The 110,599-nt window shown below is 66.0% G+C and carries 113 protein-coding genes, 1 pseudogene and 1 riboswitch (1 of these 115 cut by a window edge); of the genes and pseudogenes, 66 read left to right on the top strand and 48 right to left on the bottom strand.

What is annotated here, in order from left to right:
* Positions 1-100, top strand: a pseudogene (locus tag DWA33_RS14375) (IS481 family transposase); the annotation flags it as partial.
* Positions 101-243: 143 nt separating this feature from the next.
* Here DWA33_RS14375 and fliP read toward each other — a convergent pair.
* Positions 244-1,011, bottom strand: a complete 768-nt coding sequence (gene fliP / locus DWA33_RS14380; RefSeq protein ID WP_114358769.1) for a flagellar type III secretion system pore protein FliP — start codon at positions 1,009-1,011, stop codon at positions 244-246.
* Complete coding sequence (locus DWA33_RS14385) at positions 1,008-2,138, bottom strand: flagellar biosynthetic protein FliO (RefSeq protein WP_114358770.1); 1,131 nt, start codon at positions 2,136-2,138, stop codon at positions 1,008-1,010. The genes fliP and DWA33_RS14385 overlap by 4 nt, the downstream gene beginning before the upstream one ends.
* Positions 2,139-2,458: 320 nt before the next feature.
* Here DWA33_RS14385 and flgB point away from each other — a divergent pair, with 320 nt between their 5' ends.
* The 10 genes from flgB (at position 2,459) to DWA33_RS14435 (ending at position 12,283) form a co-directional block, all read left to right on the top strand.
* Positions 2,459-2,869 carry a flagellar basal body rod protein FlgB gene (flgB, locus tag DWA33_RS14390; RefSeq protein WP_114358771.1) on the top strand — a complete coding sequence of 137 codons (411 nt, stop codon included), beginning with the start codon at positions 2,459-2,461 and terminating at the stop codon, positions 2,867-2,869.
* A gap of 23 nt (positions 2,870-2,892) precedes the next feature.
* Entirely contained in the window at positions 2,893-3,318 is a 426-nt protein-coding gene (gene flgC / locus DWA33_RS14395) for a flagellar basal body rod protein FlgC (protein ID WP_114358772.1), read from the top strand.
* Between the two features lie 35 nt (positions 3,319-3,353).
* On the top strand, positions 3,354-3,659 hold the full coding sequence (gene fliE / locus DWA33_RS14400) for a flagellar hook-basal body complex protein FliE (RefSeq protein ID WP_114358773.1): 306 nt from the start codon (positions 3,354-3,356) through the stop codon (positions 3,657-3,659).
* Positions 3,660-3,804: 145 nt separating this feature from the next.
* On the top strand, positions 3,805-4,068 hold the full coding sequence (gene fliQ, locus DWA33_RS14405) for a flagellar biosynthesis protein FliQ (protein WP_114358774.1): 264 nt from the start codon (positions 3,805-3,807) through the stop codon (positions 4,066-4,068).
* A 109-nt stretch (positions 4,069-4,177) separates the two neighbouring features.
* Positions 4,178-4,945: a flagellar biosynthetic protein FliR gene (gene fliR, locus DWA33_RS14410; protein WP_114358775.1), complete on the top strand. Its 768-nt coding sequence runs from the start codon at positions 4,178-4,180 to the stop codon at positions 4,943-4,945.
* Positions 4,946-4,971: 26 nt separating this feature from the next.
* Positions 4,972-6,045, top strand: a complete 1,074-nt coding sequence (flhB, locus tag DWA33_RS14415) for a flagellar biosynthesis protein FlhB (protein ID WP_114358776.1) — start codon at positions 4,972-4,974, stop codon at positions 6,043-6,045.
* A gap of 190 nt (positions 6,046-6,235) precedes the next feature.
* Complete coding sequence (gene cckA / locus DWA33_RS14420; protein WP_244601308.1) at positions 6,236-8,800, top strand: cell cycle histidine kinase CckA; 2,565 nt, start codon at positions 6,236-6,238, stop codon at positions 8,798-8,800.
* Between the two features lie 182 nt (positions 8,801-8,982).
* Positions 8,983-10,200, top strand: coding sequence for an alpha/beta hydrolase (locus tag DWA33_RS14425; protein ID WP_167443214.1), 1,218 nt, complete (start codon positions 8,983-8,985; stop codon positions 10,198-10,200).
* Positions 10,201-10,426: 226 nt separating this feature from the next.
* Positions 10,427-11,449 carry a Tim44 domain-containing protein gene (locus tag DWA33_RS14430; protein WP_114358779.1) on the top strand — a complete coding sequence of 341 codons (1,023 nt, stop codon included), beginning with the start codon at positions 10,427-10,429 and terminating at the stop codon, positions 11,447-11,449.
* 123 nt (positions 11,450-11,572) lie between these two features.
* Positions 11,573-12,283, top strand: coding sequence for a glutathione S-transferase (locus DWA33_RS14435; protein ID WP_114358780.1), 711 nt, complete (start codon positions 11,573-11,575; stop codon positions 12,281-12,283).
* A 156-nt stretch (positions 12,284-12,439) separates the two neighbouring features.
* Here the strand turns inward: DWA33_RS14435 and DWA33_RS14440 are convergent, their stop codons facing one another.
* From DWA33_RS14440 to DWA33_RS14445, 3 genes are all read right to left on the bottom strand, one after another.
* The gene (locus DWA33_RS14440) at positions 12,440-12,799 is read right to left on the bottom strand and encodes a GFA family protein (RefSeq protein ID WP_114358781.1); all 360 of its coding nucleotides are present in this window, start codon (positions 12,797-12,799) and stop codon (positions 12,440-12,442) included.
* 142 nt (positions 12,800-12,941) lie between these two features.
* Entirely contained in the window at positions 12,942-13,112 is a 171-nt protein-coding gene (locus DWA33_RS25240) for a hypothetical protein (RefSeq protein WP_167443215.1), read from the bottom strand.
* A 297-nt stretch (positions 13,113-13,409) separates the two neighbouring features.
* Positions 13,410-13,904: a hypothetical protein gene (locus DWA33_RS14445; protein WP_181902415.1), complete on the bottom strand. Its 495-nt coding sequence runs from the start codon at positions 13,902-13,904 to the stop codon at positions 13,410-13,412.
* Positions 13,905-14,059: 155 nt separating this feature from the next.
* Here DWA33_RS14445 and DWA33_RS14450 point away from each other — a divergent pair, with 155 nt between their 5' ends.
* The 3 genes from DWA33_RS14450 (at position 14,060) to DWA33_RS14460 (ending at position 16,325) form a co-directional block, all read left to right on the top strand.
* A complete protein-coding gene (locus DWA33_RS14450) occupies positions 14,060-14,341 on the top strand; it encodes a BrnT family toxin (RefSeq protein ID WP_114358782.1) in 282 nt (93 codons plus the stop codon).
* Positions 14,316-14,558 carry a hypothetical protein gene (locus DWA33_RS14455; RefSeq protein WP_114358783.1) on the top strand — a complete coding sequence of 81 codons (243 nt, stop codon included), beginning with the start codon at positions 14,316-14,318 and terminating at the stop codon, positions 14,556-14,558. Before DWA33_RS14450 ends, DWA33_RS14455 begins: the two co-directional genes overlap by 26 nt.
* Positions 14,559-14,669: 111 nt before the next feature.
* Entirely contained in the window at positions 14,670-16,325 is a 1,656-nt protein-coding gene (locus tag DWA33_RS14460; RefSeq protein ID WP_114358784.1) for a fumarate hydratase, read from the top strand.
* 761 nt (positions 16,326-17,086) lie between these two features.
* Here DWA33_RS14460 and DWA33_RS14465 read toward each other — a convergent pair.
* The gene (locus DWA33_RS14465) at positions 17,087-17,383 is read right to left on the bottom strand and encodes a hypothetical protein (RefSeq protein WP_013501252.1); all 297 of its coding nucleotides are present in this window, start codon (positions 17,381-17,383) and stop codon (positions 17,087-17,089) included.
* A 249-nt stretch (positions 17,384-17,632) separates the two neighbouring features.
* On the opposite strand from DWA33_RS14465, the gene DWA33_RS14470 reads away from it, so the two are divergent.
* A complete protein-coding gene (locus tag DWA33_RS14470; protein WP_114358785.1) occupies positions 17,633-18,346 on the top strand; it encodes an Ig-like domain-containing protein in 714 nt (237 codons plus the stop codon).
* Between the two features lie 22 nt (positions 18,347-18,368).
* On the opposite strand, the gene DWA33_RS14475 is transcribed toward DWA33_RS14470, so the two are convergent.
* On the bottom strand, positions 18,369-18,953 hold the full coding sequence (locus DWA33_RS14475; protein ID WP_114358786.1) for an inner membrane-spanning protein YciB: 585 nt from the start codon (positions 18,951-18,953) through the stop codon (positions 18,369-18,371).
* 138 nt (positions 18,954-19,091) lie between these two features.
* Positions 19,092-19,721, bottom strand: a complete 630-nt coding sequence (locus DWA33_RS14480; protein WP_114358787.1) for a hypothetical protein — start codon at positions 19,719-19,721, stop codon at positions 19,092-19,094.
* Between the two features lie 137 nt (positions 19,722-19,858).
* On the opposite strand from DWA33_RS14480, the gene DWA33_RS14485 reads away from it, so the two are divergent.
* The gene (locus DWA33_RS14485) at positions 19,859-20,608 is read left to right on the top strand and encodes an SET domain-containing protein (RefSeq protein WP_114358788.1); all 750 of its coding nucleotides are present in this window, start codon (positions 19,859-19,861) and stop codon (positions 20,606-20,608) included.
* Between the two features lie 120 nt (positions 20,609-20,728).
* On the opposite strand, the gene DWA33_RS14490 is transcribed toward DWA33_RS14485, so the two are convergent.
* Positions 20,729-21,127 carry a hypothetical protein gene (locus DWA33_RS14490; protein ID WP_114358896.1) on the bottom strand — a complete coding sequence of 133 codons (399 nt, stop codon included), beginning with the start codon at positions 21,125-21,127 and terminating at the stop codon, positions 20,729-20,731.
* A 151-nt stretch (positions 21,128-21,278) separates the two neighbouring features.
* Between DWA33_RS14490 and DWA33_RS14495 the strand changes: the two genes are divergently transcribed.
* Both DWA33_RS14495 and DWA33_RS14500 read left to right on the top strand, forming a co-directional pair.
* On the top strand, positions 21,279-22,100 hold the full coding sequence (locus DWA33_RS14495) for a helix-turn-helix domain-containing protein (protein WP_114358789.1): 822 nt from the start codon (positions 21,279-21,281) through the stop codon (positions 22,098-22,100).
* Positions 22,101-22,172: 72 nt separating this feature from the next.
* A complete protein-coding gene (locus DWA33_RS14500) occupies positions 22,173-22,838 on the top strand; it encodes a DsbA family oxidoreductase (protein WP_114358897.1) in 666 nt (221 codons plus the stop codon).
* Here DWA33_RS14500 and DWA33_RS14505 read toward each other — a convergent pair whose 3' ends face one another.
* A complete protein-coding gene (locus DWA33_RS14505) occupies positions 22,839-23,996 on the bottom strand; it encodes a GNAT family N-acetyltransferase (protein ID WP_114358790.1) in 1,158 nt (385 codons plus the stop codon).
* Positions 23,997-24,229: 233 nt separating this feature from the next.
* Here DWA33_RS14505 and DWA33_RS14510 point away from each other — a divergent pair, with 233 nt between their 5' ends.
* Positions 24,230-25,696 (top strand): caspase family protein, encoded by a 1,467-nt coding sequence (locus DWA33_RS14510; RefSeq protein ID WP_114358791.1) that lies wholly within the window; start codon positions 24,230-24,232, stop codon positions 25,694-25,696.
* A gap of 64 nt (positions 25,697-25,760) precedes the next feature.
* On the opposite strand, the gene DWA33_RS14515 is transcribed toward DWA33_RS14510, so the two are convergent.
* On the bottom strand, positions 25,761-26,222 hold the full coding sequence (locus tag DWA33_RS14515; RefSeq protein WP_114358792.1) for a PaaI family thioesterase: 462 nt from the start codon (positions 26,220-26,222) through the stop codon (positions 25,761-25,763).
* Between the two features lie 297 nt (positions 26,223-26,519).
* Between DWA33_RS14515 and DWA33_RS14525 the strand changes: the two genes are divergently transcribed.
* Both DWA33_RS14525 and DWA33_RS14530 read left to right on the top strand, forming a co-directional pair.
* Positions 26,520-26,786: a hypothetical protein gene (locus DWA33_RS14525; RefSeq protein WP_114358794.1), complete on the top strand. Its 267-nt coding sequence runs from the start codon at positions 26,520-26,522 to the stop codon at positions 26,784-26,786.
* A gap of 159 nt (positions 26,787-26,945) precedes the next feature.
* Positions 26,946-27,623, top strand: coding sequence for a Crp/Fnr family transcriptional regulator (locus DWA33_RS14530; protein WP_114358795.1), 678 nt, complete (start codon positions 26,946-26,948; stop codon positions 27,621-27,623).
* A gap of 21 nt (positions 27,624-27,644) precedes the next feature.
* Here DWA33_RS14530 and DWA33_RS14535 read toward each other — a convergent pair whose 3' ends face one another.
* The 3 genes from DWA33_RS14535 to DWA33_RS25245 all read right to left on the bottom strand — a co-directional run bounded on the left by DWA33_RS14535 (position 27,645) and on the right by DWA33_RS25245 (position 29,079).
* On the bottom strand, positions 27,645-27,791 hold the full coding sequence (locus DWA33_RS14535) for a hypothetical protein (protein ID WP_244601302.1): 147 nt from the start codon (positions 27,789-27,791) through the stop codon (positions 27,645-27,647).
* A gap of 293 nt (positions 27,792-28,084) precedes the next feature.
* Positions 28,085-28,471: a hypothetical protein gene (locus DWA33_RS14540; protein WP_114358797.1), complete on the bottom strand. Its 387-nt coding sequence runs from the start codon at positions 28,469-28,471 to the stop codon at positions 28,085-28,087.
* 461 nt (positions 28,472-28,932) lie between these two features.
* Entirely contained in the window at positions 28,933-29,079 is a 147-nt protein-coding gene (locus DWA33_RS25245; RefSeq protein ID WP_167443216.1) for a ferritin family protein, read from the bottom strand.
* A 295-nt stretch (positions 29,080-29,374) separates the two neighbouring features.
* On the opposite strand from DWA33_RS25245, the gene DWA33_RS14550 reads away from it, so the two are divergent.
* Positions 29,375-29,563, top strand: coding sequence for a hypothetical protein (locus DWA33_RS14550; RefSeq protein ID WP_114358799.1), 189 nt, complete (start codon positions 29,375-29,377; stop codon positions 29,561-29,563).
* Positions 29,564-29,579: 16 nt separating this feature from the next.
* On the opposite strand, the gene DWA33_RS14555 is transcribed toward DWA33_RS14550, so the two are convergent.
* Positions 29,580-29,891, bottom strand: coding sequence for a hypothetical protein (locus tag DWA33_RS14555; RefSeq protein WP_244601303.1), 312 nt, complete (start codon positions 29,889-29,891; stop codon positions 29,580-29,582).
* Positions 29,892-30,031: 140 nt separating this feature from the next.
* On the opposite strand from DWA33_RS14555, the gene recA reads away from it, so the two are divergent.
* Positions 30,032-31,123, top strand: a complete 1,092-nt coding sequence (gene recA / locus DWA33_RS14560) for a recombinase RecA (protein ID WP_114358801.1) — start codon at positions 30,032-30,034, stop codon at positions 31,121-31,123.
* Positions 31,124-31,453: 330 nt separating this feature from the next.
* Here recA and gcvP read toward each other — a convergent pair whose 3' ends face one another.
* The 3 genes from gcvP to gcvT form a co-directional block, all read right to left on the bottom strand.
* Positions 31,454-34,360, bottom strand: coding sequence for an aminomethyl-transferring glycine dehydrogenase (gcvP, locus tag DWA33_RS14565; protein WP_114358898.1), 2,907 nt, complete (start codon positions 34,358-34,360; stop codon positions 31,454-31,456).
* A 174-nt stretch (positions 34,361-34,534) separates the two neighbouring features.
* The gene (gene gcvH / locus DWA33_RS14570; protein ID WP_013501273.1) at positions 34,535-34,900 is read right to left on the bottom strand and encodes a glycine cleavage system protein GcvH; all 366 of its coding nucleotides are present in this window, start codon (positions 34,898-34,900) and stop codon (positions 34,535-34,537) included.
* A 9-nt stretch (positions 34,901-34,909) separates the two neighbouring features.
* Positions 34,910-36,058, bottom strand: a complete 1,149-nt coding sequence (gcvT, locus tag DWA33_RS14575) for a glycine cleavage system aminomethyltransferase GcvT (protein ID WP_114358802.1) — start codon at positions 36,056-36,058, stop codon at positions 34,910-34,912.
* Positions 36,059-36,192: 134 nt separating this feature from the next.
* Positions 36,193-36,297: riboswitch (glycine riboswitch) on the bottom strand.
* A gap of 228 nt (positions 36,298-36,525) precedes the next feature.
* Between gcvT and alaS the strand changes: the two genes are divergently transcribed.
* Positions 36,526-39,195 carry an alanine--tRNA ligase gene (alaS, locus tag DWA33_RS14580; protein WP_114358803.1) on the top strand — a complete coding sequence of 890 codons (2,670 nt, stop codon included), beginning with the start codon at positions 36,526-36,528 and terminating at the stop codon, positions 39,193-39,195.
* A 190-nt stretch (positions 39,196-39,385) separates the two neighbouring features.
* Here the strand turns inward: alaS and DWA33_RS14585 are convergent, their stop codons facing one another.
* Positions 39,386-40,399, bottom strand: coding sequence for a DUF3800 domain-containing protein (locus DWA33_RS14585; protein WP_114358804.1), 1,014 nt, complete (start codon positions 40,397-40,399; stop codon positions 39,386-39,388).
* A gap of 69 nt (positions 40,400-40,468) precedes the next feature.
* Between DWA33_RS14585 and DWA33_RS14590 the strand changes: the two genes are divergently transcribed.
* Complete coding sequence (locus DWA33_RS14590) at positions 40,469-41,221, top strand: GNAT family N-acetyltransferase (protein ID WP_244601304.1); 753 nt, start codon at positions 40,469-40,471, stop codon at positions 41,219-41,221.
* Positions 41,222-41,412: 191 nt separating this feature from the next.
* Here the strand turns inward: DWA33_RS14590 and DWA33_RS14595 are convergent, their stop codons facing one another.
* On the bottom strand, positions 41,413-43,188 hold the full coding sequence (locus DWA33_RS14595; protein ID WP_114358900.1) for a cation:proton antiporter domain-containing protein: 1,776 nt from the start codon (positions 43,186-43,188) through the stop codon (positions 41,413-41,415).
* A gap of 182 nt (positions 43,189-43,370) precedes the next feature.
* Here DWA33_RS14595 and ybaL point away from each other — a divergent pair, with 182 nt between their 5' ends.
* On the top strand, positions 43,371-45,062 hold the full coding sequence (ybaL, locus tag DWA33_RS14600) for a YbaL family putative K(+) efflux transporter (RefSeq protein ID WP_114358901.1): 1,692 nt from the start codon (positions 43,371-43,373) through the stop codon (positions 45,060-45,062).
* A gap of 32 nt (positions 45,063-45,094) precedes the next feature.
* Here ybaL and DWA33_RS14605 read toward each other — a convergent pair whose 3' ends face one another.
* From DWA33_RS14605 to DWA33_RS14630, 6 genes are all read right to left on the bottom strand, one after another.
* A complete protein-coding gene (locus DWA33_RS14605; RefSeq protein WP_114358805.1) occupies positions 45,095-46,204 on the bottom strand; it encodes a PepSY-associated TM helix domain-containing protein in 1,110 nt (369 codons plus the stop codon).
* Entirely contained in the window at positions 46,201-46,731 is a 531-nt protein-coding gene (locus DWA33_RS14610) for a hypothetical protein (protein WP_114358806.1), read from the bottom strand. Before DWA33_RS14610 ends, DWA33_RS14605 begins: the two co-directional genes overlap by 4 nt.
* A gap of 20 nt (positions 46,732-46,751) precedes the next feature.
* Positions 46,752-48,974, bottom strand: a complete 2,223-nt coding sequence (locus tag DWA33_RS14615) for a TonB-dependent siderophore receptor (RefSeq protein ID WP_244601305.1) — start codon at positions 48,972-48,974, stop codon at positions 46,752-46,754.
* A 227-nt stretch (positions 48,975-49,201) separates the two neighbouring features.
* Positions 49,202-50,041, bottom strand: coding sequence for a helix-turn-helix transcriptional regulator (locus tag DWA33_RS14620; RefSeq protein WP_114358808.1), 840 nt, complete (start codon positions 50,039-50,041; stop codon positions 49,202-49,204).
* Positions 50,042-50,225: 184 nt separating this feature from the next.
* Entirely contained in the window at positions 50,226-50,558 is a 333-nt protein-coding gene (locus tag DWA33_RS14625; protein WP_114358902.1) for a YnfA family protein, read from the bottom strand.
* Between the two features lie 123 nt (positions 50,559-50,681).
* On the bottom strand, positions 50,682-51,905 hold the full coding sequence (locus DWA33_RS14630; RefSeq protein ID WP_114358809.1) for an NADP-dependent isocitrate dehydrogenase: 1,224 nt from the start codon (positions 51,903-51,905) through the stop codon (positions 50,682-50,684).
* A gap of 390 nt (positions 51,906-52,295) precedes the next feature.
* On the opposite strand from DWA33_RS14630, the gene DWA33_RS14635 reads away from it, so the two are divergent.
* The 5 genes from DWA33_RS14635 (at position 52,296) to DWA33_RS24925 (ending at position 55,684) form a co-directional block, all read left to right on the top strand.
* On the top strand, positions 52,296-53,495 hold the full coding sequence (locus tag DWA33_RS14635; RefSeq protein ID WP_114358810.1) for a TrmJ/YjtD family RNA methyltransferase: 1,200 nt from the start codon (positions 52,296-52,298) through the stop codon (positions 53,493-53,495).
* A gap of 76 nt (positions 53,496-53,571) precedes the next feature.
* The gene (locus tag DWA33_RS14640; RefSeq protein ID WP_181902417.1) at positions 53,572-53,973 is read left to right on the top strand and encodes a DUF2147 domain-containing protein; all 402 of its coding nucleotides are present in this window, start codon (positions 53,572-53,574) and stop codon (positions 53,971-53,973) included.
* A complete protein-coding gene (locus DWA33_RS14645) occupies positions 53,974-54,507 on the top strand; it encodes a mismatch-specific DNA-glycosylase (RefSeq protein ID WP_167443217.1) in 534 nt (177 codons plus the stop codon).
* Between the two features lie 60 nt (positions 54,508-54,567).
* The gene (gene greA, locus DWA33_RS14650) at positions 54,568-55,050 is read left to right on the top strand and encodes a transcription elongation factor GreA (RefSeq protein ID WP_114358905.1); all 483 of its coding nucleotides are present in this window, start codon (positions 54,568-54,570) and stop codon (positions 55,048-55,050) included.
* A 109-nt stretch (positions 55,051-55,159) separates the two neighbouring features.
* Entirely contained in the window at positions 55,160-55,684 is a 525-nt protein-coding gene (locus tag DWA33_RS24925; protein ID WP_147270249.1) for a Rap1a/Tai family immunity protein, read from the top strand.
* A 173-nt stretch (positions 55,685-55,857) separates the two neighbouring features.
* Here DWA33_RS24925 and DWA33_RS14655 read toward each other — a convergent pair whose 3' ends face one another.
* The 3 genes from DWA33_RS14655 to DWA33_RS14665 all read right to left on the bottom strand — a co-directional run bounded on the left by DWA33_RS14655 (position 55,858) and on the right by DWA33_RS14665 (position 56,854).
* The gene (locus DWA33_RS14655; RefSeq protein ID WP_430707895.1) at positions 55,858-56,058 is read right to left on the bottom strand and encodes a helix-turn-helix domain-containing protein; all 201 of its coding nucleotides are present in this window, start codon (positions 56,056-56,058) and stop codon (positions 55,858-55,860) included.
* A gap of 123 nt (positions 56,059-56,181) precedes the next feature.
* Positions 56,182-56,505 carry a transcriptional regulator gene (locus DWA33_RS14660; protein ID WP_114358812.1) on the bottom strand — a complete coding sequence of 108 codons (324 nt, stop codon included), beginning with the start codon at positions 56,503-56,505 and terminating at the stop codon, positions 56,182-56,184.
* A complete protein-coding gene (locus DWA33_RS14665; protein ID WP_244601306.1) occupies positions 56,498-56,854 on the bottom strand; it encodes a type II toxin-antitoxin system RelE/ParE family toxin in 357 nt (118 codons plus the stop codon). The genes DWA33_RS14660 and DWA33_RS14665 overlap by 8 nt, the downstream gene beginning before the upstream one ends.
* A 398-nt stretch (positions 56,855-57,252) precedes the next feature.
* On the opposite strand from DWA33_RS14665, the gene DWA33_RS14670 reads away from it, so the two are divergent.
* Positions 57,253-58,071, top strand: coding sequence for an isocitrate lyase/PEP mutase family protein (locus DWA33_RS14670; RefSeq protein WP_114358814.1), 819 nt, complete (start codon positions 57,253-57,255; stop codon positions 58,069-58,071).
* 117 nt (positions 58,072-58,188) lie between these two features.
* The gene (locus DWA33_RS14675) at positions 58,189-58,539 is read left to right on the top strand and encodes a helix-turn-helix domain-containing protein (protein ID WP_114358815.1); all 351 of its coding nucleotides are present in this window, start codon (positions 58,189-58,191) and stop codon (positions 58,537-58,539) included.
* Positions 58,540-58,892: 353 nt separating this feature from the next.
* Here the strand turns inward: DWA33_RS14675 and DWA33_RS14685 are convergent, their stop codons facing one another.
* Both DWA33_RS14685 and DWA33_RS14690 read right to left on the bottom strand, forming a co-directional pair.
* The gene (locus DWA33_RS14685) at positions 58,893-59,567 is read right to left on the bottom strand and encodes a helix-turn-helix domain-containing protein (protein WP_114358817.1); all 675 of its coding nucleotides are present in this window, start codon (positions 59,565-59,567) and stop codon (positions 58,893-58,895) included.
* Positions 59,568-60,120: 553 nt separating this feature from the next.
* Positions 60,121-60,444 carry a DUF1476 domain-containing protein gene (locus tag DWA33_RS14690; protein WP_114358818.1) on the bottom strand — a complete coding sequence of 108 codons (324 nt, stop codon included), beginning with the start codon at positions 60,442-60,444 and terminating at the stop codon, positions 60,121-60,123.
* Positions 60,445-60,742: 298 nt separating this feature from the next.
* On the opposite strand from DWA33_RS14690, the gene purC reads away from it, so the two are divergent.
* From purC to purQ, 4 genes are all read left to right on the top strand, one after another.
* Complete coding sequence (purC, locus tag DWA33_RS14695) at positions 60,743-61,510, top strand: phosphoribosylaminoimidazolesuccinocarboxamide synthase (RefSeq protein WP_181902418.1); 768 nt, start codon at positions 60,743-60,745, stop codon at positions 61,508-61,510.
* Between the two features lie 182 nt (positions 61,511-61,692).
* The gene (gene purS / locus DWA33_RS14700) at positions 61,693-61,938 is read left to right on the top strand and encodes a phosphoribosylformylglycinamidine synthase subunit PurS (RefSeq protein ID WP_011159358.1); all 246 of its coding nucleotides are present in this window, start codon (positions 61,693-61,695) and stop codon (positions 61,936-61,938) included.
* 23 nt (positions 61,939-61,961) lie between these two features.
* Positions 61,962-62,201, top strand: coding sequence for a hypothetical protein (locus DWA33_RS14705; RefSeq protein ID WP_114358819.1), 240 nt, complete (start codon positions 61,962-61,964; stop codon positions 62,199-62,201).
* A 56-nt stretch (positions 62,202-62,257) separates the two neighbouring features.
* Positions 62,258-62,959 (top strand): phosphoribosylformylglycinamidine synthase subunit PurQ, encoded by a 702-nt coding sequence (gene purQ / locus DWA33_RS14710; protein ID WP_114358820.1) that lies wholly within the window; start codon positions 62,258-62,260, stop codon positions 62,957-62,959.
* A gap of 244 nt (positions 62,960-63,203) precedes the next feature.
* On the opposite strand, the gene purB is transcribed toward purQ, so the two are convergent.
* The 3 genes from purB to rpe form a co-directional block, all read right to left on the bottom strand.
* Positions 63,204-64,511, bottom strand: coding sequence for an adenylosuccinate lyase (gene purB, locus DWA33_RS14715; RefSeq protein WP_114358821.1), 1,308 nt, complete (start codon positions 64,509-64,511; stop codon positions 63,204-63,206).
* 489 nt (positions 64,512-65,000) lie between these two features.
* A complete protein-coding gene (locus tag DWA33_RS14720; RefSeq protein ID WP_114358822.1) occupies positions 65,001-65,639 on the bottom strand; it encodes an MltR family transcriptional regulator in 639 nt (212 codons plus the stop codon).
* 109 nt (positions 65,640-65,748) lie between these two features.
* Complete coding sequence (gene rpe / locus DWA33_RS14725; protein ID WP_114358823.1) at positions 65,749-66,447, bottom strand: ribulose-phosphate 3-epimerase; 699 nt, start codon at positions 66,445-66,447, stop codon at positions 65,749-65,751.
* Positions 66,448-66,714: 267 nt separating this feature from the next.
* On the opposite strand from rpe, the gene DWA33_RS14730 reads away from it, so the two are divergent.
* Positions 66,715-67,479, top strand: a complete 765-nt coding sequence (locus tag DWA33_RS14730; RefSeq protein WP_114358824.1) for an EF-hand domain-containing protein — start codon at positions 66,715-66,717, stop codon at positions 67,477-67,479.
* On the opposite strand, the gene DWA33_RS14735 is transcribed toward DWA33_RS14730, so the two are convergent.
* Complete coding sequence (locus DWA33_RS14735) at positions 67,469-68,467, bottom strand: P1 family peptidase (protein ID WP_114358825.1); 999 nt, start codon at positions 68,465-68,467, stop codon at positions 67,469-67,471. The genes DWA33_RS14730 and DWA33_RS14735 overlap by 11 nt on opposite strands.
* A gap of 146 nt (positions 68,468-68,613) precedes the next feature.
* Between DWA33_RS14735 and DWA33_RS14740 the strand changes: the two genes are divergently transcribed.
* Positions 68,614-69,348, top strand: coding sequence for a cytochrome c biogenesis CcdA family protein (locus DWA33_RS14740; protein ID WP_114358826.1), 735 nt, complete (start codon positions 68,614-68,616; stop codon positions 69,346-69,348).
* A 278-nt stretch (positions 69,349-69,626) separates the two neighbouring features.
* Positions 69,627-69,914 carry a GIY-YIG nuclease family protein gene (locus tag DWA33_RS14745; RefSeq protein ID WP_114358827.1) on the top strand — a complete coding sequence of 96 codons (288 nt, stop codon included), beginning with the start codon at positions 69,627-69,629 and terminating at the stop codon, positions 69,912-69,914.
* A gap of 213 nt (positions 69,915-70,127) precedes the next feature.
* On the opposite strand, the gene DWA33_RS14750 is transcribed toward DWA33_RS14745, so the two are convergent.
* The 5 genes from DWA33_RS14750 to DWA33_RS14770 form a co-directional block, all read right to left on the bottom strand.
* A complete protein-coding gene (locus DWA33_RS14750) occupies positions 70,128-71,234 on the bottom strand; it encodes a branched-chain amino acid ABC transporter substrate-binding protein (RefSeq protein ID WP_114358906.1) in 1,107 nt (368 codons plus the stop codon).
* Positions 71,235-71,409: 175 nt separating this feature from the next.
* Positions 71,410-72,156, bottom strand: coding sequence for an ABC transporter ATP-binding protein (locus DWA33_RS14755; protein ID WP_114358828.1), 747 nt, complete (start codon positions 72,154-72,156; stop codon positions 71,410-71,412).
* Between the two features lie 136 nt (positions 72,157-72,292).
* A complete protein-coding gene (locus DWA33_RS14760) occupies positions 72,293-73,132 on the bottom strand; it encodes an ABC transporter ATP-binding protein (protein WP_114358829.1) in 840 nt (279 codons plus the stop codon).
* The gene (livM, locus tag DWA33_RS14765) at positions 73,129-74,460 is read right to left on the bottom strand and encodes a high-affinity branched-chain amino acid ABC transporter permease LivM (RefSeq protein ID WP_114358830.1); all 1,332 of its coding nucleotides are present in this window, start codon (positions 74,458-74,460) and stop codon (positions 73,129-73,131) included. Before livM ends, DWA33_RS14760 begins: the two co-directional genes overlap by 4 nt.
* A gap of 12 nt (positions 74,461-74,472) precedes the next feature.
* Entirely contained in the window at positions 74,473-75,390 is a 918-nt protein-coding gene (locus DWA33_RS14770) for an ABC transporter permease subunit (RefSeq protein WP_114358831.1), read from the bottom strand.
* 579 nt (positions 75,391-75,969) lie between these two features.
* Between DWA33_RS14770 and DWA33_RS14775 the strand changes: the two genes are divergently transcribed.
* From DWA33_RS14775 to DWA33_RS14815, 9 genes are all read left to right on the top strand, one after another.
* Positions 75,970-76,497 carry a hypothetical protein gene (locus tag DWA33_RS14775; RefSeq protein WP_114358832.1) on the top strand — a complete coding sequence of 176 codons (528 nt, stop codon included), beginning with the start codon at positions 75,970-75,972 and terminating at the stop codon, positions 76,495-76,497.
* A 192-nt stretch (positions 76,498-76,689) separates the two neighbouring features.
* Positions 76,690-77,154 (top strand): SRPBCC family protein, encoded by a 465-nt coding sequence (locus DWA33_RS14780; protein ID WP_011159342.1) that lies wholly within the window; start codon positions 76,690-76,692, stop codon positions 77,152-77,154.
* Positions 77,155-77,328: 174 nt separating this feature from the next.
* The gene (locus DWA33_RS14785) at positions 77,329-77,814 is read left to right on the top strand and encodes a (2Fe-2S)-binding protein (protein WP_114358833.1); all 486 of its coding nucleotides are present in this window, start codon (positions 77,329-77,331) and stop codon (positions 77,812-77,814) included.
* Between the two features lie 75 nt (positions 77,815-77,889).
* Positions 77,890-78,696 (top strand): FAD binding domain-containing protein, encoded by an 807-nt coding sequence (locus DWA33_RS14790; RefSeq protein WP_114358834.1) that lies wholly within the window; start codon positions 77,890-77,892, stop codon positions 78,694-78,696.
* Between the two features lie 19 nt (positions 78,697-78,715).
* Positions 78,716-79,624, top strand: a complete 909-nt coding sequence (locus DWA33_RS14795) for an AAA family ATPase (RefSeq protein WP_114358835.1) — start codon at positions 78,716-78,718, stop codon at positions 79,622-79,624.
* A gap of 322 nt (positions 79,625-79,946) precedes the next feature.
* A complete protein-coding gene (locus tag DWA33_RS14800) occupies positions 79,947-81,164 on the top strand; it encodes a vWA domain-containing protein (protein ID WP_114358836.1) in 1,218 nt (405 codons plus the stop codon).
* Positions 81,165-81,199: 35 nt separating this feature from the next.
* On the top strand, positions 81,200-81,526 hold the full coding sequence (locus DWA33_RS14805) for an XdhC family protein (protein WP_013501315.1): 327 nt from the start codon (positions 81,200-81,202) through the stop codon (positions 81,524-81,526).
* An 87-nt stretch (positions 81,527-81,613) separates the two neighbouring features.
* A complete protein-coding gene (locus tag DWA33_RS14810) occupies positions 81,614-82,315 on the top strand; it encodes an XdhC family protein (protein WP_114358837.1) in 702 nt (233 codons plus the stop codon).
* Entirely contained in the window at positions 82,312-83,913 is a 1,602-nt protein-coding gene (locus tag DWA33_RS14815; protein WP_114358838.1) for an NTP transferase domain-containing protein, read from the top strand. The genes DWA33_RS14810 and DWA33_RS14815 overlap by 4 nt, the downstream gene beginning before the upstream one ends.
* Positions 83,914-83,924: 11 nt before the next feature.
* Here the strand turns inward: DWA33_RS14815 and DWA33_RS14820 are convergent, their stop codons facing one another.
* Positions 83,925-84,755: a LysR family transcriptional regulator gene (locus DWA33_RS14820; RefSeq protein ID WP_114358839.1), complete on the bottom strand. Its 831-nt coding sequence runs from the start codon at positions 84,753-84,755 to the stop codon at positions 83,925-83,927.
* A gap of 98 nt (positions 84,756-84,853) precedes the next feature.
* Between DWA33_RS14820 and DWA33_RS14825 the strand changes: the two genes are divergently transcribed.
* From DWA33_RS14825 to DWA33_RS14835, 3 genes are all read left to right on the top strand, one after another.
* Positions 84,854-85,606 (top strand): enoyl-CoA hydratase-related protein, encoded by a 753-nt coding sequence (locus DWA33_RS14825; protein WP_114358840.1) that lies wholly within the window; start codon positions 84,854-84,856, stop codon positions 85,604-85,606.
* Between the two features lie 136 nt (positions 85,607-85,742).
* A complete protein-coding gene (locus DWA33_RS14830; protein WP_244601309.1) occupies positions 85,743-86,090 on the top strand; it encodes a DUF4189 domain-containing protein in 348 nt (115 codons plus the stop codon).
* 62 nt (positions 86,091-86,152) lie between these two features.
* Positions 86,153-86,563 (top strand): DUF2000 family protein, encoded by a 411-nt coding sequence (locus DWA33_RS14835; RefSeq protein ID WP_114358842.1) that lies wholly within the window; start codon positions 86,153-86,155, stop codon positions 86,561-86,563.
* 8 nt (positions 86,564-86,571) lie between these two features.
* Here the strand turns inward: DWA33_RS14835 and DWA33_RS25250 are convergent, their stop codons facing one another.
* A complete protein-coding gene (locus DWA33_RS25250) occupies positions 86,572-86,748 on the bottom strand; it encodes a hypothetical protein (protein ID WP_167443218.1) in 177 nt (58 codons plus the stop codon).
* 202 nt (positions 86,749-86,950) lie between these two features.
* Here DWA33_RS25250 and DWA33_RS14840 point away from each other — a divergent pair, with 202 nt between their 5' ends.
* From DWA33_RS14840 to DWA33_RS14865, 6 genes are all read left to right on the top strand, one after another.
* Positions 86,951-88,090, top strand: a complete 1,140-nt coding sequence (locus DWA33_RS14840; protein ID WP_114358843.1) for a GGDEF domain-containing protein — start codon at positions 86,951-86,953, stop codon at positions 88,088-88,090.
* A gap of 73 nt (positions 88,091-88,163) precedes the next feature.
* Positions 88,164-88,886 carry a TetR/AcrR family transcriptional regulator gene (locus DWA33_RS14845; RefSeq protein ID WP_114358844.1) on the top strand — a complete coding sequence of 241 codons (723 nt, stop codon included), beginning with the start codon at positions 88,164-88,166 and terminating at the stop codon, positions 88,884-88,886.
* Positions 88,883-89,683 carry an HlyD family secretion protein gene (locus DWA33_RS14850; RefSeq protein WP_114358845.1) on the top strand — a complete coding sequence of 267 codons (801 nt, stop codon included), beginning with the start codon at positions 88,883-88,885 and terminating at the stop codon, positions 89,681-89,683. The genes DWA33_RS14845 and DWA33_RS14850 overlap by 4 nt, the downstream gene beginning before the upstream one ends.
* Positions 89,680-90,633 (top strand): ABC transporter ATP-binding protein, encoded by a 954-nt coding sequence (locus tag DWA33_RS14855; RefSeq protein ID WP_114358846.1) that lies wholly within the window; start codon positions 89,680-89,682, stop codon positions 90,631-90,633. The genes DWA33_RS14850 and DWA33_RS14855 overlap by 4 nt, the downstream gene beginning before the upstream one ends.
* Positions 90,630-91,802 carry an ABC transporter permease gene (locus DWA33_RS14860; RefSeq protein WP_114358847.1) on the top strand — a complete coding sequence of 391 codons (1,173 nt, stop codon included), beginning with the start codon at positions 90,630-90,632 and terminating at the stop codon, positions 91,800-91,802. Before DWA33_RS14855 ends, DWA33_RS14860 begins: the two co-directional genes overlap by 4 nt.
* A gap of 325 nt (positions 91,803-92,127) precedes the next feature.
* Positions 92,128-92,742 carry a hypothetical protein gene (locus tag DWA33_RS14865; protein WP_114358848.1) on the top strand — a complete coding sequence of 205 codons (615 nt, stop codon included), beginning with the start codon at positions 92,128-92,130 and terminating at the stop codon, positions 92,740-92,742.
* Positions 92,743-92,756: 14 nt separating this feature from the next.
* On the opposite strand, the gene bcsS is transcribed toward DWA33_RS14865, so the two are convergent.
* From bcsS to DWA33_RS14880, 3 genes are all read right to left on the bottom strand, one after another.
* The gene (bcsS, locus tag DWA33_RS14870; protein ID WP_244601307.1) at positions 92,757-93,644 is read right to left on the bottom strand and encodes a cellulose biosynthesis protein BcsS; all 888 of its coding nucleotides are present in this window, start codon (positions 93,642-93,644) and stop codon (positions 92,757-92,759) included.
* A gap of 116 nt (positions 93,645-93,760) precedes the next feature.
* The gene (locus DWA33_RS14875; protein WP_114358907.1) at positions 93,761-94,018 is read right to left on the bottom strand and encodes a hypothetical protein; all 258 of its coding nucleotides are present in this window, start codon (positions 94,016-94,018) and stop codon (positions 93,761-93,763) included.
* 144 nt (positions 94,019-94,162) lie between these two features.
* Positions 94,163-94,969: a DUF72 domain-containing protein gene (locus DWA33_RS14880; RefSeq protein WP_114358850.1), complete on the bottom strand. Its 807-nt coding sequence runs from the start codon at positions 94,967-94,969 to the stop codon at positions 94,163-94,165.
* Between the two features lie 250 nt (positions 94,970-95,219).
* Between DWA33_RS14880 and DWA33_RS14885 the strand changes: the two genes are divergently transcribed.
* The 3 genes from DWA33_RS14885 (at position 95,220) to DWA33_RS14895 (ending at position 99,190) form a co-directional block, all read left to right on the top strand.
* Positions 95,220-96,356 (top strand): glycosyltransferase, encoded by a 1,137-nt coding sequence (locus tag DWA33_RS14885; RefSeq protein ID WP_114358851.1) that lies wholly within the window; start codon positions 95,220-95,222, stop codon positions 96,354-96,356.
* Complete coding sequence (locus DWA33_RS14890; RefSeq protein WP_114358852.1) at positions 96,353-97,849, top strand: glycosyltransferase family 39 protein; 1,497 nt, start codon at positions 96,353-96,355, stop codon at positions 97,847-97,849. The genes DWA33_RS14885 and DWA33_RS14890 overlap by 4 nt, the downstream gene beginning before the upstream one ends.
* 123 nt (positions 97,850-97,972) lie before the next feature.
* Positions 97,973-99,190 carry an NAD(P)/FAD-dependent oxidoreductase gene (locus DWA33_RS14895; RefSeq protein WP_114358853.1) on the top strand — a complete coding sequence of 406 codons (1,218 nt, stop codon included), beginning with the start codon at positions 97,973-97,975 and terminating at the stop codon, positions 99,188-99,190.
* Between the two features lie 109 nt (positions 99,191-99,299).
* On the opposite strand, the gene DWA33_RS14900 is transcribed toward DWA33_RS14895, so the two are convergent.
* Positions 99,300-100,193 (bottom strand): sugar kinase, encoded by an 894-nt coding sequence (locus DWA33_RS14900; protein ID WP_114358854.1) that lies wholly within the window; start codon positions 100,191-100,193, stop codon positions 99,300-99,302.
* A gap of 344 nt (positions 100,194-100,537) precedes the next feature.
* Here DWA33_RS14900 and DWA33_RS14905 point away from each other — a divergent pair, with 344 nt between their 5' ends.
* Positions 100,538-101,377, top strand: a complete 840-nt coding sequence (locus tag DWA33_RS14905; RefSeq protein WP_114358908.1) for a VOC family protein — start codon at positions 100,538-100,540, stop codon at positions 101,375-101,377.
* A gap of 28 nt (positions 101,378-101,405) precedes the next feature.
* On the opposite strand, the gene DWA33_RS14910 is transcribed toward DWA33_RS14905, so the two are convergent.
* Entirely contained in the window at positions 101,406-102,950 is a 1,545-nt protein-coding gene (locus DWA33_RS14910; protein WP_181902419.1) for a L,D-transpeptidase, read from the bottom strand.
* A 190-nt stretch (positions 102,951-103,140) separates the two neighbouring features.
* Positions 103,141-104,361 carry a cytochrome P450 gene (locus DWA33_RS14915; RefSeq protein WP_114358856.1) on the bottom strand — a complete coding sequence of 407 codons (1,221 nt, stop codon included), beginning with the start codon at positions 104,359-104,361 and terminating at the stop codon, positions 103,141-103,143.
* Between the two features lie 251 nt (positions 104,362-104,612).
* Here DWA33_RS14915 and DWA33_RS14920 point away from each other — a divergent pair, with 251 nt between their 5' ends.
* From DWA33_RS14920 to DWA33_RS14935, 4 genes are all read left to right on the top strand, one after another.
* Positions 104,613-105,314 (top strand): TetR/AcrR family transcriptional regulator, encoded by a 702-nt coding sequence (locus DWA33_RS14920; protein ID WP_114358857.1) that lies wholly within the window; start codon positions 104,613-104,615, stop codon positions 105,312-105,314.
* 1 nt (position 105,315) lies between these two features.
* Positions 105,316-106,509, top strand: coding sequence for an efflux RND transporter periplasmic adaptor subunit (locus DWA33_RS14925; RefSeq protein WP_114358858.1), 1,194 nt, complete (start codon positions 105,316-105,318; stop codon positions 106,507-106,509).
* Positions 106,510-106,629: 120 nt separating this feature from the next.
* Complete coding sequence (locus DWA33_RS14930; RefSeq protein WP_114358859.1) at positions 106,630-109,734, top strand: MexW/MexI family multidrug efflux RND transporter permease subunit; 3,105 nt, start codon at positions 106,630-106,632, stop codon at positions 109,732-109,734.
* A 276-nt stretch (positions 109,735-110,010) separates the two neighbouring features.
* Positions 110,011-110,599 carry the 5' portion of an FAD-dependent oxidoreductase gene (locus DWA33_RS14935; RefSeq protein WP_114358860.1) on the top strand. The gene runs 665 nt beyond the window's last position, so only the first 589 of its 1,254 coding nucleotides appear in the window; its start codon is at positions 110,011-110,013; its stop codon lies off the right edge, out of view.

A 110,599-nucleotide genomic window follows, 5' to 3' on the forward strand; every position in this document is an offset into this window, starting at 1 on the left:
TCGATACAATTGGCACCGGCCCCACGGCGGCATAAAGTCACAAATACCCATCAGCCGCCTCGGCCTGTCCGAGGACAACCTGTTGAGGCTCCACATCTAGGGATCGCCGGCCTGATGGCCAAAGGCTTTCACTGGCTTTAAGGCTTTCACTGGCTTTGACAGCGCCGCCCGTCATTCAGAGGCGCTCGTGCCAGCGCGCGAATGCCGATGCCAGTGGTTCTCCGTCGTCGGCCCGTCGCCGAACTACCCGCCGCCGGTGTAGCTCTGCACCAAGCTGCCTGCGACCAGCGACCAGCCGTCGACCAGCACGAAGAAGATCAGCTTGAACGGCAGCGACACCACGACCGGTGGCAACATCATCATGCCCATCGACATCAGGATCGAGGCGACCACCAGGTCGATGATCAGGAAGGGCAGGAACAGCAGGAAGCCGATCTCGAACGCGCGCTTCAGCTCCGAGATCAGGAACGCCGGCATCAGGATGCGCAGCGACAGTTCCTCCGGCGTCGCCGGCGGCGGTTCGCCGGACAGGTCGAGAAACAGCTTCAGGTCCTTCTCGCGGACGTTCTTCTGCATGAATACCCGCATCGGTCCCGACGCCCGCACCAGCGCGTCGTCGACGCCGATCTCGTTGGCGATCAGCGGCTTGATGCCGTCGTCATAGGCCTTCTGCAGCGTCGGTCCCATCACGAAGGCGGTGAGGAACAGCGCCAGCGCGATGATCACGGCGTTCGGCGGCGCGGTTGCGGTGCCGAGCGCGGTGCGCAGCAGCGACAGCACCACCACGATCCGGGTGAACGACGTCATCATGATCAGGATCGACGGCGCGATCGACAGCACCGTGAGCAGCGCGATCAACTGGATCGCACGCTCGGTCACGCCGGGGCTGCCCTGGCCGCCGAGGTTGATACTGATGTCCTGAGCCGACGCAGGCGCGATCGCCGCGAGCAGCGCGACGATCAGAACCAGAAAACCAATGAAAACTCTACGCGGGCCTGCCGAGGCGCTCACGAAGGCGACTTCGGGCGGCCGAGCAGCGCCGCCATCTCGTCTTCGAGGCTTTCGAAGCCGGTCTTGCCGGCGGCCGGTGCCGCGCTGGCGGCAGGCGGCTCTTCAGCAGCCGGTTCGGCGGCGCGCGGCGGCAGGGACGGTGCCTCGGGTGCGACCGGCGGCGCCGGCTCGGGAGCGGTGGGCGGCCGGCGCAGCGCGGCCTCGAGCCGGGTCGCCATCTCGGCGAGATTCTGGTCGGCGGCGGAGAGCGCCGCGGAGGCTGACGCCGCCGGCGCGGCGGCGGCCGGCGCAGATGGCGGAGCTGCAGACATCTGGGGCGCAGGAGGCGTCGGACGTTCCATGCGAGGCGCGGGCGCCGGTTTGGGTTCGGGACGCGGCGGCCGCGTCATCGCCGGTTCGGCGCGCGGGCGGGGCGCCGGATCGATCCGAGGCTCCGGGCGCGGCACCGGGTCGATTCGAGGCTCAGGCCGCGGTGGCTCCGGACGCATGATCGGGGGATCGGCCCTCATGATCGGCGGCTCCGCCCTCATGATTGGCGGCTCTGCCCGCTGCATTGGCGGCTCCGCCCGCTGCATCGGCGGCATCGGCGGTTCTGCACGCGGCAGCGGCGGCATCGGCGGTTCGGGGCGGGCGATCGGTTCCGGCACCAGGCCGGCGAACGGATCGGCCGGACGCCGCTCGGGCATCGCCGGCGGCGCGCGACGCGGCTCCTCGGCGAACGCTGGTCGCGACGGCCGCGTCGGAATCGGCGGCAGTTCCGGTTGCGGCGGCTCGGCGCTGTCGTCCCATTGCCCCGGCTCCGGAGGCGCCAGACGCGGCTCGACGCCGCCCCGGGTCGGCAACTGATCGCGCGACGGGCTGGCGCGGACGATGTTCGGCTCGATCACGATGTCGCTGGGCCCGCCGATCATCAGCAGATGCTCGACATTGTCCCGGCGGACCAGCACCAGCCGCCGGCGGCCGTCGACGGCGGCGGCGTCGATCACCGCCAGCCTCGGCATGCGGCCTCGGCTGGCATTGGTGCCGAGCCGATTGCCGGCGAACCGGCGCACCAGCCAGGCGGCGGCACCGATCAGCGCCAGAACGGCCAGAAATGCGAGAAAGAACATCAATGGCTGCGATGACATGCTGTATCCCCGGCAAACAACGCTGGCGCTCCGGCACAACCCGGAAGCGCCCTTTCCGGAGTGCGAACGCGACCAGTTGCGGTGGCGCGCGGCGGACCGCTTCGATCCTTCTTAATAATCCCCGGCAAGAACTGCCATCCGATTTTTCTCACAATCCACGAATCATGCCGGCCAAGCCCCGATTTTGAGCGAGCGCGGCTGCCGTCGTCGCGTTGGGCCGGCGGCCTCCGGAATCTCTTAACCAGTCGTTAACCATAGGGGCGGCAAATTCTGCCTACCCGGCGGATTCGCGTAGCGGCAAGACCGGGGTGGAGGCCGTCATGCCGATCAATGATCTTCCCACACTGGCGGCGCTGCGTACCCGGATGCAATGGCATCAGGAGCGGCAACGCGTGCTGGCGGACAACATCGCAAATTCCGACACGCCCGGCTTCAAGCCCCGAGATCTCGTCGAGCCGACCTTCGATCCGACCGGCCGGCCCGCTGCTGGATCCCCGGTAGGCTCGCTCCCCATGATGCGGACAAGCGCCACTCATATCGCGGCGTCGGGTGGAACCGAGAGTTTTTCGCCGGATCGGAAGGGCGGCATCCAGACCCGTCCGACCGGCAACGCCGTCAATCTCGAGGACGAAATGCTCAAATTGTCGTCCAACCAGGGCGGCTACGCCGCCGCCACCGCGCTCTACAGCCGCAGTCTTGGCGTCCTGAAAACCGCCCTCGGCAAGCGCTGATTCGGGCCAAGCGGAGAACGACGATGGCTGACGATGCAATGGACTTCTCGAGGTCGATGGCAATTGCGACCTCCGGCCTGCGTGCCCAGGCCGGCCGGATGCGGGTGATCTCGGAAAACATCGCCAACGCCGATTCGACCGCGCAGGCCCCGGGCGGCGATCCGTATCGCCGCAAGGTGCCGACCTTCACCTCGGCGCTCGACCGTTCGCTCGACGCCCGGGTGGTGGCGCTCGGCCGGGTCAAGCCGGATACCTCGGCGTTTCGCGTCAAATACGAGCCGACCAATCCGGCCGCCGACGCCAACGGCAACGTCAAGTATCCCAACGTCAATCCGGTGATCGAAATGACCGACATGCGCGATGCGCAGCGGTCCTACGAGGCCAACCTCAACGTCATCAGCGCGACCCGGCGGATGATCCAGCGCACCCTCGACATTCTCAAATCCTGATCCGCCTCTTCAGCATCGCACCAGGACAGTGACTCATGGCCTCCCCGATTTCCGCAGCAAATGCCTATGCGAGCCTCGCCCGTCTGGCCAAGCCGACGGGCGCCGACAAAGCGGGCCAGGATGCCCCGTCGTTCGGCAATCTGGTCAAACAGGCGATGGACAGCGTGCTCGATTCCGGCCGCAAGTCCGACGCTCAGTCGATGGCGATGGCGTCCGGCAAATCCAACGTCATGGACGTGGTGACTGCGGTTGCCGAAACCGATGTCGCGGTGTCGACGCTGGTGTCGGTGCGTGACCGGGTGATCCAGTCCTACGAAGAAATCATGCGGATGCCGATCTGATCCGCGAAGCGGGCGCGACGGTCGTTCATCGTCGTCATGCCCGGCCTTGTGCCGGGCATCCACGCCGCACCGACGGCGCCGCGAACAAGACGTGGATGGCCGGGACGAGCCCGGCCATGACGGGCAAATCCAAAGGAATAGCGAAATGACCGGCCCCGAGACCCTCGACGTCGCCCGCGATGCGATCTGGACCATCGTGGTGGTGTCGGCGCCGCTGATGGTGGTCGGCCTGGTGGTCGGCGTCGCGGTGTCGCTGGTGCAGGCCCTGACGCAGATCCAGGAACAGACCCTGGTGTTCGTGCCGAAAATCCTGGCGATGTTCCTCACGCTGGTGCTGGCGCTACCGTTCATGGCCGACGCGCTGTATTCGCAGATGCTCCGGATCTCGTCGCGAATCATCGGCGGTTGACGCATGATCGGAGCCCGCGCCGCGTCGCCGGTCGTGTCCACCGTCGTCCCCATGGGCGGCGGTCGCGTGGACAAGGCCGGCGTGCGCCGCTCCGAGCCAGATTGCCGCGATGCGCATCGACCTGACGTTCCTGCCGGCGCTCGCCGCCGCCTTCATGCTGGTGTTCGCCCGCATCGGCGCGATGGTGATGCTGATGCCCGCGCTCGGCGAGAGCAACATTCCGACCCGTATCAAGCTGTCGATCGCGCTGCTGCTGACGCTGATCATGCTGCCGCTGCACCGCTCGGCCTATCAGGTCGACATGTCGTCGCTGACGCCGATGCTGGTGCTGTTGCTGCAGGAGATCGCGGTCGGCATCGTGCTCGGCGCCACTGCGCGGGTGACGCTGTCGGCGCTCCAGGTCGCCGGCGCGGTGATCGCGCAGCAGCTCGGACTGGGCTTCGTGTCGGCGGTCGATCCGACCCAGGGCCAGCAGGGCGTTCTGGTCGGCAATTTTCTGACGTTGCTCGGCGTGACGCTGCTGCTCGCCACCGACATGCATTTTCTGGTGATCCAGGCGCTGAGCGACAGCTACAAGGTGTTTGCGCCGGGCGAACTGCTCAACACCGGCGACGTCGCGGCGCTGGCCACCAAGGCGTTTGCCGCCGCCTTCAAGCTCGGCCTGCAATTGTCGGCGCCGTTCCTGGTGTTCGGCCTGGTGTTCAACATCGGCCTCGGCGTGCTGGCGCGGCTGATGCCGCAGATGCAGGTGTATTTCGTCGGCGTACCGCTGTCGATCGTGATCGGCTTCATCGTGCTCGCGGTGGTGCTGACCACGATGATGGGCGCCTTCCTCGGGTATTTCGGCGGCGTGATGCACGATCTGATGCCACGCTGACGCTCGGCGTCGTTCGGAGCTGAACGATGTCCGAGGACAGCGACGAGAAAACAGAAGAGCCGACACAAAAGAAACTCGACGATGCGCTCAAGCGCGGCGACGTCGTCAAGAGCCAGGAGGTCGGCACCTGGTTCCTGATGGCCGGCGCGACGCTGGTGCTGTCGTCGTTTCACGAGTCGATCGGGGTCGGCATCCTCGCCCCGTTGCGCAATTTGATCGAAAAGTCCTGGATGCTGCGGGTCGACGGCGACGGCTTGATCGCCCTTGCCAAGAGCCTGTCCTACGCGACGCTGGCGGCGGTCGGCATTCCGCTGTTGATGCTGATGCTGGTGGCGATCGCCGGCAATATGATCCAGCATCGCCTGGTGTTCTCGGCCGAGTCGCTGACGCCGAAATTCAGCAAGCTGTCGCCGCTCGAAGGCGCCAAGCGGCTGTTCGGCAAGCAGGCGCTGGCGAACTTCCTCAAGGGCCTTTTCAAGGTGGTGGCGCTCGGCGTCGTGATGGTCGCGGTGCTGTATCCGGAGCACGACCGCCTCGACGCGCTGCTGACGATGGACGTCGCCTCGCTGCTCGGCGTCACCGTGGCATTGACGCTGAAGCTGCTCGGCGCGGTGGTGGCGATGCTGGCTTTCGTCGCGGTCGGCGACTACTTTTTCCAGTATCGGCAGTGGCATGAGCGGCAGAAGATGTCGCTGCAGGAGATCAAGGACGAGTTCAAGCAGTCCGAAGGCGATCCCCACATCAAGGGCCGGCTGCGGCAACTGCGCTATCAGCGGATGAAGACGCGAATGATGGCGGCGGTGCCGGGCGCCTCGGTGGTGATCACCAACCCGACCCACTTTTCGGTGGCGCTGAAATACGAGCGCGGCATGTCGGCGCCGATCTGCGTCGCCAAGGGCGTCGACGCGGTGGCGCTCAAGATCCGGGAAGTGGCGAAGGAGCACGACGTGCCGATCGTCGAGAACGTGCCGCTGGCGCGCGCGCTGTACGCCACCGTCGAGATCGAGGACGAGATCCCGGTCGAGCACTACCAGGCCGTCGCCGAGGTGATCGGCTATGTGATGAACCTGAAGCGGGCCTGGTCCGGCCGCAGCAATTGAGACGGACGATGATCGGGCCGCAAAGGTCGGGCGAAGCGGCACGCCGCCCACGCAGCGCGGCCCTCCGAAACCGCTGCGGCGTCGCCGGGAAGCGGTTGGGCAGAGGATGTACTTGCGTTTCCGGCCGCGATTCAGGCAGGTGGAGCCGCGCCGCCGGGTGCCTGGCGGGCGAGGGACCGGTTCGGTGACCATGACCATCAACGACCATCAGGCTCCGTCGGAGCCGCAGCCGGCATCGCCGGAGCCGGCTCGCCGCGGCGGCAGCATCGCGCTGGTGCTGCTGCTCGCCGGCGCCATCGTGGCGGCGGCCGTGGCGTTCATGACGCTCGGCCGCACCGAGGCGCAGCCTTATATCCTCGGCCTGTTGGCGCTGCTGGCGATGGTCGGGCTGTTCATGCTGTTCGCCTTCGCGGCCGGCATCATCGGCTTTGCCGACCGCGCCGCCGAGGACCCGATCCTGCGCGCGATCCCCGAAAACGCCTTCGACGGCATCGCGGTGACCGACGCCGGCGGCCACGTCGTCTATGCCAATTCGACCTATCTGGCGCTGACCGGAGCGGCGGCGATGCAGGACGTCCGCCCGGTGGAGCGGGTGTTCATCGGCAATCCCGACGTCTCCGAGGCGGTGTTCCGGCTGCTCAAGGCGGCGCGCGAGGGCCGGCGGCTGCAGGAGGAGGTGCGGGTCGCCGGCGCCGACGGCAGCCAGGGCCGCTGGATGCGGCTGCGGGTGCGCCCGCTCGGCACCAGCAAGCGCGAAGCGCGGCAGACGGTGTGGTCGATCGCCGACATCACCCGCGACCGCGAGCGCCAGGAGGACGTGTTCCAGACCCTGCAGCACGCCATCGAATATCTCGACCATGCCCCTTGCGGGTTCTTCTCGGTCAATCCGGCGGGCAATCTGGTCTACGTCAACGCCACGCTGGCCAACTGGCTCGACCACGACCTCGCCGAGATCGGCTCCGGCGGCCTGAAGCTGTCCGACGTGGTCTCCGGCGACGGTGCCGCGCTGCTCACCTCGATCGTGCCCGAACCGGGCAAGGTGAAGACCGAAGTGTTCGACATCGACCTGAAGAAGCGCGGCGGCCAGACCGTGCCGGTCCGCCTGTATCACAAGCTGGCGTTCGGCGCCGACGGCACCCCCGGGCCATCGCGCACGCTGGTGATCAGCCGCGCCCGCGACGATCGGCTCGATCCGCAGCGCGCCGCCGAGATCCGCTTCATGCGGTTCTTCGATCAGACGCCGATGGCGATCGCGACCGTCGACAAAGCCGGAGCGGTGGTGCGGGCCAATGCCAGGCTCGCCAAGCTGGCGCAGAGCCTCGATCCAGCCGGCGCCGCGGCGTCGAAATCGATCCTCGCGGCGGCCTCGGCGCGCGATCGCGCGGTGCTGGCGGGCGCGATCGAGCAGGCTGCCAAGGGCCAGGCCGACATCGCGCCGGTCGAGGTGATGCTCGACAGCGCCAAGGAGCGTTGGGGCCAGTTCTTCGTCACTGCGGTGGCCGACGAGACCGACAACGAGGCGGCGATCGTCCACATGCTGGAGACCACCGAGCGCCGCGCGCTGGAGAACCAGGTCAACCAGGCGCAGAAGATGGACACCATCGGCCAGCTCGCCGGCGGCATAGCGCACGACTTCAACAACGTGCTGTCGGCCATCATGATGGCCAACGACTTCCTTCTGAACGCGCACAAGCCGACCGATCCGTCGTTCCAGGACATCATGCAGATCAAGCAGAACGCCACCCGCGCCGCGACCCTGGTGCGGCAGCTCCTGGCGTTCTCGCGCAAGCAGACGCTGCGCCCGCAGGTGCTCGACCTCGGCGAGGCGCTGACCGACATCGACCGGCTGCTGAAGCGGCTGATCGGCGAGAAGATCTCGCTGGAGATGCAGCACGGCCGCGATCTGTGGCGGACCAAGGCCGACGTCTCGCAATTCGAGCAGGTGATCGTCAATCTCGCCGTCAATGCCCGCGACGCGATGCCGGACGGCGGCAAGCTGACGATCCGCACCGCCAACGTCACGGCATCCGCGGCCTCGCAACTAGGCCACAACGGCATGCCGGCAGCCGACTATGTCTGCGTCGAAGTCTCCGACACCGGAACCGGCATCCCGCCGGAGATCGTCGACAAGATCTTCGAGCCGTTCTTCTCGACCAAGGAGGTCGGCAAGGGCACCGGGCTCGGACTGTCGACGGTGTACGGTATCATCAAGCAGACCGGCGGCTTCGTGTATGTCGATTCGGAAATCGGCAAGGGCACCACGTTCCGCATCTATTTGCCGCGTCATGAAGCGGCGGCCGAGCCCCAGCCGGAGGCACACGCCGCTGGCGGCGCTGCGCCCGAGGCGACGCCGGCCGCAGCCAAGCCGCGCGCCGACCTGACCGGGCAGGGCACCATTCTGCTGGTCGAAGACGAGGAGGGGCTGCGCTCGCTCAACGCCCGCGGCTTGCGCTCGCGCGGCTATCAGGTGATCGAAGCCTCGAATGGCGTCGAGGCGTTGGAGGAGTTCGACGCGCATGGCGGCGAAGTCGACCTCGTCGTCTCCGACGTGGTGATGCCGGAGATGGACGGTCCGACGCTGCTGAAGGCGATGCGCGGCCGCAACCCTGAACTGAAGATCATCTTCGTGTCCGGCTACGCCGAGGACGCGTTCGAAAAGAGCCTGCCGGACAACGAGCAATTCGCCTTCCTGGCCAAACCGTTCGCGCTCAGCGCGCTGGTCGCCAAGGTGAAGGAAACGATGGAGTCGAATTGAAGCGCGGGCGCCGGTTCGCAGGCCCGCGGCGCAGCGGCGTCGTCGACCCGGCGCGACCGGCCATCGCGGTGACGATCGCCTCGATACGCCAGCAATACAATCTTCACAGTCGAAGACTTAGGAGTGCGTATCAATCCCGCTGATCCGCGCGCTCCCGGGAGGGGCGCCAAGCCCGGAGAACGATGGTGAGTGCATGGCGAACCGTCACCATGGCGTTCGTGCTGCTGGTCAGCACGGGATTTGAAACCGCAGTTGCGGCCTCGCCGGCCGATCCGATCGAGGTGACTTCCGGCGTCAGCTACGTCTATCTCGATCGCTGGGATGTCGACCGGCTGAACCGGATCCTGCAGGCCGACACTCCGAAATTTTCCGGCGTGTCGGTGACCTACAGCCCTCCGCGCAACGCGGTCAGGCTCTACCGCGTGACCTATTCGTCGGTCGTTCCGGAACGTGGCAACAAGCCGATCGTCGCGACCGGGCTGCTCGCCGTACCGGAGACCGGCGGGACCGCGCTGCCGATGATCTCGTATCAGCACGGCACCGTGTACGGGAAGAAGGAGGTGCCGTCGTTTCCCGAACAATCGCCCGAGACCGAGCTGATGATCGCCCAGTTCGCCGGGCAGGGATACATCCTGATCGGCGCCGACTATTTCGGCATGGGCGCCTCCGACGAGCCCGAAGGCTACATGGTCAAACGCAGCCATCAGCAGGCCACCTATGACATGCTGCTGGCGAGCCGGGCGGTGCTCGCGCAGATGAAGCTGGCCGACAGCAAGCTGTTCCTGGCGGGCTGGTCGCAAGGCGGGTTCGTCACGATGGCGATGCTGGAGAAGCTGGAAGCCTCGGGCGTGCCGGTTCAGGGCGCTGCGACAGCGAGCGCGCCGGTCGACGTGTCCGTCGCGTTGAACGGCTTTCTCAGCTTTCCGCGCAAGAACGACGCCTCCTGGGTGACGACGTTGTTCATCCTGTCGTCGTTTTCGTTCGAGAACTACTATGGCGTGCCGGGGCTCGCCCGGTCGCTGATCAACGACGCGTATTACGACATATCGCGCAAGGCCTACGAGCGGCAGCCGTTCGACGCCGCCGACGTTCCGACCGACCTGCACAAGCTGGTCCGCCCCGAATATTTCGATTCGCAGTACTTCGCCGCGTCGGCCTACGGCCGGCTGGTCGCCGAAACCACGGCGTATCGCTGGATCATCAAGACCCCGGTGCGCAACTATTATGGTGAGAGCGACGAGGCGATCAGCGTCGGCCTGGGACGGCTGGCCGCGACCTATCAGCACGCGATCGGAAACGGAAATCAGCTGGTTCAGGCGATTTCCACCGGGCCGACCAGCCACCGCGGGACCTTCGCCACCGCGGTGCCGCAGTGGAAATCCTGGTTTGACGGCCGTTGAATGCCTTGTTGCGGCCGTGTCGGCTGGCCACGGACACGCTGCAGCCGTCTGCTGCGACCGTTCGCTGCGCCGCACCGCACAACAGGCCGGCCACCGATCGGCGCATGCGTACCGCGACCGAGAGCCGCAGGCCCCGAAGCCGCCTGCGGCGTCAGGACCGCTTCCCTTTTGGCGGCTACTGCCCATTTTAACAGCGTTTCCCCCTGCCGGGGATTGAGGGAGTGACATGAATTTCTTGCATCGCATGCGCGGCGTTGTCGCTGCTCTTGCCGTGACCATGGCTTTGGCCCTGCCGATGGCGATGGTGCTGTCGTCCGAAGCCGACGCCCGGGCCGGCCGCAGCGGCAGCATGGGCTCGCGCGGTTCGCGCAGCTTCGCAGCGCCGCCGAGCACCAACACCGCGCCGGGCGCCGCTCAGCCGTTCAACCGCACCTACAGCCAGCCGGGCAGCCCCGGCATGAACGCGCCGGCCGCAGGCGCCGCCAACAAGGGCGGTTTCTTCAACCGTCCGGGCATGGGCATGCTCGGCGGCCTCGCCGCCGGCTTCCTCGGTGCCGGCCTGCTCGGCATGCTGTTCGGCGGCGGCTTCCTGTCGGGTCTCGGCAGCTTCGCCTCGATCATCGGGCTGGTGCTGCAGGTCGTGCTGGTCGTGATCCTGGCGCGTCTGGCCTGGGGCTGGTGGCAGCGCCGCAAGAACCCGCAGGCGGCCTATGCTGCGGGTCCGGCGGCCGGCCAGGGTCCGCTGCCCGACGGCGCTCACGCCATGGACCAGCCGGCCAATCAGGGGCCGCAGCCCGCCTATCGGAGCGGGTTCGGCTTCGGCGGCGGTGCCGGCAACGACCGTCCGCTGGAGATCAAGCCGGACGACTACGAGGCGTTCGAGCGGCTGCTCGGCGAGGTGCAAGCCGCCTGGTCGAACGAGGACATCGACCGGCTGCGCCAGCTCGCCACTCCGGAAATGGCGTCGTACTTCGCCAAGGACCTGGAGGAGAACAAGGCCGCCAACGACATCAACAAGGTGTCGGATGTGAAGCTGCTGCAGGGCGATCTCGCCGAAGCCTGGCGCGAAGGCGAAACCGACTTCGCAACCGTGGCGATGCGGTTCTCGCTGGTCGACAAGACCCTGGAGCGCGGCACCGACCGTCTGGTTGCCGGCAGCGAGACGCCGATCGAGGCGACCGAGATCTGGACCTTCACCCGGCGTCCCGGCGCGAACTGGGAACTGGCGGCGATCCAGCAGACCAACTGACGCTCCTTCGCCGGAGCGACCCGTCATCGAAGCGCCGCGGACCTTCCGCGGCGCTTTTTTGTTAGCCTGTGGGGGCTGCCTTTGCGAAAGGGCCGCGCGCGATCACCACAGGGGACCGAGCCGATGGCTTATGACTTGTACTACTGGCCGACCATCCAGGGGCGCGGCGAGTTCGTGCGGCTGGCGCTGGAAGAGGCCGGCGCCGGCTATGTCGATGCCGCCCGTCGCAGCAAGGCCGGCATGGCGACGATGATGAAGCTGATGCAGGCCGAGCAGGGCACACCGCCATTCGCGCCGCCGTTCCTGAAGGCCGGCAAGCTGACCATCGGCCAGACCGCCAACATCCTGCTGTATCTCGGTGGCCGCCACGGCCTTGCGCCCGCCGGCGAGGCGGGCCGGCTGTGGGTGCATCAGCTCCAGCTCACCATCGCCGATCTGGTGCAGGAGGTGCACGACACCCACCATCCGATCGGCACCATGCTGTATTACGACGACCAGCGGAAGCCGGCGAAGAAGCGGACCGCCGAGTTCTGGGACAACCGCGCGCCGAAATTCCTCGGCTACTTCGAACGCCTGATCGCCGGCGGTGGCGGCGCGTATCTCACCGGGCGCAAGCTGAGCTATGCCGACCTGTCGCTGTTCCAGATCGTCGAGGGCCTGCGCTACGCGTTTCCGAAGCACATGAAGCGGTTCGAGCGCGACATCCCCAAGCTGGTCGCACTCCGCGACCGCATCGCCGAACGCCCGAACATCGCCGCCTACCTCGCCAGCGACCGCCGCATCCCGTTCAACCAAGACGGCATCTTCCGGCACTACAAGGAGCTGGATAAGTAATAGCTTGTCGGGTGGCGCTCGATCTCTCCCCCAAGTCATTCCGGGGCGCGCCGACAGGCGCGAACCCGGAATCTGACCCGAGCACAACAACTTCGAGATTCCGGGTTCGCGCGTTTCACGCGCGCCCCGGAATGACGCCGGTGGAGTTGCGCGAGCCTACCTGTGCCGGCCGTCGATCGGCGTCATCGTCAGTTGCGACAGCTCGATGCCGTCGATGCAGGAGACGTTGAGAGCGACCACTTCGGAGCCGTCCGGCTTGGTGCCGCGCGCGAACACCTCGACGCCGCATTCGCCGCAGAGCTGGTGGCTGATCGCGCGCTTGTTGAACAAATACTCCTTCAGGCTCTCCGCCCCGGCGCGGAGCTGAAAGCTTTTCGGCGGCAGGAAGGTGAAGTGCAGCCCCTTCTTGGTGCAGATCGAGCAGTTGCACGCCGTGACCATCGCCAGGTCGGTGGTGCATTCGAACCGCACCAGGCCGCAATGGCAGCCGCCAGTCAGGACTTTGACGCCGCTCATGAGGACACTCCGCTGGTCGCGCCGGCGGAGTCTAGCAGAGCGCGGCCTATCGGCGATAGCCCGGCCGGACTCGCCGCGCCGACGACAAAGCCCCGCGCGAGGCGGGGCCAGTCGTCGTGTCGGAGTTCGCTGCGCCGCGCAGCTACGCGATCTGGTCGACGCGCGTGCCCTGACCGGGCGGCAGCGCCGCCTTCGGCGGCTGGATGCTGGTCGTGTCGTTGTCGTCCTTCGGCGGCGGAGGCGGCGGTGGAGGGCTCGCCTGCGTCGTCGGTTTGGTGACCTGGGTCGACGACACGCTCGAAATGCTGTCCATCAGTCTTTCCTCGTGTTGGCCAACGTCCCCCGGAGAGATGGGACTGTGGCGGCCACGGCGCCACGCATGTGAATCCCGTTCCCGCCGGATCAGGCGCAGGATCGCGCGAGCCGGTGAACGTTGCGCGCAGGCCGGTGCCGGCATTTGCCTCAAATGCCGTGCGCCCGGCGTGCCGGCGCGAAGCCGCGCGGAGAACGCCCGCAAGAACAACGAGCTGCGGTTGCGGGGCGATCGGACGCGCGGTGCCGGCCTCGGGATCGTACCAGCGCGATGGCGCGCCGCCGCTTGCCGGCCGCGCTATTCGCTGCTGTCGCGGGAAATCGAGATCGAGGCGGCGGTCTTGGTCCGGGCGCAGCGCATGTCGAGCCGGCGGAACCGGGTCTTGATGTCGTTGCCGCGCAGGATGCCGACCCGTCCGAAGCAGCGCTTCACCCCGCGCAGCGTGTCCTGCTTCGGGATGGTGAACACGATCGCGGCGGCGCTGGCGATCAGCTCGACGAATGCCGGCGACGGCTTCCGCGACGGCGCCTCGCCGAAAACCTCGTTCTTCACCGTCCGGCTCGGGCACCCCAGCCGCAGCGCCTTCGCGGCCGGATGCGACAGATAGATCGTATTGGCGGCGGTCTTGCCGACCGCGACCCCGGCGATCTGCGCCTTCAGCGTGCCGGCGAGGTCGTCGCAGCGGTCGGCCCGGGCCGGCGAGGCGGCTAGCGACATCACCGCGACGGCAAACCCGGCGAGCCACGCGGCGCGGTCAGGCAAGCGGAACGAGCGGTCGGCAAATGCGATCATCAAACCCTCCGCGATCAGTTCGGGGCGAAGTCTCATAGCGGAGGGCGGCGGAAATGCAAACTGCCCCACCTTCTGCTGACTGCTGCGCTTGATGGACGCTGTTGAGGCCGTACAAAAGTATGGTAACATAGCCATACCAGCGTGGCGGTCGGCCGATGACGAGCTTCGAGTGGGACGTCACCAAGGACAGGCTCAATCGCGCCAAGCATGGCGTCGGCTTCGCAGAGGCTCAGCTCGCATTCCTCGATCCATCGCGCGTGATCGCCGAAGACCTCGGTCACAGCCAGACCGAGCAGCGCTATTTCTGTTTCGGGAGAGTGGGACCCGGAATTCTCACGGTGCGTTTCACGTGGCGCGGCGATCAGATCCGGATCTTCGGCGCCGGCTATTGGCGAAAGGGAAAGGCGACCTATGAAGAAATCAACGGTCAAATATAGCAAGGGAGAGATCGGCCGCGTTCGCGTCGTCGACGATTTCCTGCCGCCGCCGGATCAGCTCGTGTTGCGCGAAGCCAACGTCAAGGTGACCCTCAGCCTGTCTCAGCGCTCGGTCGATTTCTTCAAGCGTGCCGCGGCGAAGCAGAACGTGCCGTATCAGCGGATGATCCGTGCGCTGGTCGACGCCTATGCGGAGAAGCAGGAGGGACGACGGTAGTTTAGCCGGGCGACGGCTGGCCTGCTCCCCTCCCTCCCGTTTTGAACCCTTCAAAATCCCGCCGAAACCGCCTAGACAGGGCCGCGAATTTCCCCATTCGAGGCCCTGTCCATGAACGCTCCCACGCCGATTCCGTCCGCCGCCACCCCGGTTCCGCCCTACAGGCACACCCCGCTGTTCCCGCTGGGCAAGGACGACACCGTCTATCGCAAGATCACGTCGGAGGGCGTGCGGGTCGAGAAGGTGCTCGGGCGCGACATGCTGGTGGTGGAGCGCGAGGCGCTGCGGGCGCTGAGCGAGGCGGCGTTCGGCGAGATCAATCATTATCTCCGGCCGGGGCACCTGAAGCAGCTCCGCGCCATCCTGGACGATCCGGAGGCCAGCCCGAACGACAAGTTCGTCGCGCTGGATTTTCTGAAGAACGCCAACATCGCCGCCGGCGGCGTGCTGCCGATGTGCCAGGACACCGGCACCGCGATCATCATGGGCAAGAAGGGCGCGAACGTCATCACCGACGGCGACGATGAAGCGGCGCTGTCGGAAGGCGCGCGCGACGCTTACTTGCGCCGCAATTTGCGCTACTCGCAGGTCGCGCCGCTGTCGATGTTCGAGGAGAAGAACACCGCCAACAACATGCCGGCGCAGTGCGAGATCTACGCCGAGGGCGACGACGCCTACAAGTTCATGTTCATGGCCAAGGGCGGCGGCTCGGCCAACAAGAGCTTCCTGTTCCAGGCGACGCCGTCGCTGCTGACGCGCGACCGGCTGCTGGCGTTCCTGAAAGAGAAGATCATGACGCTCGGCACCGCGGCGTGCCCGCCCTATCACCTCGCCATCGTGATCGGCGGCACCTCGGTCGAGACCACGATGAAGACCGTGAAGCTCGCGTCCGCGCGCTATCTCGATGCGCTGCCGACCCACGGCTCCGAACTCGGCAACGCGTTCCGCGACGTCGAGATGGAGCAGGACATCCACAAGATGACGCAGAGCCTCGGCGTCGGCGCGCAGTTCGGCGGCAAGTATTTCTGCCACGACGTCCGCGTCATCCGGCTGCCGCGCCATGGCGCCTCGCTGCCGATCGGGCTCGGCGTGTCGTGCTCGGCCGACCGGCAGATGCTCGGCAAGATCACCAGGGACGGCGTGTATCTGGAGGAGCTGGAGCACAATCCGGCGCAGTATCTGCCCGAGGTCGAGCAGGCGCTCGGCGACGAGGTGGTCAAGATCGACCTCGACCAGCCGATGAAGGACATCCTCGCCACGCTGACCAAGTATCCGACCAAGACCCGGCTGTCGCTGACCGGCACCATGATCGTGGCGCGCGACGCCGCCCACGCCAAGCTGCGTGACCGGCTGGAGAAGGGCGAGCCGCTGCCGGACTACTTCAAGAACCACCCGGTGTACTACGCCGGCCCGGCCAAGACGCCCGACGGCTACGCCTCCGGCGCGTTCGGTCCGACCACGGCGGGGCGAATGGACTCGTTCGTCGATCAGTTCCAGGCGGCCGGCGGCTCGATGGTGATGGTCGCCAAGGGCAACCGCGCGCCGGCGGTGCGCGAGGCCTGCAAGAAGTACGGCGGGTTCTATCTCGGCTCGATCGGCGGCGCCGCGGCGAACCTCGCCGAGCACTGCATCAAGAAGGTCGAGGTGCTGGAATATCCCGAGCTCGGCATGGAGGCGATCTGGAAGATCGACGTCGTCGACTTCCCGGCCTTCATCATCGTCGACGACAAGGGCAACGACTTCTTCAAGGAACTGAATCTGGGGTGAGGCGTCTCCGCGCGCCCACCACGCGCACCGTCCCTCCGCGCGCGGGCCACGCGCACCGTCATTCCGGGGCGCTCACGACGTGAGCGAACCCGGAATCCGGAAGTCGTTGCGATCAGGTGTCTAATCACTTCGGGATTCCGGGCTCGCTCGCTGACGCGAGCGCCCCGGAATGACTGCCTGGGGCAGGGGCGCTGCCGCGCAGGCGGGGCGCCTTACGCCTTCGTTCCGGTGAACGGGAACGAGCCCATCGGGCCGATGCCCATTTCGCCAGAGATGCTGTCGCTCAGGATATCGTACGTCAGCAAACCCCTTGAAAAGCGAACGTCGTATTGCGTCTCTACCGACTATTCAGCAGCCTTGGGTTGATGGCGGGCTGAATGCAGGAGCGAGGCATGTCGGTTTGGCGGTACGTGATTGTAAACGATGATGGGGCCGCTCCAAATTATGGTCGGCCTCGTTTGATGCTCGCGATCTGAGGGGTGCTCTCAGAGAGTATCGCCTTGTCGACGTGGGAGCCGTTCGCCGAGGCTGTCAAAGACGAGCTGTTAGCACGACCGCACTCGGACAGCTTCCTGAGCGGATGATCGAACTTCGCTCCGTCATTCCGGGGCGCTCACGAAGTGAGCGAACCCGGAATCTCGCCGTTCAGGGCCCTCGACCGGTTCAACGCAGAACATCTCGGGATTCCGGGCTCGCTCGCTGGCGCGAGCGCCCCGGAATGACCGCTTGGGGCAGGGGCGCTGCCGCGGAGGCGGGGCGCCTTACGCCCGCGTTCCGGTGAAGGGGAACGAGCCCATCGGGCCGATGCCCATCTCGCCGGAGATGCTGTCGCCGCTCACCTTGCCGGTGTAGCTCAGCGTCAGCGGCATCGGATTGGTGATCGACAGCTTCCAGGCGACGTCGTCGCCGTTCACGGTGCCGTCGAAGATCTCGCCGGCATCGCCGTCGGCGGATTGCGTGCCGGTGAGCGTGCCGCCGTCGGCCTTCAGCGTCAGGTCGGCCTGCCGCTCGCCCATCGGCGTGCTCATGGTGAGTTTCCAGTTTCCGTCGACTGCCATGTGTTTCTCCCCTTGGTCCCGGCCCTCGTGAGTTCACCGGGCCGCCCCTCTTAGTATGGCCCGGGAGCCGCGAACAAGCCCGAAGGTGCGGCATGGCTGCGGCCAGGGGCCGCGACGGTTTGCGGGCGGTGTCCTGCTCTGCCGACCCTGCATGCAGATACCTGTGGTGCAGTGCAATCGGTGTGCTATCCTATGTCAAGTTTGGAGGACGCCTCGAGGTTTCCCACGCGTTGATGGTGGAGACCCGACATGCGTTTGTCATTTGCAATTCGCGCGCTGGCGTTTGCCGCGCTGCTGCTGGCGACGGTCGGCGGCGCTCCTGCGGTCGCGCAGGTCGAAGTTGTGTCCGAAACCACCGCGACCCGGCTCGAAGTCGCTGCGCTGCCTTCGAGCCCGGGCCGGTTCCTGCTCAGCGCCACCGTCACCACCGGCTTCGGCCACGGCGTCGCCGATGGCCGCATCGTGTTCTACGATCTCACCACCAGCACGGTGCTGGGCTGGACCGACGCCGGCCGGCCGAGCCTGACCGTGGAGCGGCTGGCGCCGGGCCGGCATCTGCTGCGTGCCGATTACGCCGGCAGCGCCAGCCGGCTGCCGCTGATCGTGCTGCCGAGCCAGTCGGCCGAAGTCGCGCTGGATGTCCGGGCGACTCCACGCCTCATCCTGTCGTCGTCGCACCGGGCGCCGCCACCCGGCGCAGTGGTGACACTCACCGCAGCGGTCACCGGCGCGCAAGGCGTTCCGAGCGGCGCAGTCAGCTTCCGCGACGGCGAGCGCGTGATCGCGGCACACGTCCCGCTCGATCGCACCGGCCTCGCCACGTTCACCACCTCGGCGCTGGACGACGGGATCGGCGGCATCTTGGTCGTCTATGATGGCGACGGCCGCTACGAGCCCGCTTCGGCGCGCATCGAGCCGACCGACGAGGGTCCGCTGGCGCAGGCCGACGCACCGCGGATGTGAAAGGCCGGCTTTTGGAGCCGCGCTACGGCTCGGCGGTGATCGGTTCGGCGGCCGGCTGTGCGTCCGCGGGCCGCTGGCGGCTGCGGATCGCCATCCGGAACACCAGATACTGCGCGGCGACCGCCGCCACCTTGAAGGCCGGCGCGATCACCATGACGTAGAACGTCCAGAGCTTGATGTCGCCGGTCAGCGCCGCGGCGATCACCCCGGCGCCGAGCAGCAGCATCAGCGCCGCCCACAGATAACCGGCGATCCGCACATAGTCCGGAATCGCGGAAGCGATCCTCGGCGTCACATAGCGGGCCATCCAGTCGCGGCGCAGCATCAGCACGCCGACCGCGATATGGCCGATGCTCGGTTTGATCAGCATGAAGAACGGGTCGTCGGTCAGCAGCGTCGCGCCGCCGAGCACCACCACCATCGCGACGCTGGCATAGGCCATCACATCGAGCCGCAGGCCCTTGATCCGCGCATAGGCGAATTGCGCCGCCGCGCCGAGCACCGCGACGATCGTCGCCAGGGCGACGTTACCGGTGGAGAAATACAGCACCACGAAGATGATGGTGGAGAAGAAGTCGCTGCCGAGCTTGGCGAACACCGCCTTCATTGCACGTCTCTCCAGCTCGCGCCGCTGGCGGCCAGCCACGGCGGCGCGACATCGGCCCCACGATTGTGCGGGCCCCGTCTGGGGAAGTAAACCGCGGCGGCCCGGCGGCAAGGGCCGGACCCCAACTTTAGAACGAGTTCAGTTTGGCGCGGCCAGCGCGGTGGCCCGGCCGGCTGTGCCGAACGGCCTGGGCTTGTCCTTGCCGCAGGCAAAGCCGCGCGCCAGCTCGTCGGCGGCCTGCCGCGCCAGCTCGTTGGCGTTGCGGTTGGCGGCGACGTCGACATAGGCGACATGGCACACCGGGCCCGGCGGCAGCCGCGTCACCACCAGCATCTGCTTGGTGTTGGGCCGGCCGGCCTTGCCGACATCGTCGTTGTCGGCAAGGTGCCAGCGCTGGATGATCGCGAACGGCTTGCCGGTTCCGTCGAGCCGCCATTCGACCGTATCGGTGGTGGAGTTGAACGGGCCGAACGAGGCGCTGGCCGCCGGTTGGTCGTTGGCATCCTTTCGGTTGCGGCCGACGGTGACGGTCTGGCGCAGATCGATCTCCGCCACCACCACCACCAGCCCGTCCTGGCCCGGGCAGAGCCACTCGCCGGCGTCTTCGTCCTTCCCGGCTGGCCGCACGATGCGGCAGGATTTCGGCGCGGTCGAGCTGTAGACGCTGGTCGCGCCGTCGGCCCGGGCCGGCGTATCGAGTGCCGGCAGGGCGGCGAGGAGGAGCGGCAGGGCGAGAGCAGAGGGCAGTCGCATCGGCAAGCCTCGCATCACATATCTCGTCGGTTCGACGCCGCTCGGCTGGGGAAGGTTCGAGCCCGAGTCCGGGAAAGCACTGCCATTCGTCGCGGAATCGCTCTAGAACGACGCCTTCGTGTGTCCTTTAGCCGCGTTCGAAACGAAGAACCATGCCCCTGTTGTCGAAAGACCATTACCGTGTCGGCCGCTCCAAGACCGGGCTCGGACTGTTCGCCGTCAAGCCGATCAAGAAGGGCGCCAAGATCATCCGCTACGTCGGACCGCTGCTCGATTCGCGCAACAAGAAGCACGAGGGCATCGAGAACAAATATCTGTTCGAGCTGAACAATCGCTGGACCATCGACGGTTCGATCCGCAAGAACGTCGCCCGCTACATCAATCACGCCTGCAAGCCGAACGCGGAGTCCGACGTCAATCCGCGCAAGAAGCGGGTGATCATCCGCGCCGTCAAGAACATCGAGCCGGGCGAAGAGATCAACTACGACTACGGCACCGACTACTTCAAAGCCTATCTGAAGCCGATCGGCTGCAAATGCGCGTCCTGCGAAAAGAAGCGCAAGAAGAAGGCCGCCGAAGCCAGGGCCGAAAAGGCCAAGCTGAAGCTGAAGGCCGAGCGCAAGGCGCAAGCCGAAGCCGAGAAGGCCGCCCGCAAGGCCGCGAAGGCAACCGGCAAGGCGAAGCCGGAAAAGCCGTCGAAGCCGGAGAAGGTCGCCAAATCGAAGGCGCCGAAAGCGGTGAAGGCTAAGACGAAGGTGAAGTCGAAGGGCACCAGCAAGGCAGCGAAGACCAAGGTGGTGACCGCAAAAGCCGGCAAGACCAAAGCGGCCAAGTCGGCAAAGGCCACGTCGTCGCGCAAGACGTCTGCGAGCCAATCCAACAGCAAGTCCAAGGCCGCCTGATCGTCGGCATCGCCTCTCATCGCGTCATTGCGAGGAGGCGAAGCCGACGAAGCAATCCAGACCCGTGCCCGAAGCTGGATTGCTTCGCTTCGCTCGCAATGACGAGCGGAGCGTTAGTGCTTATGCGGCAACGGCTGCCTCGCTCCGCCTCAGCCCGATGAACTGCAACTCGGCGAAGATCCCGACCGCTGTCGCCTGCACCAGCACGAAGGCGATGCCGAGGGCGTTCGGGGCTACTGGCCCGCTGAGCAGCAGGGCCACGCTGCCGAGCGTCCACAGCGCGTTGCCGGCAATCACAATCAGCACCATCGTGCGCGGCAGCACGGCGCGGGTGCCGAGCCAGCCGACCAGGGCGGCGTAGCCGATCAGGAACAGTCCGGTGTCCAGCAGCAGCGGTTCCGGCAGGGCGAGCAGGCGGGACAGCGTGCCGGCCGCAAGGGTCAGCAGCAGCGCCATCGCGCCGCTGACGAGTGCGTCGGCCTGGAGAGCGCGGCGCAGCAGCGCAGACGGGCGGATCATCGAAGCTCGCATCATGGAATATCTCCTTCGGTTTGCAGCGACGCTGCGAAGGATGCCGGGCGGCGCGATCCGATTCGATTACCTGACGGGTCAGAAATGCCTTACCTCGGAGGTCATGGATGCTGTGCGGCGCGCGTGTTAGCCTTCGCGCATGAACACCAACGTGTCTTCGATCAATGCCGCCGTCGGCGCGCAGCCGGTCCGGATCGGCGATTACTTGCGGCAATGGCGGCAGCGCCGCCGGCTCAGTCAGCTCGATCTCGCGCTCGACGCGGAAATCTCGGCGCGGCATTTGTCGTTCGTCGAGACCGGCCGGGCTTCGCCGTCGCGCGAGATGGTGCTGCGGCTCGCCGAACGGCTCGACGTGCCGCTGCGTGAACGCAACGTGCTCTTGGTCGCGGCCGGTTTCGCGCCGGCGTTCCCGCAGCGCTCGCTGGACGATCCGGCCCTTGCCTCGGTGCGGGCCGCGGTCGATCAGGTGCTCGCCGCGCACGAACCGAACCCGGCGCTGGCGGTCGATCGTCATTGGAACCTGGTTTCCGCCAACCGCATGGTGGCGCCGATGCTGGAGGGCGTCGCATCGCATCTGTTGGCGCCACCGCTCAACGTGCTGCGGCTGTCGTTCCATCCGGAAGGTCTGGCGGCGCGCACCGCCAATCTCGGCGAATGGTGCGCGCATCTCTTGGAGCGGTTGCACGCGCAATGCGAGACCAGCGCCGACCCCAAGCTGATCGCGCTGTACGAGGAACTGAAAACCTATCCGGTGCCGGCGCGTGCCGCGCCAATCGCGCCGGATGCGGTCGCGGTGCCGTTTCGCCTGCAGCTCGGCGATGCAGTGCTGAGCTTCATCTCCACCACCATGGTGTTCGGCACCCCGATCGACGTCACGCTGTCGGAGATCGCGATCGAGACCTTCTTCCCCGCCGATGCGATCACAGGGGCGCGATTGCGCGAGCTCGCCGAGCGGCTCTGATCCGCCTTGTCGGGCGTTGCCTGCGCCCCATCTGTGTGGGAGGGTGCCGGAAACGACAACGAGGAGACGCCGATGAGTACGCTGAAGCCGCTGACGATCGACGTAGTGTCCGACGTCGTCTGCCCGTGGTGCTACATCGGCAAGAAGCGCATCGAACAGGCGATCGCATTGGCGCCGGAGGTGCCGGTCGAGCTGACCTACCGGCCGTTCTTCCTCAATCCCTGGGTGCCGCGCGAGGGCATTGGCCGCGACGAGTATCTGACCAAGAAATTCGGATCGCCGGAGCGCTACAAGGAAATCGCCGGCCGGATCGCCGAGGCCGCCGCGCAGGAAGGTCTGGAGTATCATCCCGAGCGGGTGCAGCGGCAGCCGAATACGATCGATTGCCATCGCCTGATCCATTGGGCGAACGCGATCGGGCAGGGGCCGGCGATGAAGCAGCGCCTGATGGAATTGTACTTCCGCGACGGCGGCGATCTCACTGACCCCGAGGTGCTGGTGCAGGCCGCGGCGGAATGCGGGCTCGATGCGGACGACATCCGCGCCCGGCTCGCCACCGATCAGGACGTCGAGGACGTCTCGGCGCAGGCGCAGGAAGCCGCCGAGAAAGGCATCTCCGGCGTGCCGACCTACGTGTTCATGCATCAATACGCGGTGTCCGGCGCGCAGGAGCCGGCGCTGATCGCCCGCGCCATCCGCAAGCTGTCGGCGGAGCTCAACGCCGAAGCCGCGGAGTAATCAGCGTTTCAGCAGCCGCTTGGCGACGTGCCGCAACCGGTCGCGCGCCGTCAGCGCCGCGACGATCGGTGCGAACAGCGGATCGCGCTTGCGCAGCGGCAGCACCAGATCGCCGACCGCGAACCGGCCGCGCCAGATCGGATCGATCATCGGATGCCGGGCGCTGGCGGTGGAGTCGGCGAAGCTGATCTGCGGATCGGCGCACAGATGCCGCGTCAGCGCCAGGGTCAGCAGCACGCCGGGCGAACAGCGCGCAAAACTCTCGTCGATCCCGAGCTTGAAGAAATAGGCCCAGTCGCCGTGGCGCAGCACGATGCCGGCTGCGACCGGCGTCGTGCCGGCCGACAATGTGATCACTTCGCATTGACCGCGCGAGGCCAGCGCGACAGCGGCGCTGCGCAACCGGGCGGCCAGTTCCGGCTGCCGCTTCAGCGAGCTGCCGCCGCGGCCCTTCCAGCCGCTGTCTTCCAGGGCGAGAAACACGTCGAAGGCATGTGCCGCCTCGTCCGCGCTGCGGGCGACGGCGAACCGCACCTCGCCGTGTTCGCCGAGACGCCGTTCCAGCCGGCGCAACTCCTTGAGCTTCTTGGCGCCGAGGCCATCACGCAGCAGCTCTTCGGCGTCCCGCGTGGCGTCGAGGCTGGCGCGGGTCCAGCCGCGGATCAGCCGCGGGCGAAGGCCGTCCGCGGCGAGCGCGCGGGTGAAGGCCGCCACCGCTTGGCCGTCGCGGGCGACGTCGCGCAGCACCAGCGCGCGGTCACCGGTGGCGCGAGCCTGCGCCAGCAGTTTCGCAGCGGCGTCGTCAGCGGCGTCTCGATCGAGCAATGGCGTGTCCAGCGAACGGAACGGATCGGCCGACACCAGTGCCGGCAGCGGCAGGCGGAACGCGCGCCAGCACGAGATCACCGGGACGAGGCCGATCAGCCGGCCGACGGAATCGTGCGCGGTCAGCGCACGCGGTGCGGCATGATCGCCATTCGCTGCAATCACCCAGTCCGGCAGGTAGTAACCGTTCGGTTCGATCACCCGTGTCGCCAGATCACACCAGGCCGCTTGGTCGATTGCCGCGACGCCCGGCAGTACGCCCGGCTGTGCCGGCCGCGTCGCGGCGCCGGAACGGCGATGCGCCAGGGGCGTGGCGGGGAAGGTGTCGGCCAAAGCTGTCGGTCCTGCGCTGTGGGGCGCGCCGATCGCTCGAGAGCGGCGCGCGGATCCTCAGCCTAACCGCGCACCCTCAACATCGCCTTGGCGTCCGAGGCGCAATCTGCCGATAGTGTTAACCGCAGCTTTCCCGGCGTGCGGCGCGGGTGTCGATTTGCCACGTCGCGGCGCTGAACCCGAATGCCCGCGCGGGCGACCAAAAGCCGATATCGGCTGGACAAGGAGGCGCCATGCGACGCGCGATGCTGACAACCGCGGCGCTGGCCGCGACGGTGCTGTTTGGAGCCGCTGCGGTCGCGGCGGAAACCCGGGTCGCGCTGGTGATAGGACAGTCGGCCTATCGGGCGGTGCCGCCGCTGCCCAATCCGGTGAACGATGCCAAGGCGATCGGAACCCTGCTGGGCGATGCCGGCTTCGAGGTGATCGAAGCCACCGATCTCGGCCAGAACGAGCTGCGTGCCAAGCTCGGTGATTTCGCCGCGGCGGTCGCATCCAAGGGGCCCGACACCGTGGCGCTGATGTTCTACGCCGGCCACGGCATCCAGGTCGACGGCGAGAACTATCTGATCCCGGTCGACGTCGATCCCAAGCGTGAGGCCGATATTCCGCTGCAGGCAGTGCGGCTCAACGACGTGCTCAACACGCTGAGCTCGGTGCCGAGCAAGACCCGGATCATCATGCTCGATGCCTGCCGCAACAATCCGTTCCCGAGCATCAACAAGACCACCGGCCAGGGGCTGGCACTGGTCGATACCAAGTCCGGCGCGCCGGGCACTCTGCTGTCGTATTCGACGTCGCCGGGCGCCGAGGCCGAGGACGGCAATGGCACCAACAGTCCGTACACCACCGCGTTGTTGAAGGCCGGGCGCGAGAATGGACTGAAGATCGAGGATACCCTCAAGCGGGTGCGGCTCGCGGTCAATCAGGCGACCGAGGGCCGCCAGACGCCGTGGGAGAGCTCCTCATTGGTCGACGACTTCCAGTTCTTCACCGTGACCGCCGCGGCGCCCAGCGACAGTGAGGCGCCGAAGCCGCGCACGGTCGAGGAATGGCGCGGCTTTCTGAAGGGCAAGCCGGTCGATCAGGCCAACGCGCTGATCGTCTCCGATGGCTCCGCCGACGCTTACGAGGCGTTCGTGTCGCTGTACGCCGAGCCGCCGTTCGCGCCGGATGCCAAACGCTGGCTCGACCGCCATCGCCGGATGCAGGCCTGGAACCGGGCGGTGCTCGTCAACACCGGCTCGGCCTACACCGCGTTCCTGGCCGAGTATCCCGCCAGCGATCTGACCGCGACCGCACGCAAGCTCGCCGAACGGCTGCGCAACCGGCCGGACACCGCGGTCGCCGTGCCGACGGCCGCACTCGCCACCCCGGTGGCCGCCGCGGCGGCGCTGACCTGCCCGTGCGGACCGACACCGCCGGCGCTGCAGAAGGTCGAACCGAAGAAGACCGACGTGAAAAAGACCAAGAGCCGGGCCGAACGCGACGACCCGCCCAAGCGCGGCGGCAAGAAGGCGTCGCGCAGCCGGGTCTATGTCGAGGAAGAGGACGACGACGTCGTGGAGGTTCGCCGGCCGCCGATCTACGCGGTGCCGCCGGGGCCGGTGATCCAGTTCGGCGGCGGCTTCCGCGGCGGCTATGGCGGTGGCCCGAGCCGCGGCGGCGGCAGTTATGGTCCGAGCCGCGGCCGTTACTGAAGCGCCGGTTCCGACAAATCGCGAGGCCGGCCCGGGAAAGCACCCGGAGCCGGCGCCCGCGCGCTCACAGCATCGCGAACGCGCTCGATACCATCGCCACAGGCTTGCGGTCGGCGGCACCCAGCAGCGTGACCCGGCCGAAGCTCATGGTGCGGCCGAGCCGGACCAGGCGGGCGTCGGCGATCACGTCGGTCGAGGCCACCGCTTTCAGGAAATGCGTGGTCTGATCGACCGTGGTCATCGGCCGGAAACCGCGGTTGCCGGCGCAGACCGCGAAGACCATCGCGGTGTCGGCCAGCGCCATCAGCGCCTGGCCGCAGACTACGCCGCCGCTGCGGCACAGCCGCTCGGAAAACGCCATCCGCAGGGTGGCGCCGGGTTGCCAGTCGGCAGGGCTGGCGGCCGGCGGATCGAGCTCGAGCCTCTCGACCGACAGGCCGAGCTCCAGCACCCAGGGCGCGAACGCCTCCCGCAGCATCCGCTGCGCCTCGTCGAGGCCGAACTCCGCCGTCTGCTGCCCTGCCATGCGTCTCTCCCTGACCCGTTGATTATCCGCGTGTTTCGCGACGTTTCGCAGCATCCCACCCGATTCGGCACGGCTTGAAAACGACACCGTCGATCCCTTAAGTTCGGCGACATCCGAAGGGGGCACGATGGTCAGACGAGTGGCGTTGGTGGTCGGCCTGGTGGTCGCGGCGATCATGCTCAATGGGTGCACCAAATGCGGTCCGATCTGGGAGGACTGGCAATCGCCGAAGTCCTGTCGGTCCGATCGCCTGTAGCGCGGCTGCCGGGCGCGGCCTGCGGCGAGAGGGAGTTTGCGATGAAGATTCTGCACGGCGCCGCCGTCCTGGCCCTGCTGGCCGGTCCGGCCTTTGCCCAGAGCGAGGGGCCGCACGTCAATCTGGTACCGGAAATCCAGCACAAATCGCCTGAAGAGAAGGCCCAGGACGCGATCCGGCAGAAGGCCTATCAGGAATCACTGCGTAAGATCCCGGATGCCCAGGCGCCCAACGACCCCTGGGGCGGCGTCCGCGGTGCCGAAGCGAGCCCGCCCAAGGCCAAGCGCAAGGCCCCTCAGGCCAATTAAGCTCGTCTGACGGCCGCTGCCGCCGCGATAGGCAGGTGGTCAAAACGGCACAGATTTTTTCTGCGATTTGAGGATGATGCGCGGACGGAACCCCGGCGTGCGCGACTTGCTGCGCGCCGGCTCCGGCTGAATCATTCGTTTTCGTTCGCAGGATATCACGTGTCGTCAAGCGAGGTGCCGTTCGATCCAAAGGTCTTTCTTCGCAATGCAGGTACGGGGCGCACCGTTCTGCAATTCCGAACCAACCAGACCATTTTCACGCAAGACGAAGCCGCCGACTGCGTGATGTACATCCAGCACGGCCGCATCAAATTGTCGGTGATGTCGGAGCAGGGCAAAGGCGCAGTCGTCGCCATCCTCCAACCTGGACAGTTCTTCGGCGAAAGCGGGCTGCTCGATCAACGCCGCCGCACGACCGCTATTGCGCTGGAAGAATGTACCGTCACAACCATCACCAACGCCACCATGATGACGACGCTGCAGCGCGAACCGGCGATGTGCGAGCTGTTTACCCGCCACCTTGTCGCCCGCAACTCGCGGGTCGAGGACGACTTGATCGATCAGTTGTTCAACAACAGCGAGAAGCGGTTGGCTCGATTGCTGCTGCTGCTGGCCGACGCGGTCGAGGATTCCCGGCCGGTACCGATCGAGATCAGCCAGGAGACGTTGGCGGAGATGATCGGCACCACGCGCTCCCGCGTAAGCTACTTCATGAACAAGTTCCGCAAGGCTGGCTTCATCGACTACAACGGCCGCATCGAAGTGCATCCGACGCTGCGCAACGCGGTGCTGCCCGACCGTCCGCTGGCGGTGGAACTCGCCCGCAAGCCGGAGTGATCGAACTCCGGAGCCAATCGATTATTTCGACTTGTTCTTGTCGCCGAGCAGGCCGCCGGTGCGGCGGTCGACGAAGTGCATCTGCGCACAGGCCGGACAGTGCACCAGCTCGAAGGTGGTCTGCGCCGAGCTTCCGGGGTCTTCCTGCAGCCAAGCCTGGACCTTCATCCCGGTCCGGGGACACTGATAAAGCACATGCGCCATTGGAAGGCCGGTTCCGCCTTAAGTTCTGTAGACGAATTGCCGGGCTTGGCCGTTCGGGCGCTTGATCTAGATCAATTAACGTACCATTTTACCGGTAAATTGCAGATGAATCGGGCGCAAGCTTAATCTGGTACAGGCCCTCGGTGTCTAACGAGAGCCAGACCACCAAATCTCTGATCCTCAAAAGCAAAAGGCCGCCGGCGTGGGATGCCGTGCGGCCTGTGCTGTATTGCTCACCTGGTGATTTGGCGAGTGAGTTACTTGCGGGCGCAGCTCACCTCGATCCGTACCGAGCTGGGGCCGCAGCGTGCGGTCATCACGCCGCCCTCGACCGAGATATTGTCGCTGAACCGGGCCGAGCCGTTGCCGACGCACAGCGCCGATACCAGCGTCTCGTTGGCTTCGCAGGCGGTCGGGCATCCATTGGCCGAACAACTCGTCGACGACACCGTGCGGATGCTGGAGATCGACGCGCCGTCTTTGCCCGCCGGGCCGGCTGGACCGGCCGGGCCAGCAGGACCTTGCGGCCCCGGTTCACCTTGCGGACCGCGGCTACCTTCGCCGCACCCGGCCAGCGCGATGGCCGCGCCTGCCAGTGCGATCAGCGTGCCCATCCGAAATCTGTGCATGGCCTGCCGGCGCATTCCTCTCTCCTTGTTGGTTGATCCAGGTGTTGGGCGGCACTCGGCCGATGACGAATCTGACAGCGGGCGAACCGGACGCCGCTCGACGGAATCCTAGCGCATGTTCGGCCTCGATTGAAACCGACCTGGCCGACGCGATCCCGCTGCTCGATGCCGCCGGTGCGCGGCGCTTGCCGGATGGCGTCGATGCGCCACTGGGACCGTACGGCCGATGCGGAATCGGCGCGGCACCATCGGCGTGGCACCAACGGCGCCGCCGCATCCGTTGGCATTGGTCGCTGCCGTGCCGACCTGCCGATGCATCGGTTTGGTCCCAAAGATCGAGGAGCCCCGAACGAGGCCGTGTCCGGGGCTCCGGTCAAGGTCGAAACTCCCCACCTCTAGAAAGCTCGGCAATGACGGCCATCAGGCTAACGGCGCGGATTTGGCGTTGCCTATGCGTGAGATCAAATACCGTCGGGTTATGAACCGCCCAAGCTACTGCGTCGATCACGCTCGGTGAGCTGAGCGATCAACTGTTTCAGAACCCGCCGGCGGTCTTCGTCGTGGGTTTCCGACAGCAGCCGGCGATATAATTTCAGGTTCTCGTCGCGGATGAAGTTGTCCAAGACGTGCTCCTGTTCGTTGCTCCCGTTGGACGCAGCGGCCATCGCGACGCGTGCGTCCGGCGCTTCCGGTCTCCCGTGGAACTGGATGGCATGGTCAAACTAGTCCGCAAGAAAATGCCTGTCGATCTGAAAACCTGTCCGAAAGTTGCAGGTGAAGACGACGTGGTGTCAGGAAAATCCGGACGCTGCGCTGACGTGTCGGCCGGCGCGTCGGTCTCATCCGAAGGAATGGATGGTGAGGTGGTTCGGCTACGGTAAAGCTTGGCGGACGGTCACTTCACAGGACGATCGAGAGATGAGCTTTTGGTACGTGGTCGATGCCGTCGCGGTCGGAATCATCCTGCCTTGGATCGTCGCGACCTATCGGCTGCTCGGTGCCTTCAAACGCCGCATCGGCGCCGGCCTCGCCAAGTGGGCAATCTACGCCGCACTTTGCGTCCCGGCGATGCTGCTGGTGATGTGGGGCATCCAGAACCTGCGCTGAGTCGGAGTGGCGGCGTTCACAGCCGCTCCGCGTCGCTCCGGTAAACCGCCGACGCCGCGGCCCCGTTGCGGATCCGCCGCGCCTCGGTCATTGCCCGCTGCACGCCGAGATCGGCCGAATCGCTGGAGAAGGTGATCAGCCGGTTGCAGTTCGGGCACTGGGTCTGAAACCCGTCCCTCATGTTCTTGATCTTCTCCCGGAACGGCACCCGGCAGCGGCTGCACAGCACCCGGACCTTGTCCGGGATCTTGGGAGTGGCGAGAAGGCTGTCCATCCAATTAGTTGTGGCGAAGGATGGTTGAGAAAGGCTGAAGGCGTCGGGCGACATGCGGGTCCTCCCCCCCAATCTAGGCTGCGCGCAAAAAAGAACATATTGCGAACTGAGAACAAAAAGGGTACAGTGATTGTGCCGGCTGAGACCGGCGCCTGTTTGTCCGCTTGGCGAATCCGTCCATAAGGAGCACGTTGATGGCTGCCCCCACCGCATTGCGTATCGTCGAAGGTTCTTCCATGGACAAATCCAAGGCGCTCTCCGCCGCGCTGTCCCAGATCGAACGTCAGTTCGGCAAGGGCTCGGTGATGAAGCTCGGCAAAAACGATCGCTCGATGGACATCGAGACGATCTCGTCGGGCTCGCTCGGGCTCGACATCGCGCTCGGCGTCGGCGGCCTGCCGAAGGGGCGGATCGTCGAGATCTACGGGCCGGAATCCTCCGGCAAGACCACGCTGGCGCTGCATTGCGTCGCGGAAGCCCAGAAGAAGGGCGGCATTTGCGCGTTTGTCGACGCCGAACACGCGCTCGATCCGGTCTATGCCCGCAAGCTCGGCGTCAATGTCGACGACCTGCTGATCTCGCAGCCCGACCACGGCGAGCAGGCGCTGGAGATCGCCGATACGCTGGTGCGCTCCGGCGCGATCGACGTGCTGATCGTCGATTCGGTGGCGGCGCTGGTGCCGCGCGCCGAACTCGAGGGCGAGATGGGCGACGCGCTGCCCGGCCTGCAGGCACGCTTGATGAGTCAGGCGCTGCGCAAGCTCACCGCGTCGATCAACAAGTCCAACACCATGGTGATCTTCATCAACCAGATCCGGATGAAGATCGGCGTGATGTACGGCTCGCCGGAGACCACCACCGGCGGCAACGCGCTGAAGTTCTACGCCTCGGTCCGACTCGACATCCGCCGCATCGGTCAGATCAAGGAGCGCGACGAGGTGGTCGGCAATCAGACCCGCGTCAAGGTGGTGAAGAACAAGCTGGCACCGCCGTTCAAGCAGGTCGAGTTCGACATCATGTACGGCGAGGGTGTGTCCAAGATGGGCGAAATCCTCGACCTCGGCGTCAAGGCCGGAATCGTCGAGAAGTCGGGTGCCTGGTTCTCGCACGACAGCCAGCGGCTCGGTCAGGGTCGCGAGAACGCCAAGGCGTTTCTGCGCGCCAACCCGGACATGACCGCCAAGATCGAGGCGGCGATCCGGCAGAACTCCGGGCTGATCGCCGAGCAGATTCTCGCCGGCTCTCCGGAGAGCGATTCCGACGGCGAGGAGCCGGTCGAGGAATAAGCCGCACAAGGCCGGGCGGCCGCACGTCCGGCTTTGTCTGGTCCGAGCCTTCGACGCGAACTCAAGACGGCGAGTGCAGCGCTCCATGTTGCCGGGAGCCCGTTGCGCTCGCCGCATCCGTTTTGGGACGGCTTGATTGCTGCTGGAGACTGAAGATGCTGTGCTGAAACGCTGTTCTCAAACAGACGTCATCGCCGGGCTCGACCCGCGCATCCATAGCGCGCGCAGCGCGATGAACCGAGGCAAGTTGCGAAGAAGATGGATCGGCGGATCGAGCCCGGCGATGACGTCCTCAGCGTGGCGATGCTGCCTATTCAAAGACCGATCTTACTACTCCGCGGCTCGCGCGTAGTCCGCCGCCAGCGCGTAGTCTTCGACCGGCGGACACGAGCAGATCAGGTTGCGGTCGCCATAGACGTTGTCGACCCGGCCGACCGGGCTCCAATATTTGTCGGTGCGCGAATTCGGCGCCGGAAAGCAGCCTTCGGTGCGCGAATAGGGCCGCGTCCATTCCGCCGCGGTGACGTCGTGCGCGGTATGGGGGGCGTGGCGCAGCGGCGACTGCTCGATCGGATAGCGGCCGTCCTCGACCTGCGCGATCTCGCGGCGGATCGCGATCATGGCGTCGCAGAAGCGGTCGATCTCGGCCTTCGATTCCGACTCGGTCGGCTCGATCATCAGCGTGCCCGGCACCGGGAAGCTCATCGTCGGGGCGTGGAAGCCGTAGTCGATCAGCCGCTTGGCGATGTCGTCGACGGTGACCCCGGCGCTGGTTTTGAGCGCCCGCGGATCGACGATGCATTCGTGCGCAACCCGTCCGCGCTGGTTGCGATACAGCACCGGAAAATGCGGCTGCAGCTTTGCTGCGATGTAATTGGCGTTGAGAATCGCGATCTCGGTGGCGCGCTTCAGCCCCGATGCGCCCATCATCAGGATGTAGATGTAGGAGATCGTCAGGATCGACGCCGAGCCCCACGGCGCCGCCGACACTGTGCCGCCGCCGTGCAGGACGCCCGAGGTCGGCTCGCCCTCGGCCGGATGGCCGGGCAGGAACGGCGCCAGATGCGCGCGCACGCCGATCGGGCCCATGCCCGGACCGCCGCCGCCGTGCGGAATGCAGAACGTCTTGTGCAGATTGAGATGGCTGACGTCGGCGCCGTAATCGCCGGGCCGGGCGAGGCCGACCTGCGCGTTGAGATTGGCGCCGTCGAGATACACCTGGCCGCCATGGGCGTGGACGATGTCGCAGATGTCGCGGATGTGTTCCTCGAACACGCCGTGGGTCGACGGATAGGTGATCATCACCGCGGCGAGGTTGGCCGAATGCGCCTCGGCCTTGGCGCGCAGGTCGTCAACGTCGACGTCGCCATGGGCGTTACAGGCCACCACCACCACGTCCATGCCGGCCATCGCGGCGGACGCCGGATTGGTGCCGTGCGCGGAGGACGGGATCAGGCAGATCTTGCGGTGCGGTTCGCCGCGCGACAGGTGATAGCCGCGGATCGCCAGCAGCCCGGCATATTCGCCCTGCGCGCCGGAATTCGGCTGCAGCGACACCGCATCGTAGCCGGTAATCTCGGCCAGCCAGCTTTCCAGCCGCGCGAACAGTGCGTGATAGCCGGCCGCCTGGGACTTCGGCACGAACGGATGCAGGCTGCCGAATGCGGGCCAGGTCAGCGGCATCATCTCGGTGGTGGCGTTCAGCTTCATGGTGCAGGAGCCGAGCGGAATCATCGCGCGGTCGAGCGCGAGATCGCGGTCGGACAGCTTGCGCATGTAGCGCAGCAGTTCGGTTTCGGAGCGATAGTCCTGAAACGCGGCTTGCGTCAGATAATCACTTGTCCGCTTCAGCGTCGCCGGCAGCGCGGTGCCGAGCGCTTCGCCCGTCGCGTGTTCAACCGCGGCGTAGTCCAGCGATCCGCCGAACGCCCGCCAGAGCGCCTCGACAATCGCCGGCGTGGTGGTCTCGTCGAGCGAAATGCCGAGCGAGGTGGTGTTGATCCGCAGGTTGATCCTGTCGGCTTCTGCGCGCGCCACGATGCCGTCACGGCGGTCGCCGACCTCGATGGTCAGCGTGTCGAAGTAGCTGTCGTGGGTGGGCGCGAAGCCGAGCTGCTTCAGGCCGGCCGCCAGCACCGCGGTGCGCCGGTGGACGCGACGCGCGATCGCGGCTAGGCCGTCGGGACCGTGATACACCGCGTACATCGCGTTGATCACCGCCAGCAGCACCTGCGCGGTGCAGATGTTGGAGGTCGCCTTTTCGCGGCGGATGTGCTGTTCGCGGGTCTGCAGCGCCAGCCGGTAGGCCGGCTGGCCGTGGCTGTCGATCGACAGCCCGACGATCCGGCCGGGCAGGCTGCGCTTCAGGCTGTCGCGCACCGCCATATAGCCGGCATGCGGTCCGCCATAGCCCATCGGCACCCCGAAGCGCTGCGCCGAGCCGATCGCGATGTCGGCGCCGAGTTCACCGGGCGGAGTGATCAGCGTCAGCGCAAGCAGATCGGCGGAGACCACGGCCAGCGCGCCCTTTTGGCGCAGCGCCGCGATCACCGCGCGGGGATCGCTCAAACGCCCCGACGAGCCGGGATATTGCAGCAGCGCGCCGAACACGTCGGCGCCTTCCAGTTCGGTCTCCGGATCGCCGACGATGATGGTCCAGCCGAGCGGCTCGGCGCGGGTGCGTAGCACCGCGATGGTCTGCGGATGAGTGTCGGCATCGACGAAGAACGCCTTGGTGTTCTTGGCCGCCGCGCGTTCGGCGAGCGCCATTGCTTCCGCTGCGGCGGTGCCCTCGTCGAGCAGTGAGGCGTTGGCGACGTCGAGCCCGGTGAGGTCGCAGATCATCGTCTGGAAGTTGAACAACGCTTCCAGCCGGCCCTGGCTGATCTCCGGTTGATACGGCGTGTAGGCCGTGTACCAGGCGGGGTTTTCCAGAATATTGCGTTGGATCACGGTCGGCAGGATGGTGCCGTAATAGCCCTGGCCGATCAGCGAGGTGAAGACTTGGTTCTGCGCGGCGAGTTCGCTCATATGCGCCAGCGCCTCGCTCTCGGTCAGCGGTGCGCCGAGCTTCAGCGGCTCGCGATGCCGGATCGCATAAGGCAGCGTCTCGGCGACGAGCTGCTCTAGGCTGCCGGCGCTGGCGGTCGCCAGCATCGCCGCGATGTCCTGCGGCGAGGGCCCGATATGCCGACGCACGAAGTCGTTGGCGGCGTCGATCGGTCGGCGATGCGGCATGCGAGGCTCCTGCGTCGTGAAGCCGAACTGAGTGCCCTTGGCATGCTCTGCGGCTTCTTCAGTGTTCAAGCGATCATCAACTCGTCATGGCCGGGCTCGTCCCGGCCATCCACGTCTTGCATCGATCACCACGTCTCAAGACGTGGATGCCCGGCACAAGGCCGGGCATGACGACTAAGCCGTGTGGGCCTTATAGGCCGCCTCGTCCATCAGACCGTCGAGTTCACTCTTGTCGGCGATCTTCAGCTTGAAGAACCACGCAGCGCCGCCGGCGTCGGAATTCACCAGGCCGGGCTCGGTGCCGAGCGTCTCGTTGACTTCGAGCACTTCACCAGTGATCGGCGCGTAGACGTCAGAGGCCGCCTTCACCGACTCGACCACGGCGGCGGCTTCAGCTTTCTTCACGGCGCGGCCGACTTTCGGCAGCTCGACAAAAACCACGTCGCCGAGCTGTTCCTGGGCGTAGTCGGTGATGCCGATCGTGGCGACGTCGCCCTCGATCTTCAGCCATTCATGATCGGGGGTGTAGAGCGTGGTCATGACAAGTCCTCAGCGCTTGTAGGTGTTCGGAACGAACGGCATGGCGGCGACGCGCAGCGGCAGACGCTGGCCGCGTACTTCGGCGAAAACGACGGTGCCGCGCCTGGCCAGCGCAGACGGCAGATAGCCCATCGCCACCGGTGCATTCAGGCTCGGCCCGAAGCCGCCGGAGGTGACCGTGCCGACCGGCTCGGCCGAATCGGCGCTGGCGAACAGCGGCGCGTTTTCACGCACCGGGGCGCGGCCCTCGGGCCGCAATCCAACGCGCAGCCGCGCGGTGCCGCCATCGAGCTGGCTGAGAATCGCCGACGCGCCGGCGAAGCCGCCAGAACGGGCACCGCCATTGCGCCGGCTCTTTTGGATCGACCAGCTCAACGCCGCTTCGACCGGCGTCGTCGTGGTGTCGATATCGTGGCCGTACAGGCACAGCCCAGCCTCCAGGCGCAGGCTGTCGCGGGCACCGAGCCCGATCGGCAGCACGTCCGGGTTGTCGAGCAGCGCGGCCGCAAGCCGTTCGGCGCCGTCGGCGGGCACCGAGATCTCGAAGCCGTCTTCGCCGGTGTAGCCGGAGCGCGACACGATGCAGGCAAGGCCGTCGAGGCTCAGCTCGGCGACATCCATGAACTTCATCGTGGTGACGTCTGCACAGAATTTCGCCAGCGCGGCTTCGGCCTTTGGACCCTGCAGCGCGATCAGCGCGCGATCGGTCAGCGCAGTGACCTCGCAGGTGTCCGACAAATGCGCGCGCAGGTGCGCCTCGTCCTCGGCCTTGCAAGCGGCGTTGACCACCAGAAACAGCCGGTCGCCGAGATTGGTGACCATCAGGTCGTCGAGAATCCCGCCGGTTTCATTGGTGAATTGCGCATAGCGCTGGCGGCCGGGAGGCAGCGCCAAGATGTCCTGCGGGATCAGCCTTTCCAGCGCGTGGGCGGCGTCTTCGAGCCTGCCGGACTTTGCCCGCAGCTCGATCTGACCCATATGCGAGACGTCGAACAGGCCGGCGGCTGCGCGGGTGTGGAGATGTTCCTTCAGCACGCCTGGCGGGTACTGTACCGGCATGTCGTAGCCGGCAAAGGGCACCATCTTGCCGCCGCGGGCCAGATGCAGCGCATAGAGCGGCGTACGTTTCAAGGATTGGGTGTCGTCACCCGCCAGCATGTCCAGGCTCCCAAGGTTCCCGAGACCGATTTCTCGTCACCATTCGAAGCCCCATCTGTCGCTGTGCCTGAGAGCATTATCCCGTCGGCGGACCCGTCCCGGGATTGCCCGGCAGGGTCTCTTTCCAGATGTCATCCAGCCGCGCGGTCCGTTTGCCTGAGAGTTTCCGGGGCGGTTGCTCCTTCGGCGCCGGCCCCCTCCACTGAAGAATGGGGCCGATCTCTCCCGACGCGACTTAGTCTTAGGTAGGTAGGACACAAACACGGCTTCAGCAAGGCTGTCAACGCGGCGCAGCGAGCTATCAACGGGTCTTCGTAAACGCCCGTGGCAGCGCGCCCGCCGGCTGGCAAACACCTGAATCCATGCCCACTTTCTAGACAGCGCGCGCCCCCGCGTCTAAAAGGCATGACACCGGAAGAGGTGGGTTCGGCGGGCGTTTCGCGGGCATTCCGGGTGATTGGACGAACATGAGCGGCGTTAACGAAATTCGGTCTACGTTTCTGAACTACTTCGCCAAGAACGGCCACGAGATCGTGTCGTCGTCGCCGCTGGTGCCGCGCAACGACCCGACCCTGATGTTCACCAATGCCGGCATGGTGCAGTTCAAGAACGTGTTCACCGGGCTGGAGAAACGCCCGTATCAGCGCGCCACCACCTCGCAGAAATGCGTGCGTGCCGGCGGCAAGCACAACGACCTCGACAATGTCGGCTACACCGCCCGCCATCTCACCTTCTTCGAAATGCTCGGCAACTTCTCGTTCGGCGATTACTTCAAGGAACGCGCGATCGAACTCGCCTGGGAGCTGATCACCCGCGATTTCGGCCTGAACAAGAACCAGCTTCTGGTCACCGTCTATCACACCGACGACGAGGCGGCCGGCTACTGGAAGAAGATCGCCGGCTTCTCCGACGACCGTATCATCCGGATTCCGACCTCCGACAACTTCTGGGCGATGGGCGACACCGGTCCGTGCGGCCCGTGCTCGGAGATCTTCATCGATCGCGGCGAGCACATCTTCGGCGGTCCGCCCGGCTCGCCGGACGAGGACGGCGACCGATTCCTGGAATTCTGGAATCTGGTGTTCATGCAGTACGACCAGGTGACGAAGGACGAGCGCGTGGACCTGCCGCGGCCGTCGATCGACACCGGCATGGGCCTGGAGCGCATGGCTTCGATCCTGCAGGGCGTCGACAGCGTGTTCGACACCGACCTGTTCCGCAGCCTGATCGACGCGACCGCGTCGGCGCTCGGCCGCGGCCCGACCGAGCAGGACGCCGCGTCGTTCCGCGTCATCGCCGACCACCTCCGTTCGTCGTCGTTCCTGATTGCCGACGGCGTGCTGCCGTCGAACGAAGGCCGGGGCTACGTGCTGCGCCGGATCATGCGCCGCGCGATGCGTCACGCCCAGCTGCTCGGTGCCAGCGAGCCGCTGATGTGGCGGCTGGTGTGGGCGCTGGTGCGCGAGATGGGCCAGGCCTATCCGGAGCTGGTCCGCGCCGAGGCGATGATCGAAGAGACGATGCGGCTGGAAGAGACCCGCTTCCGCAAGACGCTCGACCGCGGCCTCGCGATCCTCGACGAGAAGAGCGCCGGCCTGAACAAGGGCGACATGTTCGACGGCGAGACCGCGTTCACGCTGTATGACACCTACGGCTTCCCGCTCGACCTGACCCAGGACGCGCTGCGCAACCGGGGCATCAATGTCGACATCGCCTCGTTCACCGACGCGATGGACCGCCAGCGCGCCAAGGCCCGCGCCTCGTGGGCGGGCTCGGGCGAAGCCGCGACCGAGGCGGTGTGGTTCTCGCTGCGTGAGAAATTCGGCGCCACCGAGTTCCTCGGTTACGACACCGAGACTGCCGAGGGCGTGGTCACCGCGCTGGTCAAGGATGGGGCCGAAGTCGACGCGTTGCAGGCCGGCGACGCGGCTGCGATCGTGACGAACCAGACGCCGTTCTATGCGGAGTCGGGCGGTCAGGTCGGCGACACTGGTGTGCTCAGCGCCGAAGGCGTTCGCTTCGTCGTCACCGACACGATGAAGAAGGCCGGCGATCTGTTCGTGCATTTCGGCACGGTCGAGCAGGGGACGATCAAGCTCGGCGACGCGCTGGCGCTCGATGTCGATCACGCCCGCCGTTCGGCGATCCGCGCCAATCACTCGGCGACGCATCTGCTGCACGAGGCGCTGCGCCAGGTGCTCGGCGATCACATCGCGCAGAAGGGCTCGCTGGTCGCACCCGACCGTCTGCGCTTCGACTTCGTGCATCAGAAGCCGATCACGCAGGACGAGCTGCGCAAGGTCGAGGACATCGCGAACGACATCGTGCTGGAAAACGACGAGGTGGTCACCCGGCTGATGGCGGTGGACGACGCGCGCGAGGCCGGCGCTCGTGCGCTGTTCGGCGAGAAGTACGGCGACGAGGTTCGCGTGGTGTCGATGGGCAAGGCCGCGCGTGAGCACGGCTCCAACGCGCTCGGCTGGTCGGTCGAACTGTGCGGCGGCACTCACGTCAAGCGTACCGGCGACATCGGCCTGGTGTCGATCACTGCCGAGAGCGCGGTGGCGTCCGGCGTCCGCCGCATCGAGGCGCTGACCGGGCGCGCGGCGCGGCACAACGCCAATGCGGCGATCTCCACCGCCAAGCTCGCTGCGTCCGAATTGCGGACCACGCTCGACGACATGCCGGCGCGGATTACCGCGCTGATGGACGAGCGCAAGAAGCTCGAGCGCGAACTCTCCGAGGTGCGCAAGAAGCTGGCGATGGGCGGCTCGGCGTCCGGAGACGGCGTCGCCTCCGACGTGCGCGACATCGGCGGCATCAAGCTGATGGCGCGCGCGGTCCAGGGCATCGAGATCAAGGATCTCAAGGGCCTGGTCGACCAGGGCAAGAAGCAGATCGGCTCCGGCGTGATCGCGCTGGTGGCGACCTCTGAAGACGGCAAGGGCTCGATCGTAGTCGGCGTCACGCCCGACCTGGTGTCGCGGTTCTCGGCGGTCGATCTGGTCCGCAAGGCGTCCGAAGTGCTCGGCGGCAAGGGCGGTGGCGGCAAGCCCGACATGGCGCAGGCCGGCGGTCCCGACGGTTCCAAGGCCGGCGCCGCGCTGGAAGCGATCGCAGCCGCCCTCGGCGGCTGAGAAGGAAGTGCCTATAGCTATCTGATGATCAGTTCGATGAGGGGCTCGGTGAAAATGAAGTCCTCGAAGGTTTCGCGGCGACGCCACTTTGGGCATTTTCCTCCGAAGTTTCTACGGTCGGAATCGCCAAATGAGGGGGTTGATCGCGTACTGCTTCTTGTGGGCGGCGATGGTCGTCGTTCTCTAACGATCACTGATCTGATGTTCGACTATGAAGGCGAGCCATACGCTGTTTTAGACTGGGTCGGGCATCTAAGTACTGACGACCCTCTTTTGTCGATAAGGCTTGATTCTGCGCTTCTCGTAGAATTCGCAGACTGGGCAGCAGATTATCTTTACCTAGGCCAGATTGAGCGCCCAGAGCTACTGCATCAAAAGCCTCAAGCAGCTTCGTCGAATCGCCGAGCAAGAGTTCACCCGGCGTCTTGATGAGCTCAATTTCTGTCGCCGTCACTCGCTTAGCTAATCCCGTGGCCTCCGTCCGTCGTAAAACCACCTGCGACTTAATCTTTGCGTAGAGCTTTTGCGCATCTTGCTTCTTCATCAATTTCCGTTTCATGATAAATGCGCAGTGGTCGGCAATCTGTAGAAGGAGCGACTCGTCCTTCTTTGCAAAGTGAATCGAGTCGACGATGTGCTTCGATTGAAATGCGGTTGCCGGCAGGTCCAGCCAAGAGCGGTCCGTGTATAGTTTGTGGAGTTCTTTGACCTGTCGTCTAATGTCGGTCGAATCTTCAGCAATGAGAAGCGCTACTTCTTGTGTGTTTTCTTGCATCCATCTTTCAATTCTTAGGATGGTCGCGAAGAATGCCCTTGCGAAGGTCAAGGACCTAATGTCCTTATCGGGCATGTTAGGGGTATTCTTCAGTAATGACTTTCGAAATTCCGTTCTGTTTACATATCCAACAACGATTGGCAGCCCAAAGGACGCAGGAATTTCGGCCAATTCGCCCAGCAGTTTGGTTCTTTTTGTAAGAGGCCACTCATTTCGTGGAAATAAGCCGTTTCCGTGCCAAATGTCCTTTGCGTGGAATACTATTGGGGGGCCGTCATGATGGCGGAAGTATTTCTTTGACATCATTGAGAAGTGATCTTCGAGTCTTCTCCATGTTCGATCTGGGTCTATGATTACCCCGGCAACGACGAGAAATGGCTCCTGAGCCTCGTTTGAAATCCCCGCTTCGTCCAAATAGACCAGTCGCATCGTTGATTTCGCTGGTGATTTTGATGAGGTTGATTGTAGTCGATCATCCCCCGAAGGCAAATGATGACGATGAGTAAGTTGGTGTGGCAGGTCGAACAGGCCTGCCACAACGCGTGGCCGAGCTTGCGCAGCGCGCTGGTCGGCGACTGGCTGCTGCGGTTCGGTGACGGCGTGTCGCGCCGGATCAATTCCGCCAATCCGCTGCATGCAGGCGTCGGCACGATCGCGCCGCAGCTCGAGGCGTTCGATCGTCTCTATCGCGCGCAGGGATTGCCGCTGATCGTGCGGCTGGTGTCGCTGCTGCCGCCACAGGTCGAGCGCGAGCTCGACGCCCGCGGCTTTGCGGCCGAAGGCGAGGCCTGCACGCTGTATCGCGATCTAGCGCCTGAGAGCTTCGCTGCCGCGCCGCCGGATGTCACGATTGCTCCGCGCGCCGATGCCGAATGGCTGGCCGCGATCGCGCGGCTGCAGGCGCAGTCGCCATCGCATGCGTCCGTCTATGCCCGCGTCGTCGATGCCATCGCGCTGCCGACAGGCTTTGTCGCGCTCCGCAGGGACGGCCATATCGTCGCAACCGCGTACGGCGTGCTGCACAGCGATCTGGTGGTGATCGAGTCGGTGGTGGTCGACGAAGCGTTGCGCGGCCAAGGCCTCGGCAAGCGCCTGATGACCGCGCTGCTCGGCTGGGCGTCCGGCCAAGGCGCCACCGGCGCCTGCCTGCAGGTCGTAACCGACAACACCGCCGGCCGCGCGCTCTATGCCGGCCTTGGCTTCGACCAGGAGCTCTACCGCTACCACTTCCGCCGCGCGCCGCCGAAGTAACAGCTTCACCTCGTCATTCCGGGGCGCGAGCGGCAGCTCGCGAACCCGGAATCTCGGTCGTGTCTGGCACCGAGCACAACAACCTCCAGATTCCGGATCGCCGCTGCGCGGCGTCCGGAATGACGGGGAGCGTGCATGTGCGAGGCGTCATTCCGGGCTCGCGCCGCGCGCGTCCCGGAACGACGACGCCGTTAATCCGCCGCCACGCCCTCGCGCACGCGCTTCTTCCGGATGTCGCGCTCCTCGTGGATCAGGGCGATCACCTTGCCGGTCGGCACGCCGAGCGACTGCAGCACGGTCGAGGCGATCTCGAAACTCGCCTCCAGCACTTCGCGGATCACTTCGGTAGCGCCGAGCTTGAACAGCCTCGTGGCATGATCGGCGTCGCGGGCGCGCACGATGATCGGCAGGTCGGCGCGTTCGGCACGGGCGGCGGCGACGACGTGTTCGGCCGCGGCGGCGTCGTGCATCGTCACAACCACCGCCGGGGCGTCACCGAGACCGCATTTGCGCAGGAAGGCGCGCTGCGTGGCATCGCCATAGACGACATTGACGCCGGCCTTTCTCGCCCGTGCCACCGCTTCCGCGTCGACGTCGATGCCGATGAACGGCTTGCCCTGTTTGTTCAAGATGTCGCCGACGATCCGGCCGACCCGGCCGTAGCCGACCAGGATGATGCCCGGGGTATCGCCGGGCGTGGGGTCGGTGTGGCCGGCGGCCACCGCGACCGCGTTGCCGGCGTGGGCGCTGGCCTTGCGGCTGAGCCGCGCCAGATAAGGCGTCATCAACATGGTGCCGGACGACACCAGCAGCATGAACTGCTCGACCTCGCGGGTGACCAGACCGCTCGAACTGGCAAGCCCGAGCACCAGGAAGGCGAATTCGCCGCCGCCGGCGAGCAGCAGGCTGGCTTCGGCGATCACCGGGCGCGACAGGCGGAACACCCAGGTCAGCCCGGCAATCACCGCCGCCTTCAGCACGGTCATGCCGATCACCGAGGTGGCGACCATCATTGGATAGCGCGCGACTTCGGCCAGATCGATCCGCATCCCGACCGAGATGAAGAACAACCCGAGCAGCATCCCCTTGAACGGCTCGATGTCGACCTCGACCTGGCGCCGGAATTCGGTCTCCGCCAGCACCAGGCCGGCCAGGAACGCGCCGAGCGCCATCGACAGTCCTGCGACGTGGGTCACCAGCGAGGTGCCGACCACCACGAACAGGATCGTCGCCATGAACAGTTCGCGGTTGTTGGTCGACGCCACCAGCCGAAACAGTCGCCGCAGCACCAGCCGGCCGAAGCCGACGATCAGCAGGATCGCCGCTGCCGCCTGCACCAGCGCCATCAAAAGGCCGAACCAAACCTGACCGGTCCCGATCGACGCGTCGCCGGCCGCGGCGCCGGCCTTGCCGAACACCACGATCAGGAACAGGATCGGCACCACCGCGAGATCCTGCGCCAGCAGCACCGCGAAGATGCTGCGCCCGGCGACGGTGGCCAGCCGCTTCTGCTCGGCCAAGAGCTGCAGCACGATCGCAGTCGATGACAGCGCCAGACAGGCGCCGATCACCAGGCTGGATTCCACCGTGTTGCCGAATGCGAGGGCGATACCGCTGATCGCCGCGGTGGTCAGCACCACCTGCGACATGCCGAGGCCGAACACCAGCTTTCGCATCGTCCACAGCCGGTCGAACGACAGTTCGAGGCCGATGGTGAACAGCAGGAAGGCGACGCCGAGCTCGGCGAGCCGGTCGACCGCATCCTGCGACGTGATGGTGACGTAGCTCAGCCAGTGCACGTCCGCGCCGATCCGGCCGAGGCTGTGCGGGCCGAGCACCAGCCCGGCAACCAGGAAGCCGAGCACTGGGGAGACGCGAAACCGCGTCATCACCGGAATCAATACGCCTGCGGTCCCGAGAAACACCAGGGCTTCGCGGTACACTCCGACACCGTTTTCGACTGCCATCGTTCTTTCAATCACGTCGGTCGGCAGGACCGCGACGATATGGATCAACCCGCCCAAGGCTGCGGCAATAGATCGCGATTCGATGCCCCGCCCAAGAGTATTCGCGGCCGCTGCGTGCACTGCGGCGATCGGTAGCCCATCTCCGGGTGGAAAGTCGCGGCGTCATGCCGCACAACACCAGGATGGAGCATAACACCCCCCTGATTTCTACCATTGTGGCCGGTTTGGTGCTGGCGTTCGCCTTCGGAGTGGTCGCGCAGCGGCTGAAGATATCGCCGCTGGTCGGTTATCTGCTTGCCGGTGTCGTGATCGGGCCGTTCACCCCGGGCTATGTCGCCGACCAGAGCCTGGCCAATGAATTGGCCGAGATCGGCGTCATCCTGCTGATGTTCGGCGTCGGCCTGCACTTTTCGCTGAAAGATCTGCTGGAAGTCAGGGCGATTGCGATTCCCGGCGCGGTGGTGCAGATCGGCGCCGCCACAGTGCTGGGCGCCGGGCTCGGCCATGCGCTGGGCTGGCCGTTCGGTGCCGGCTTGGTGTTCGGCCTGGCGTTGTCGGTGGCGAGTACGGTGGTGCTGTTGCGCGCACTGCAGGAGCGTCGCCTGGTCGACAGCGAACGCGGCCGGATCGCGGTCGGCTGGCTGATCGTCGAAGACATCGCCATGGTGCTGACGCTGGTGCTGCTGCCGGCGGTCGCCGGCATGCTCAAGGGCGAGGCGAACGGCGCAGACTGGCAGTCGGTGCTGTGGCCGGTGCTTCTCACGCTCGGCAAGGTCGCGGCCTTCATGGCCTTCATGCTGCTGGTCGGCCGCCGCGTGATTCCGTGGATGCTGCACTACGTGGCGCACACCGGGTCGCGCGAGCTGTTCCGCCTGGCGGTGCTGGCGATCTCGCTCGGGGTCGCATTCGGTGCGGCGATCCTGTTCGATGTGTCGTTCGCGCTGGGCGCGTTCTTCGCCGGCATGATTCTGTCGGAATCCGAGTTGAGCCAGCGCGCTGCCAACGAGACCCTGCCGCTGCGCGACGCCTTCGCGGTGTTGTTCTTCGTGTCGGTCGGCATGCTGGTCGACCCGGCGATCGTGGTGCGCGAGCCGCTGCCGCTCCTCGTCACCGTGCTGATCATCGTGTTCGGCAAGTCGATTGCGGCGTTCCTGATCGTGCGGCTGTTCGGCCATCCCAACATGACGGCGCTGACGATCTCCGCATCACTGGCGCAGATCGGCGAATTCTCGTTCATCTTGGCTGGGCTCGGCGTCGCCCTCGGCCTGATGCCGGAGCGTGGCCGCGACCTGGTGCTGGCCGGCGCGATCGTGTCGATCATGCTCAACCCCCTGATGTTCGTTCTGCTCGATCGCTTCAGCGCGCGGGCCGCGGTAGCGGCCGAAGTCGTCAAGCAGGCCGCTGCTGCTGTCGCTGCCGCAGCAGCGCCCGCGCCGCCGCGTGGCCACATCGTGCTGGTCGGCCACGGCCGTGTCGGCTCCAACGTCAGCGCCGCGCTACGCCGCGCCGGCATCGAGGTGGTGGTGATCGAGAACGACGACGAGCAGGCGGTGCGGCTGCAGCGGGAGGGCATCACTGCGATCAACGGCAACGCCGCCGCCCAGGAGATCCTCGACGAGGCCGACGTCGCCCACGCCCGCGGTCTGCTGGTGGCGATTCCCAACGCGTTCGAAGGCGGCCAGATCGTCGCCAAGGCGCGTGCGGCCAATCCCGGCCTGCAGATCATCGCCCGGGCGCATTCGGCCGAGGAGGTTACACATCTGAAAAGCAACGGCGCCACGCTGGTGATCATGGGCGAAGACGAAATCGCCCGGGCGATGATCGCCAGGCTCGGCGTCGGCGATGCCGGTACCACCGCAGGCGCGCCGGCCTGACGAGGCTGCGGCGCTTGCCGTGCAGGCGCTACTCAGCCGCGCCGCCGCCGCCGCGCGATCCACAGCCAGAGCCCGGTGGCATACAGCACCGGAAGCGCAATTCCGCACAGGAACACCGCCACCTGTCCGGCCACACCGAGCCGCAGATCGGCGTGGAGCGGGTTGAGCCAGTCCCGCCGCAACGCCGAGTCGGCGGCGACCGCCTCGACGATCGGCGTGGCACATCCCGTCCGCACATCCATGGTGAGCTCGTTGTGGATGGACGCCGGTGTCCGTGACCTGATCCGATACGCGCCGGCCGGTCCTCGCGGCAGGACGACGCCGACGATGTGGGCGCCCGGCTCGGCCAGCGCCGCGGCTGCCAGCGCCGCGCGAAGGTCGCTGCCTGCCGGACAGATGGTGGCCGGTGTCCGAAGACTCGGCCCGGCCGGCGCAGCAGCCGGCAGTCCCAACCACCGCGGCTTGGTCAGCGCCAGTCCCGTCGTCGCCAGCACCAGCATCGGCGCCAGCAGATAAGCGGCCGACACGCCGTGCCATTCGATCAGGCGGCGCCGTCCGGCGACGGAGGCGCCGATCCACAACGACCGCCACCATTTGCGCTGCCGCGGCCACCACAGATACGCCCCCGACAGCAGCGACAGCGCCAGGCCGATGCCGCACCAGCCGACCACGCTGGCGCCCAAGGGGCCCGGCAGCAGCAACCGACGATGCAGATTCACCACTGCGGCGAACCACGAGCGGTCGAACGCGAACAGCCCGAGCGGTTCGCCGCTCTGCGGATGCACGAACACGACGCCAAGATCGCCCGGCGGCAGACGACCGAATACGATCGCCGCGTCGCCGGGCAGAAATCCCGCGCCCGGCGCGTTGGCCCCGATCACCTTCAGCTCGGGATAGCGCTCGCTCGTTCGCTCGATCCACCGGTCCGCGGTGGCGTCCGGTTGCCCCGCGATGCGCGGCGGCTTGACGATCTCCCGCCCGACCTCGAACGCGACCAGCGGCTCCTTCAAGACCAGCAGCGCGCCGCTCGCGCCGATCAGAGCGAGGCCGGTGCCGGCGATCAGCGCGAGCGAAAGATGCAGTACGCGCAAGATGCGGCGAGCCGACAGCCGCCGCACGGCGTGATCGGGGCGCTTCGTCACTGCGACAGCAGCTTCAACACGCCGTTACGGTAGATCGGCCCCTGCACCTTGCCGCCGGTGAGCACGTTGGTCTGATATTGCTGGCTGACGCCGTCGAGGGCCGTCGACAGTTCGGCACGAAAGCTGGCGAAGCCGGCCGAGTCGATCTGCTTCGGCACCTCGCCCTTCGCGAACAGCCGCTGCTTGGCTTCGTCCGGAGCCTGCGCGCGCACCCCGCCACTCACCATGAGGTCGACGATCAGGCGGTCGCCCCGCCACCGGGCGGAGCCGCTGGCTCCGAGTTCGGCATCGTCGAGCAGCAGCGAGCCGGCGACCAGATAGTCGCCGCTCGGCAGTGCGGTGAAGCCGAGGCGCAAGGTGCCGGTCTCTCCGTCCTCCGATCGCCAGGCCCAGCGATGTTCGCCGCGATAGGTGACGGCGGTTTGCGTCAGGCCGGGCCGGAGCTCGTGCGCTGAAGCGGGGCAGGGCGTCGTCGCCGCCCACGCCGCGACGATCGCGGCTCGGGCCAGATGAGTCATGAAGCGCATCGTCTGGTCTCCTGAACGGTTCACCACCGGTAGCGAAGGCCGGCGATGACCGAGCGGTCGAAGCCAGCGTTGCAGCTCGTGGTCGAGCAGCTCACGTAGTATTGCTTGTTGGTGAGGTTGGTGGCGTTGACGGCGAGCCGCATCCCCTTCAGATCGCGGTGAAGCTGGCCGAGATCGTAGTGAAGTGCGGCGTCGAACAGCACGTAGGAGGGCACGCCGATGGTGTTGGCGGAATCCGCGAAGCTCTCGCCCACATAGCGCATGCCGAAACCTGCGCCGAAGCCGGCCAGCGGGCCGCTCTGGAACGTGTAGTCGCCCCACAACGACGCGGTGTCCGCCGGCAGCCCGGTCGGACGGTTGCCGAGCTCTGCCGCGGTGTTGCTCTTGGTCACGGTGAGATCGGCATGGGTGTAGGAGGCCACGAGATTCAGGCCGGCGATCGGATTGGCGACACCCTGAAGCTCGAATCCGCGTGAACGCACCTCGCCGACCTGAAGGCGGTTGAGCGAATTGTTCGGGTCGGTGGTCTGCACGTTCTCCTGATAGAGATCGAACACCGACATGGTGACGAAGCTGGTTGCCCCGGCCGGCTGGAACTTGACGCCGATCTCCGCCTGCCGCCCGGTGGTCGGCTTGTAGGGTTGGCCGTAGAAGTCGGTCCCGAGCACCGGGCTGAACGAGGTCGAGTAGCCGATGTAAGGCGCGAGGCCGACGTCGCTGAGATAGACCAGCCCGGCCCGATAGGTGAACGCCTTGTCGTCCTGCGTCGCGGTCGAGCCCTTCAGGCGGTTGTCCGTGGCGGTGTTCGACCAGTCCTGCCGGCCGCCGAGGCTCAGCACCCAACGTCCATCGAACTTGATCTGCTGCTGTCCGTAGATTCCGACCTGGTCGGAGGTCTGCCACGTCGAGGCCATCGGCGCGGTTGCGGCGCCGATCGGCTGGTCGTAGACCGGATTGAAGATGTCGATCGACGGAGCGCGGCCGCTGTTGAGGTAGTAATCCTCGGTCGAACGGCGATAGTCGACACCGGCGAGCGACACGAACTGCGTCGAGCCCATCCACCAGTCGGCCTGGATCTGGTTGTCCGACGCGTAGGTGTCGCCGACGATGCGGAATTGGTACAGCGCGCGATTGAGCGTCCGCTGGTCGGCGGCAAGACTCATGCCCGACGCGGTGTTGGTCAAAAGGTCGACGTGGCCGTAGCGGAAATTCGAGCGCATCGTGAAGGTGTCGTCGAGGTGACGTTCGAACAGATAGCCGGCCGAGTATTGCGTGCGATCGTTGTCGAGGCCGGGCTGGTCGAGGAACTGGTTGCGCGGCAATTGCCCGTTCTTGTTCGGAAGCAGCGTGCCCTGGATCGGAATGTACGGGCGCGGCGGACCGAACTTCTCGTGGCTGTAGTCGGTCAGGATGGTCAGCGTGGTGTCGATATCCGGCCGCCAGGTGAACGCCGGTGCGATGAACAGCTTGTCGTCCGGGATCGCCTTGAACTGCGTATTGCTGTCGCGCGCCAGTCCGGTCAGCCGGTACAGAAACTGGCCGTCCTTGTCGATCGGTCCGCTGAGATCGAACTGTCCCTGCAGCCGGTCGAAGCTGCCGCCTTGAAGCATTACTTCGTGAAACGGCGTATCGAGCGGCCGCTTGGTGACGAGGTTGGCCAGCCCGCCCGGCGCGTTCTGGCCATACAGCACCGAGCTCGGCCCGCGCAGCACTTCGACCCGCTCGAGGCCGTAAGGCTCGGTCTTCGGCCAGGCTTGGGCGGTGGTGCCGCGCAGGCCGTCGCGTAGGATTCCCGTGCTGCTGGCATCGAAGCCGCGAATGCTGAAATTGTCGAAACGCTGCGAGATCGCCGGCGTGGTTACGACGACGCCGGCCGAGTAGCGCAGCGCGTCGGTGACCGACTGCACGTTCTGCGCGTCCATCTGCTGGCGGTTGATCACCGAGACCGACTGCGGCGTTTCGATCAGCGGCGTATCGGTCTTGGTTCCCGTCGTGCTGGTCCGCGCGACGAAGCCGGGGCCGTCCGCGTCGCGTGCGGTGCTTGGGCGTGACGTCTGGCGGGGAGGCGTTGCGGGCGCGACGGTCGCGGCCGGTCGTGCGGCGGTCCGCTTCGGCTTGCTCCGCTTCGGAGCGCTGACGACCACCGGAGGCAGTGCGCTCGCCGCCGGGGAGGAGGGCGCCGGTGCTACGGCCTGAGCCCGCGCGTCGTCAGTCGCCGCACCGATCAGGAGCAATGCACTCATCGGCAGCGTTGCGGCCAATCTGCGGCCTCGCCGCAATGCCGGCTGTCGTGTGTCGATTAGTTCGGCAGAACGCGGGGGTGTCGTCATCGTGATATTCCTCCAGGACGCGGCACAGAAGCGCGACTGCGAGGAATGCGGCAAGCCGCCGGACTTTTGATATCCGAACGAATTCTTACGATTACAAACGTTCTACGATCGCGGCGCGGCCGAACGGTCGCAGAGCGGAATTACAGCAGGTCGCGCGGCGAAATCCCGAAGCGCTTTCGGAACACCGCCGAGAAGTACGCGGGCGTGTAGCCGACGCGATGCGCTGCCTCCGAGACGTTGGTGGCGCCGCTCGACAGCAGCCGGTACGCTTCGTTCAAGCGGGCATCCTGCAGGAAGTCGTTCACGGTGGTTCCGAACGCCGCCTGGAAACCGTCCGTCAGCTTGCGGGTATTGAGGCCCACCGCCGCCGCCAGGGCGGGCAGATTCGGAGGGGATCCGAGCCTTTCCAGCAGAATGGCGCGCGCCTTCTTCAACCGCTCGATGTCGCCGAGCGACGGCCGCAGCGTCTCGACGCTGGATCTGGTCTCGACCGCGTCGCAGGCCAAAGCCAGGATCTCGAGCGCCTTCGCCGACAGAAACAGTTCTCGCGCCGCGCCGACGAACGGGCACACTTCGAGCTGCGTGCACAGCGCCTGCAGCGCGCGCGGCGCGGCGATGTGCTGCAGGCTCGGGCGATCGGTCGCAAGCTGCGATGCGAACGGATCGTTGCGGCCGCCGCCCGCTCCGCTCGGTTCGAATGCCGCCTTGACCATCACGTAGTGCAACGGCTCGTCGGCCATCACCATCTGACGGCCGGAGGCGTCGGCCGGCGATCGGATCAGGCACACCGTGGGGCCGGCGATGCTGACTTCGCCGCCGCAGCCGTCGATTCGCGCCCGCATAGCGCCGCGCAGGACCACGACCACCTTGGTGCCGTGATGCAGCTGTTCGTCGACCCAGTCGCCGTCCGGCTGCTGCAGCACGCCGCTGGCCAGATCGAGCTGCGAGATCGCGCCGGTCCACCTGTGCTCCAATGTCATGCTTCGGCCGTTGAACTCCGCTGGTGACGAGGAGGAACACTATGACACCGAAGCAGGGGGCCGGCACCGGGGCAAGATGGTGCGGATTTCGAGAAAAGCTCGAAGGTAGCCGAGCGGACTTGGCGCTGATGGGGTGCTGCACCCGGCGCCGGCGGCACCGTTCGCGTCACGGTCGCGGATCGGCCTACGCCGGCAGCGAGCGCGGTCCGAACAGGATCACACTCATGCCAACCAGGCAGATCGCAGCGCCGATCACGTCCCACAGGTCGGGGCGGTTGCCTTCCATCGCCCAACCCCAGGCCAGCGCGCTGGTGATGTAGATGCCGCCATAGGCCGCGTAGGCGCGGCCGGCCAGCGGACTGTCGGCCAGCGTCAGCAAGTAAGCGAACAGCGCCAATGCGAGCATGCCGGGGATCAGCCACAGCGGTGACTTGTCCAGCCGCAGCCACGCCCAGAACGCGAAGCACCCGGCGATCTCCATCAGCGCAGCGGCGCAGAAGGTCAGCAGTGAAGTCATCAGCGTGGCCTGGCTTTTGTATGTCTGCGAGATTGATGCGGCAAACTTCAAACCGATCGTCGCAGCAAAGAAAAAGGCGCAGGAAGCGATCCCGCGCCTTTCGTTTTGAGTCGCTGCGCCTGATCAGGCGGCCTTGGTATCCATCGCCTTGTGCAGGTTCTGCGCGACCTTGTCGAGGAAGCCCTCGGTCGACAGCCAGCGCTGATCGGCGCCGACCAGGAGCGCGAGGTCCTTGGTCATGAAGCCGGCTTCGACGGTCTGCACGCAGACCTTCTCCAGCGTGTCGGCGAAGCGGGCGAGTTCTTCGTTGCTGTCCAGCTTGGCGCGATGCGCGAGGCCGCGGGTCCAGGCGAAGATCGAGGCGATCGAGTTGGTCGACGTCGCCTTGCCCTTTTGGTGTTCGCGATAGTGCCGGGTGACGGTGCCGTGCGCGGCTTCGGCTTCCACCGTCTTGCCGTCCGGCGTCATCAGCACCGAAGTCATCAGGCCGAGCGAGCCGTAGCCCTGCGCCACGGTGTCGGACTGGACATCGCCGTCGTAGTTCTTACAGGCCCAGACGTAGCCGCCCGACCACTTCAGCGCCGACGCGACCATGTCGTCGATCAGGCGATGCTCGTAGGTCAGGCCCTTGGCGTCGTACTCGGCCTTGAACTCGTTGTCGAAGATCTCCTGGAAGATGTCTTTGAAGCGGCCGTCGTACACCTTCATGATGGTGTTCTTGGTCGACAGGTAGACCGGATAGTTGCGGATCAGGCCGTAGTTCAGCGAGGCGCGGGCGAAGTCCTTGATCGATTCGTCGAGGTTGTACATCGACATCGCGACGCCGGCGCCGGGCGCCTTGAACACTTCGCGCTCGATCACCGAGCCGTCTTCGCCGACGAACTTCATCGTCAGCGTGCCCGGGCCGGGGAATTTGATGTCGGTCGCGCGATACTGATCGCCGTAGGCGTGACGGCCGATCACGATCGGCTTGGTCCAGCCCGGCACCAGCCGCGGCACGTTGTTGCAGATGATCGGCTCGCGGAAGATCACGCCGCCGAGGATGTTGCGGATGGTGCCGTTCGGCGACTTCCACATGCTCTTGAGGCCGAATTCCTTCACTCGCGCTTCGTCCGGAGTGATGGTGGCGCACTTCACGCCGACGCCGACCTGCTTGATCGCATTCGCCGCATCGATGGTGACCTGGTCGTCGGTCGCGTCGCGGTGTTCCATCCCCAGGTCGAAATACATCAGTTCCACGTCGAGGAACGGCGTGATCAGCTTGTCCTTGATCATCTGCCATATGATGCGGGTCATTTCATCGCCGTCGAGTTCGACGACTGGGTTGGTCACCTTGATTTTCGCCATGCGGGATCGGGCCTTCTTGTGATTCTGCGCTTAAAGGGGCGGGAATTGGACTAAAGCCGCGCCCGCTATAGCACCGCGCCGGACGGGCCGAAAGGCGATTGCGGAAGCAATTTGGACGGATTCGCAGCGCGTTCGCGCATGGCTCGGGACCACCGGGGCCCCGGGCACCACTGCGGCCGGTGGCGGGGTGGGCGCCCGCTGCGTCAAGCGTACTTCACACCGGTTCAAACCGGCCGGCAAATCCACTATTTGCTTGAGAAATCGCCGCCGCCTTGGCAACGGAAGGGCGCGGCGGCCGCCGGCGTCCGGCCCGCCCGCCGCGGCTTTCCCCATTTCCTCCGGCGCGGCCTCGGATCACTCCGAGGCCGCCCGTTTTGAAAGATCATGCCCATGTCCGGTTCCGGCACCGTCCGATCCAAGCCCCCGGCCGCGCTCGACGGCCCGGTGGTGATTCTGGTCGAGCCCCAATTGGGCGAGAACATCGGAATGTGCGCGCGCGCGATGGGCAATTTCGGGCTGACCCGGCTGCGGCTGGTGAAGCCGCGCGACGGCTGGCCGAACATCGCCGCCCAGCGCTCGGCCGCCGGCGCCGACCACATCCTGAACGCGGTCGAGCTTTTCGACAGCGTCGCCGAGGCGGTGAAGGACTGTACGCTGTTGTTCGCCACCACCGCGCGTGCCCACGACCAGGCCAAGCCGGTGCGCGGGCCGGAAGCCGCTGCGCAAGAGATCGTCGCCGAGACCGCCTCCGGCGGTACCACCGGTATCCTGTTCGGCCGCGAGCGCCATGGGCTGGAGAACGACGAGGTCGCGCTCGCCAACCGCATCGTCACCTTCCCGGTCAACCCGGCGTTCGCCTCGCTGAACCTGGCCCAGGCGGTGCTGCTGATGGGCTACGAGTGGTTCAAGCACGCTACCCACAACGCGCTGCCCTACGAGATGCCGGAGCGCTCCCCGCGCGCCTCGCAGCATCAGATCGACGCGTTCTTTTCCAATCTGGTCGCCGAGCTCGACCGCGTCGAATTCCTCCGCCCGCCGGAGAAGCGCGACACCATGCTGGTGAACCTGCGCAACATCTTCACCCGGATGGAGCCGAGCAAGCAGGACATGCACACGCTGCACGGCGTGGTGATGGCGATCGCCGACGGCCGCAAGGGCCCGGCCAAGGGCGGCGTGCTCGACGGCGAGCAGGCGACGCGGCTGCGCGCGCTGCTCGCCGAACGCGCGGCCGGCGGCGCGGAGGCCGAGGGCGGCTCGCTGCGCGGGCTGGCGCGGCTGCTGCGCCGCAATCCCACCGACGCCGAGCGGCTGTTGTGGGAGAAGCTGCGCACCGACCGCCGCTTTGCCGGTAACTTCAAGCGCCAGACCCCGGTCGGCCGTCACATCCCGGATTTCGTGTCCTTCACCCGCCGCGTCGCGATCGAACTGATCCATCCGGGAGAGGGCGAGATGGTCGCGAACGACCGCGCCGCGCGTAAAGAGTGGCTGGCAGAGCGCGACTATCGGGTGGTGTGGATCGAGGCGGCCGAGATCACCGCCGACATCGCCGCGGTGCTGGCGCGGCTGGAGACGGCGCTGGCGCGCGCCTGATTGACTTCACGCCCCGGCTGAGATTCGCTTCGTGCCAAGCGGCGGCTCGCCGCATTGCAAGGAAGCGGGAGGGGACATGACCACGACACTGACAATGCGCCGCGCGGGATGGCTCACCGGCCTCGGCCTGCTGGCCGCGATCGCAGCGACTGCAGGCGCGCGGGCCGACGACGTCGCCGGCACCTGGCTGCGCGATACCGGCGCCTCCAAGGTCAAGTTCGCGCCGTGCGGCGGCGCGGTCTGCGGCACGCTGGTGTGGATCAAGCCGGGCGTCGAGACTCCCGCCAAGGTCGGCCAGAAGGTGTTCTTCGACATGAAGCCCACCGGGCCGAACGCCTGGGCCGGCAGCGCCTTCAATCCCGAGGACGGCAAGACCTACACCGGCAAGATGAATCTCTCCGGCGGCACGCTGACCACCCAGGGCTGCGCGATGGGCGGCCTGATCTGCAAATCTTCGACCTGGACGCGGGCGAACTGAGTGGAGGCGCGCCAGCAAGGTCTGGAGAGCTTGCCCAAGGTCATCTTGCCTGATGTTCTGCAGCGCGGGCTCAGAGTGGTGTTCTGCGGCACCGCCGCCGGCCGTGCGTCGGAGAAAGCGCAAAGCTATTATGCGCACGGCCGGAACAAGTTCTGGAGCGTCCTCAGCGAGACGGGCCTCACGGATCGAAAGCTGGCGCCGCACGAGTTTCGCGAGGTGACGACATACGGCATCGGCCTGACGGACCTGTGCAAGGATGTGGCCGGAAGCGATCATGAGGTCCGGCCGCGGCCGGAACATCGGGTGGTTCTCAGACATAAGATCGAAGAGAACCGTCCCGACTTTCTCGCCTTCACCAGTCTGGAAGCTGCGAAGCGGTTCCTCGGCCGCAGGGTCGGCCTCGGGCGGTATGAGGAGTGCATCGGAACGACATCGATCTATGTGCTGCCATCGACCTCGCCGATGGCGGATTGGAATTGGATGTCGAACAAGATCCACTGGTGGGAGTTTGCCGAATTGGTCCGCCCCTCTTGATTGAGGAGCGCTGTGTCGTTGCGCCAGGTCACCCTCCGGCGACCGTCAATGGAGTTCAACTTGAGCGTCGCTTTCACCAAGGAAGACAGTGCCGAGACCGCCTCGGAGACCGTGCTGCCGGATCGTCCGATCTCGCCGCATCCGAACCTCGTCACCACAGCGGGCTTGGCGGCGCTGGAGGCGCAGTTAGCCGAGGCGCGCGCCGCGCTCGAAGCTGCTGGTGCGATCGAGGACGTCAACGAACGCCGCCGCGCCGAAGCCATCCCGCTGCGCGACGCCCGTTACTACGCAGCTCGGGTGCGTAGCGCACAGGTGATGCCCGATCCGCCCTCGGCCGACGAGATCGCGTTCGGCTCCACCGTCACCTTCCGCCGCGCCGACGGCCGCGTCCAAACCTACCGCATCGTCGGCGAAGACGAAGCCGATCCGAAGCAGGGCACGATTTCATTCGTGTCACCGGTCGCACGGCTGCTGATGGGCAAGAGCGTCGGCGACGTTGTGGGGAAGGGGGCGCAGGAGTTGGAGATCCTTAGCGTCGGATAGCGGAGGCCGAGCATATTTCTATGGTGTCAAAATAGCCGATTAGCGTAAAAATGCGCTCGAATATCTGCGCATTGGGGAAGGCTCTGTAGCGCACTAGGTTGCCGTCCACATGCTTCTTGTGATTGCGCTGTTTGAATGCGTGCGTCGCTTCGGCGTTGCTTCTGCCTTTATAGCTTACGTTTCAGGCGCAGATCGTTATGAGAGAAATAATATGAGAGACCAAGATTCACTCTCGCGTTCCTCTATGGCCTGCGCTTTCGCCTTGCTAGTATTGCTTAGCGTTCCGTCCGCAGCACGTGCTGACATTACAGGTAATCTTCTGTTTTCGGCTTGTACTGCCGACAAGACGTTTGTCAAAGGGTATGTGACTGGTTTCGCTGCTCGCGCACTTGTTGACGCCGGAACGGTGGCTTACAGCATGTCGGAAGTCACAATACGTGAAGAGCGGGCAGCGAAGAAGCTTGCTGCGATAATAGTAGGAATGATGGAGTACTGTATGCCGAACAACGTTACTATCGTTCAGGCTACCGATGTTCTTTGCGTCTTTTTGAACGATCACCCTGGTGTGCGTCATAAGACAGCTGCTCTGTTAACTTCGGAGGCATTCAGTCGGGCGTGGCCTTGCAAAAAGTGACGCTCGGAGCCCATCGGGCACAATAGTGAAGCAAATTGCCGTTTGAGGGAGGGCTGATGACTGCTTTCATCCGTCTCAGCGAGCGTAGCCCGGGTGAGCGCAGCGATACCCGGGACGTTTGGTATCTCCTGCATATCGCTTCGCTCATGCAGGCTACCGTCCGCAATTATTTGTCACGCCGCTGGCTTCACCACGCGCCATTCCACTGTCGGCCGCGCCGCCGTCGCCAGCAGCATCAGGGCGTCGAGGCTGAATTTGTCGATCCGTCCGCGGAGCAGATCATTCATCCGCGGCAGCGTCACGCCGAGGCGTTTGGCTGCTTCGGCTTGCGCGAGCTTCCAATCGTCGACTACTTCGCGGATCGCGATGATCAGTGCCGATCGACGCCTTCATGTTGGCGGCGTCTGCAGGAAAATCTTCCAACGCATCCCAGACGCTATCGAACCTTTGTTCGCTCATGGGCGTTGTCTCCGCATCAGCGGTTCGACGCAGTCGGCTCAAGCCCGCCGTGCCTTGCTCACCTTCAGCTCCAACCCCGCGCGATCCTGCAGATAGCCGATCACGCTGAACAGGTTCTTCGCCTGCGGGTTGCCGCTGGGGCCGAACATCCGGATCAGGCTTTTGGGCGGCAGATCAGTCGCGGCGCCGAGTTGTTCGAAGCCGACGGTGGCCTTGATGTAGTCGCGCAGGACGGCTTTTCCGGTCTCGATATCGCCCTTGAGCATCACCTCGATCGCTTCGCGCAACAGGGCGTCGGCGAATGCCGGGTCCTTCGCGACGCGGTTCTGCACCAACTCTTTGAAGCTCTTCGTATTAGCCATTGCTCAGTCCTGACCGCCGCTTCTTGTTCTGCTTGTAGTCGCGCCAATACACGGTGGCTCGCGCGATATCGCTGCGTTGTCGCTTCTTGGTGCCACCGCAAAGCAGAATGACCAACGTATCGCCGTCACGCCCGAAATAGATCCGATAGCCCGGCCCGAAATCGATCTTGGTTTCGAGGACGCCTTCGCCGACCGACTTGACGTTGGAGAGGTTGCCGAGGGACAGCCGCGCCACGGCGGTCGTCACCTTGGCGGCTGCCATGACGTCGAGCCCGTCGAGCCAATCCGCGAATGGGCTTTCCCGATCCGCCGAATAGTAGCGAATGTCCAGCATAACCAAGGGTAACATATATGTTACCTTCGGTCCAGTACGCCCTCTATTCGATTGCGATTGGGGATGGTCTGTAGGGCCGCCTCTTCGGTCTGCTGTCCGGAGCAGCGGGCGTGCTTGGCGGTGTCCCGCCGTTAACGTTCTTTGCCTTCGCTGCCTTCGTCCAGCGCTGACGCAGGTCCATCCCTGGTGTGGTGGCGCTGGCCTCTGCGCGACATGCAGGGCGCCGCTTCCCGCCCGGCCCGATTCGCTGTGATTCGTCGCCGCTTTGTTCCGGCTGCGTTCGGAACGTTAAGGTGTGCGGTGGCGGCTGTCGCAGGGTGGGACACTTCGGCTGTCATCGGCGGCTTCGACGCCGCGGTCGGCCCCGTGCTAGCGTCCCGCCAACAACAGCCACCATCACAGGGAGATCGCCGATGATCAGCACCGCCGCCAAGCGCGCCACGTTTCGCAAGCTGCACGAGACCGGCTGTTTCGTGCTGCCGAATCCGTGGGATGTCGGCTCGGCGCGGGCGCTGGCGTCGCTCGGGTTTCAGGCGCTGGCCTCGACCAGTGCCGGCTTTGCGTGGTCGGCGGGACGTGCGGACAATCAGGTGAGCTGCGACGACGTGCTGGCGCATCTGACCACGCTATGCGCGGCGGTCGATCTGCCGGTCAATGCCGATTTCGAGAACGGCTTTGCCGATAGCCCGGAGGGCGTTGCCGCCAATGTGACACGCGCGATTGCCACCGGCATCGCCGGACTGTCGATCGAGAACACCACCTCCGATCCGGCGCAGCCGTTCTACGACGATGTGCTCGCCGCCGAGCGGATCAAGGCGGCCCGGGTGGCGATCGACGCGTCGGCTGAGGACGTCGTGCTGGTGGCGCGCTGCGAGGGTTTCTTCAAGGGCGAGCGCGATCTCAAAAAGACCACCGCGCGGCTGGTGGCGTTCGCCGAGGCCGGCGCCGATTGCCTGTACGCGCCGGGCATCACTACCGAGGCCGAGATCACCACGCTGGTGAAGGCGGTGGCGCCGAAGCCCCTCAACGTGCTGATCGCGCAGCCGAGCATGACGGTGCCGATGCTCGCCGACCTCGGCGTCCGCCGCATCAGCGTCGGCGGCTCGCTGGCGCGCTGCGGCTGGGCCGGCTTCCTTGGCGCCGCGCGCGAGATCGCCGAGCAGGGCACGTTCACGGCGTTCGCCGGGGCGACCAAGGGCGCAGAGCTGAACGGGTTGTTTGCGGGGAAGTAATGGCTGCGATCGGCAACCGATCCATATAGCATGGCTGCCGACCCCGACTGCGTGCGGTGAAGGTCAATTCATGGCTCGGCGGCTCAGGACTGCTCAACATCACGATGAAGGTTGGTCATGGCGAGGAAGAGCATCGGCAGGAGCGCGGCAGCCGAGATCACCCGCGGCAGCGGCAATGTGTTTGCGGACCTGGGCATGGCCGACGCGGAGGAGAGGCAGACCAAGCTCAGGCTCGCCTACGCTTTGAACGTGGTGATCGATCGCGCTCGCCTGAGCCAAGCCGCCGCTGCCGCGCGGCTCGGGATCAACCAGCCCAAGGTTTCGGCCCTGCGCAACTACAAACTGGAAGGCTTTTCGGTCGAGCGGCTGATGACGTTGCTCAACGCGCTCGATCAGGACGTCGAGATCGTCATCCGCAAAAAGCCGCGCTCGCGCGCGGCGGCGCGGATCAGCGTAGTGGCGGCGTGAACGGGGGGCGCAATAGCGAAGTATATTGTGTCCCCGGGGTGAACTGAAGGGCGGATGATTGAGCTGCCATTCGCCACGCTGACTACGCGAGTCTTCGATTGCTACCGTCTGCTCGGTCGCGATCAAGACATCCTGCTCGCCTCACCGAACAGGTTCACGGAGCCGGAGATCTCTTCCGGGCCAGGTCTTCTCGCCGCCGGGCCGGGTGCAGGCACGACGGGCGCTGTGACTCGCGGCACCCCCACCCCGACCGGCTTCGCTGCGCTTCGCCGATCGACCCTCCCCGCAAGGGGGAGGGTGATGCTGTGGCGACTGCGAGTTTTCACCGGCGAATCCGCCGCTGATTGCCCCGCCTACTTCCTCCTCCTCGGCCCCCGCCGCACCACCTCGCGCTTCGGCGGGGTGTAGGCGTCGTCCAGCAGCGCCATGGCTTCGGCGGGGATGCAGGTGGTGAAGACGCCGTTGTGACGCATGTCGGTCAAGGCTTTGCGGATCGCGGGCTCGCGGTCGAGCCAGTCCTCTTCTGTGCGGGGCGCCGGGCCGGGTTTGCCGGGGCGGCCGCGACCTTTCTGGGTGAGCCGCGCCATTTTCAGCACCTCCATGGCCTCGATCAGCCGGTTGAGATCGACCGACGGCGCCCGCCACAGCTCGTCGGCGTAGCGCTCGGCGAGCTGCTGCAGTTTGCCGCTGAGCATCCGCAGCTTCAGCCGGCGGCCGGCGCGCTCGGTCGGCACGGTGTCGCTGGCGCGCGGCGCCAATGGGTGACGCGTCCAGTTGAACTCGCGCGTCCAGCGCCCGACGGTGCCGGCGCTGACGCCGGTCTTCGCCTCGATCTCCTTGTAGGTGAACGAGGTCTGTTCGATCAGACGGCGCACATGGGCGACCTTGGCATTGGTGTGCAGCCGCTTGCAGCCTTTCGGGCGGCCGCCCGGGACCGGCGGCGGCCCGTCGTCCAGCGTCGCCAGAACCGGCCGGTCGATGGAGGAGGCGATCACACGAATGGGGGAGCGAAAAACCGGGAAGGGCATGTTGGGCTCCAGTCAAAGCGTGGCATGAAACTATTATAAGAATATATACCTAGAAATTGGGCCGCCGGCAAGCCGTGGACATCGCGACCCAGCGCAGCCGGACGAGCGGCGCCAGATCCGGATGTGGTCTTTGGGTGGGGCTGCATCCGCCGCGCTCGTGCGGGCTACCGGCGGGCGACTGCAGGGCCGCTGTCGCGCCGCCGCGCTCGCGCGCCGCGTCCAGATGGTTTCGATCCGGGATGTTAACTCTTCCGCGCCGTTTCATCGGCCCTGGGTAAGGGGTGGGTTCCAGCCTTGGTGGGAGCCGGAATTCGGACGCACAAGCTGCAGGGCCAGCCGGGCCGGCAGCGCCGATTCGCAGCGATTCGTCGCCGCTTTGTTCCGTCTGCGTGCCGAACGTTAATCCGAGCTGGGCCGGCTGTCGCAGAGCGGGACACCATCGGCCGTGCTTGGCCCGGCGCCCGGCGCCGAAAACACGAATGCCCGGGACAGGCCCGGGCATTTGAAATTCGATCAAGCAATCAGGTGGCCGCGGTGGCGGCTAGGGGGAACCTCAGGTTCCGGCCTTCACCTCTTGCACCGCTTGGGCATAGAACTCGGCCATCTTGGCGCGCAGTTCGGTCTCCGGCAGGTTGATGCCCTTGTCGGTGAGGTCCTTGGTGACCTTGCGCACCACGTCGTCGTCGCCGGCCTCTTCCAGGTCGGCGATCACCACCTCTTTGGCGTAGGCGGCGGCGGCGTCGCCGGACAGGCCGAGCTTGTCGGCGACCCAGAGGCCGAGCAGCTTGTCGCGGCGCGCCTCGGCCTTGAACTTCTGCTCCTCGTCGAGCGCGAACTTCCTCTCGAAGCCTTCCTCGCGCTTGTCGAACGTGGTCATGTCTGATGTTCCGATCTTGATCCGGCAGAGCGGCCGGTTTGCGGTGGGCGGGTTCGATGCCTAGATATCCAGAGCCGCCCGTTAAGACAACTGCCACAATGGCGCACAGCGAGGGGTAAAACTCCCGGGCCACCCGGCCGGATCGATTGTATCGGGGGGGCCAATCAGCTAGGTTGCAGCGAGGCTGGGTTCTCGTTCTGTTTCCTATTCCTGGCCTGTTCGGCAGCTCCGCCGTGGGCCGCTTTCGTCAGACGGAGCCCACCACCCGATGGATTTCAACAAAACACGGTACATCCCCATGAGCCGGCGACGTCGCATTTACGAAGGCAAGGCCAAGGTGCTGTATGAAGGTCCGGAACCCGGAACGCTGATTCAGCACTTCAAGGACGACGCCACCGCGTTCAATGCCAAGAAGCATCAGGTGATCGAGGGCAAGGGCGTCCTCAACAACCGGATCTCCGAGTACCTGTTTCAGCACCTCAACGACATCGGGGTGCCGACCCATTTCATCCGCCGGCTGAACATGCGCGAGCAGCTGATCCGCGAGGTCGAGATCGTGCCGCTCGAGGTGGTGGTGCGCAACGTCGCCGCCGGCAGCCTGTCGCAGCGGCTCGGGATCGAAGAGGGCACCCAGCTGCCGCGTTCGATCATCGAGTTCTACTACAAGAACGACCAGCTCAACGACCCGATGGTCTCGGAAGAGCACATCACCGCGTTCGGCTGGGCGACGCCGCAGGAGATCGACGACATCATGGCGCTGGCGATCCGCGTCAATGATTTCCTCACCGGCCTGTTCCTCGGCATCGGCATCCGCCTGGTCGACTTCAAGATGGAGTGCGGCCGGCTGTTCGAGGCCGAGATGATGCGTATCATCGTGGCCGACGAGATCTCGCCGGATTCGTGCCGGCTGTGGGACATCAAGTCGAACGAGAAGCTCGACAAGGACCGCTTCCGCCGCGACCTCGGCGGCCTGCTGGAGGCCTACACCGAAGTCGCCAAGCGGCTCGGCATCCTGATGGAAAACGAGCGCCCGATCGGCTCCGGCCCGGTGCTGGTGAAGGGCTGACGTCGTTCGGGCGCGCTGAGCACGCCATCGACGTCATTCCGGGGCGCCGCGCAGCGGCGAACCCGGAATTCAGAAGTGATAGAGCGATCGAGATTCCGGGCTCGCTCGCTGTGCGAGCGCCCCGGAATGACGGATGGGGCGAGGCTTGCGCCCGGCATGACGAGGGGATCATCGAGGCGACCATGAAGGCACGGGTAACTGTTACCTTGAAGAACGGCATCCTGGATCCGCAGGGCAAGGCGATCGAGGGCGCGCTGAAGTCGCTCGGCGTCGCCGGCATCGCCAGCGTGCGCCAGGGCAAGGTGTTCGACATCGAGCTCGACGGCGCCGCCGACAAGGCCAAGGCCGAAGCCGCCCTCAAGGATGCCGCCGACAAGCTGCTGGCCAACACCGTGATCGAGAATTATCGCGTCGAGGTGCTGGGCTAAGTCGAAGTTCAGAGGATCAGGTCATGGCTGACGTGAGCAATGAGTTGATTTTCGAGGTGCTGAAGCAGGTTCAGCAGCGATTGGACAAAGTCGACCACAAGGTCGATGACCTGAAGTCCGAAATGAACGCGATGCGTGGCTATTTGATTTCCATGCAACAGGACGTCCAGAACGTGTACGCAATTCTCGGCCGCTACGATGACCGGCTCGAACACATTGAGCGCCGTCTCGAACTGAATGACGCACCGACGATGTCGACCTGACAAATAGCAGTGGACGAGATCGTCCCAGGCCCGCTCTACGCGAAATCGGAAATTGCATGAAATCCGCCGTCCTCGTCTTCCCCGGCATCAATCGCGAGCGCGACATGGCGCGCGCGCTGAAGCTCGCCTCCGGCAACGATGCCGCGATGGTGTGGCACGCCGAAACCGAGCTGCCGAAGGGCACCGACCTCGTCGTCGTCCCCGGCGGCTTCTCCTATGGCGATTACTTGCGCTGCGGCGCGATCGCGGCGCGGGCGCCGGTGATGGACGCGGTGCGCAAGTTCGCCGCCGATGGCGGCTTGGTGCTCGGCGTCTGCAACGGCTTCCAGATCCTGTGCGAATCCGGCCTGCTGCCGGGCGTGCTGATGCGCAACGCGCGGCTGAAATTCATCTGCCGTGACGTGCATCTGCGCGTCGAACGCAACGACACTCCGTTCACCCGCGGCTACACCGCCGGCCAGGTGATCAAGGTGCCGGTGGCGCACGGCGAGGGCAATTACGAAGCCGACGAAGACACCGTGAAGCGGCTCGAGGGCGACGGCCGGGTGCTGTATCGCTACTGCTCGCCGGAAGGCGAGATCGGCGAGAGCTCAAACATCAACGGCGCCGCCGCCTCGATCGCCGGCATCGTCTCCGAGCGCGGCAACGTGCTCGGCATGATGCCGCATCCGGAAAACCACGTCGAAGCCATCATGGGCTGCACCGACGGCCGCGGCCTGTTCGCCGGCCTCGCCCAGCACTTTGCCAAGGCGGCCTGAGCGGCAGCTCTTTGGTGATCTTCGTCATGGCCGGGCCTTGTCCCGGCCATCCACGCCTTTCTTGCACATCGGTCTGAAGACGTGGATACCCGGCACAAGGCCGGGCATGATTTGTGGTGAGTCTGAACCCAAGCTCCGCGCTCGAGCCGGCGGCCGGTTTCGTACGGATCGGGCTTGCCGCAGCCATGAAAAAGCCCCCGCGAACCGGGGGCTTTTTTGCGCTACGCCGTTTCGGTGGCGATTATCAGCTCTCGCCGAACACCCGCTTGAAGATGGTGTCGACGTGCTTGTGGTGATAGCCGAGGTCGAACTGCTCTTCGATTTCGGCGTCGGTCATGTACTTCTTCATGTCCGGGTCGTTCTTCAGCAGCGACAGGAAGTCGCCTTCGCCGCGCCACACCGGCATCGCGTTGCGCTGGACCAGCTTGTAGCTCTCCTCGCGCGAGCAGCCCTTCTGGGTCAGCGCGGTGAGCAGCCGCTGCGAATGCACCAGGCCGCCGAGGCGGTCGAGGTTTTTGGTCATGTTCTCCGGATACACCACCAGCTTCTCGATCACGCCGGCGAGGCGGTTGAGCGCGAAGTCCAGCGTCACGGTGGCGTCGGGCGCCAGCATCCGCTCGGCCGAGGAGTGCGAGATATCGCGCTCGTGCCACAGCACCACGTTCTCCATCGCCGGCATCACATAGGCGCGGACCATGCGGGCGAGGCCGGTGAGGTTCTCGGTCAGCACCGGGTTGCGCTTGTGCGGCATCGACGAGGAGCCCTTCTGGCCTTCCGAGAAATACTCCTCGGCCTCGAGCACTTCGGTGCGCTGCAGATGGCGGATCTCGGTGGCGAGCCGCTCCATCGACGAGGCGATCACGCCGAGCACCGCGAAGAACATCGCGTGGCGGTCGCGCGGGATCACCTGGGTCGACACCGGTTCGACCGCGAGGCCCATCGCTTTGGCGACGTGCTCTTCGACCCGCGGATCGATATGCGCGAAGGTGCCGACCGAGCCGGAGATCGCGCAAGTCGCGACCTCCTTGCGGGCGGCGATCAGGCGTTCTTTGGCGCGCGAGAATTCGGCATAGGCGTAGGCCATCTTCAGGCCGAACGTCACCGGCTCGGCGTGGATACCGTGCGAGCGGCCGATCGACGGCGTCATCCGATGCTCGAAGGCGCGGGCCTTCAGCGCCGCCAGCACGCGGTCGAGGTCGGCCAGCAGGATGTCGGCGGCGCGGGTGAGCTGGACGTTGAAGCAGGTGTCGAGCACGTCCGACGAGGTCATGCCCTGGTGCACGAACCGCGACATCGGCCCGACGAATTCGGCCAGATGGGTCAGGAAGGCGATGACGTCGTGCTTGACCTCGCGCTCGATCTCGTCGATCCGCGCCACGTCGAACGCGGCGTCCTTGCCGCCCTTCCAGATCGCTTCGGCGGCCTCCTTCGGGATCACGCCAAGCGCAGCCTGCGCGTCGGAGGCATGGGCCTCGATCTCGAACCAGATCTTGAAGCGGGTCAGCGGCTCCCAAATGGCAGCCATTTCCGGACGGGTATAACGCGGGATCATCGCAAACTCGTGGGTTTTGGGGATTACGCCGCGCTTTAGCAGATCGGCGGGGCAGGGGCTAGGGACGGGGAGGGAGTGGGACGGGCGGGGGGCGCCGAGCCGCGGGGCTTGCGGCCCGGCTGCGCGAAACTCGAATCCCGCGATTGGGCGGTCCCCGCTTCTCACCGCGTCATTCCGGGCTCGCGCGGAGCCTTTCATCGGGCCGGCCGGAGGCCGGACCCGTTGGCGCGCCCGGAATGACGAACGAGAGGGTGTAGCAGCTGCAAGGGAGGACGGATTATGTGGCGCAGTGGCTGCCAAACTCACTCCCGTCGTGCGCGGGCTCGACCCGCGCATCCATCGCGCGCAAGCGTGCTATATTGCGGAGAATGATGGATTGCTGGGGGCAAGCCCGGCAATGACGGCGTTGATATTGCCGAGGGCAGCCAGATGAGCGCAGCAACGTCCGGAAAGTGGCGTCAGCTCTGCATATCCCTTCGTTTATGCCGGCTACTTGCTTGACTGCTCACCGAATGGAGCGACTCCACGAGATGCCAATGCCAATTGCCCAGTAGCAAACAGGGCTACCATGCATACAAGGCAGGCCAATCCGTATACTTCGCGCAAGTCGGCCTTTGCCTCGGAAGAGGGGGGATCGAATGTTTTGAGTCTTTTGCAGAGCTCGCTAATGTTGGTGTCCGTAAATCGAACGCTTTTAAAGCCGTGAGCAAACTTGTTCCGAATTTGCGCAATAATGATCAGTTGATCTCGAACTTCTGGTTTCACCAGGCCTAGAGCGAAAGCAACTTCGGTCTTTGCCGAAAAAGTCGATAGCGGTCCTTGTCCCTTGAACAGGCTTGCCTTTCGTTTCTCAGAAAGGTTCTCGATAAATTGGGTCTCAATAAGCCATCGTAGCCGATCTTCGAGCATCGAGGCAAACGTGATTGCTACACCTCGATCATTCTTCAGCTTAAGTTGCTCGGTAATCTCTTGGTCGAGAGACTTCCAATCGGCTTCACTGAGGTGGTCGCTAATGCTCGTGCCATCCCAGTTGAATTTTCTCGCCTCTGGACGACTCTTAATATGAAGGGCCGTCCAGTCCGTGTTGCGCATTGCTGTGAAGAAAGATGCGATCCAAGAGTAGGACATCTTGCGCGCAGCCTAATGAAATATGCTTGAATCCGTTACTCGGGTTACTGAACAAAGCTGACGTCTATCGGCTAATGAGGAGGGAAATGTCCGAAAGTGTACGCTCCTTTTAAACTACTTCCCCCCGCGCGCTCATCGCCGCATTCCTGATCCCCGCGATATTCGCCTTGTAAGCCTCCAGCGTGCCGCCCTTGAACACCGCGCTGCCGGCCACGAACGCATTCGCGCCCGCGGCGGCGAGTTCGCCGGCGACCTTGTCGGAGACGCCGCCGTCGACTTCGATGTCGATCGGGCGGTCGCCGACCATGGCGCGGATCTGGCGGATCTTCTGAACTGCGCTCGGGATGAACGCCTGGCCGCCGAAGCCGGGGTTCACCGACATCACCAGCACCAGATCGATGTCGTCGAGCACGTATTCGATCGCGCTCGGATGCGTGCCCGGATTGAGCGAGACGCCGGCCTTCTTGCCGAGGCCGCGGATCGCCTGCAGCGAGCGGTGCAGATGCGGGCCGGCTTCGGCGTGCACGGTGATGTGGTCGCAGCCCGCCTTGGCGAAGGCTTCGAGATACGGATCGCACGGCGCGATCATCAGATGGGCGTCGAAGATCTTCTTGGTGTGCGGCCGCATCGCCTTGATCACGTCCGGGCCGTAGGAAATGTTCGGCACGAAATGGCCGTCCATCACGTCGAGATGGATCCAGTCGCAGCCGGCGGTATCGACCGCGCGGACCTCTTCGCCGAGCTTGGAAAAATCCGACGCGAGGATCGAGGGCGCGATGGCGAGCGGACGGTGCGCGAAGGAGGACATCGGGGCTTCCGGGTGCGTGTGATTGGATCGGCTTCGCTACCACGCCGCGCCGGTTCCTCGCAAATCGAGAGCGCAACATCGGCCGAACGCGCCCGGCAGGTTGTGCCGGAGAGGGCAGAAAATGCCGGCCCGGTGGCGGTGCCGAAAACCGAAAACCCAGCATTTTCGGGCATTTCGAGGCTGGCACGGCGATTGCTGCAGCAAAGCTCGGAATGATCCGTGCGAAGTTGCCGGCCGCGGCCAGCGGTGTAATGCGGAGTTTCTGTGATGCTGCCTGCCCTTGGTGCGCTCGGCGCGCTGTCCGGACTGCTCAACACGCTCAGCGCGGCGACGTCGAAATCCTCGACGAAGGGCACCGGCTTCACCAATCCGTTCGAGAGCTCGAGCAGTAGCGCGAGCACGTCGTCGTTCCCGGGCCTGCCCTCCAGCGGCAGCGGCGCGTTTCCGTCCAGCGGGTTGTCGACGCAGACGATGCAGGCGCTGCTCGATGCCCAAAGCCGGCAATCGACCAGCTCCAGTGCGACCGCATCCAAGAGCCGCGAGGCCGCGCTGCAGGATCTGTTCAAGCAGATCGACGGCGACGGCAACGGCGCCATCACCAAGGGTGAGTTCGAAGAAGCGCTCGGCGCCGGCGGTACCAACCTCGAGAACGCCGACAAGGTGTTCTCCAAGCTCGACAGTGACGGCGACGGTTCGGTCACCGCCGAGGAACTGGCTTCGGCGTTGATGCCGCGCAAGCAACACGATCGTAGCAGCGAGGAAGCCCGCAAGTCCGGCCGCGGCGGCGGTTCGAGCGATCCGTTGCTGCAAGCGTTGTCCGGCTCGTCCTCGACCAGTGCGGCCAATTCGGACGGCAGCGTGACCACTTCGATCAGCTATGCGGACGGCACCAAGGTGACGATGACCTCGGCGGCGACCGGCTCGTCGTCGAGCGGCGCGACCTCGTCCTACAATTTCGTCGAGCAGCTGATCCAGCGCCAGGCCTCGCTGATCCAGGCGGCTTCGGGCTCGTCGCTGTCGGTCAGCGCCTGAACCGATCGCGCCACGCCGGCTGCGCGTCCTTGAACGGCAGTGCAGTGGCCTCATAGACGCCGCGTGCGATCGCCCGCGCCACCGCGTTGGCCGCAATGGTGCCGAGTTCGGTGAGGCCGGCGAGCGGTTCGACCGGCTTGACCCCGGTCGCCGCGGCGAACACCACGTCGCCGTCGAGCGGCGCGTGCACCGGATAGATCGCGCGGGCGAACCCGGTCTGCGCCAGCATCGCCAGCCGCTTGACCTGGGTCTTGGTGAGCGCAGCATCGGTCACCACCGCGACCAGCGTGGTGTTCTCGATCGCGCTCGCTGCTGCCGCGCCTTTCAGCCGCACCTGCAGCATGTCGGGCGTGAAGCTGCTCGGCATCCCGAGCCCGCCGAATTCGTCGCCCGTTTCGAACGGCGCCGACCAGAACCACGGGCCGTCGCCGATCGTGGCGCTGCCGATCGCGTTGACCACCGCGATGGCGCCGACGGTGACCCCGGCCGGCGTCGTCGCCGAGGCCGAACCGAGACCGCCTTTGAGCGTCGCGGTGGTGGCGCCGAGGCCGGCGCCGACGCTGCCGAGCGCGAAGCTGTCGCCGGCGGCGTCCGCCGCGGCGTAGCCGAGGTCACGATACGGCGAGAACCGGCCCCAGGCCTTGTCGCCGCCGTTGATCATGTCGAACACCACCGCACCCGGCACGATCGGGATCGTGGCGTCGCCGATCGCGAAGCCGCGTCCGCGCTCGGCGAGCCAGGCCTGCGCGCCACCGCCGGCATCGAGCCCGAACGCCGAGCCGCCCGACAGCGTGAAGCCGTCGACCTGCTCGACGGTGTTGACCGGCTCCAGCAGAACGCCGTCGCGAATTCCGGGACCGCCGCCGCGGACGTCGATCGAGGCGACCGCCGGCTTGTCGAACAGGATGGCGGTGACGCCGGAGGCGAGCTTGTCGTCGTGGGCATGGCCGACGCGGACGCCGGCGACATCGGTGATCAGGTTGCGCAAAATGGACCCATGTGGCGGTGGCTGAAGGGGAAACACTGTCGGCATAAACAATTGGTCGAAGCAATCCCTCACGCCGCGATCACAAGGCGCGGAACCTTGATTCAGCGGCTTGCGCCTGTGCGAAGCGCGGGTGCATGTAGCCGGCCATGATCCACGACGTCTCGATCCCCGCCGCCCTGATCGCCGGTCTGGTCAGCTTTCTGTCGCCCTGCGTATTGCCGCTGGTGCCGCCGTACCTGATCTATCTGACCGGGGCGACCATCGAGCACGTCGCCGCCGACGAAACCGAGCGCACGTCGAAGCGTGCGGTGATGATCTCGGCGGCGATGTTCGTGCTCGGCTTCTCCACCGTGTTCGTCGCGCTCGGCGCCAGCGCCAGCCTGGTCGGCGGACTGATCCGCGCCTGGTCGGCGGAACTCGCAATCGTCGCCGGCATCGTCATCATCCTGATGGGCCTGCACTTTTTGGGCCTGACGCGGATCAACATCCTGATGCGGGAAGGGCGGCTGCCGATCCCGAAGCCGGTCGGGCTGTGGGGCGCCTACGTGATGGGGCTGGCGTTCGCGTTCGGCTGGACGCCGTGCATCGGTCCGATCCTGGCCGCGATCCTGTCTGTGGCTGCCGCCGAAGCGACGGTGGCCAAGGGAGCCGGCCTGCTGGCGGTGTATTCGCTCGGCCTCGGCGTCCCGTTCCTGCTCGCCGCGCTGATGGTCGAACAGTTCTCCGGTCTGTTCGCCCGCATGAAGAAACACCTCGCCACCGTCGAGCGCGCGATGGGCGTGCTGATGGTCCTCACCGGCATCGGCTTCCTCACCGGCGCGATCAGCGACGTCAGCATCTGGCTGCTGAACACCTTCCCGGCGTTGGGGAATATCGGGTAGGCGTCCTGGTCGCTGCCGGGCATCGGACCCAAACCACTCATCATCGCTGGGCTCGCACCGGAGTCCATCACCCTTGCAATTCCTTTGTGTAAGCGCGTTCGCGCTCGGATGGATGCGCGGGTCGAGCCCGCGCATGACGCTGTGCAAGTGATCGCGGTTTTGGCCGAGAACGGATGACAGCGGTAATCTTTTCTCGGCGTCATTGCCGGGCTTGACCCGGCAATCCATCCTCTTGGATGATAAAGTGGTTCAGCGAAGGCTCTCGTTGGAGAGTCGGCATGGCCTATTGGGTGTACATCCTTGCCAGTGCTCCGGGTGGCACGCTGTATGTCGGCGTGACCAACGATCTCGTCCGCCGCACCTTTGAGCATCGTGAAGGGCAAGTCGAAGGCTTTACCCGCAAATACGGGGTCAAGCGTCTCGTCTATTTCGAAGCGCACGACAGCATCATTGCCGCCATTCAGCGCGAGAAGAACATCAAACACTGGCCGCGCGAATGGAAGATCGACCTGATCGTCCGCGGCAATCCAGACTGGGATGATCTTTACGACGAAATCGTTCGTTGATGGATGCGCGGGGCAGGCCCGCGCATGACGTTTGCCTTGGGGGACGGGTCTACTTACCAACCACGTCAATGCCCGGCTCGACCCGGCAATCCATCATCTTCGCGAAAGGCGATGCGGCGTGGGCTTCTTTGTTTGCGGATGGATGCGCGGGTCAAGCCCGCGCATGACGCTGTCAGGGATGTGAGGACTTCGCCTCACACCCCCTCGATTAGCTTAAGGATTGATCTCCGCGTAGCTGCCCTTGGCGTCCCATTTGTAGACGACGTAGTCGATCGCCTTGATGTCGCCCTTGGCGTCGAACGCCATCTTGCCGAGCACGGTGTCCCACTCGCCGGCCTTGATGGTGTCGATCACCTTCTTCGGGTCGGTCGACTTCGCCTTTTCGACCGCCTGCGACCACACCTGGAACGCCGCGTAGGTGTACAGCGTGTAGCCTTCCGGATCGATGCCCTTACCCTTGAAGGTTTCGACGATCTGCTTGGCGGTCGGCTTGTTGCGGGGGTCGGGGCCGAAGGTGAACAGCGTGCCTTCCGCGAGCGGACCGGTGATCGAGGCGAATTCCTTGTCGTTCATCGCGTCGCCGGCCATCATCACCGTGCTGAGGCCCTGGTCGCGCATCTGGCGCAGGATCAGGCCGGCCTCGCGGTGATAGCCGCCGATGTACACCAGATCGATGCCGTCGCGCTTCAGCCGCGACACGATCGAATTGAAGTCGTTGTCGCCCTTGTTGTAGGACTCGAACATCTTCTCCTTGAAGCCGGCCTTGTTGAGCGCCTTCTTGGTCTCGTCGGCGAGCCCCTTGCCGTAGGTGGTCTTGTCGTTGAGGATCGCGACGTTCTTGCCCTTGAAATTCTTGGCGATGTACTCGGCGGCGACCAGGCCCTGCTGATCGTCGCGGCCGCAGACGCGCAGCACGTTCCACAGCTTGCGCTCGGTGAACAGCGGGTTGGTCGAGGCCGGGGTGATCTGCAGCACGTTGCCGTCGGCGTAGGCTTCCGACGCCGGGATCGACGACGACGAGCAAAAATGCCCGGCGACGAACGGGATGCCGTCGCCGGCGATCTTCTCGGCGACCGAGCGGGCCTGCTTGGGATCGCAGGCGTCGTCCTCGACGTCCAGCACCAGCTTCTTGCCGAGCAGGCCGCCCTTGGCGTTGAGGTCGACCACCGCCTGTTCGGCGCCATTCTTGAGCTGACGGCCGAACGCGGATTCGGCGCCGGTCATCGGACCCGCGACCGAAACCTTGAGATCCTGGGCCAGCGCGGCGGACGAGAGCGCCAGGGAGGCGCCGATTGCCAAACCGAGAAGCTTGAATGTCATCGATTGATCCTTGCGATGGATTTGCACACGAAACGCGGCGCCGCGGATCGTCCGAAGCGCGAAAACCGGCGGCATTGTTGGCCGATTTTCGAAACAAGTCATCGACAAAATACGGCGGTGCCGGCACCGATTGCCGCAGTCTGCCGCAGGGGCGGCGTGATCGGCGAGGATGACCTCACACCTTGCGGCCGCCTTCGAGGTAAGCGGCTCGCACCTCGGGGCGCGCCAGTAAGTCGGCACCGGAGCCACTCATGGTGATCAGCCCGTTGACCAGCACGTAGCCGCGATGCGCCAGCTTCAGCGCGTGATTGGCGTTCTGCTCGACGATCAGGACCGTCAGGCCGTCCTGTCTGTTGAGGGTGCGGATCGCCTCGAAGATCTGCCGGGTGATCAGCGGCGCGAGGCCGAGCGACGGCTCGTCGAGCAGCAGCAGCCGCGGCCGGCTCATCAGCGCGCGGCCGATCGCCAGCATCTGCTGTTCGCCGCCGGACAGCGTTCCGCCGCGTTGGCTGAAGCGTGCGCGCAGCCGCGGGAACAGCGTCAGTACCCGCTCCAGCGTGGCGGCGCGCTCGTCGTCGCTGCCGTGGCCGGCGTCGGCGCCCATCTGCAGATTTTCGGCGACGCTCATCCGCGGGAAGATGCGGCGGCCCTCCGGCGATTGCGCGATGCTCATCCGCGCGATCTGGTGGGTCGGGGTCGCGGTGATGTCGACGCCGTCGAACACGATGCGGCCGGCCTTGGCGCGTGGCTTGCCGAAGATCGACATCATCAGCGTCGACTTGCCGGCGCCGTTGGCGCCGATCAGCGCCACGATCTCGCCGGAGCCGATAGCGAGATCGACGCCCTTCAGCGCCTCGATCTTGCCGTAGGCGGCGCGGAGGTTTTCGATGCGGAGCAGGGGGGCGGACGAGGTGTTTGTCATCGCGCGGCCTCGCCACGCTTACCTTCGTCATGGCCGGGCTTGACCCGGCCATCCACGGCCACAGGCGAGGCCGTGCTGGCTTCCGTGGATGGCCGGGTCAAGCCCGGGCATGACGACGGACTATATAGCATCGACCTCACAGCCCGAGCTCCTGCTCGACGGCTTCGACTTCTTCGTCCTCGACGCCCAGATAGGCGGCGATCACGCGGGGGTCGTCGCGGATCTCGGCCGGCGTGCCGTCGGCGATCTTGACGCCGTAATCGAGCACGACGACGTGGTCGGAGATTTCCATCACCACGCTCATGTCGTGTTCGATCAGCAGGATCGAGGTGCCGCGGTCGTCGCGGATCGACAGCAACAGTTCGCCGAGGCTGGCGCTCTCGCGCGCGTTCAGTCCGGCGGCCGGCTCGTCGAGGCACAGCAGCACCGGCTCGGTGCACATCGCCCGCGCGATCTCCAGCCGGCGCTGATCGCCGTAGGGCAGGTTGCCGGCGGCATCGTCGGCCCGTGCCAGCAGCCCGATCTGGTCGAGCCAGAACCGGGCGCGGTCGATCGCCTGCTTCTCCGCCGCGCGCCAGGACGGCGCGCCGAACAGGCCGAGAAAGGTCAGGCCGGAGGCGCGCATCAGCGTGTTGTGCTGCGCCACCATCAGGTTCTCCAGCGCGGTCATGCCGGGAAACAGCCGAATGTTCTGGAAGGTGCGTGCGACCTTGGCGATCTTGGTGATGCGAAAGTCGCCGAGCCGGTCGAGCCGATAATTCGAGCCGTCGCCATGGGCGAGGCTGATCCGCCCGGCGGTCGGCTTGTAGAAGCCGGTGATGCAGTTGAACACCGTGGTCTTGCCGGCGCCGTTCGGGCCGATCAGCGCGGTGATCCGGCCCTGCTGCGCGGTGAAGCTCAGCTCGTTGACGGCGATGATGCCGCCGAATTGCATGGTCAGGCGGTCGACCTGGAGGATTTCGGGTGCGCCGCTCATCCGTGGCCTTCCTTGACGAGGTCGGACGAGATCGCCTGCTTGTGCTGCAGATACACGGTCGGCGCGCGGTGGCCGATCAGCCCGCGCGGCCGCCAGATCATCAGCAGCACCATCGCCATGCCGAACACCAGCATGCGGAACTGATCGAGGCCGCGGAACAGCTCGAAGCCGCCGATCAGCGCCACCGCGGCGAGCGCGACGCCGAGCTGCGAGCCCATGCCGCCGAGCACGACGATCGCCAGCACCAGCGCCGATTCCTGGAAGGTGAAGGATTCCGGCGAGATGAAACCCTGCCTCGTCGCGAAGAACGCGCCGGCGAAGCCGCCGAACATCGCGCCGGTGGCGAAGGCGGTGAGCTTGGTGGTGGTGGTGTTGATGCCGAGCGCGCGGCAGGCGACTTCGTCCTCGCGCAGCGCTTCCCAGGCGCGGCCGATCGGCAGCCGGCGCAGCCGGATCGTGGCCCAGTTGGTGATCAGCGCCAGGATCAGGATCAGGTAGAACAGGAACACCAGCCGATGGGTCGGCGAGAACGGGATGCCGAGCTGCGCCGCCAACCCGTTCGGTCCCGGCGTCAGCGGAATGCCGAACACGGTCGGACGCGGAATGCCGCTGATACCGTTCGGGCCGCCGGTGAGATCCTGCCAGTTGATGATGACGAGACGGATGATCTCGCCGAACGCGAGCGTGACGATGGCGAGATAGTCGCCGCGCAGCCGCAGCACCGGAAAGCCGAGCAGCACGCCCCAGAACGCCGCGAGGATGCCGGCGAGCGGCAGGCAGATCCAGAACGACAGTCCGAAATTGGTGGCGAGCAGCGCGTAGGAATAGGCGCCGACCGCGTAGAACGCGACGTAGCCGAGGTCGAGCAGGCCGGCGAGGCCGACCACGATGTTCAGTCCCCAGCCGAGCATCACATAGGTCAGCACCAGGATGCCGAGGTCGAGAATGTAGCGCTGATTGTAGAAGATCACCGGCACCAGCACGGTGAAGATCAGCAGCGCCGGGCCGACGATGCGGCCGGCGAGGCCGAGCGTCTTGCGCGCGCCCGCCGGCATCATCTTCGCGGTGTCGACCGGTCCCCACCACATCCGCAGCAGCTCGACCACGATCGAGCCGACGAATACGCCGCCGACCATTCCGGCGAGGTCGCCGAACCGCGTCCAATAGATCAGGCCGCCCTCGGGGCCGGCTTCGGTGCGGACTCCGATCATCAGCGAAAACAAAACCAGCGCCACCAGGGCGCTGATCAGGGCTTTCTTGAAGATGAACGCCGCACCGATCTCGGCGGTGGCGGCGGAGGTCACGGCGGCGTGCGCGGGTTTTGCCACGTCGTCGCCCGCTCAGACTTTTTCGACTTCCGGCCGGCCGAGCAGGCCGGTCGGCATGAAGATCAGCACGATGATCAGGATCGAGAACGCCGCGACGTCCTTGTACTCGACCGAGAAATACGCCGACCAGAAGGTCTCGATCAGGCCGATCAGCAGGCCGCCGAGCATCGCGCCGGGCAGCGAGCCGATGCCGCCGAGCACGGCCGCAGTGAACGCCTTGATGCCGGCGATGAATCCCATGAAGAAGTCGACCAGCCCGTAATACAGCAGGTACATCATGCCCGCGACCGAGGCGAGCGCGGCGCCGATCACGAAGGTCATCGAGATGGTGCGGTCGACGTCGACGCCGAGCAGCGCCGCCATGGTTTGGTCCTGCTCGCAGGCCCGCATGTCGCGACCGAGCCTTGTCTTCGCCACCAGCCAGGTGAAGATGCCGAGCAGAATGACCGTCGTGACCACCACCAGGATCTGGACGTTGGAGAGCTGGACGTTGAAGCCGTCGGCGCTCTCGTGCAGAGTGTAGCCGCCGGTGATGATCGGCGGCACCGGCTTGACGCGGGCGCCCTGCGACACCTGGGCGTAGTTCATCAGCACGAACGACATGCCGATCGCCGACAGCATCGGGGCGAGGCGGAACGAATGCCGCAAGGGGCGATAGGCGATGCGTTCGACCGTCCAGCCGTACAGCGCGGTGATCGCCATCGACACCAACAGCACCACCAGCAGGATCAGCGGCACGAAGGTGAGGCCGAACGACACCAGGATCAGGAAGCTGATGAGGGCGATGAAGCCGCCGATCATGAAGATGTCGCCATGGGCGAAATTGATCATGCCGACGATGCCGTAGACCATCGTGTAGCCGATCGCGATCAGGCCGTAGATCGAGCCGAGCACGAGGCCGTTGATGAGCTGCTGGGCGAAATAGTCCATGCGCTGCCGTCGTCAGAGGACTCGAAAGATCGGAACTCGAAAGACCGTCGATTGCAACGCGAACGGCACCGCTGGGAAGATCGCGCCCGCACTGCACAAACGACGCGGCGAGGGCCCCGGCAGCCGGAACGTCGCTTCGCTTGGTAATTTTCTAACAGTGGGTCGCGATCGCGGCAACAGCGCCTGCTTACAACCTTCTGCCCTGTGGACGGCGGCGGTGCTGATATCGGTTCCATCCGGGACACTTCCGCTGCGCCGAAGGCCCTGAGCGATCGTCGCGAACGTGGTCCGGCGGCGGCTGCGCAGGGACGGCGGCGAGCCGGTGCGACTGCGCGAAGCGCTGTCCCTCGTCGTCGTCCCTTCCCATGTCTGTAAGGTCATCGGCTCCACCACCTTCACGCGCACGCCAACGCAAATTTCGTGCCGAATGATGCCGAAGTCGCGGACCGCTGCGTCATCCACAGCAGGAAACGGTCGTTAAGGTTAACAAAGCGTTTCCGTTGCCGGTTGTCGTTAACCTGGGGTTAGCTTTGGCAGGCACGCCATTGGATTCGGCGCGCTGGGTGATGGGGCACGGCGATGAAGACGGATTGGCGGATCAGCTCGGCGAACGGAGTTCTGCTCGCGGCCTATATCGCGCCGACCTGGCTGATCGTGGCGTATCGGCTGTTCGTCTCGCCGATCCATGCGCTTTACGACCGGCCCAACATCTCCGTGGCGATCTTTATCAGCGATCATCTGCATCTCAGCGCAATGGCGACGGTTCGGATGGCCTGGCTGCTGGCGCTGGCCAAGGTGACGGTCGCCGGCTTCCTGCTGGTGTTTTCCGCCCTGCTGACGCGGCCGTCGATTCGTCTGTCGGGCGGCTGCAACGAGGCGCTGGCGTTCGCGCTGACGCTGGGCAGCGTGATCTCGTTCGCCAGCATGGTGATGGCCTCGCAGGTCGCCGAGCCGGAAGCGATGCGGCTGCACGCCACCGAACTTCTGCTGTTTCTCGGCACCGCGATCCTGATGCTGGTCGAGCCTCAGGCTCGATCTGCGGCTGCACCGAGTCGCAGCGCGGCGGCGTTTCAACCGAACTATCCGGCCGCGGCGCAGCGCTCCTGATCTTGATTTTGCCGTCGTGATTGCTTGACGCTGGCGCTCGGGCCGGGCGTGACCTATCTCACCAGGCGCATAACTGTTATCGATGCCGGCCACTTGGGGCGGTGTCGCGATACTTTTTCTTTGCCGTCCGGCATGCTTAAGTAGTCGCAATGCCGCTGTCCGAGGCGGCCGCCGATCCGGGAGGAAATATCCATGGCCATGACGATGAACGGCGAAGTCCAACTGGACGCGCCGAAAGATTTGGTGTGGAGCAAGCTCAACGATCCGGAAGTGCTGAAGGTCTGCATTCCCGGATGCGAGGAATTGGAAAAGACCGAGGACGACAGTGGTTTTCGCGCCGTCGCCAAGTTGAAGGTCGGCCCGGTGTCGGCCCGCTTCAAGGGCAAGGTGACGCTGTCCGATCTCGATCCCCCGAACGGCTACAAGATCACCGGTGAAGGCGAGGGCGGTGTCGCCGGCTTCGCCAAGGGCGGCGCCACCGTCGGCCTGTCCGACAAGGACGGCGGCACGCTCTTGTCCTACGATGTCGAAGCGCATATCGGCGGCAAGCTGGCGCAGCTCGGGCAGCGGCTGATCAACGGCTCGGCCAAGAAGCTGGCCGACGAGTTCTTCGCCAACTTCTCCAAGGCGGTGCAGAACGGCAACGGCGCGGCCTGACCGCGCCGCGGGGCCCGATCACGCGGATGTCATTACACGGCCGAGCGTCCGGCGCGGCCGAAGCCGATCGCGGTTGCCGATCCTGGGCTTGCCCCGTAAGATCGGTTCAAGAAACACAACTAAAAGACGAATGATCGCCGTGCAACGCGGCGGTGCGCATTGAAGAGAGGGCCGATGGCCAAGATTTCCCTGATCGTCAATGGCAACCCCGTGACCGCGAACGTCGATCCGCGCACGCTGCTGGTGCAGTTTCTGCGCGAGAACCTGCGGCTGACCGGCACCCATGTCGGCTGCGACACCTCGCAGTGCGGTGCCTGCGTCGTGCATCTCGACGGCAAGGCGGTGAAGTCCTGCACCACGCTGGCGGTGATGGCCGACGGCCACGAAGTGACCACGATCGAAGGCCTCGCCGCCGACGGCGCGCCGCTGCATCCGATGCAAGAAGCCTTTCGCGAGCATCACGGCCTGCAATGCGGCTTCTGCACCCCGGGCATGATCATGACCGCGGTCGATATGGTGCATCGCAAGGGCCACGAGCTCTCCGACGAGACGATTCGCGAAGAGCTCGAAGGCAATCTCTGCCGCTGCACCGGCTATCAGAACATCGTGGTGTCGATCGCGGCCGGCGCCAAGGCGATGGCGAACTCCGACCGCACCTGACCGGCACTGCGCCGGCCCGCTTCAACGAGGCCGCGCGGCACGCCCAACGAGACGCAGGAAGCTCAGGGAAGCGCAATGTACGAATTCAAATATCACCGCCCCGGGACCGTTCGCCAAGCCGCCAATCTGCTGCTGAAGAACGAGGACGCCAAGCTGATCGCGGGCGGTCACACGCTGTTGCCGGTGATGAAGCAGCGCCTCGCGGCGCCGCCGCATCTGGTCGACCTGTCGCACATCGAAGGCCTCGACGGCATCGAGATGAAGGGCCGCTCGCTGGTGATCGGCGCCACCGCCACCCATGCCGAGGTGGCGAATTCGGCGATCGTCGGCGAGGCGATCCCGGCGCTGGCCGAGCTGGCGTCGCTGATCGGCGATCCGGCGGTGCGCCACAAGGGCACGATCGGCGGCTCGCTCGCCAACAACGATCCGACCGCGGACTATCCGGCCGCCGTGCTGGCGCTCGGCGCCACCGTGGTCACCAACAAGCGCAAGCTGAAAGCCGAAGAGTTCTTCCAGGGCATGTACGCGACCGCGCTGGAGCCGGACGAGATCATCACCAAGGTGCAGTTTCCGCTGCCGAAAAAGGCCGCCTACATCAAGTTCCGCAACCAGGCATCGCGCTACGCGCTGGTCGGCGTGTTCGTCGCCCGCCGTCCGTCGGATGTCCGGGTCGCGGTCACCGGCGCCGGCGCCGATGGCGTGTTCCGCGTCACGCAGTTCGAAGAGGCGCTGAAGGCGCGGTTCAACTCTAAGGCGCTCGACGGCCTCCACGTCTCGGCCGATGGGCTGAACAGCGATCTGCACGGCAGCGCCGAATATCGCGCGCATCTGATCGGCGTGCTCACCAAGCGCGCGGTCGACGCCGCCAACGGCAAGGCGTGAGCCTGCGATCGGACCGACGATGACCGCGCCCGCGCCTCCCGCCTCCGTCGACGCCACGCTCGAACTGCTGACGAGCCGCGGCTATCTCGCCGAGCGGTCGCTGGCGACGGTGGTGTTTCTGGCGCTGCGGATGGGCCGGCCGCTGTTTCTCGAAGGCGAGGCCGGCGTCGGCAAGACCGAAATCGCCAAGGTGCTGTCGGCCGCTCTAGGCCGCCGTCTGATCCGGCTGCAGTGCTACGAGGGTCTCGACATCGCCTCCGCGGTGTACGAGTGGAACTCGTCGGCGCAGATGATCGCGATCCGGCTCGCCGAAGCGGCCGGCGACACCGACCGCGACCAGCTCTCCAGCGACATCTTCTCCGAGCGCTTCCTGATCAAGCGGCCGCTGCTGCAGGCGCTGGAGCCGGACACGGCGGGGGCGCCGGTGCTGCTGATCGACGAACTCGACCGCGCCGACGAGGCGTTCGAGGCTTACTTGCTCGAAGTGCTCAGCGACTTCCAGGTCACGATTCCGGAGTTCGGCACCATCAAGGCGCCGGCGCCGCCGATTGTGATCGTCACCTCCAACCGCACCCGCGAAATCCACGATGCGCTGAAGCGGCGCTGTCTGTATCACTGGGTCGACTATCCGAACGCCGAGCGCGAGCTGGCGATCGTGAAGTCGCGCGTGCCGGGGATCTCGGCCAAGCTGTCGCAGCAGGTGGTCAACTTCGTCCAGGCGCTGCGCGAGCAGGATTTCTACAAATCCCCTGGCGTCGCCGAGACGCTCGACTGGGCCACCGCGTTGACTGAACTCGACGCTCGCGCGCTCACGGCGGAAGTCGTCGGCGACACCCTCGGTGCGCTGCTCAAGTATCAGGACGACATCGCCCGGATGCAGGGCGACACCGTGCAGAAACTGGTCAAGGACGCGATCAGCGAGAGGTAGTCAGTCTCTTTGCATTCGTTGTGAAGCTCGACCTTGGCCGCATCGGCAGCGCGCCCCCTCTCCCCGCTCTTGCGGGGAGAGGGTTGGGGTGAGGGGCTGCCACGGGCACCGTGCTCGCGTCGCCCTCACCGCAGCCCTCTCCCGCAAGCGGGAGAGGGAGCAGGCCTCGCGAGCGGCGAGGTTGTGACGCTGATCCAAGGTTCGTCATTCCGGGGCGCGAGCGGAAGCTCGCGAACCCGGAATCTGAAACGGGCACGTCGATCGAGATTCCGGGTTCGCGCTGCGCGCGCCCCGGAATGACAGACGGATAGGTTGTTGTCAGATGCAGCGTAACCCGACCGCGATGATCGATCATCTCAATCCGCCGACCGGCAAGATGGCGGACAATGTCGTCGGCTTTGCGCGGGCGCTGCGGGCGGCGGGGGTGCCGGTCGGGCCGGGCGCGGTGATCGACGCGCTGGATGCGCTGCAGCTGATCGAGATCGGCCATCGCGACGATCTCTACGCCACGCTGGAGGCGATTTTCGTCAAGCGCCGCGAGCATCTGTTGATCTTCGACCAGGCGTTCGCGCTGTTCTTCCGCGCCGCCGAAGATTGGCAGCACATGCTGGATTCGATCCCGCTGCCGGACGCCGCCAAGAAGAAGCCGCCGCCGGCCTCGCGCCGGGTGCAGGAGGCGATGGCGCCCGCCGCGACGCGCGACATGCCCTCGGCCGAGGAGCAGGAATTGCGTCTCGCCGTCTCCGACAAGGAGATCCTGCAGAAGAAGGATTTTGCGCAGATGAGCGCGGCGGAGATTGCGGAGGTGACCCGCGCGATCGAGCGGATGCGGCTGCCGCAGGCCGAACTGCGAACCCGGAGAGTGAGGCCGGATCGTCGCGGCCTGAAGCTCGACCTGCGCCGCACCTTGCGCGCGTCGTTGCGGACCGGCGGCGAGGTCGTCGACATCAGGAAGCTCGGGCTGATCGACAAGCCGGCGCCGATCGTGGCGCTGCTCGATATCTCCGGCTCGATGAGCGAGTACACAAGGCTGTTCCTGCACTTCCTCCACGCCATCACCGACGATCGCAAGCGGGTCTCGACCTTCCTGTTCGGCACGCGGCTGACAAACGTCACTCGCGCGCTGCGCCAGCGCGATCCAGACGAGGCGTTGGCGAGCTGCACCTCCTCGGTCGAGGACTGGGCCGGCGGCACGCGGATCGCGACCTCGCTGCACAGCTTCAACAAACTTTGGGCGCGGCGGGTGCTCGGCCAGGGCGCGATCGTGCTCTTGATTTCCGACGGGCTGGAGCGCGAAAGCGACGCCAAGCTGGCGTTCGAGATGGACCGGCTGCATCGCTCCTGCCGGCGGCTGATCTGGCTCAATCCGCTGCTGCGCTACGACGGTTTCGAGCCGCGCGCCCAGGGCATCAAAATGATGATACCTCACGTTGACGAATTCCGTCCGGTGCATAATCTGACCTCGATGCACACGCTGATCGCGGCGCTGTCGTCGGCACCGCCGCCGCACCATTTCAGTACGATCCGATCCGTCGCCTGACCGGCGGCAGCAGCCACGCAAGAGGAGACGCCTCCATGCAGCTTGATCGCGACGAAGACATCCTGCGGGCCGCCGAAGCCTGGCGCAAAGCCGGCCGCGGCGTGGCGCTCGCCACCGTTGTCGAAACCTGGGGATCGGCGCCGCGTCCCGCCGGCTCCAGCCTGGTGATCAACGACGAGGGCACTTTTCTCGGCTCGGTGTCCGGCGGCTGCGTCGAAGGCGCGGTCGTCACCGAAGCGCTCGACGTGATCGACAGCGGCACGCCGAAGCTGCTGGAATTCGGCGTCGCCGACGAGACCGCCTGGAAGGTCGGGCTGAGCTGCGGCGGCACCATCCGGGTGTTCGTCGAGAAGGTCGATTAGTTCGCCATGAAATTGGGAGTTTCACTTCCAGGGCCGTTGTCTTCGGCTCGGTTCTGATGTGCGATTTAGGCAAGTGGGGCGTAGCCTGTGAAGTTCGAGATCCTGCAGCAACTCAACGCCGAGCGCGCCGCGCGGCGGCCGGCGATCGTGGTCACCGACACTGCCACCGGCGCACAGCGGCTGGTCAAGGCCGCCGAGATCGCCGCCGATCCGCTTGCCGCCGAACTCGACAAGCAGCTCCGCATGGGCAAGAGCGCGAGCATCGAGGCGGGTGGCAAGAAACTGTTCCTCAACGTCCATGCGCCGACCGCCAAGCTGGTGATCGTCGGCGCTGTGCATATCAGCCAGGCGCTGGCGCCGCTGGCGCGCTCGCTCGGCTACGACGTCACCGTGGTGGATCCGCGCACCGCGTTCGCCAGCCCGGAGCGCTTTCCCGACGTGCCGCTGATCGCCGAATGGCCGGACGTCGCACTGCCGCCGCTAAACATCGATCACTACACCGCGTTCGTGGCGCTGACGCACGATCCGAAGATCGACGATCCGGCGCTGCTGCACGCCTTCGCACGCGACTGTTTCTACATCGGCGCGCTCGGCTCGAAGAAGACCCACGCCAAGCGGCTGGAGCGGCTGAAGCAGCAGGGCGCCTCCGACGCCGACGTCGGCCGGATTCATGCGCCGATCGGTCTCGCGATCGGCGCGGTGTCGCCATCGGAGATCGCGGTGTCGATCATGGCGGAAATCACCGCGACGCTGCGGCTGCCGGCGTCGTCCAAGGCGGCTGCGGCATGAAGTTCGGCCCGCGGCGTCCGGCGGATGCGATCGGCGGCGTCACCGTGCATTCGCTGCGGCAGAACGATCTGCTGCTGAAGAAGGGCACCACGATCGGTCCGGCCGAAGTCGCGGCGCTGCAGCAGGCAGGCATCGCCGAAATCGTGGTGGTGCAGCTCGAACCCGGCGACGTCTCGGAGGATGTCGCGGCGGCGAATGTGGCCGGCGCGGTTGCCGGCGACGGCGTCAATGTCGAGCGCGCCTTCACCGGCCGTGCCAATCTGTTCGCGGCGCGGACCGGGGTGCTGGTGATCGATCGCGCCGCAGTCGATCGCATCAATGCGGTCGACGAAGCGATTACGTTGGCGACGCTGCCGGCGTTCAAGCCGGTGGTCGAGGGCGAGATGGTCGCCACCGTCAAGTTGATCCCGTTCGGCGTCGAGGGCCGGCTGCGCGACGCCGCGGTGGCGGCCGCACAAGGCAGCGCACTACGCGTGGCGCCTTACGTGATCCAGCGCGTCGGTGTGGTGTCGACGCTGCTTCCGGGCCTCGCCCCGAAGGTGATCGAGAAGACGCTCCGTGTCACGGCCGAACGGCTGGCGCCGGCCGGCGCCGAGATCATCGCCGATCGGCGCGTCGCGCACGAGGAGGCCGCGCTGTCGGCCGCGATCAAGGAACTACTTGGGCTCGGCGCCGAGATGGTGATCGTGTTCGGCGCCTCGGCGATCGCCGACCGCCGCGACGTCATCCCGGCGGCGATCGGTGCGGTCGGCGGCAGCATCGCGCATTTCGGCATGCCGGTGGATCCGGGCAATCTGCTGCTGGTCGGCTCGGTCTCCGGCGTGCCGGTGCTGGGCGCGCCGGGCTGCGCGCGGTCGCCGGTCGAGAACGGCTTCGACTGGGTGCTGATGCGGCTGCTTGCCGGACTGAGCGTCACCCGTGCCGACATCACCGCAATGGGGGTCGGCGGTCTGTTGATGGAAATCGTGACCCGGCCGCAGCCGCGCGTGCCGGTCGCCGAGAGCGGCCGCAACGTCGCGGCGATCGTGCTGGCCGCGGGGCGCGGCACGCGGATGGGCGGGCCGAACAAGCTGCTGGCCGACCTCAACGGCAAGCCGCTGGTGCGGATCGTCGCCGAGCAGGCGCTGGCCTCGCAGGCGCGGCGTACCATCGTCGTCACCGGCCATCAGGCGGGCGAGGTCGAAGCGGCGCTGCACGGGCTCGATCTCACCTTCGTGCACAATCCGGATTTCGCCCAAGGCATCGCGTCGTCGGTGAAGGCCGGCATCGCGGCGCTGGGCGAGGATGCCGACGGCGCGATCGTCTGTCTCGGCGACATGCCGTTGATCGACGCGGCCTTGATCGACCGGATGATCGCCGCGTTCGATCCGGATCGCGGCGCGCTGATCGTGGTGCCGGTCGCGGAAGGGCGCCGCGGCAATCCGGTGCTGTGGTCGCGGCGGTTCTTCGCCGAACTGATGACGCTCGGCGGCGATGTCGGCGCTCGCCACCTGATCGCCAAGCACGGCGAAGCGGTGGCCGAAGTGCCGGTTGAAGGCGAGGCGGCGTTTCTCGACATCGACACCCCGCAGGCGCTCGATCAGGCGCGGCGCGGCTGATCGACTGCGCGTCAGGCTCGGACCTGTAACCGCGCCGCCAGCTTCGCTGCGGCCTTGGCCCCGGTGGCCTGTTTCCAGATCAGCGAGACGTCGCGTTGCAGCGTCAGTCCGCCGACATCGAGTGCTCGCACGTTCGCGTCGCCCCAGCTTGCCGGGGCCAGCGTGCAGCCGAGCCCCGCGGCGACCAGCGCGGCGGCGGTGGATTCCTGCCGTGTCTTGGCGACGATGCGAAACCGCACGCCCGCAGTGCTGAGCAGCCGGCGGCCGGTGCCGACGCGTTCGCAACCCTGCCGCAGCACGAAAGGCTGACCGTTCAATTCGGCGAGCGCCACGGTCCGGCGGCCAGACCACGGATGATCGGGTCCGACGAACAGCTGGAACGGCTCGCTGAGGAGCAGCTTGCGGTGCAGATTGCGATGAGGTGCGATCGAGAGCGCCAGATCGAGCCCGCCGCTCGCCACCAGCTTCTCGAGCTCGTCGGCCGGCGCTTCGATCAGTTCGATCACACCGTCGTCGGCGGGCAGCAGCTTCGGCAGCCAATCAGCAGCGATGCTCGGCAGGACGCCGAGCTTCAGTCGCGCCGGTGCCGGGCTGGTCAGTTCGCGCTTGGCCTCCGCCAGCGTCTGCAAAGCCGTGCGCACCTTGGCTTCGAGCCGCTTGGCGCTCGGCAGCGCGCGGATGCCGCGGCCGTCGGGCGCGAACAGCGGTGCGCCGAATTCGCGCTCCAGTCCCTTCAGCGCCTGCGACAGCGTCGGCTGGGTGATGCCGAGCTCACCGGCGGCGCGCGACACCGAACCCGCCTGCATCACGGCGAGGAAATAGCGCAGGTGCTGCACATTCATTGGAAAATCCAATCAATCTTCATGACCGATCGATTTTACCAACTAACCCGGCGTTGGCTAGATTTGTCGGCGACACGACAGGAACCAGGAGAACCGGTGTGGGGGTGGAGATCGAACGCAACGACGCCGTCGGCGTCGTCACGCTGAATCGGCCGGAGGCGCGCAACGCTCTGTCGCGGCCAATGATCGCCGATCTGGCCGCGGCGCTGGAGACGCTGGAGCGCGACGCGGCGGTCGCGTCGATCGTGCTCACCGGGCGCGAGGTGTTCTGCGCTGGCGCCGACATCGCCGACATGCACGGCATCGATCTGGCGACGGCGCTCGCCGAGGATTTTTCCGGCTGCTGCGACCGTCTGGCGTCGTGCACCAAGCCGCTGATCGCGGCGGTCGAAGCCTACGCGATCGGCGGCGGCTGCGAGCTGATCGAGATGTGCGATCTGGTGATCGCCGGCGCCGGCGCCAGATTCGGCCATCCCGAGATCGCGCTCGGTACGTTGTCGGGCGGTGGCGGCACGCAAAGGCTGGCCCGCGCGGTCGGCCGCGCCCGCGCGATGGATCTGGTGCTCACCGGCCGGCTGATTTCCGCGGCCGAAGCGGAGCGGATCGGGCTGATCAGCCGGGTGGTCGAGGATGGCACGGCCCGCGCCGCCGCATGCGAGGCTGCGGCGCAAATCGCGGCGCATCCGATCCATGCGGTGCGATTCGCCAAACAGGCGGTCGATCGCGCCGTATCGGTCGGGCTCGCCGACGGGTTGGCGCTGGAGCGGCGGCTGTTTCACCTCAGCTTCGCCGTTGGCGAGCTCGAACCGCGGCTCGCGCAGTTTCTGGCCCGCCGCGGTTCGGCGCGGTGATCGTGCGCGATCGGCCGATGCACGGTTTGCGGATCGTTCACCAAGTTGAAACGCCCTCACGGGTAGTTTGGAACCAGGTTGGACCTCGGGGGAGGGGACGTTGGGATCGCCGATTGCCGCGTGGCGCAAAGCCGCGCTGACTGCCGTCGTTTGGACGGCCTGCTTCTGTGTGCTCGAGCCGGCGCAGGCGGCCGGCGCCTTGGCGGTCGGGAAATGCGGCGCCTATGGTCAAGCCTACGACTATCCGGCCGAGGAGGCGGCGATCGCCGCCGCGCGCAAGCGCTGCAAGGGCGAATGCACCACGCTGACGATGCGGCGTGCCTGCGCGGCGCTGTCGATCGACATGAGCAATCCGTGCGGCGCGCACGGCTACGCGGTCGAGTCGAAGATTTCTTCATCGCTCAACGCCGCGACCCGTCGCTGCTACGAATATGGCGGTAAGGAATGCGTGATCCGCGCCTGGGCCTGCGACGCCAAGGGCTGAGCGATCCGGTCCTGAGATGATCGTGAGCTGACAGCTGCTGCAGGCCGCGCTATCAGCACGGCATGCAGTTCGACACCAAGATTGCGCTCGTGATCCGCATCGATCTCGAAGCTTGGCAAAAGCTCAACGTCGCGGCGTTTCTCACGTCTGGAATCGCTGCGGCATTTCCGGAATGCATCGGTGACGCCTACGAGGACGGCAGCGGCACGCCCTATCATCCGCTGATCGGACAGCCGATCCTGGTGTACGGAACCGACGGCCCGGGGCTGTCACGCGCGCTGGAGCGCGCTCTCGCCCGCAACGTCAAGCCGGCGATCTATACCGAGGCGATGTTCAAGACCACACACGACGCCGCCAATCGCGAGGCAGTCAAAGCCGTCGCGCGCGCCGATCTGCCGCTGGTCGGCCTCGCCGTCCGGGCCGATCGCAAGGTGGTCGACAAGATCCTCGACGGCCTCAAGTTCCACGCCTGACTCGGGCGCTATTCCGGCATCGGCCGTACGCCTTCCTTGACGTCCTCGGCGCGATAATTCTCCTTGGTGACCCGTTCGGTGGTGCGCTTCTCGGCCGCGCTGCGGGTCCGGTTCCGCATCAGCGCGTAGGCGATCGCGATGCCGAGTACGATAATTCCGATTCCCCACAGCCATTCGGTGGACATGTGTGCTCTCCCTGGATGTTCTGTGAGGACAATCCCAATTGCTGTCAGGCGTTCCCGATCGTTCGCCTCGTCGGGCGCGGTTTAGCCGGGCGTTAGGCATCGCGCGCGGAAACCGCGGGGCGTGGAGCGACATCAACGCGGCGTAAGCCGCTCAGGGCGCAATGAGGGATACGGCGACTCCGCCGAATCCACGGACGCGAGCGTGACCAACCAGTTTCCCATTTTCCATGACCGCCGGACCTCCGACACGCCGGCGACCGCACATCCGATGCGCGGCGCCGGTGCTCGGCGGCGATTTCTGATCGGGACACTGCTGGTCAACCTTGCCGCGCTTTCCATCGATTTCGCGGTGCTCGATGCGCCGCATCTGGCGTTTGCGGTGGGGCTGCGGCTGCTGCTGGTCACGCCGCTGGTGCTGCTCGCGCTCGTGCTGAACCGGCGTCCGGACGACCGCGCCATGCAATCGGCTGTGCAGGCCACGGCCGTGGTGGCGTTCGCGCTGTCGGTGACGGCGATCGGCCAGTTCGCGCCGGAGCCGTTCGCAGGACGCTACATGATGGCGGCGCTGTTCGTCGTCTTCGCCGGTGCGCTGGTCTCAGCGCTGTCCTGGCCGGCCACCAAGATCATGACCGTCACCGCCACGGTGTTGTACATCGTGATCACCATCTCCGGCCTGCGCTGGCCACCGGCGTGGACCAACATCGATCTGGTCGGGCTGTCTCTCATCACCTGCGTGATCGCGCTGCGCGCCCGCAAACGCAAAGATACCCAGATCGCCGAATTGGAGGCGATCCGCCGCAGCGATGCGCAGCTCAAGCGCGATCTGCGCCAGGCCAATGCCGCGCTGGAGCGGCTGTCGGCCACCGACCCGCTGACCGGCGCGTTCAACCGGCGCTATCTCGACGACCTGATCGAGCAGGAGGCTGCCTCGATCGTGCCGTCGCTCGGCCAAGGCGTGCTGATGATCGATGTCGATCACTTCAAGCTGTTCAATGATTACGGCGGCCACGCCGCGGGCGATCGCTGCCTGCGGCGGATCGTCGCCGCGATCCGCCGCAACCTGCGCGCCTGCGACGTCCTGGTGCGCTACGGCGGCGAAGAGTTTGCCGTGGTGCTGCCCGGGCTCGACGACGCCGAATTGTACGAGACCGCCGAACGGCTGTGCCGGGCGGTCAGCGCGCTGAAGATCCCGCATCCCGGCCTCGGCGAAGCCGGCATCGTCACCATCAGTGTCGGTATCGCCCCCGCGGTGCCTGCCGAGACGTTGGCCGATGCGATCCAGCGCGCCGACCAGTCGCTGTATCGCGCCAAGCGCGGTGGCCGAAACCGGGTCAGCGCCTGATCATCATGTCGCCCTCCGCCGATCAGTTCCAATCCATCTTGATTATGACTGACCAGTCAGTCATAATAGAAATATGAAGCGTGGATCGTCAGATTTGCCAACCTCCGTTCGGCCACCAGCGAAGCGCGTGGGCGGGGCTCGCGCCTCGTCGCCGCCGACCAAGTCGTCTGCGACCGCGGGCAGGGATGCCCCGTCGACCCGTGCCGCCAAGGCGGCGGAACGGCGGGCCGCGATCGTCGACGCCGCGCTCGACGAGTTCACCGCGCGTGGTTTCGCGGCGACCCGGATCGACGACGTCGCCAAGCGCGCCGGCGTCGCCAAGGGCACGATCTATCTGCACTTCACCGACAAGGAAGCGATGTTCCAGGAACTGGTGCGCACGGCGCTGGTGCCGACGATGCAGCGGCTGACGTCGCAGCCCGCGCCCGGCGTCTCGGCGCGGCAGATGCTGGAGACATTCGCCGAAACCTTCTTGCGCGACGTGGCGCAGACTCGGCGCGGCGACATCCTGCGGCTGGTGATGGCGGAAGGCACGCGGTTTCCGTCGCTGGCGGAATTCCACTACCGCAACGTGGTCGAGCCCGGCGTCGCCGGCATTCGCCGCATCCTGGAGCTCGGCGTCGCCCGCGGCGAAATCCATGCTGCGTCTCTGGCCCAGTTCCCGCAGCTCGCGGTCGCACCGGTGGTGCTGTCCGTGATCTGGCAGGGCCTGTTCGGCCGGTTCGCGCCGCTCGACGTGCAGGCGATGCTGCGCGCGCATCTCGATCTGATCTTCGGAGAAAGGACCGCGCCATGACGCGCCCCTCGCTCGTGCTGCGCGGCTGCGCCGCGATGCTCCTCACGCTGGCGCTCGCAAGCTGCGGCCAAGGCAGCGACCCCGGCTATCAGGGGTGGGTCGAGGCCGATCTGATTTTCGTCAGCCCCGACGAGCCCGGCCGCATCACCCAGCTCACCGTGCGCGAAGGCGACGAGGCGAGAAAGGGCGAGCTGATCTACACGCTCGACGACGATCTGCAGCAGGCCGATCTCAATCAGAATATGGCGACGCTCGCCAACGCCAAGCAGACCTTCGATCGCGCCCAGTCGCTGTCGAAGACCGGCTCCGGCACCCAGGCCAATCTCGACGCCGCGATCTCGACGCTGCGGGTGGCCGAGGCGCGGGTCGAGACCTCGAAGACACGGCTGGCGCGCCGCGAAATCCGTTCGCCGGTCACCGGCACGGTGCAGCAGATCTACTTCCGCGAGGGCGAGATGGTGGCGGCGCAGAAGCCGGTGCTGTCGATCCTGCCGCCGGGCAACATGAAGATCCGATTCTATGTGCCGGAGCCGGAACTGCCGAAGCTGGCGATCGGCGACAAGGTGCGGGTTACGTGCGACAACTGCGCGCCCGACCTGTCGGCCGAGATCTACTTCATCTCGACCACCGCCGAATACACCCCGCCGGTGATCTACAGTCTCGATGAGCGCAACAAGCTCGTCTATCTGATCCAGGCGCGGCCGAACAAGCCGGCGAGCCTGCGGGTCGGCCAGCCGGTCAGTGTGTATGTCACACCCAAGGCCACGGCTTCGCCGGTGGCGGCCGGCCGGTCATGACCGGCGCGCCGGCCATCGCCGCCGATGCCGCCGACATCGCGATCGATGTCCGTGGCCTGACCAAGTCGTTCAACGGCCGCGAGGTGGTGCACGACCTGTCGATGCAGGTGAAGCGCGGCTCGATCTACGGCTTCCTCGGCCCCAACGGCTCCGGCAAGACCACCACCATCCGCATGCTGTGCGGGCTGCTGACGCCGGATCGCGGCGAGGGCACCTGCCTCGGTTTCGACATCCGCACCGAGGCGGCCAAGATCAAGCGCCGGGTCGGCTACATGACGCAGCGCTTCAGCCTGTATCAGGATCTGTCGGTACGGGAGAATCTCGAATTCGTCGCCCGGCTGTACGGCGTGCCCGATGCGCGCGGCGCGGCGCGGGAGATGATCAAGCGGCTCGGGCTGTCGGGGCGCGAGGAGCAACTCGCCGGCGAACTGTCCGGAGGCTGGAAGCAGCGGCTCGCGCTCGGCGCCTGCACGCTGCCGAACCCGCAATTGCTGCTGCTCGACGAGCCGACCGCCGGCGTCGATCCCAAGGCGCGCCGCGATTTCTGGAACGAGATCCACGCGCTCGCCGCCGAAGGCCTCACCGTGCTGGTCTCGACTCACTACATGGACGAAGCCGAGCGCTGTCACGAGATCGCCTATATCGCCTACGGCCATCTGCTGGCGCACGGCACCGTCGACCAGGTGATCGCCGGATCGCAACTCACCACCTGGGTCGCCACCGGCGAAGGTCTCGGGGCGTTGGCGCACGAACTCGCCGGCAAGCCCGGCGTCGACATGGTGGCACCGTTCGGCACCAGCCTGCACGTTTCCGGCCGCGACCAGGCTGCGCTCGAGCAGACGCTGGCGCCGTATCGCAGCGATCCGCGGCAGGCTTGGCAGCACGGCGCACCGTCGCTCGAGGACGTGTTCATCGAGCTGATGAGCCGGTCGAAGGACAACTTCCAATGACCGCGGACGGGACAGATGCGGCGAAGCCCAACGCGCCGATCAAGGAGCGGCGGTTCGGCTTCCTGCGCCGCACCTATGCGATGCTGGTCAAGGAGCTGATCCAGCTCAAGCGCGACCGGCTCACCTTCGCGATGATCGTGGTGATCCCGGTGATGCAGCTCCTGCTGTTCGGCTATGCCATCAATACCACGCCGCGGCATCTGCCGACCGCGGTGCTGCTGCAGGAGGATTCCGACCTCGGCCGCTCGATCCTGAAGGCGCTGGAGAACACCGCTTACTTCAAGTTCACCCGCGAGGTCCACAGCGTCGCCGAGTTCGACGATCTGTTGCTGTCGGGCCGCGTGCTGTTCGGCGTCGAAATCCCGCGCGGGTTCGAGCGCGCGGTACGGCGCGGCGAGAAGCCGGCGATCCTGGTCGCGGCCGACGCCACCGATCCGGTCGCCGCCGGTTCGGCGCTGTCGGCGCTCGGTCAGATCGTGCAGAACGCACTGGTTCACGACCGCGTCGCCGGCGATCCCGCCGATCCGCCGTTCGAAATCCGCGCCCATGCCCGCTACAATCCGGCCGCGTCGTCGCGGCTCAACATCGTGCCCGGTCTGGTCGGCACCATTCTGACAATGACCATGCTGATCTTCACCGCGCTGTCGGTGACCCGCGAGATCGAGCGCGGCACGATGGAGAACCTGCTGTCGATGCCGATCACCCCGGTCGAGGTGATGCTCGGCAAGATCCTGCCTTACGTCGGCGTCGGCTTCATCCAGGCATCGCTGATCCTCGGCATCGGCGTGCTGCTGTTCGGCGTGCCGCTGCAAGGCAGCCTGGCGATGCTGGCGCTGCTGTCGACGCTGTTCATCACCACCAATCTGGCGATCGGCTACACCTTCTCGACGCTGGTGCAGAACCAGCTCCAGGCGATGCAGGCCTCGATGATGTTCTTTCTGCCGTCGATCCTGCTGTCCGGCTTCATGTTTCCGTTCGCCGGGATGCCGATCTGGGCGCAATACATCGGCGAGTGCCTGCCGCTGACGCACTACCTGCGCATCGTCCGCTCGATCATGCTGAAGGGGTCGTCGCTGGAGAACCTGCAATACGACGCGGTCGCGCTGCTGGTGTTGATGCTGGTGGCGATGACGATCGCGGTGACGCGATTCCGCCGCACCCTCGACTGATCGTGTCCTGGCTTTTCCACAGGGGGCGCCTTGCGGGTCGCTGAGTGGCGCCGCCGTCCGACGAGCCTCGTCGCGGTGCGGATGACGCCGCTTCGATCGTCGCCGCGATCTTTGTTGCCGACAAAACAGCTTGAGATCACTGGGTTTCCTGCTGCGACGGTCGAAGCGGCGCGGGCTGTTGCAAGCCGGAAGTATTTAGAAGTATACGTGTCAATATTGATTACGTTTTTACTGAATTGTTATCCTTAACCAATCGTTAAGCAAAGTATTTACAGGGCAGCGGCGCGGTCTACCGTGGTTTCCGGAAAGTAACCGGAGACGCGGAATGTCGCTGCTCACTCGTTCGATCGTCGCTGCCACCGTCATCACCCTGGCCACCGCCGCACACGCGCAGACGGCGCAGCCGGGGGTGCGCCCGGGGGCCGAACTGTTGCGACCGGAGCCGGCGCGAAGCTGCCCGCCGACCCCGCCTTCGGACGCCGTCGAGCCGTCGACCACGGCCTCGGTCGACACCGAACGGTTCGTCGCCGCGAACCACTTCCGTGAGAGTGCCGCATTGCGGTCGTCGGTGGCGATCAGCTGGCTCGGCGCAACCTTCAGGCAGCGGTTTCTCGACAAGGTGGAGCCGGCGCCCGCTCGGGCGCTGTTGCAGCCGTTTCAGCTGCGCCGGGCGGCGCGCGGCAGCGAAATCGTCGCCTGGCTCGGTGATCGTCGCGAAACCACCCTCGGCGAATTGTGGTGTCTGCTCAGCCTGCAGCCGAACGGCGAAAGCGGCGCGCTGCTGATCAACGCGGCGCCGAACCTGTTCTTCATTCGTGATCGCGACGACAAATTGTGGACGGTGGATGTGTTGTGGGGCGGTCCGGGCTGGGAAATCGGTGCCAGCGCGGTCGAGGGCGACCGTCCCTGGGACGCAGGCGCCCAGGCATTTTCGCGGTGAGCCTGGGAGAGACTCTATTGTCGCAACGCGGCGCCGAGCCGGGTGTAAATGCCGTCGCGGCCGAAACTGTCGCGGACGTAGCCGGCGGCGGCCGACCATTCCAGCGCGGCGAGTTGCAGCCCGCTGAGATGCAGCCCGATCCTGGTCTGTCGGCTGAACTCGTCGGATGAACCCGACATTTCCGGTCCCAGCCAGAACCTGTCGAGCATGCGCCAACCGGCGGCCAGCCGGGCGCCGTAGCTGCGCGCGACGGTGGTGGCGTAGAACGAGCATGCCAGCATGGTTTCCGGTGTCGGCTCGGCCCAGCCTTCCAGCGCGACGCGGACGCCGCCATGACTGCCGCGCCAGCGCTTGTCGCGGATGTCCGGCGTCGAGGCGCGATGCTCGAGATCGGGACCAGCCAGCACCTTCAGTTCGAAAGCGCCGAATTTGAAACGCCAGCCGGCCAGGAGCGAGGCTCGCGAGACGTCGCTCACGTAAATGAAGCGGGCCGACTGATAGCGCTCGAGCGCTTCCGAAACGAACAACCGGAACACGGGGCCGGATTCGGCCGCTGCGTCCGCGGACCATTCGAAGCCTCCGTAGAGCGAGACGCCATTGCGCCAGAGATCGTAGCCGCCGAACAGCAATCCCGGCGGCGCTCGTCCGCCGGTCAGCCGGTCGCTGGAAAAATCGGTCAAGGGTGGCAGGGTCGTCGCCGCAGGCAGATCGCCGAACAAGCCTTCATCGTCGGTCGGGTCGAACCATGCTGTGTCCGAGGCCGGCAGGCCGAACGGCGTAGCGACATTGGCCGCTGACGACCGCCGTTCGAATTCCGAAGCGTCGACGGCGGGATCGAAGTCTTCCGCGCATGCGCCACTGGCCGCGGCGAACGAGATCGCGACCAAACTGACTGCGCCCACCCACCCGACGCAACGCATTGCCACACTACCTGAATAAGCAACTCTTACGCGTCACTATTCAGATATTAAATCGAAAGTTGTGGAAAATGTCCAGCGCGCTGCCGACAGCGACGCGGTCAGTCCGGCTGCGGTTCGTGCTGGTCGCGACGCGCGATCGCGTATTCGAGTTCGACCGCGAGCTGCCGGTTGATATCGGCCATGCCGTCGATGTAGGGCTCGGACAGGGATAGGCCCTGTGGTGCGTTCGGGGCGTCACGCGCTTCGGTCTCGAAGTGGTGGCGCAGGATGGTGGGCGATGGATGCGACTTGATCAGCGCATTGGCGAAGTTGACCAGCGCCTTGATCTGTCCGTTCATGAAGTCGATCTTGTCCATCCGACAACGGATCCTTTTGTTGAGATAGTCCATGCGCGGGAGTCTAGCCCGCGGCGCCCAGCTATCCGATTGATCGGCAACAAGGCCTTGCGGTGACGCAATGTCGCGCGTCATCCCCGCTCACATGCGCGTGTCGTGCGCCGTCTAGCCGATCAGCTTGATCAGTTCCATCGCGGCGGCGGGCGCCCGCACCTTGCCTTCGTGGATCACATAGGCAAACACGTCGCGCTTCTGCGGCTTTGCACCGGTGGCGTCGACCTTCGGCAGATCGTCGGGCTCGCCGCCGCCCGCCCAGAGCTGCAGCCGCTGGGCCCACGCCGACAGCGCCTTCGGCGCGTAGCCGGTCGCGATGTCGTCCTTGCCCTTCTGCAGCCGCGCATAAACGAAATCGCCGGTGATGTCGGCGATTTCCGGATAGTTCGCGTGCTCGGAGTACACCACCGGAATGCCGTGCCGGCGCAGCAATGCAATGAAGGCCGGCGTCTTGAAACTGTCATGCCTGACTTCGACGACATGACGCAACGCGCGGCCGTCGAGCGTGCGCGGCAGCAGGTCGAGAAAGGCGCCGAAATCGGCTTCGTCGAACTTCTTGGTCGGTGCGAACTGCCACAGCACCGGGCCGAGCCGGTCGCCGAGCTCGAGCACGCCCGAATGGTAGAATCGTTCGATGCTGTCGCCGGCTTCCGCCAGCACCTTGCGGTTGGTCGCAAACCGCGGCCCCTTCAGCGAGAACACGAAGCCGTCCGGGACCTCGCTGGCCCATTTGCGGAAGCTTTCCGGCTTCTGCGAGCCGTAAAACGTGCCGTTGATTTCGATCGAGGTCAGCTTCGAGGCGGCGTATTCCAGTTCTCTCCGCTGCGGCAGCTTGGGCGGATAGAATACGCCGCGCCACGGCTCGAAGGTCCAGCCGCCGATGCCGATCCGGATCTCGCCTGTCCGAGCTTTCTTCATCTTGCCCCCCTTGCGAATGCTGCAGCCGTTCCTATCTTGGTTGCAACGGCGACGTCGATACTCCGATCTGGAGGCTTCGGCGCCGAGACGACCACAGAATGGTAGGGAGCGCCGGATGTACGCGCACCTGTTGTTCGTGGTCGTTGACCTTTTTGGGCGCCGGATCCACCCGATTTCCCTACATTTCTGATCCCGATCGGCCGGTGCTCGCCTTGGCATCGCCGGGCACGATCGCTATAGGCATGGCCCCATGATCGATGCCAGCCCTGCCGCAGTTGCGACCCGTACCCAGCCTGCTGCGCTTCCGCTGCAGCTCTCCGTGGTCGTCCCGACCTTCAATGAACGCGACAATGTCGAGCTGCTGTTCCGTAAACTGGAGACGGCACTCGCTGGCATGGCGTGGGAGGTCGTCTTCGTCGACGACAATTCTCCCGACGGCACCTGGGAGGTCGTCCGCGACATGGCGCAGCGCGACTCCCGCGTGCGCTGCCTGCGCCGGATCGGTCGTCGCGGCCTGTCGGGTGCCTGCATCGAAGGTATTCTCGCGTCCGGCGCGCCGTTCGCAGCGGTGATGGACGCCGACCTGCAGCACGACGAGACCCAGCTCACCAAGATGCTGTCGCTGCTGGAGAGCAATGCCGCCGACCTCGTGATCGGCAGCCGCTACATCGAGGGCGGCAGCGCCGACAGCTTCAACAAGCAGCGCGCCGGAATCAGTGCGTTCGCGACCCAGGTTGCCCAGAAGGCGCTGAAGATCGAGGTCGCCGACCCGATGAGCGGCTTCTTCATGATCCGGCGCGACCGCTTTGAACAGCTCGCGCCGCAGCTTTCGACCCAGGGCTTCAAGATCCTGCTCGACGTCATCGCGACCGCGCGCGGCAGCCTGCGCATCGTCGAGGTGCCGTTCACCTTCGGCTCGCGGCTGCACGGCGAGAGCAAGCTCGACTCGATGGTGGCGCTCGACTTCCTCGGCCTGGTGCTGGCGAAATTCAGCCACGACGTGCTGTCGCTGCGCTTCATCCTGTTCGCGCTGGTCGGCTCGACCGGCGTGGTGGTGCACTTCGTCACGTTGTTCGTCGTGCTGAAGGTGTTCGAACAGCCGTTCGCCGAGGCGCAGGGCGCCGCCGCGCTGGTGGCGATGACCAGCAACTTCATCCTCAACAATTTCCTGACCTATCGCGACCAGCGGCTCAAAGGCTTCGCGATCCTGCGCGGCCTGTTGCTGTTCTATCTGGTGTGCGGCGTCGGTCTGCTCGCCAATGTCGGCGTCGCCTTCGCGGTCTACAATGAGCACGTCACCTGGTGGCTGGCCGGCGCGGCCGGCGCGGTGATGGGCGTGGTGTGGAACTACGCGATGTCCGGCCTGTTCGTCTGGCGTAAACGATGACCGATGCGATACGGCGACTTCACGTCGCCACGATCCTGGTCGTCGTCGGGCTGGTCGTGCTCCGGCTGGTGGCCGCGGCGGTGACGCCGCTGACCTTCGACGAGGCGTATTACTGGACCTGGTCGAAGAATCTCGCGCTCAGCTATTTCGACCACCCGCCGATGGTCGCGGTGGTGATCAAGCTCGGCACGCTGATCGCCGGCGATACCGAACTCGGCGTCCGCCTGGTGTCGATCCTGCTGGCGCTGCCGATGAGCTGGGCGGTGTGGCGAGCCGCGATCCTGTTGTTCGACGATACCGAGATCGCCGCGACCGCGACGGTGTTGCTCAATGCCACCATGATGGTATCGGCCGGCACCACCATCGTCACGCCGGATGCGCCGCTTTTGGTGGCATCGAGTTTCGTGCTGCTGGCGCTGGCGCAAGTCGCTGCGACGGGCAGGGGCGTTTGGTGGCTCGCCGTCGGCGTCGCGGTTGGGCTGGCGCTGCTGTCGAAATACACCGCGCTGTTCTTTGGTCCGGCGATCCTGATCTGGCTATTGTGGGTGCCGGCGATGCGGCGCTGGCTGCTGTCGCCGTGGCCGTATCTCGGCGGCGTGATCGCTTTCGCGCTGTTCTCGCCGGTGGTGATCTGGAACGCGCAGCACGACTGGATTTCCTTCGTCAAACAGCTCGGCCGCGCCAAGCTCGGCGGGTTCGAGCCGCATTTCCTCGCCGAGCTGATCCCGACCCAGTTCGTGCTGGCGACGCCGTTCGTGTTCGTGCTCGGGGTGATGGGCCTGATTGCGCTCGGCAAGCGCAGCACGGGGCCGGCGGCCTCGCGCGTTCTGGTCGCCGCGACGGTGTGGACGATCGCGCTGTATTTCGCCTGGCAGGCGCTGCATGACCGGGTCGAGGCGAACTGGCTCAGCCCGCTGTATCCGGCATTCGCGCTCGCGGCGGCGGTGGGGGCGGCCTATCCGCATTGGACCCCGGGCATCGCGCGCGTCGTCACGGTGTGCCGGCGCTGGGCGGTTTCGACCGGCGCGGTGCTGTTCGCGCTGGTGGTGGTTCAGGTCAACACCGGCGCGCTGACCGGCTATCGCCGCGACGCCACGGTGCGCTCGGTCGGCGTCGGTGTGCCGCAGATGGTGGCGGAGATCGACCAGGTGCGGCGGCGGATCGGCGCGAGCTGCGTGCTGACCGACGATTACGGCACCACCGGCTGGCTGGAATTCTATCTGCCGACCGGCACCTGCGTGGTTCAGCGCGGCGAACGGTTCCGTTGGCTTGCCGCGCCGGCACCGACAGCCCAGCAACTCGCGGGACCGCTGCTGCTGGTCGGTGTCGACAACGCCGCGGCGCGGCCGGACCTGCAGGCAGCCTTCGCCAAGATCGAGCGCGTCGGGGCCGTCACCCGCTCGCGTGGACCGCTGCTGGTCGATGCAGTGCCGCTCGACGAGCTGTCCGAGCCGAAGGGACCGATCCTCGACGAGCGCCCGCCGATCTACTGACGCGGCGGCGGTGCCGCCCGGCAAACCTGCTGACCTGCGGTGGCCGAGTATGCTACAGGCTGGGGTCGATCCCCACCTCCCGCGCGTCCGCCGCGCCGTTTCCCCAACACGACGAGCTCAACAATGAACGACACGGTCTTGATTGCTGGAGCCGGACACGCCGGATTTCAGGTCGCCGTATCGCTGCGCCAGGCGAAATACGCCGGGCGCATCGCGCTGATCAACGACGAGAAGCACCTGCCGTATCAGCGGCCGCCATTGTCGAAGGCTTACTTGAAGAGCGGCGGCGATCCGAACTCGCTGATGTTCCGCCCGGAAAAGTTCTTCCAGGATCAGGCGATCGAGCTGATTTCCGACCGGATGGTGTCGATCGATCGCGAGGGCCGCAAGCTACTGCTCGCCTCCGGCACCGCGATCGAGTACGGCCACCTCGTGCTCGCCACCGGCGCGCGCAACCGGATGCTCGACGTGCCCAACGCGTCGCTGCCGGACGTGCTTTACTTACGTACGCTCGACGAGAGCGAAGTGCTGCGGCAGCGGATGCCGGACAGGAAGCATGTCGTGGTGATCGGCGCCGGCTTCATCGGTCTCGAATTCGCCGCCACCGCGCGGGCCAAGGGGCTCGAGGTCGACGTCGTCGAACTGGCGCCGCGGGTGATGGCGCGCGTGGTGACGCCGGAGATCTCCAGTTACTTCCACGACCGCCACACCGAGGCCGGCATCCGGATGCACTACGGCGTCCGCGCCACCGAAATCGCGGCCGAGGGCAGCCGTGTCACCGGCGTCGTCCTGAGCAACGGTCACACATTGCCCTGCGATCTCGTGGTGGTCGGCGTCGGCGTCATTCCGAACGTCGAGATCGCCGCCGCCGCCGGTCTGCCGACCGCGGCCGGCATCATCGTCGACCAGCAGCTTCTCACCAGCGACCCGCACATCTCGGCGATCGGCGACTGCGCGCTGTTCGACAGCGTCCGGTTCGGCGAGACCATGCGGGTGGAGTCGGTGCAGAACGCCACCGATCAGGCGCGCTGCGTCGCCGCGCGGTTGACCGGCGACGCCAAGCCGTATGACGGCTATCCGTGGTTCTGGTCCGATCAGGGCGACGACAAGCTGCAGATCGTCGGCCTCACCGCCGGCTTCGATCAAGTGGTGATCCGCGGCAGCGTCGCCGAGCGGTCGTTCTCGGCGTTCTGCTACAAGGCCGGCAAGCTGATCGGCATCGAGTCCGTCAACCGCGCCGCCGACCACGTGTTCGGCCGCAAGATCCTGCCGCTCGACAAATCCGTGACGCCCGAGCAGGCGGCCGATCTCGGCTTCGACCTGAAGAAGGCGGCAGCGTAGGGCAGAGACCAAACCGCGTCGTTGCGAGGAGCGCAGCGACGAAGCAATCCAGAGGCCCCGTGCACTGAGCTGGATTGCTTCGCTTCGCTCGCAATGACAGCCCTGGGCTTCACGCCGCCGCCACGAACTCGCGCATGACGGCTTCGATATCCGCGACCGTCGGCAGCCCGGCTTCGTTGCCGAGGCGCTGGATCTTGTAGGTCGAGGCGGCGCGGGCGAATTCGAAGTGGTGCTGCCAGCTCTGCGCCGGGTTGTTGAGATACGAGAACACGTAGGCGCCGTGAAACACGTCGCCGGCGCCGTTGGTGTCGATCACCCGTTCGCGCGGGATCGGCAGCGCCGGAAGGGTCCGCACCGTGCCGGCTTCGTCGTACCAGTACAATCCGCGCTCGCCGAGCGTGATGCCGCCGACCCGGCAGCCGCGCGATTTCAGATAGTCGAGCATTTTCTCCGGCGTCATGTCCATCTGTTCGCACAGTCGCTCGGCGACGATCGCGATGTCGATGAATTCCAACAGCTCATGGGTGTTGGTGCGCAGGCCGCCGCCGTCGAGCGAGGTCAGGATGCCGGCCTCGCGGCACAGCTTTGCGTAGTGGATCGCGGCATCAGGCTGGTGGCCGTCGACGTGCAGGGCGCGGCAGGGTCCGAGATTGAGCAGCGGAAACGGGTGGATGTGTTCGTCGTCGCGGCAGCGGACGATAGCGCGCTTGCCGTCTTTGGGCATGATGAACGACAGCGACGACGAGGCGACCTTGCGCGGGTGAATCTCGATGCCGTATTTCGCGCTCATGTCCATGAACATCCGCCCCAGCCAGTCGTTGGCGATGGTGGCGATCAGGTCGGGCACGATTCCGAGCTTGGCGCAGCAGAACGCCGCGGTCACCGCGTTGCCGCCGAACGACACCGCGTAGTCGGATGCCACGTGCTTTTCGTCGCCGGTGGGCAGATGGTCGGTGATGAAGGTGACGTCGATATAGGTCTGTCCGATGAAGAGTGCGTGCATGAGAGTCCCGAGGCTGCGACCAGTTCCGGCGCGGTCAGCATAGCATTGCGGCTCGCGCCGCATTCGCTAAAATTTTCCGCAGGGTCACAACTGATACGACAGCGATTTCGCCGAAAATCCAGTCACAACGGCGCGCATGCCGCCGGGTTCCGGGCAGGCGCGATCAGGGAGGCGAGGATGGCAGTCGCATGCACGCAGGCGGCGCACGGATCGTCCGGTGGCAACGTCGCCGGCATGACCTCGTTATCGTGCGGGGATTGCGCGCCGATGAACCGACGCGCTGAACCCGATAGCATCGGGCAGCAAATCACGGCTCGGGGTGCTGTGCTTGCGGGGGAATGTCCATGATCACTGCGATCGATCATCTCGTCGTCCTGGTCAGCGACCTGCCGGCGGCGGTCGCCACCTACGAGACGCTGCTGGCCCGCGCGCCGGCCTGGCGCGGCGGCGACGACGGCTCCGACAACGTCCTGTTTACCCTGGACAACATGTCGCTGGAATTGATGGCGCCGTCCGGCAGCGGACAGGCCGCCGAACGGCTGCGCACCCTGATCAAGCTGCAGGGCGAGGGGATCGCCAGCCTGTGCTTCCGCGTCGCCGACGCCGCCGGTGCGCGAAACCGGCTGGAGCGGGTGGCGCTGCAGCCGACGCCGGTCGCCGACGTCGAAGGCCGCGACCGGATCACCGGCGCCACGCTGGCGTGGAAGCGGACCCGGACTGCGACCGAGACCACCCGCGGGGTGCGGATGTTCTTCCTCGAGCTCGGGTCCGAACGGCCGCACTCTCAGGTGATCGGCGCTTCGCCGGTCGTCGGCCTGGATCATCTGGTGATCTCGACCTCCGACCCGGAGCGCGCCGCGGCGCTGTACGGGGCCCGGCTCGGGCTCGCTTTGGCGCTGGACCGGACGCGGCAGGATTGCGGGCGGCTGATGTCGTTCCAGTGTGGCGACCTCAGGATCGAAGTCGTGCACCGGCCGGTCGCAGGCTCGGACGCCAATCACGACAAGCTGTGGGGCGTGGGCTGGCGAGTCGACGACGTCGAGGCGTCGCGCGAGCGGCTGATCGCCGCCGGCCTCACCGTCACCGCATCGCGCGCCGGCCGTCACGCCGACACCCGAGTCATCACGGTGCGCAGCGGCACCTGCCGGATTCCGACCCTGCTGGTGCAAAGGACCCCGGCCTGATCCGGCAACGGCGTCAAGCGCGGCGGCGCTACCACCAGCCCGGCTGCTCCCGGCGATAGTAGTCTTGCGGCTGGCGGTAATAGCCTTCGCCATAGCGGCCGCGCCGCCGCGGATCGGGGGCGCGTTGCTCCATCCGCTGGAAGAAGAAGCCGAAGCCGCCGTCGTCCCAATCGTCGCTGCTGGCCACCGGGACCTCCTCCCGGGTCGGCTTGCGCGTAATGAATCCGCCCTGCGGCTGGTCGCTCAGCACCGCGACGAACTCGGTGCGATAGTTGGTTTCGGCGCTCAGCGGCTCGTCGGAAATGACGATCGAGGAGCGCGGCAGGGCGGTCGGGCCGATCTGGTCGAGTACCTCCTGGGGGATGGTGATGCGGTCGAGCGCGCTCTTGGCGCTGTCCGCGGTCTCGATCGTGACCGCGCTCCAGCGCAGGCCGGTCTCGTCCTTGGCCATCGCTGTAAAGATGTGGGTGCCGATCGGACGGTCGGGATCGCGGATCGTCACCGGCACCTCGATCGACGAGTCGAACAGTTCGCCGCCGTCCGGCAGCGGCTTGCGGGTGTTGCGCCGGACATACAGCTTCTGGGTCGCGCGGCTGACGTAGATCGAGGCCGGCTCCAGCGCGAGCCTGGCGCTGGTGGCGAGCTTTTCGGTTTCCGCCTTTTTCGCCGCGGCTGCTTTCGCAGCCTCCTTGGTGGCGACCGCGGTCGCCTGTTTGGCGTCGGCGTCGGCTTTCGCGGTTTCGAGCTGGGTCGTGGCTTCGCCCAGGCGCTGCGCCGCCTTCTGCTGCCGCTCTTCGGCCTTGGCCCTGGCGTCGTCGGTCTTGGCGGCGATCAGCACCTTGTCGGCGGCCTTCAGCGCCGCCTCGGCGCGCGCCTTCTCGCGCTCCAGATTGCGCAGCGACGGCTTGAGCGGCTTCAGCGCGCGCACCGCGGCTGCCGCGGCCGCCTTGGCGTCTTCGGCCGCCCGGGCCGCCTCGGCCGCTTCACGCGTCAGCGTCTCCGCGCGACCCGGTGCGGCGGCCAGCGCCTCGGCGCTCGGCGAGAACAGCACCGGATGGCTGATGTCGACCGGCGCGGCGTCCTCGGGCGATACGATCACCCGCAGTCCGATCTTGGCCCTGTCGAAAATCCGCTCTGCGAAACTGTAAGGCATCCGCACGCAGCCATGCGACGCCGGATAGCCGGGCAGCGGACCACCGTGCAACGCGACCCCGTTCCAGGTGATGCGCAGCATGTGCGGCATCCAGGCGTCGTCGTACATCGTCGAGCGGTGGTCCTTATCCTTCTCGACCACGGCGAACACGCCCGCCGGAGTCTCGCGCCCGGTGGTGCCGGTCGAGACCGGCGCGCGATAGATCCAGCCCTCGGCATCGTACAGCGTCACCCGCTGGCCCTTGATCGAGACGATCGCCATCACCGGCTCACCGGCCTCGCGCGGGGCGATCGCTTCGGTGGTCGCTGCAGGGCGCGCCCGCTTGGCGTCCGCGTCAGGTGCCGAAGCGACCACGGCGAGGATCGTCGCCAGACTGAGGAGGGCGGGGGACCCGACCCGGCGCAAGGCGCTCTGCTTCATCGTCGCTCGATTCACTGCGCCTCGCTTCTTGAAAGTGCCGCCTGCGTCGCCCGGACGAATCTCGGCCCATGTTGGTCGAAATCCGGAAGCACCGCCACCGGTTGCATGCCGGGCGTCGGTGCGACGATCTGCCCCCGCGGGGCACAGCCTTCGCAGGCGAATGTGACGGGCCGATGAGCGAGCGCGACCGTCAGCCGAGCCGGCAGGGGACGTTGAGATAGCCGCGGAAACGAACTCTGCCGCCGCGCCGGGGGACACCGTCGAGCGCGTAGTCCGGGAAGCGGGCGAGAAACCGCGACAGCGCGATCGCGCCCTCCAGCCGCGCCAGCGCCATGCCGGCGCATTGATGCGGCCCCGAGGCGAAGGCGAGATGGCGGTTCGGGCTGCGGGCCACGTCGAACCTGTCGGGATCGGCAAATTGCGCCGGATCGCGATTGGCGGCGCCGATGCACAGCGTCAGCGAGGTGTTCGCCGGCATCGTCACGCCGCCGATCTCGACCTCTGCGGTGGTGATGCGATTACCGAGCTGGTTGGAGCTCTCGTAGCGCAGGATTTCCTCGACCGCGGTCTTGATCAGCGCCGGCTCGGCAAGCAGCCGCTGCTTCTGGTCGGGATTGGCCGCGAGCGTCACCAGGCCGTTGCCGATCAGATTGGTGGTGGTCTCGTGGCCGGCGTTGAGCAGGAAGATGCAGTTGTGCAGCAGCTCCTTGGAGGAGAGCTTCTCGCCACCGGCCTCACCCTGAATCAGCCGGGTCAGCACATCGCGCTCCGGATCGCCGGGCGCGGCGGCGCGGCGGGCGATCAGGGTGTCGAGATAGCCGAGAAACTCGCCGACCGCCTCGTTGCCCCGATTGAAGGTGTCCGCCCCGATCACCGGCTCGAGCGCGCCGAGGATCGCCAGCGACCATTCGCGCAGCGGCGCGCGCTCGTGGTGCGGCACGCCGAGCAGATTGCCGATCACCTCGATCGGGATCGCCGCGGCAAAATCCTCGATCAGGTCGACCCGGCCTTTGTCGGCCATGGCATCCAGCAGCCGGTCGACCAGCGCGATCAGCTCCGGCTCCATGCCGGCGATCGCCCGCGGCGTCAGCGCCCCCATGATCAATCGCCTTACTCTGGTATGGGATGGCGGGTCGTTGAACACCAGGCTGGTGGTGTGGTGCTCGAACAGCAGGGAATCGCCGTATTTCGGTGCAAACTCCCGCTTCTTGTCCGACGAGAACAGCGCGGTGTTCTTGTACACCGCGACAAGATCCTCGTAGCGGGTCAGGAAGTAGCCCCCGCCGGCCAGCCGCTTGACCGGCTGGTGCGTCCGCAGCGCCTGATAGGTCGGGTAGGGGTCGTCATAAAAGTCGGGCGTCAGACGTGCGAGATCGAACGCTTCCGCGAGCTCTGCTGGGGCCGTTTCCATGTCATTCCCGTTTTTGATGTCTATAAGCGATTTACGACGTTGCCGAAACGTCCGGGAAATTCGCAGCCCCGCCCTTGCGGATGGAACCGGCCCGCCGCATGTCAGGCGCCGGCCGGTCTCCTGCCTCGACCAGCCGGGGCGACGTTGGCGGGCGGTGCGCGGGTTCCTCTTCAGCCAATCTCAATCCTCACGATTTAGTGCGTCGCAGCGATCCTGATTGACAATTGCCAAGGTGAGTGCCTACTCACAAAATGACTTCACTGCGCATGACGAGCGATTTGCGCCGGGAACTGATCCTGGGCGCAGCCAAACGTTGCTTTGCCCGGAACGGCTTTGCAGGGACCACCACCAAGAGCGTCGCGGCCGCCGCGTCGATCTCGGAGGGGTTGCTGTTCAAGCATTTCCCGAGCAAGGCGGCGCTGTATGCCGAAATCCTGGCCTGCGAATGCGAGGCCGATCCGGCGCTGGTGGATCTGCTCGGGGCGGAGCCGTCCACCGAAACACTGGTGGTGGTGGTGCGGGAGATGGTGCTGCACTTCCTGCACGCCTCCGATCAGCCCGACCAGGAGGAAGATCAGCGGCTGCGCCTGCTGGTGTCGAGCCAGCTCGACGACGGCGAGTTCGCGCGTCTGGTCTACGAGAAGGTCTCCGGCCTGATCGGGCGCACCTTCGTGGCGTCGCTGGAGCGGGCGGTGGCAGCCGGCGACGCGGTCCGGATCGGTGAAGAGCCGATGAACCTGTTCTGGTTCGCCCACCACACCTTGTTGATGGCGGCGCTGGCGCGGCTGCCGTCGGTGCCGTGCCTGAGCTACGGCGATGCCGCCGGTCTCGAGCGCCAGATGTGCGAATTCATCCTACGTGGAATTGGTCTGAACGAAGCCGTAATTGCCGTCCATCTCGACCGCGAGTTCTCGCCGGACCGGATTCGGGCGGAAACGACAGAAAGTGCATGACATGACGCTTGCGACAGAAACTCCGCCGTCGGCGCGGAGCTCCAGCGAGAAGCCGCGCCCGCGCCCGGTGCGGAAGGTCCGCTGGTTCATCATCGTCGGACTGCTGCTGGCTCTGCTGGTCGGCGGCCTGGTCGGCTTCAACGCCTTCCGCAACCACATGATCGCGCAGTTCTTCGCCAACAACAAACCGCCGCCGATCACCGTCACGGTCGCCGAGGCGAAGTCCGAAGTGCTGCCCAATCTGCTGACCGCGGTCGGCGATCTCGCCGCCGTGCACCAGGTCAACGTCACCACCGACGTCTCCGGGCGGATCACCGACATCCTGTTCGAGGCCGGCTCCGAGGTCAAATCGGGGACGCCGCTGGTCAAGCTGTTCGACCAGACCGAGCAGGCCGATCTCGCCAACTTCCGCGCCCAGGCCAAGGTCGCCGAGCTGTCGCTCGACCGCGCCAAGCAGCTCGCCGCGCGGCAGTTCGGCCCGCAGGCGACGGTCGATTCGGCGCAGGCCGCGTTCGATCAGGCCAATGCGGGCATTGCCAAGACCGAAGCGCTGATCTCGCAGAAGACGGTGCGCGCACCGTTCGACGGCGTGCTCGGCGTCCGTCACGTCGAAGTCGGCCAGTATCTCAGCGCCGGCACCCAGATCGTGACGCTGACCGACCTGACGCGGGTGTTCGCCAACTTCACCGTGACCGAAAAGGATTCCGGCACCCTGGCGGTCGGCCAGGCCGTCCGCGTCACGGTCGACGCCTATCCGGGGCGGGTGTTCGACGGCAAGATCACCACGATCGAGCCGCAGATCTCGACCGACACCCGCAACATCCGGGTGCAGGCGACGCTCGACAATCCGGGCCGGGTGCTGCGGCCGGGCATGTTCGCGACCACCACCGTGGTGCTGCCGGACAAGCCGGCGGTGATCACCGTGCCGGAGACCGCGGTCGACTACACGCTGTATGGCGACTCCGTCTTTCTGATCAAGGACGAGAAGGGCGACGACGGCCAGAGCAAGCTCACGGCGGTGCGGACCTTCGTGCGCACCGGCGACCGCATCAACGGCCGCGCCGTGATCCTGACCGGGGTGAAGCCGGGTGATCGCGTCGTCGCGGTCGGCCAGCTCAAGCTGCAGTCGGGCGCCGCGGTGGCGATCTCGACCGATCCGCCGCCGCCGCAGCCGAAGACGCCGCCGCGCTACTGACGGCCGAAAGCGGCCCGCGCGCATCGAACAGGTCCGGCCGGCGATCGGCGCCGTCCGGAGACAACTCAACCGCAGCCTCGCCGCGCGCCGCGCGAGAGGCGTGCGCCACGGAGCGTCCGCATGGTCCTCACAGACATCTTCATCAAACGGCCGGTGCTGTCGCTGGTGGTCAGCATGCTGATCCTGCTGATCGGTTTTCGCGCCGCGATGACGCTGCCGATCCGGCAATATCCCAAGCTGTCCAACACCGTGGTGACCATCACCACGGCGTATCCGGGCGCCTCGCCGGACCTGATGCAGGGCTTCATCACCACCCCGCTGGAGCAGGCGGTCGCTTCGGCCGAGGGCGTCGACTACATCACCTCGTCGTCGACCCAAGGCCAGAGCCTGATCACGGTCTACGTCAAGCTCAACTTCGATCCGAACCAGGCGCTGACCGAAGTGCTGGCCAAGGTGAATTCGGTCAAATACCTGATCCCGAAGGAAGCCAACGATCCGGTGATCGTCAAATCCACCGGCCAGACCACCGCGGTGATGTATATCGGCTTCTCCAGCAACGAATTGTCGGGGTCGGCGATCTCCGACTATCTGACGCGCGTGGTGCAGCCGGTGCTGTCGACGGTCGACGGCGTCGCCTCCGCCGACATTCTCGGCGGCCAGACCTTCGCGATGCGGATCTGGCTCGATCCGCTGCGGATGGCGGGGCGCGGGGTGTCGGCGTCCGACATCTCGGCGGCGATCCAGGCCAACAATTTCCAGGCGGCCGCCGGTCAGACCAAGGGCTATCTGACCGTCTCCAACATCACCACCAACACCGACCTGCAGAACGTCGATCAGTTCAAACGCATGATCGTCAAGGCCAAGGACGGCGGCTTCGTGCGGATGGAGGACGTCGCCACCGTCGAGCTGGCGGCGCAGAGCACCGACAGCAGCGTGGCGTTCTCCGGCGAGCGCGCGATCTTCATCGGCGTGCAGGCCACCCCGCAGGGCAACCCGCTCAACATCGTCACCGGCGTGCGCGCGCTGTTCCCGGAAATCGAGCGCAACCTGCCGCCGTCGATGCACATGAAGGTGGCCTACGATTCGACCAAGTTCATCCGCTCGTCGATCGACGAGGTGGAGAAGACGCTGATCGAAGCGGTCGGCATCGTCATCGTGGTGATCTTCCTGTTCCTGGCCTCGTTCCGCTCGGTGATCATTCCGGTGGTGACGATCCCGCTGTCGCTGATCGGCGTCTGCACCGCGATGCTGGCGATGGGATTCTCCATCAACCTGCTGACGCTGCTGGCCATGGTGCTGGCGATCGGCCTCGTGGTCGACGACGCCATCGTGGTGGTCGAGAACATCCACCGCCATCTCGAGGAGGGCAAGAGTCCGGTCCAGGCGTCGCTGATCGGCGCTCGCGAAATCGTCGGCCCGGTGATCTCGATGACGATCACGCTGGCCGCGGTGTACGCCCCGATCGGCTTCCTCGGCGGCCTCACCGGCGCGCTGTTCCGCGAATTCGCCTTCACGCTCGCCGGTGCGGTGATCGTGTCCGGCATCATCGCGCTGACGCTGTCGCCGATGATGTGCTCGGTGCTGCTCAAGCATCAGGACAACCAGGGCTGGTTCGCCCGCAAGGTCGACCAGGTGTTCAGCTCGGTCACGCGCTGGTATGGCCGGCAACTCGACCGCTCGCTCGACTACCGGCCGATCACCGCGATGTTCGCCGTGGTGATCCTCGGCCTCGTCGGCTTCATGTACATGAATACGGCCAAGGAGCTGGCGCCCGAAGAGGATCAGGGCATCGTGTTCGCGGTGACCAAGGCGCCGAAATACGCCAACATCGACTACGCGAATTACTACGGCGAGAAGCTCGACAAGGCCTATGCCAGTTTCCCGGAGACCGACCTGCGCTTCATCCTCAACGGCACGTCGGGCCCGAACAACGGCATCGCCGGCATGCTGCTGAAGCCGTGGGACGAGCGCAAGCGCACCGCGATGCAGCTCAAACCGCTGGTGCAGGCCGAGCTCAGCAAGATCGAGGGCGTCAACGCCTTCGCCTTCAACCTGCCGCCGCTGCCCGGCGGTCCGGGCGGCCTGCCGATCCAGATGGTGATCAACTCCACCGCCGGCTTCCGTGCCGTCTACGAGGAGATGGTCAAGCTGAAGGACGCCGCGCGCAAGAGCGGTCTGTTCATCGTCGCCGACAGCGACCTCGACTTCAACCAGCCTGTGGTTCGGGTCACGATCGACCGCACCAAGGCCAGCGACCTCGGCATCAACATGCAGCGGCTCGGCACCACGCTGGCGACGCTGCTGGGCGGCAACTACGTCAACCGCTTCAACCTCGAAGGCCGGTCGTATCAAGTCATCCCGCAGGTGCCGCGGGCCGACCGGCTGACGCCGCAATCGCTCGACGGCTTCTACGTGCCGAACGCCAGTGGCCAGCAGGTGCCGCTGTCGACGCTGGTGAAGATCGAGACCGCGACCGATCCGAACGCGCTGACGCACTTCAACCAGCTCAATTCGGCGACCTTCCAGGCGGTGCCGATGCCGGGCGTCACCGTCGGACAGGCTGTCGACTTCCTCGAACAGCAGTCCAAGAACCTGCCGTCGGGCTTCAGCCACGACTACCTCGCCGACGCGCGGCAATACGTGCAGGAAGGCAACCAGCTCGCCATCACCTTCGGCTTCGCGCTGATCATCATCTTCCTGGTGCTGGCCGCTCAGTTCGAAAGTCTGCGCGACCCGCTGGTGATCATGATCTCGGTGCCGATGGCGATCTCGGGCGCTTTGATCCCGCTGTTCTTCGGCGTGGCGACGATCAACATCTACACCCAGGTCGGTCTGCTGACGCTGGTCGGCCTGATCAGCAAGCACGGCATCCTGATGGTCGAGTTCGCGCGCGAATTGCAGATCAAGGAGGCGCTGGACAAGCGCACCGCGATCGAACAGGCGGCGCGGGTGCGGCTGCGGCCGATCCTGATGACCACCGCCGCGATGGTGACCGGCCTGCTGCCGCTGCTCACCGCCTCGGGCGCGGGCGCCGCCAGCCGGTTCTCGATCGGCCTCGTGGTGGTGTCTGGCATGATGATCGGCACGCTGTTCACGCTGTTCGTGCTGCCGGCGGTGTATGTGGCGATCGGCACCGACCACCGCGCCGCGATGGAGTCCGATCGCGCCAAGCAGATCGAGGACTACGAGATGGAGCACGGCTCGCCGGCGCTGAAGCCGAGCTGAACAGGGCTGCGACATTCCGACAACGATGGCGGGCCGAGTGGCCCGCCATTTTGTTTTCGGCGCCCGCGATTCGTCATCGTCCCGACATCCGGCGTCGCAGACCGATGACTCTGTTCGTCGCAATGATGCCGAATGCAGCGCGTTGCCCGGCCTTTGAGCTGCCGATGACGATGCCCTCGGCAAGCGGTCCGCTTCAGTCACGATGCGCCGTTATGGCACCATTGCAAATCCGGTTTGGCGTTTGCGAAATCGCGTCGATGCGCTTAACTCGGAACCATGAGGCGGAACGAGACCGATGTCGTGGTGCTCGGCGCAGGCATCGTCGGTGTCTGCGCTGCGTTACATCTGCAGCGCCGCGGCCGCGACGTGGTGCTGGTCGATCGCAACGGCACCGCGGGCGATGAAACCAGCTACGGCAATGCCGGGTTGATCGAATGCGCCTCGGTGTTTCCCTACATGTTTCCGCGCGATGTCGGCCACCTGCTGCGCTATGCGCTGAACGGCTCGGCCGATGCGCACTATCAGATCTCCGGCATTCCCGAATTCCTGCCCTGGCTGGTGCGCTATTTTCTCGCCTCGTCGCCGCGGCGCGCGGCGGAGACGGCCAAGGCGGCGTTGCCGCTGATCCGGCGCAGCCTCGCCGAGCACGAGGCGCTGATCGCCGAAGCCGGCGTCCCGGAATTGTTGCGCAAGACCGGCTGGATCAAACTGTTCCGTTCGCCGAACAGCTTCGCCAAGGCGCTCGGCGATCTCGAACGGGCGCGGCAGTTCGGCGTCGTCGCCGATGTGCTCGACCAGCGCGGCATCGCCGAGCGCGAGCCGAATCTGTCCGGCGATTTCGCCGGTGCGATCCACTGGCTGGAGC

This window comes from Rhodopseudomonas pentothenatexigens (assembly GCF_900218015.1).
Taxonomy (GTDB): Bacteria; Pseudomonadota; Alphaproteobacteria; order Rhizobiales; family Xanthobacteraceae; genus Rhodopseudomonas; species Rhodopseudomonas pentothenatexigens.

Bases quoted from the DNA above. Each gene is read 5' to 3' on its own strand.
- DWA33_RS14385 (WP_114358770.1), bottom strand. From the start codon at position 2,138: ATGTCATCGCAGCCATTGATGTTCTTTCTCGCATTTCTGGCCGTTCTG.
- flgB (WP_114358771.1), top strand. From the start codon at position 2,459: ATGCCGATCAATGATCTTCCCACACTGGCGGCGCTGCGTACCCGGATG.
- flgC (WP_114358772.1), top strand. From the start codon at position 2,893: ATGGCTGACGATGCAATGGACTTCTCGAGGTCGATGGCAATTGCGACC.
- fliE (WP_114358773.1), top strand. From the start codon at position 3,354: ATGGCCTCCCCGATTTCCGCAGCAAATGCCTATGCGAGCCTCGCCCGT.
- fliQ (WP_114358774.1), top strand. From the start codon at position 3,805: ATGACCGGCCCCGAGACCCTCGACGTCGCCCGCGATGCGATCTGGACC.
- fliR (WP_114358775.1), top strand. From the start codon at position 4,178: ATGCGCATCGACCTGACGTTCCTGCCGGCGCTCGCCGCCGCCTTCATG.
- flhB (WP_114358776.1), top strand. From the start codon at position 4,972: ATGTCCGAGGACAGCGACGAGAAAACAGAAGAGCCGACACAAAAGAAA.
- cckA (WP_244601308.1), top strand. From the start codon at position 6,236: ATGACCATCAACGACCATCAGGCTCCGTCGGAGCCGCAGCCGGCATCG.
- DWA33_RS14425 (WP_167443214.1), top strand. From the start codon at position 8,983: ATGGTGAGTGCATGGCGAACCGTCACCATGGCGTTCGTGCTGCTGGTC.
- DWA33_RS14430 (WP_114358779.1), top strand. From the start codon at position 10,427: ATGAATTTCTTGCATCGCATGCGCGGCGTTGTCGCTGCTCTTGCCGTG.
- DWA33_RS14435 (WP_114358780.1), top strand. From the start codon at position 11,573: ATGGCTTATGACTTGTACTACTGGCCGACCATCCAGGGGCGCGGCGAG.
- DWA33_RS14440 (WP_114358781.1), bottom strand. From the start codon at position 12,799: ATGAGCGGCGTCAAAGTCCTGACTGGCGGCTGCCATTGCGGCCTGGTG.
- DWA33_RS25240 (WP_167443215.1), bottom strand. From the start codon at position 13,112: ATGGACAGCATTTCGAGCGTGTCGTCGACCCAGGTCACCAAACCGACG.
- DWA33_RS14445 (WP_181902415.1), bottom strand. From the start codon at position 13,904: ATGATCGCATTTGCCGACCGCTCGTTCCGCTTGCCTGACCGCGCCGCG.
- DWA33_RS14450 (WP_114358782.1), top strand. From the start codon at position 14,060: ATGACGAGCTTCGAGTGGGACGTCACCAAGGACAGGCTCAATCGCGCC.
- DWA33_RS14455 (WP_114358783.1), top strand. From the start codon at position 14,316: ATGAAGAAATCAACGGTCAAATATAGCAAGGGAGAGATCGGCCGCGTT.
- DWA33_RS14460 (WP_114358784.1), top strand. From the start codon at position 14,670: ATGAACGCTCCCACGCCGATTCCGTCCGCCGCCACCCCGGTTCCGCCC.
- DWA33_RS14465 (WP_013501252.1), bottom strand. From the start codon at position 17,383: ATGGCAGTCGACGGAAACTGGAAACTCACCATGAGCACGCCGATGGGC.
- DWA33_RS14470 (WP_114358785.1), top strand. From the start codon at position 17,633: ATGCGTTTGTCATTTGCAATTCGCGCGCTGGCGTTTGCCGCGCTGCTG.
- DWA33_RS14475 (WP_114358786.1), bottom strand. From the start codon at position 18,953: ATGAAGGCGGTGTTCGCCAAGCTCGGCAGCGACTTCTTCTCCACCATC.
- DWA33_RS14480 (WP_114358787.1), bottom strand. From the start codon at position 19,721: ATGCGAGGCTTGCCGATGCGACTGCCCTCTGCTCTCGCCCTGCCGCTC.
- DWA33_RS14485 (WP_114358788.1), top strand. From the start codon at position 19,859: ATGCCCCTGTTGTCGAAAGACCATTACCGTGTCGGCCGCTCCAAGACC.
- DWA33_RS14490 (WP_114358896.1), bottom strand. From the start codon at position 21,127: ATGATCCGCCCGTCTGCGCTGCTGCGCCGCGCTCTCCAGGCCGACGCA.
- DWA33_RS14495 (WP_114358789.1), top strand. From the start codon at position 21,279: ATGAACACCAACGTGTCTTCGATCAATGCCGCCGTCGGCGCGCAGCCG.
- DWA33_RS14500 (WP_114358897.1), top strand. From the start codon at position 22,173: ATGAGTACGCTGAAGCCGCTGACGATCGACGTAGTGTCCGACGTCGTC.
- DWA33_RS14510 (WP_114358791.1), top strand. From the start codon at position 24,230: ATGCGACGCGCGATGCTGACAACCGCGGCGCTGGCCGCGACGGTGCTG.
- DWA33_RS14515 (WP_114358792.1), bottom strand. From the start codon at position 26,222: ATGGCAGGGCAGCAGACGGCGGAGTTCGGCCTCGACGAGGCGCAGCGG.
- DWA33_RS14525 (WP_114358794.1), top strand. From the start codon at position 26,520: ATGAAGATTCTGCACGGCGCCGCCGTCCTGGCCCTGCTGGCCGGTCCG.
- DWA33_RS14535 (WP_244601302.1), bottom strand. From the start codon at position 27,791: ATGAAGGTCCAGGCTTGGCTGCAGGAAGACCCCGGAAGCTCGGCGCAG.
- DWA33_RS14540 (WP_114358797.1), bottom strand. From the start codon at position 28,471: ATGCGCCGGCAGGCCATGCACAGATTTCGGATGGGCACGCTGATCGCA.
- DWA33_RS14550 (WP_114358799.1), top strand. From the start codon at position 29,375: ATGAGCTTTTGGTACGTGGTCGATGCCGTCGCGGTCGGAATCATCCTG.
- DWA33_RS14555 (WP_244601303.1), bottom strand. From the start codon at position 29,891: ATGTCGCCCGACGCCTTCAGCCTTTCTCAACCATCCTTCGCCACAACT.
- recA (WP_114358801.1), top strand. From the start codon at position 30,032: ATGGCTGCCCCCACCGCATTGCGTATCGTCGAAGGTTCTTCCATGGAC.
- gcvP (WP_114358898.1), bottom strand. From the start codon at position 34,360: ATGCCGCATCGCCGACCGATCGACGCCGCCAACGACTTCGTGCGTCGG.
- gcvH (WP_013501273.1), bottom strand. From the start codon at position 34,900: ATGACCACGCTCTACACCCCCGATCATGAATGGCTGAAGATCGAGGGC.
- gcvT (WP_114358802.1), bottom strand. From the start codon at position 36,058: ATGCTGGCGGGTGACGACACCCAATCCTTGAAACGTACGCCGCTCTAT.
- alaS (WP_114358803.1), top strand. From the start codon at position 36,526: ATGAGCGGCGTTAACGAAATTCGGTCTACGTTTCTGAACTACTTCGCC.
- DWA33_RS14585 (WP_114358804.1), bottom strand. From the start codon at position 40,399: ATGCGACTGGTCTATTTGGACGAAGCGGGGATTTCAAACGAGGCTCAG.
- DWA33_RS14590 (WP_244601304.1), top strand. From the start codon at position 40,469: ATGAGTAAGTTGGTGTGGCAGGTCGAACAGGCCTGCCACAACGCGTGG.
- DWA33_RS14595 (WP_114358900.1), bottom strand. From the start codon at position 43,188: ATGGCAGTCGAAAACGGTGTCGGAGTGTACCGCGAAGCCCTGGTGTTT.
- ybaL (WP_114358901.1), top strand. From the start codon at position 43,371: ATGGAGCATAACACCCCCCTGATTTCTACCATTGTGGCCGGTTTGGTG.
- DWA33_RS14610 (WP_114358806.1), bottom strand. From the start codon at position 46,731: ATGCGCTTCATGACTCATCTGGCCCGAGCCGCGATCGTCGCGGCGTGG.
- DWA33_RS14615 (WP_244601305.1), bottom strand. From the start codon at position 48,974: ATGAGTGCATTGCTCCTGATCGGTGCGGCGACTGACGACGCGCGGGCT.
- DWA33_RS14620 (WP_114358808.1), bottom strand. From the start codon at position 50,041: ATGACATTGGAGCACAGGTGGACCGGCGCGATCTCGCAGCTCGATCTG.
- DWA33_RS14625 (WP_114358902.1), bottom strand. From the start codon at position 50,558: ATGACTTCACTGCTGACCTTCTGCGCCGCTGCGCTGATGGAGATCGCC.
- DWA33_RS14630 (WP_114358809.1), bottom strand. From the start codon at position 51,905: ATGGCGAAAATCAAGGTGACCAACCCAGTCGTCGAACTCGACGGCGAT.
- DWA33_RS14635 (WP_114358810.1), top strand. From the start codon at position 52,296: ATGTCCGGTTCCGGCACCGTCCGATCCAAGCCCCCGGCCGCGCTCGAC.
- DWA33_RS14640 (WP_181902417.1), top strand. From the start codon at position 53,572: ATGACCACGACACTGACAATGCGCCGCGCGGGATGGCTCACCGGCCTC.
- DWA33_RS24925 (WP_147270249.1), top strand. From the start codon at position 55,160: ATGCTTCTTGTGATTGCGCTGTTTGAATGCGTGCGTCGCTTCGGCGTT.
- DWA33_RS14660 (WP_114358812.1), bottom strand. From the start codon at position 56,505: ATGGCTAATACGAAGAGCTTCAAAGAGTTGGTGCAGAACCGCGTCGCG.
- DWA33_RS14665 (WP_244601306.1), bottom strand. From the start codon at position 56,854: ATGTTACCCTTGGTTATGCTGGACATTCGCTACTATTCGGCGGATCGG.
- DWA33_RS14670 (WP_114358814.1), top strand. From the start codon at position 57,253: ATGATCAGCACCGCCGCCAAGCGCGCCACGTTTCGCAAGCTGCACGAG.
- DWA33_RS14675 (WP_114358815.1), top strand. From the start codon at position 58,189: ATGGCGAGGAAGAGCATCGGCAGGAGCGCGGCAGCCGAGATCACCCGC.
- DWA33_RS14685 (WP_114358817.1), bottom strand. From the start codon at position 59,567: ATGCCCTTCCCGGTTTTTCGCTCCCCCATTCGTGTGATCGCCTCCTCC.
- DWA33_RS14690 (WP_114358818.1), bottom strand. From the start codon at position 60,444: ATGACCACGTTCGACAAGCGCGAGGAAGGCTTCGAGAGGAAGTTCGCG.
- purC (WP_181902418.1), top strand. From the start codon at position 60,743: ATGAGCCGGCGACGTCGCATTTACGAAGGCAAGGCCAAGGTGCTGTAT.
- purS (WP_011159358.1), top strand. From the start codon at position 61,693: ATGAAGGCACGGGTAACTGTTACCTTGAAGAACGGCATCCTGGATCCG.
- DWA33_RS14705 (WP_114358819.1), top strand. From the start codon at position 61,962: ATGGCTGACGTGAGCAATGAGTTGATTTTCGAGGTGCTGAAGCAGGTT.
- purQ (WP_114358820.1), top strand. From the start codon at position 62,258: ATGAAATCCGCCGTCCTCGTCTTCCCCGGCATCAATCGCGAGCGCGAC.
- purB (WP_114358821.1), bottom strand. From the start codon at position 64,511: ATGATCCCGCGTTATACCCGTCCGGAAATGGCTGCCATTTGGGAGCCG.
- DWA33_RS14720 (WP_114358822.1), bottom strand. From the start codon at position 65,639: ATGTCCTACTCTTGGATCGCATCTTTCTTCACAGCAATGCGCAACACG.
- rpe (WP_114358823.1), bottom strand. From the start codon at position 66,447: ATGTCCTCCTTCGCGCACCGTCCGCTCGCCATCGCGCCCTCGATCCTC.
- DWA33_RS14730 (WP_114358824.1), top strand. From the start codon at position 66,715: ATGCTGCCTGCCCTTGGTGCGCTCGGCGCGCTGTCCGGACTGCTCAAC.
- DWA33_RS14740 (WP_114358826.1), top strand. From the start codon at position 68,614: ATGATCCACGACGTCTCGATCCCCGCCGCCCTGATCGCCGGTCTGGTC.
- DWA33_RS14745 (WP_114358827.1), top strand. From the start codon at position 69,627: ATGGCCTATTGGGTGTACATCCTTGCCAGTGCTCCGGGTGGCACGCTG.
- DWA33_RS14750 (WP_114358906.1), bottom strand. From the start codon at position 71,234: ATGACATTCAAGCTTCTCGGTTTGGCAATCGGCGCCTCCCTGGCGCTC.
- DWA33_RS14755 (WP_114358828.1), bottom strand. From the start codon at position 72,156: ATGACAAACACCTCGTCCGCCCCCCTGCTCCGCATCGAAAACCTCCGC.
- DWA33_RS14760 (WP_114358829.1), bottom strand. From the start codon at position 73,132: ATGAGCGGCGCACCCGAAATCCTCCAGGTCGACCGCCTGACCATGCAA.
- DWA33_RS14770 (WP_114358831.1), bottom strand. From the start codon at position 75,390: ATGGACTATTTCGCCCAGCAGCTCATCAACGGCCTCGTGCTCGGCTCG.
- DWA33_RS14775 (WP_114358832.1), top strand. From the start codon at position 75,970: ATGAAGACGGATTGGCGGATCAGCTCGGCGAACGGAGTTCTGCTCGCG.
- DWA33_RS14780 (WP_011159342.1), top strand. From the start codon at position 76,690: ATGGCCATGACGATGAACGGCGAAGTCCAACTGGACGCGCCGAAAGAT.
- DWA33_RS14785 (WP_114358833.1), top strand. From the start codon at position 77,329: ATGGCCAAGATTTCCCTGATCGTCAATGGCAACCCCGTGACCGCGAAC.
- DWA33_RS14790 (WP_114358834.1), top strand. From the start codon at position 77,890: ATGTACGAATTCAAATATCACCGCCCCGGGACCGTTCGCCAAGCCGCC.
- DWA33_RS14795 (WP_114358835.1), top strand. From the start codon at position 78,716: ATGACCGCGCCCGCGCCTCCCGCCTCCGTCGACGCCACGCTCGAACTG.
- DWA33_RS14800 (WP_114358836.1), top strand. From the start codon at position 79,947: ATGCAGCGTAACCCGACCGCGATGATCGATCATCTCAATCCGCCGACC.
- DWA33_RS14805 (WP_013501315.1), top strand. From the start codon at position 81,200: ATGCAGCTTGATCGCGACGAAGACATCCTGCGGGCCGCCGAAGCCTGG.
- DWA33_RS14815 (WP_114358838.1), top strand. From the start codon at position 82,312: ATGAAGTTCGGCCCGCGGCGTCCGGCGGATGCGATCGGCGGCGTCACC.
- DWA33_RS14820 (WP_114358839.1), bottom strand. From the start codon at position 84,755: ATGAATGTGCAGCACCTGCGCTATTTCCTCGCCGTGATGCAGGCGGGT.
- DWA33_RS14835 (WP_114358842.1), top strand. From the start codon at position 86,153: ATGCAGTTCGACACCAAGATTGCGCTCGTGATCCGCATCGATCTCGAA.
- DWA33_RS25250 (WP_167443218.1), bottom strand. From the start codon at position 86,748: ATGTCCACCGAATGGCTGTGGGGAATCGGAATTATCGTACTCGGCATC.
- DWA33_RS14845 (WP_114358844.1), top strand. From the start codon at position 88,164: ATGAAGCGTGGATCGTCAGATTTGCCAACCTCCGTTCGGCCACCAGCG.
- DWA33_RS14850 (WP_114358845.1), top strand. From the start codon at position 88,883: ATGACGCGCCCCTCGCTCGTGCTGCGCGGCTGCGCCGCGATGCTCCTC.
- DWA33_RS14855 (WP_114358846.1), top strand. From the start codon at position 89,680: ATGACCGGCGCGCCGGCCATCGCCGCCGATGCCGCCGACATCGCGATC.
- DWA33_RS14860 (WP_114358847.1), top strand. From the start codon at position 90,630: ATGACCGCGGACGGGACAGATGCGGCGAAGCCCAACGCGCCGATCAAG.
- DWA33_RS14865 (WP_114358848.1), top strand. From the start codon at position 92,128: ATGTCGCTGCTCACTCGTTCGATCGTCGCTGCCACCGTCATCACCCTG.
- DWA33_RS14875 (WP_114358907.1), bottom strand. From the start codon at position 94,018: ATGGACAAGATCGACTTCATGAACGGACAGATCAAGGCGCTGGTCAAC.
- DWA33_RS14880 (WP_114358850.1), bottom strand. From the start codon at position 94,969: ATGAAGAAAGCTCGGACAGGCGAGATCCGGATCGGCATCGGCGGCTGG.
- DWA33_RS14885 (WP_114358851.1), top strand. From the start codon at position 95,220: ATGATCGATGCCAGCCCTGCCGCAGTTGCGACCCGTACCCAGCCTGCT.
- DWA33_RS14890 (WP_114358852.1), top strand. From the start codon at position 96,353: ATGACCGATGCGATACGGCGACTTCACGTCGCCACGATCCTGGTCGTC.
- DWA33_RS14895 (WP_114358853.1), top strand. From the start codon at position 97,973: ATGAACGACACGGTCTTGATTGCTGGAGCCGGACACGCCGGATTTCAG.
- DWA33_RS14900 (WP_114358854.1), bottom strand. From the start codon at position 100,193: ATGCACGCACTCTTCATCGGACAGACCTATATCGACGTCACCTTCATC.
- DWA33_RS14905 (WP_114358908.1), top strand. From the start codon at position 100,538: ATGATCACTGCGATCGATCATCTCGTCGTCCTGGTCAGCGACCTGCCG.
- DWA33_RS14910 (WP_181902419.1), bottom strand. From the start codon at position 102,950: ATGAAGCAGAGCGCCTTGCGCCGGGTCGGGTCCCCCGCCCTCCTCAGT.
- DWA33_RS14915 (WP_114358856.1), bottom strand. From the start codon at position 104,361: ATGGAAACGGCCCCAGCAGAGCTCGCGGAAGCGTTCGATCTCGCACGT.
- DWA33_RS14920 (WP_114358857.1), top strand. From the start codon at position 104,613: ATGACTTCACTGCGCATGACGAGCGATTTGCGCCGGGAACTGATCCTG.
- DWA33_RS14925 (WP_114358858.1), top strand. From the start codon at position 105,316: ATGACGCTTGCGACAGAAACTCCGCCGTCGGCGCGGAGCTCCAGCGAG.
- DWA33_RS14930 (WP_114358859.1), top strand. From the start codon at position 106,630: ATGGTCCTCACAGACATCTTCATCAAACGGCCGGTGCTGTCGCTGGTG.